This window comes from Citrobacter sp. Cpo089, from assembly GCF_030332695.1.
In the GTDB taxonomy this organism is placed as follows: domain Bacteria; phylum Pseudomonadota; class Gammaproteobacteria; order Enterobacterales; family Enterobacteriaceae; genus Citrobacter; species Citrobacter portucalensis.
Window position 1 is genome coordinate 1 of record NZ_JAOWHJ010000051.1, and the last position, 108,788, is coordinate 108,788.

104 protein-coding genes, 1 pseudogene and 1 other annotated feature (1 of these 106 running past the window's edge) are annotated in these 108,788 nt (G+C 52.5%); of the genes and pseudogenes, 67 read left to right on the forward strand and 38 right to left on the reverse strand.

Annotated features, from left to right (window positions below):
- Positions 1-215: 215 nt before the first annotated feature.
- Together OGX92_RS09415 and mdtD are read left to right on the forward strand one after the other, a co-directional pair.
- Positions 216-920 (forward strand): FadR/GntR family transcriptional regulator, encoded by a 705-nt coding sequence (locus tag OGX92_RS09415; RefSeq protein WP_003023753.1) that lies wholly within the window; start codon positions 216-218, stop codon positions 918-920.
- A gap of 1 nt (position 921) precedes the next feature.
- On the forward strand, positions 922-2,349 hold the full coding sequence (mdtD, locus tag OGX92_RS09420) for a multidrug transporter subunit MdtD (RefSeq protein WP_003826995.1): 1,428 nt from the start codon (positions 922-924) through the stop codon (positions 2,347-2,349).
- On the opposite strand, the gene rbsR is transcribed toward mdtD, so the two are convergent.
- From rbsR to kup, 7 genes are all read right to left on the reverse strand, one after another.
- The gene (rbsR, locus tag OGX92_RS09425; RefSeq protein ID WP_003023757.1) at positions 2,315-3,307 is read right to left on the reverse strand and encodes a ribose operon transcriptional repressor RbsR; all 993 of its coding nucleotides are present in this window, start codon (positions 3,305-3,307) and stop codon (positions 2,315-2,317) included. The genes mdtD and rbsR overlap by 35 nt on opposite strands.
- 3 nt (positions 3,308-3,310) lie before the next feature.
- Entirely contained in the window at positions 3,311-4,240 is a 930-nt protein-coding gene (gene rbsK, locus OGX92_RS09430; protein ID WP_003826997.1) for a ribokinase, read from the reverse strand.
- Between the two features lie 141 nt (positions 4,241-4,381).
- Positions 4,382-5,272 (reverse strand): ribose ABC transporter substrate-binding protein RbsB, encoded by an 891-nt coding sequence (gene rbsB, locus OGX92_RS09435; RefSeq protein ID WP_003023760.1) that lies wholly within the window; start codon positions 5,270-5,272, stop codon positions 4,382-4,384.
- 24 nt (positions 5,273-5,296) lie between these two features.
- A complete protein-coding gene (rbsC, locus tag OGX92_RS09440; protein ID WP_003826999.1) occupies positions 5,297-6,262 on the reverse strand; it encodes a ribose ABC transporter permease in 966 nt (321 codons plus the stop codon).
- A gap of 5 nt (positions 6,263-6,267) precedes the next feature.
- Positions 6,268-7,773 (reverse strand): ribose ABC transporter ATP-binding protein RbsA, encoded by a 1,506-nt coding sequence (rbsA, locus tag OGX92_RS09445; protein ID WP_003023764.1) that lies wholly within the window; start codon positions 7,771-7,773, stop codon positions 6,268-6,270.
- 7 nt (positions 7,774-7,780) lie between these two features.
- Positions 7,781-8,200: a D-ribose pyranase gene (gene rbsD, locus OGX92_RS09450; protein ID WP_148362643.1), complete on the reverse strand. Its 420-nt coding sequence runs from the start codon at positions 8,198-8,200 to the stop codon at positions 7,781-7,783.
- Positions 8,201-8,392: 192 nt separating this feature from the next.
- On the reverse strand, positions 8,393-10,261 hold the full coding sequence (kup, locus tag OGX92_RS09455; RefSeq protein WP_003827003.1) for a low affinity potassium transporter Kup: 1,869 nt from the start codon (positions 10,259-10,261) through the stop codon (positions 8,393-8,395).
- Positions 10,262-10,590: 329 nt separating this feature from the next.
- On the opposite strand from kup, the gene ravA reads away from it, so the two are divergent.
- Both ravA and viaA read left to right on the forward strand, forming a co-directional pair.
- Positions 10,591-12,087, forward strand: a complete 1,497-nt coding sequence (ravA, locus tag OGX92_RS09460; RefSeq protein WP_149335700.1) for an ATPase RavA — start codon at positions 10,591-10,593, stop codon at positions 12,085-12,087.
- On the forward strand, positions 12,081-13,532 hold the full coding sequence (gene viaA, locus OGX92_RS09465; protein ID WP_003827006.1) for an ATPase RavA stimulator ViaA: 1,452 nt from the start codon (positions 12,081-12,083) through the stop codon (positions 13,530-13,532). Before ravA ends, viaA begins: the two co-directional genes overlap by 7 nt.
- A gap of 3 nt (positions 13,533-13,535) precedes the next feature.
- Here the strand turns inward: viaA and asnA are convergent, their stop codons facing one another.
- Positions 13,536-14,528 carry an aspartate--ammonia ligase gene (asnA, locus tag OGX92_RS09470; protein ID WP_003827009.1) on the reverse strand — a complete coding sequence of 331 codons (993 nt, stop codon included), beginning with the start codon at positions 14,526-14,528 and terminating at the stop codon, positions 13,536-13,538.
- Positions 14,529-14,679: 151 nt separating this feature from the next.
- Between asnA and asnC the strand changes: the two genes are divergently transcribed.
- From asnC to phoU, 20 genes are all read left to right on the forward strand, one after another.
- On the forward strand, positions 14,680-15,138 hold the full coding sequence (asnC, locus tag OGX92_RS09475) for a transcriptional regulator AsnC (RefSeq protein WP_003023780.1): 459 nt from the start codon (positions 14,680-14,682) through the stop codon (positions 15,136-15,138).
- A gap of 88 nt (positions 15,139-15,226) precedes the next feature.
- Complete coding sequence (mioC, locus tag OGX92_RS09480) at positions 15,227-15,676, forward strand: FMN-binding protein MioC (RefSeq protein ID WP_003827013.1); 450 nt, start codon at positions 15,227-15,229, stop codon at positions 15,674-15,676.
- A 372-nt stretch (positions 15,677-16,048) separates the two neighbouring features.
- The gene (mnmG, locus tag OGX92_RS09485; RefSeq protein WP_003827014.1) at positions 16,049-17,938 is read left to right on the forward strand and encodes a tRNA uridine-5-carboxymethylaminomethyl(34) synthesis enzyme MnmG; all 1,890 of its coding nucleotides are present in this window, start codon (positions 16,049-16,051) and stop codon (positions 17,936-17,938) included.
- A gap of 102 nt (positions 17,939-18,040) precedes the next feature.
- The gene (rsmG, locus tag OGX92_RS09490) at positions 18,041-18,664 is read left to right on the forward strand and encodes a 16S rRNA (guanine(527)-N(7))-methyltransferase RsmG (RefSeq protein WP_003827017.1); all 624 of its coding nucleotides are present in this window, start codon (positions 18,041-18,043) and stop codon (positions 18,662-18,664) included.
- A 614-nt stretch (positions 18,665-19,278) separates the two neighbouring features.
- Positions 19,279-19,659, forward strand: a complete 381-nt coding sequence (gene atpI / locus OGX92_RS09495; protein ID WP_003827019.1) for a F0F1 ATP synthase subunit I — start codon at positions 19,279-19,281, stop codon at positions 19,657-19,659.
- A 7-nt stretch (positions 19,660-19,666) separates the two neighbouring features.
- Positions 19,667-20,482, forward strand: coding sequence for a F0F1 ATP synthase subunit A (atpB, locus tag OGX92_RS09500; RefSeq protein ID WP_003023792.1), 816 nt, complete (start codon positions 19,667-19,669; stop codon positions 20,480-20,482).
- A gap of 46 nt (positions 20,483-20,528) precedes the next feature.
- The gene (gene atpE / locus OGX92_RS09505; RefSeq protein WP_003023794.1) at positions 20,529-20,768 is read left to right on the forward strand and encodes a F0F1 ATP synthase subunit C; all 240 of its coding nucleotides are present in this window, start codon (positions 20,529-20,531) and stop codon (positions 20,766-20,768) included.
- Positions 20,769-20,827: 59 nt separating this feature from the next.
- Positions 20,828-21,298, forward strand: a complete 471-nt coding sequence (atpF, locus tag OGX92_RS09510; protein ID WP_003827022.1) for a F0F1 ATP synthase subunit B — start codon at positions 20,828-20,830, stop codon at positions 21,296-21,298.
- Between the two features lie 14 nt (positions 21,299-21,312).
- A complete protein-coding gene (gene atpH, locus OGX92_RS09515) occupies positions 21,313-21,846 on the forward strand; it encodes a F0F1 ATP synthase subunit delta (protein ID WP_003827024.1) in 534 nt (177 codons plus the stop codon).
- A 12-nt stretch (positions 21,847-21,858) separates the two neighbouring features.
- Positions 21,859-23,400, forward strand: a complete 1,542-nt coding sequence (atpA, locus tag OGX92_RS09520; RefSeq protein ID WP_003827026.1) for a F0F1 ATP synthase subunit alpha — start codon at positions 21,859-21,861, stop codon at positions 23,398-23,400.
- Positions 23,401-23,450: 50 nt separating this feature from the next.
- Complete coding sequence (gene atpG / locus OGX92_RS09525; protein WP_003023804.1) at positions 23,451-24,314, forward strand: F0F1 ATP synthase subunit gamma; 864 nt, start codon at positions 23,451-23,453, stop codon at positions 24,312-24,314.
- A 26-nt stretch (positions 24,315-24,340) separates the two neighbouring features.
- Complete coding sequence (gene atpD / locus OGX92_RS09530) at positions 24,341-25,723, forward strand: F0F1 ATP synthase subunit beta (protein WP_003023806.1); 1,383 nt, start codon at positions 24,341-24,343, stop codon at positions 25,721-25,723.
- A gap of 20 nt (positions 25,724-25,743) precedes the next feature.
- Positions 25,744-26,163: a F0F1 ATP synthase subunit epsilon gene (locus OGX92_RS09535; RefSeq protein WP_003023809.1), complete on the forward strand. Its 420-nt coding sequence runs from the start codon at positions 25,744-25,746 to the stop codon at positions 26,161-26,163.
- Between the two features lie 674 nt (positions 26,164-26,837).
- Positions 26,838-28,208 (forward strand): bifunctional UDP-N-acetylglucosamine diphosphorylase/glucosamine-1-phosphate N-acetyltransferase GlmU, encoded by a 1,371-nt coding sequence (gene glmU, locus OGX92_RS09540; protein ID WP_003827028.1) that lies wholly within the window; start codon positions 26,838-26,840, stop codon positions 28,206-28,208.
- Between the two features lie 240 nt (positions 28,209-28,448).
- Positions 28,449-30,278 (forward strand): glutamine--fructose-6-phosphate transaminase (isomerizing), encoded by a 1,830-nt coding sequence (gene glmS / locus OGX92_RS09545; protein WP_286586467.1) that lies wholly within the window; start codon positions 28,449-28,451, stop codon positions 30,276-30,278.
- Between the two features lie 334 nt (positions 30,279-30,612).
- Entirely contained in the window at positions 30,613-31,653 is a 1,041-nt protein-coding gene (pstS, locus tag OGX92_RS09550; RefSeq protein ID WP_003827033.1) for a phosphate ABC transporter substrate-binding protein PstS, read from the forward strand.
- Between the two features lie 143 nt (positions 31,654-31,796).
- The gene (gene pstC, locus OGX92_RS09555) at positions 31,797-32,756 is read left to right on the forward strand and encodes a phosphate ABC transporter permease PstC (RefSeq protein ID WP_003827035.1); all 960 of its coding nucleotides are present in this window, start codon (positions 31,797-31,799) and stop codon (positions 32,754-32,756) included.
- The gene (pstA, locus tag OGX92_RS09560) at positions 32,756-33,646 is read left to right on the forward strand and encodes a phosphate ABC transporter permease PstA (protein WP_003827037.1); all 891 of its coding nucleotides are present in this window, start codon (positions 32,756-32,758) and stop codon (positions 33,644-33,646) included. Before pstC ends, pstA begins: the two co-directional genes overlap by 1 nt.
- Positions 33,647-33,692: 46 nt before the next feature.
- Positions 33,693-34,466 (forward strand): phosphate ABC transporter ATP-binding protein PstB, encoded by a 774-nt coding sequence (gene pstB, locus OGX92_RS09565; protein WP_286586469.1) that lies wholly within the window; start codon positions 33,693-33,695, stop codon positions 34,464-34,466.
- 14 nt (positions 34,467-34,480) lie between these two features.
- Positions 34,481-35,206: a phosphate signaling complex protein PhoU gene (phoU, locus tag OGX92_RS09570; protein ID WP_003023824.1), complete on the forward strand. Its 726-nt coding sequence runs from the start codon at positions 34,481-34,483 to the stop codon at positions 35,204-35,206.
- 121 nt (positions 35,207-35,327) lie between these two features.
- Here the strand turns inward: phoU and yieH are convergent, their stop codons facing one another.
- Complete coding sequence (gene yieH / locus OGX92_RS09575; RefSeq protein WP_003827040.1) at positions 35,328-35,993, reverse strand: 6-phosphogluconate phosphatase; 666 nt, start codon at positions 35,991-35,993, stop codon at positions 35,328-35,330.
- Between the two features lie 167 nt (positions 35,994-36,160).
- Here yieH and adeP point away from each other — a divergent pair, with 167 nt between their 5' ends.
- Positions 36,161-37,498 carry an adenine permease AdeP gene (gene adeP / locus OGX92_RS09580; protein ID WP_003827042.1) on the forward strand — a complete coding sequence of 446 codons (1,338 nt, stop codon included), beginning with the start codon at positions 36,161-36,163 and terminating at the stop codon, positions 37,496-37,498.
- Between the two features lie 56 nt (positions 37,499-37,554).
- Here the strand turns inward: adeP and OGX92_RS09585 are convergent, their stop codons facing one another.
- The 10 genes from OGX92_RS09585 to OGX92_RS23580 all read right to left on the reverse strand — a co-directional run bounded on the left by OGX92_RS09585 (position 37,555) and on the right by OGX92_RS23580 (position 45,599).
- On the reverse strand, positions 37,555-38,121 hold the full coding sequence (locus OGX92_RS09585; protein WP_003827046.1) for an NADPH-dependent FMN reductase: 567 nt from the start codon (positions 38,119-38,121) through the stop codon (positions 37,555-37,557).
- 30 nt (positions 38,122-38,151) lie between these two features.
- Positions 38,152-38,898, reverse strand: a complete 747-nt coding sequence (locus tag OGX92_RS09590; RefSeq protein WP_003827048.1) for a 4'-phosphopantetheinyl transferase family protein — start codon at positions 38,896-38,898, stop codon at positions 38,152-38,154.
- A 166-nt stretch (positions 38,899-39,064) separates the two neighbouring features.
- Positions 39,065-40,024, reverse strand: coding sequence for an HTH-type transcriptional regulator YidZ (gene yidZ, locus OGX92_RS09595; RefSeq protein WP_003827051.1), 960 nt, complete (start codon positions 40,022-40,024; stop codon positions 39,065-39,067).
- Positions 39,993-41,174 carry an MFS transporter gene (locus OGX92_RS09600; protein WP_003827053.1) on the reverse strand — a complete coding sequence of 394 codons (1,182 nt, stop codon included), beginning with the start codon at positions 41,172-41,174 and terminating at the stop codon, positions 39,993-39,995. Before OGX92_RS09600 ends, yidZ begins: the two co-directional genes overlap by 32 nt.
- A gap of 183 nt (positions 41,175-41,357) precedes the next feature.
- Entirely contained in the window at positions 41,358-42,722 is a 1,365-nt protein-coding gene (mnmE, locus tag OGX92_RS09605; RefSeq protein ID WP_003827056.1) for a tRNA uridine-5-carboxymethylaminomethyl(34) synthesis GTPase MnmE, read from the reverse strand.
- 105 nt (positions 42,723-42,827) lie between these two features.
- Complete coding sequence (yidC, locus tag OGX92_RS09610; RefSeq protein ID WP_003827058.1) at positions 42,828-44,474, reverse strand: membrane protein insertase YidC; 1,647 nt, start codon at positions 44,472-44,474, stop codon at positions 42,828-42,830.
- 2 nt (positions 44,475-44,476) lie between these two features.
- Positions 44,477-44,734, reverse strand: coding sequence for a membrane protein insertion efficiency factor YidD (gene yidD, locus OGX92_RS09615; RefSeq protein ID WP_003023846.1), 258 nt, complete (start codon positions 44,732-44,734; stop codon positions 44,477-44,479).
- A complete protein-coding gene (gene rnpA / locus OGX92_RS09620; protein WP_003844432.1) occupies positions 44,698-45,057 on the reverse strand; it encodes a ribonuclease P protein component in 360 nt (119 codons plus the stop codon). The genes yidD and rnpA overlap by 37 nt, the downstream gene beginning before the upstream one ends.
- Positions 45,058-45,074: 17 nt before the next feature.
- Positions 45,075-45,215, reverse strand: a complete 141-nt coding sequence (gene rpmH / locus OGX92_RS09625) for a 50S ribosomal protein L34 (protein WP_003023858.1) — start codon at positions 45,213-45,215, stop codon at positions 45,075-45,077.
- A gap of 228 nt (positions 45,216-45,443) precedes the next feature.
- Positions 45,444-45,599: a hypothetical protein gene (locus OGX92_RS23580; protein WP_418219453.1), complete on the reverse strand. Its 156-nt coding sequence runs from the start codon at positions 45,597-45,599 to the stop codon at positions 45,444-45,446.
- A 222-nt stretch (positions 45,600-45,821) separates the two neighbouring features.
- On the opposite strand from OGX92_RS23580, the gene dnaA reads away from it, so the two are divergent.
- The 5 genes from dnaA (at position 45,822) to yidA (ending at position 53,007) form a co-directional block, all read left to right on the forward strand.
- On the forward strand, positions 45,822-47,225 hold the full coding sequence (gene dnaA / locus OGX92_RS09630; RefSeq protein WP_003827078.1) for a chromosomal replication initiator protein DnaA: 1,404 nt from the start codon (positions 45,822-45,824) through the stop codon (positions 47,223-47,225).
- A 4-nt stretch (positions 47,226-47,229) separates the two neighbouring features.
- Positions 47,230-48,330, forward strand: a complete 1,101-nt coding sequence (dnaN, locus tag OGX92_RS09635) for a DNA polymerase III subunit beta (RefSeq protein ID WP_003023863.1) — start codon at positions 47,230-47,232, stop codon at positions 48,328-48,330.
- Between the two features lie 138 nt (positions 48,331-48,468).
- Positions 48,469-49,542: a DNA replication/repair protein RecF gene (gene recF, locus OGX92_RS09640; RefSeq protein WP_063941195.1), complete on the forward strand. Its 1,074-nt coding sequence runs from the start codon at positions 48,469-48,471 to the stop codon at positions 49,540-49,542.
- 28 nt (positions 49,543-49,570) lie between these two features.
- Positions 49,571-51,985, forward strand: a complete 2,415-nt coding sequence (gene gyrB, locus OGX92_RS09645; protein WP_126956568.1) for a DNA topoisomerase (ATP-hydrolyzing) subunit B — start codon at positions 49,571-49,573, stop codon at positions 51,983-51,985.
- 209 nt (positions 51,986-52,194) lie between these two features.
- Positions 52,195-53,007, forward strand: a complete 813-nt coding sequence (yidA, locus tag OGX92_RS09650; RefSeq protein ID WP_286586472.1) for a sugar-phosphatase — start codon at positions 52,195-52,197, stop codon at positions 53,005-53,007.
- A gap of 4 nt (positions 53,008-53,011) precedes the next feature.
- On the opposite strand, the gene cbrA is transcribed toward yidA, so the two are convergent.
- Positions 53,012-54,130: a colicin M resistance lipid reductase CbrA gene (gene cbrA, locus OGX92_RS09655; protein ID WP_063941194.1), complete on the reverse strand. Its 1,119-nt coding sequence runs from the start codon at positions 54,128-54,130 to the stop codon at positions 53,012-53,014.
- Between the two features lie 99 nt (positions 54,131-54,229).
- On the opposite strand from cbrA, the gene OGX92_RS09660 reads away from it, so the two are divergent.
- Complete coding sequence (locus OGX92_RS09660; protein WP_063941193.1) at positions 54,230-55,456, forward strand: YidR family protein; 1,227 nt, start codon at positions 54,230-54,232, stop codon at positions 55,454-55,456.
- Between the two features lies 1 nt (position 55,457).
- Here OGX92_RS09660 and OGX92_RS09665 read toward each other — a convergent pair whose 3' ends face one another.
- On the reverse strand, positions 55,458-55,790 hold the full coding sequence (locus OGX92_RS09665; RefSeq protein ID WP_003023879.1) for a YceK/YidQ family lipoprotein: 333 nt from the start codon (positions 55,788-55,790) through the stop codon (positions 55,458-55,460).
- Between the two features lie 238 nt (positions 55,791-56,028).
- Positions 56,029-56,100: a sequence feature (ROSE (Repression Of Heat Shock gene Expression) occurs in the 5'-region of heat shock genes and acts as an RNA thermometer to modulate expression.), on the forward strand.
- On the opposite strand from OGX92_RS09665, the gene ibpA reads away from it, so the two are divergent.
- The 6 genes from ibpA to OGX92_RS09695 all read left to right on the forward strand — a co-directional run bounded on the left by ibpA (position 56,094) and on the right by OGX92_RS09695 (position 60,225).
- On the forward strand, positions 56,094-56,507 hold the full coding sequence (gene ibpA / locus OGX92_RS09670) for a small heat shock chaperone IbpA (protein ID WP_003023882.1): 414 nt from the start codon (positions 56,094-56,096) through the stop codon (positions 56,505-56,507). (Overlaps the previous feature by 7 nt.)
- Before the next feature lie 92 nt (positions 56,508-56,599).
- A complete protein-coding gene (gene ibpB, locus OGX92_RS09675) occupies positions 56,600-57,028 on the forward strand; it encodes a small heat shock chaperone IbpB (RefSeq protein WP_003827096.1) in 429 nt (142 codons plus the stop codon).
- Between the two features lie 123 nt (positions 57,029-57,151).
- Positions 57,152-58,813, forward strand: coding sequence for a putative transporter (locus tag OGX92_RS09680; protein WP_003827099.1), 1,662 nt, complete (start codon positions 57,152-57,154; stop codon positions 58,811-58,813).
- A gap of 185 nt (positions 58,814-58,998) precedes the next feature.
- A complete protein-coding gene (locus OGX92_RS09685) occupies positions 58,999-59,346 on the forward strand; it encodes a YidH family protein (protein WP_286586474.1) in 348 nt (115 codons plus the stop codon).
- Positions 59,336-59,698: a DUF202 domain-containing protein gene (locus OGX92_RS09690; protein ID WP_003827101.1), complete on the forward strand. Its 363-nt coding sequence runs from the start codon at positions 59,336-59,338 to the stop codon at positions 59,696-59,698. The genes OGX92_RS09685 and OGX92_RS09690 overlap by 11 nt, the downstream gene beginning before the upstream one ends.
- 14 nt (positions 59,699-59,712) lie before the next feature.
- Positions 59,713-60,225 (forward strand): radical SAM protein, encoded by a 513-nt coding sequence (locus OGX92_RS09695; RefSeq protein WP_003827104.1) that lies wholly within the window; start codon positions 59,713-59,715, stop codon positions 60,223-60,225.
- 12 nt (positions 60,226-60,237) lie between these two features.
- Here OGX92_RS09695 and dsdA read toward each other — a convergent pair whose 3' ends face one another.
- Both dsdA and dsdX read right to left on the reverse strand, forming a co-directional pair.
- Positions 60,238-61,560 (reverse strand): D-serine ammonia-lyase, encoded by a 1,323-nt coding sequence (dsdA, locus tag OGX92_RS09700; protein ID WP_003827105.1) that lies wholly within the window; start codon positions 61,558-61,560, stop codon positions 60,238-60,240.
- A 17-nt stretch (positions 61,561-61,577) separates the two neighbouring features.
- A complete protein-coding gene (gene dsdX, locus OGX92_RS09705; RefSeq protein ID WP_003827107.1) occupies positions 61,578-62,915 on the reverse strand; it encodes a D-serine transporter DsdX in 1,338 nt (445 codons plus the stop codon).
- Positions 62,916-63,144: 229 nt separating this feature from the next.
- Here dsdX and dsdC point away from each other — a divergent pair, with 229 nt between their 5' ends.
- Positions 63,145-64,071, forward strand: a complete 927-nt coding sequence (gene dsdC / locus OGX92_RS09710; RefSeq protein WP_286586476.1) for a DNA-binding transcriptional regulator DsdC — start codon at positions 63,145-63,147, stop codon at positions 64,069-64,071.
- A 78-nt stretch (positions 64,072-64,149) separates the two neighbouring features.
- Complete coding sequence (locus tag OGX92_RS09715; RefSeq protein ID WP_032934161.1) at positions 64,150-65,232, forward strand: cellulase family glycosylhydrolase; 1,083 nt, start codon at positions 64,150-64,152, stop codon at positions 65,230-65,232.
- Here OGX92_RS09715 and emrD read toward each other — a convergent pair.
- The 3 genes from emrD to tisB all read right to left on the reverse strand — a co-directional run bounded on the left by emrD (position 65,159) and on the right by tisB (position 67,581).
- Complete coding sequence (gene emrD / locus OGX92_RS09720) at positions 65,159-66,343, reverse strand: multidrug efflux MFS transporter EmrD (RefSeq protein WP_032934162.1); 1,185 nt, start codon at positions 66,341-66,343, stop codon at positions 65,159-65,161. The two genes, OGX92_RS09715 and emrD, sit on opposite strands and share 74 nt — an antisense overlap.
- A gap of 191 nt (positions 66,344-66,534) precedes the next feature.
- Complete coding sequence (locus OGX92_RS09725) at positions 66,535-67,368, reverse strand: EamA family transporter (protein WP_063941191.1); 834 nt, start codon at positions 67,366-67,368, stop codon at positions 66,535-66,537.
- A gap of 123 nt (positions 67,369-67,491) precedes the next feature.
- The gene (tisB, locus tag OGX92_RS09730) at positions 67,492-67,581 is read right to left on the reverse strand and encodes a type I toxin-antitoxin system toxin TisB (RefSeq protein WP_003023909.1); all 90 of its coding nucleotides are present in this window, start codon (positions 67,579-67,581) and stop codon (positions 67,492-67,494) included.
- A gap of 522 nt (positions 67,582-68,103) precedes the next feature.
- Here tisB and ivbL point away from each other — a divergent pair.
- The 3 genes from ivbL (at position 68,104) to ilvN (ending at position 70,292) form a co-directional block, all read left to right on the forward strand.
- Positions 68,104-68,202: an ilvB operon leader peptide IvbL gene (ivbL, locus tag OGX92_RS09735; protein ID WP_003827118.1), complete on the forward strand. Its 99-nt coding sequence runs from the start codon at positions 68,104-68,106 to the stop codon at positions 68,200-68,202.
- Between the two features lie 107 nt (positions 68,203-68,309).
- A complete protein-coding gene (gene ilvB, locus OGX92_RS09740) occupies positions 68,310-69,998 on the forward strand; it encodes an acetolactate synthase large subunit (protein WP_126956552.1) in 1,689 nt (562 codons plus the stop codon).
- A gap of 3 nt (positions 69,999-70,001) precedes the next feature.
- Complete coding sequence (ilvN, locus tag OGX92_RS09745; protein WP_003023914.1) at positions 70,002-70,292, forward strand: acetolactate synthase small subunit; 291 nt, start codon at positions 70,002-70,004, stop codon at positions 70,290-70,292.
- 1 nt (position 70,293) lies between these two features.
- Here the strand turns inward: ilvN and OGX92_RS09750 are convergent, their stop codons facing one another.
- Entirely contained in the window at positions 70,294-71,079 is a 786-nt protein-coding gene (locus OGX92_RS09750) for a DeoR family transcriptional regulator (RefSeq protein ID WP_003827122.1), read from the reverse strand.
- 324 nt (positions 71,080-71,403) lie between these two features.
- Between OGX92_RS09750 and rbsK (OGX92_RS09755) the strand changes: the two genes are divergently transcribed.
- From rbsK (OGX92_RS09755) to uhpT, 7 genes are all read left to right on the forward strand, one after another.
- The gene (rbsK, locus tag OGX92_RS09755; protein WP_003827124.1) at positions 71,404-72,324 is read left to right on the forward strand and encodes a ribokinase; all 921 of its coding nucleotides are present in this window, start codon (positions 71,404-71,406) and stop codon (positions 72,322-72,324) included.
- Positions 72,325-72,351: 27 nt separating this feature from the next.
- Positions 72,352-73,668: an L-fucose:H+ symporter permease gene (gene fucP / locus OGX92_RS09760; protein ID WP_003827126.1), complete on the forward strand. Its 1,317-nt coding sequence runs from the start codon at positions 72,352-72,354 to the stop codon at positions 73,666-73,668.
- 11 nt (positions 73,669-73,679) lie between these two features.
- The gene (locus tag OGX92_RS09765) at positions 73,680-74,693 is read left to right on the forward strand and encodes an aldose 1-epimerase family protein (protein ID WP_003827128.1); all 1,014 of its coding nucleotides are present in this window, start codon (positions 73,680-73,682) and stop codon (positions 74,691-74,693) included.
- Between the two features lie 153 nt (positions 74,694-74,846).
- Positions 74,847-75,440 (forward strand): response regulator transcription factor UhpA, encoded by a 594-nt coding sequence (gene uhpA, locus OGX92_RS09770; protein WP_126317196.1) that lies wholly within the window; start codon positions 74,847-74,849, stop codon positions 75,438-75,440.
- Positions 75,437-76,939, forward strand: a complete 1,503-nt coding sequence (uhpB, locus tag OGX92_RS09775) for a signal transduction histidine-protein kinase/phosphatase UhpB (protein WP_063941188.1) — start codon at positions 75,437-75,439, stop codon at positions 76,937-76,939. The genes uhpA and uhpB overlap by 4 nt, the downstream gene beginning before the upstream one ends.
- Positions 76,940-76,948: 9 nt before the next feature.
- The gene (locus OGX92_RS09780; protein WP_003827135.1) at positions 76,949-78,277 is read left to right on the forward strand and encodes an MFS transporter; all 1,329 of its coding nucleotides are present in this window, start codon (positions 76,949-76,951) and stop codon (positions 78,275-78,277) included.
- 142 nt (positions 78,278-78,419) lie between these two features.
- Positions 78,420-79,811, forward strand: coding sequence for a hexose-6-phosphate:phosphate antiporter UhpT (gene uhpT, locus OGX92_RS09785; RefSeq protein WP_003827137.1), 1,392 nt, complete (start codon positions 78,420-78,422; stop codon positions 79,809-79,811).
- A gap of 47 nt (positions 79,812-79,858) precedes the next feature.
- Here uhpT and OGX92_RS09790 read toward each other — a convergent pair whose 3' ends face one another.
- On the reverse strand, positions 79,859-80,764 hold the full coding sequence (locus tag OGX92_RS09790) for a LysR family transcriptional regulator (RefSeq protein ID WP_126956550.1): 906 nt from the start codon (positions 80,762-80,764) through the stop codon (positions 79,859-79,861).
- A 105-nt stretch (positions 80,765-80,869) separates the two neighbouring features.
- Between OGX92_RS09790 and OGX92_RS09795 the strand changes: the two genes are divergently transcribed.
- The 3 genes from OGX92_RS09795 (at position 80,870) to nepI (ending at position 83,281) form a co-directional block, all read left to right on the forward strand.
- A complete protein-coding gene (locus OGX92_RS09795) occupies positions 80,870-81,322 on the forward strand; it encodes a DUF1198 family protein (protein WP_003827141.1) in 453 nt (150 codons plus the stop codon).
- A 99-nt stretch (positions 81,323-81,421) separates the two neighbouring features.
- The gene (locus OGX92_RS09800; RefSeq protein WP_003827143.1) at positions 81,422-81,946 is read left to right on the forward strand and encodes an SRPBCC domain-containing protein; all 525 of its coding nucleotides are present in this window, start codon (positions 81,422-81,424) and stop codon (positions 81,944-81,946) included.
- Positions 81,947-82,087: 141 nt separating this feature from the next.
- Positions 82,088-83,281: a purine ribonucleoside efflux pump NepI gene (gene nepI, locus OGX92_RS09805; RefSeq protein ID WP_164562343.1), complete on the forward strand. Its 1,194-nt coding sequence runs from the start codon at positions 82,088-82,090 to the stop codon at positions 83,279-83,281.
- 46 nt (positions 83,282-83,327) lie between these two features.
- Here nepI and gmuD read toward each other — a convergent pair whose 3' ends face one another.
- The gene (gene gmuD, locus OGX92_RS09810; protein WP_267440918.1) at positions 83,328-84,710 is read right to left on the reverse strand and encodes a 6-phospho-beta-glucosidase GmuD; all 1,383 of its coding nucleotides are present in this window, start codon (positions 84,708-84,710) and stop codon (positions 83,328-83,330) included.
- A gap of 94 nt (positions 84,711-84,804) precedes the next feature.
- Positions 84,805-85,098 (reverse strand): YicS family protein, encoded by a 294-nt coding sequence (locus OGX92_RS09815; RefSeq protein WP_003827149.1) that lies wholly within the window; start codon positions 85,096-85,098, stop codon positions 84,805-84,807.
- Between the two features lie 130 nt (positions 85,099-85,228).
- On the opposite strand from OGX92_RS09815, the gene OGX92_RS09820 reads away from it, so the two are divergent.
- The 10 genes from OGX92_RS09820 (at position 85,229) to nlpA (ending at position 95,132) form a co-directional block, all read left to right on the forward strand.
- Positions 85,229-85,645 carry a GNAT family N-acetyltransferase gene (locus OGX92_RS09820; protein WP_286586481.1) on the forward strand — a complete coding sequence of 139 codons (417 nt, stop codon included), beginning with the start codon at positions 85,229-85,231 and terminating at the stop codon, positions 85,643-85,645.
- Positions 85,646-85,735: 90 nt separating this feature from the next.
- Entirely contained in the window at positions 85,736-88,534 is a 2,799-nt protein-coding gene (gene dagR, locus OGX92_RS09825) for a transcriptional regulator DagR (protein WP_286586484.1), read from the forward strand.
- Positions 88,535-88,654: 120 nt separating this feature from the next.
- Positions 88,655-89,080, forward strand: coding sequence for a PTS sugar transporter subunit IIA (locus OGX92_RS09830; RefSeq protein WP_149335683.1), 426 nt, complete (start codon positions 88,655-88,657; stop codon positions 89,078-89,080).
- 12 nt (positions 89,081-89,092) lie between these two features.
- A complete protein-coding gene (locus tag OGX92_RS09835; RefSeq protein WP_003023959.1) occupies positions 89,093-89,578 on the forward strand; it encodes a PTS sugar transporter subunit IIB in 486 nt (161 codons plus the stop codon).
- 25 nt (positions 89,579-89,603) lie between these two features.
- Entirely contained in the window at positions 89,604-90,353 is a 750-nt protein-coding gene (locus tag OGX92_RS09840) for a PTS mannose/fructose/sorbose/N-acetylgalactosamine transporter subunit IIC (RefSeq protein ID WP_003023960.1), read from the forward strand.
- Positions 90,350-91,210 carry a PTS system mannose/fructose/sorbose family transporter subunit IID gene (locus tag OGX92_RS09845; RefSeq protein WP_005121522.1) on the forward strand — a complete coding sequence of 287 codons (861 nt, stop codon included), beginning with the start codon at positions 90,350-90,352 and terminating at the stop codon, positions 91,208-91,210. The genes OGX92_RS09840 and OGX92_RS09845 overlap by 4 nt, the downstream gene beginning before the upstream one ends.
- A gap of 3 nt (positions 91,211-91,213) precedes the next feature.
- Positions 91,214-92,323: a D-glucosaminate-6-phosphate ammonia lyase gene (gene dgaE, locus OGX92_RS09850; protein ID WP_279275352.1), complete on the forward strand. Its 1,110-nt coding sequence runs from the start codon at positions 91,214-91,216 to the stop codon at positions 92,321-92,323.
- Positions 92,310-93,053 (forward strand): 2-dehydro-3-deoxy-phosphogluconate aldolase, encoded by a 744-nt coding sequence (dagF, locus tag OGX92_RS09855; RefSeq protein WP_063941183.1) that lies wholly within the window; start codon positions 92,310-92,312, stop codon positions 93,051-93,053. Before dgaE ends, dagF begins: the two co-directional genes overlap by 14 nt.
- 210 nt (positions 93,054-93,263) lie before the next feature.
- Positions 93,264-94,190 (forward strand): Rpn family recombination-promoting nuclease/putative transposase, encoded by a 927-nt coding sequence (locus tag OGX92_RS09860; RefSeq protein ID WP_284962200.1) that lies wholly within the window; start codon positions 93,264-93,266, stop codon positions 94,188-94,190.
- A gap of 123 nt (positions 94,191-94,313) precedes the next feature.
- The gene (gene nlpA, locus OGX92_RS09865) at positions 94,314-95,132 is read left to right on the forward strand and encodes a lipoprotein NlpA (RefSeq protein ID WP_032945419.1); all 819 of its coding nucleotides are present in this window, start codon (positions 94,314-94,316) and stop codon (positions 95,130-95,132) included.
- Between the two features lie 28 nt (positions 95,133-95,160).
- Here the strand turns inward: nlpA and OGX92_RS09870 are convergent, their stop codons facing one another.
- Both OGX92_RS09870 and OGX92_RS09875 read right to left on the reverse strand, forming a co-directional pair.
- Positions 95,161-96,063: a carboxylate/amino acid/amine transporter gene (locus OGX92_RS09870; protein WP_003827166.1), complete on the reverse strand. Its 903-nt coding sequence runs from the start codon at positions 96,061-96,063 to the stop codon at positions 95,161-95,163.
- 25 nt (positions 96,064-96,088) lie between these two features.
- Entirely contained in the window at positions 96,089-97,033 is a 945-nt protein-coding gene (locus OGX92_RS09875; protein ID WP_063941261.1) for a LysR substrate-binding domain-containing protein, read from the reverse strand.
- A gap of 146 nt (positions 97,034-97,179) precedes the next feature.
- Here OGX92_RS09875 and OGX92_RS09880 point away from each other — a divergent pair, with 146 nt between their 5' ends.
- Positions 97,180-97,956: an SDR family NAD(P)-dependent oxidoreductase gene (locus tag OGX92_RS09880; protein WP_193134859.1), complete on the forward strand. Its 777-nt coding sequence runs from the start codon at positions 97,180-97,182 to the stop codon at positions 97,954-97,956.
- Between the two features lie 70 nt (positions 97,957-98,026).
- Here the strand turns inward: OGX92_RS09880 and OGX92_RS09885 are convergent, their stop codons facing one another.
- The 3 genes from OGX92_RS09885 to OGX92_RS09895 all read right to left on the reverse strand — a co-directional run bounded on the left by OGX92_RS09885 (position 98,027) and on the right by OGX92_RS09895 (position 100,522).
- The gene (locus tag OGX92_RS09885) at positions 98,027-98,707 is read right to left on the reverse strand and encodes a hydrolase (protein ID WP_193134858.1); all 681 of its coding nucleotides are present in this window, start codon (positions 98,705-98,707) and stop codon (positions 98,027-98,029) included.
- Between the two features lie 500 nt (positions 98,708-99,207).
- Entirely contained in the window at positions 99,208-99,498 is a 291-nt protein-coding gene (locus OGX92_RS09890) for a putative quinol monooxygenase (protein WP_231133702.1), read from the reverse strand.
- A 16-nt stretch (positions 99,499-99,514) separates the two neighbouring features.
- Positions 99,515-100,522, reverse strand: a complete 1,008-nt coding sequence (locus OGX92_RS09895; RefSeq protein WP_003827176.1) for a zinc-binding alcohol dehydrogenase family protein — start codon at positions 100,520-100,522, stop codon at positions 99,515-99,517.
- Between the two features lie 104 nt (positions 100,523-100,626).
- Between OGX92_RS09895 and OGX92_RS09900 the strand changes: the two genes are divergently transcribed.
- Positions 100,627-101,529, forward strand: coding sequence for a LysR family transcriptional regulator (locus OGX92_RS09900; protein WP_048215260.1), 903 nt, complete (start codon positions 100,627-100,629; stop codon positions 101,527-101,529).
- A 36-nt stretch (positions 101,530-101,565) separates the two neighbouring features.
- Here OGX92_RS09900 and OGX92_RS09905 read toward each other — a convergent pair whose 3' ends face one another.
- The 3 genes from OGX92_RS09905 to OGX92_RS09915 all read right to left on the reverse strand — a co-directional run bounded on the left by OGX92_RS09905 (position 101,566) and on the right by OGX92_RS09915 (position 104,639).
- Complete coding sequence (locus tag OGX92_RS09905; protein ID WP_003827181.1) at positions 101,566-103,062, reverse strand: C69 family dipeptidase; 1,497 nt, start codon at positions 103,060-103,062, stop codon at positions 101,566-101,568.
- A gap of 342 nt (positions 103,063-103,404) precedes the next feature.
- A complete protein-coding gene (locus OGX92_RS09910) occupies positions 103,405-103,869 on the reverse strand; it encodes a YqeJ family protein (RefSeq protein ID WP_003827183.1) in 465 nt (154 codons plus the stop codon).
- Positions 103,866-104,639 (reverse strand): winged helix-turn-helix domain-containing protein, encoded by a 774-nt coding sequence (locus OGX92_RS09915; protein WP_286586493.1) that lies wholly within the window; start codon positions 104,637-104,639, stop codon positions 103,866-103,868. Before OGX92_RS09915 ends, OGX92_RS09910 begins: the two co-directional genes overlap by 4 nt.
- Before the next feature lie 577 nt (positions 104,640-105,216).
- On the opposite strand from OGX92_RS09915, the gene OGX92_RS09920 reads away from it, so the two are divergent.
- The 3 genes and pseudogenes from OGX92_RS09920 to OGX92_RS09930 all read left to right on the forward strand — a co-directional run.
- Positions 105,217-105,834, forward strand: coding sequence for a helix-turn-helix transcriptional regulator (locus tag OGX92_RS09920; RefSeq protein WP_286586489.1), 618 nt, complete (start codon positions 105,217-105,219; stop codon positions 105,832-105,834).
- Between the two features lie 75 nt (positions 105,835-105,909).
- Positions 105,910-108,684, forward strand: a complete 2,775-nt coding sequence (misL, locus tag OGX92_RS09925) for an intestinal colonization autotransporter adhesin MisL (protein WP_286586491.1) — start codon at positions 105,910-105,912, stop codon at positions 108,682-108,684.
- Positions 108,685-108,717: 33 nt separating this feature from the next.
- Positions 108,718-108,788, forward strand: a pseudogene (locus OGX92_RS09930) (IS1-like element transposase) (its annotated part continues 224 nt past the right edge of the window); the annotation flags it as partial.

The following is a 108,788-nucleotide window of genomic DNA, read 5'->3' on the forward strand; positions in this document are numbered from 1 at the left end:
GCTTGTAATCCGTTGTTCCGTGTCAGTGGAGGCGCATTATAGGGAGTTATTTCAGGCTGACAAGGGGAAATTTAAAATAACTTTCCGAGTGCGTGTTTTTTCACCAAAACAACCATTAACATGCCATAAAATAAGCAAATTGCCGTTTTTGCAGCCGCAATCACACTTCCAGGTGGCATACTAATGAATAAGAAAAAGAGTAAGGAAGAACATTCATGCCGTTAAATGCCCAACAGCTAGCCGCACAGAAAAACTTGTCCTACGTTCTGGCCGAAAAGCTGGCTCAGCGAATATTAAAAGGTGAATACGCGCCGGGTGCGATATTGCCTGGCGAAATAGAGCTGGGCGATCAGTTTGGCGTGAGTCGCACCGCGGTAAGAGAAGCAGTAAAAACATTAACGGCAAAAGGTATGGTATTACCGCGCCCACGTATTGGTACACGCGTCATGCCGCAAGCAAACTGGAACTTCCTTGACCAGGAGCTGCTCACCTGGTGGATGACAGAAGATAATTTCCCGCAGGTCATTAAACATTTTCTGGTGATGCGTATCAGCCTGGAGCCTCAGGCGTGCTTACTGGCAGCGACCATAGGTACGGCTGAACAGAAAGCGCACCTCAACACGCTGATGGAAGAGATGGTCGAGCTGAAAAGAAACTTCAGACGCGAACGCTGGATTGAGGTTGATATCGCCTGGCATGAGCACATCTATGAAATGAGTGCGAATCCGTTCCTTATTTCCTTTGCATCTCTGTTCCATTCGGTTTACCAGACCTACTTTACCTCTATTACCTATAACGATGTGGTGAAACTGGATTTGCACCAGGCCATTGTCGACGCAATAGATGATAACGATGGCGATCGTGCCTTTGCTGCCTGTCAGGCATTGCTGATAGCACCGAACGTGCTACCGGATAAATAATATGTCAGAAAAGAAATCACGCAGTATGGCCGGGCTACCGTGGATAGCAGCCATGGCCTTTTTTATGCAGGCACTAGACGCCACGATCCTCAATACCGCCCTACCCGCAATAGCACATAGTCTTAACCGCTCTCCACTCGCCATGCAGTCGGCTATTATCAGCTATACCCTGACTGTCGCGATGCTGATCCCGGTAAGTGGTTGGCTGGCAGACCGATTTGGTACCCGACGCGTCTTTATGATTGCCGTTAGCCTGTTTACATTGGGATCGCTGGCCTGTGCGCTGTCCAGCTCCCTAAGCGAACTGGTGATTTTCCGTGTCATTCAGGGAATCGGTGGCGCCATGATGATGCCCGTTGCCCGTCTGGCGTTATTGCGTGCTTACCCCCGCAGCGAACTGCTTCCCGTGCTTAACTTCGTCACCATGCCAGGACTTGTGGGGCCGATTTTAGGTCCGGTATTGGGCGGTGTACTGGTTACATGGGCCAGTTGGCACTGGATCTTCCTGATTAATATTCCAATTGGCATTGCCGGTATCTTCTATGCCCGCAAATATATGCCGAACTTCACCACGCCACGCCGCGGTTTTGATATGACCGGTTTCTTTCTGTTTGGTTTGAGCCTGGTGTTGTTTTCCAGCGGCGTTGAATTGTTCGGTGAGAAGCTTGTCGAGACCTGGGTCGCACTCGGTATTATTCTTGCCAGTGTGTTGTTACTACTCGCCTATATTCGCCATGCGCGTCGCCACCCAACGCCGCTGATATCGCTTCCGATATTTAAGACTCGGACCTTTTCTGTTGGGATCGCCGGAAACCTCGCCACTCGCCTGGGCACAGGCTGCGTGCCCTTCTTAATGCCGCTGATGTTGCAGGTAGGATTTGGATATCCGGCTCTGATAGCCGGCTGCATGATGGCGCCAACAGCGTTAGGTTCAATTCTGGCAAAATCCATGGTGACGCAGGTTCTGCGCAAACTCGGCTACAGGACCACATTGGTGGGTGTTACGGTATTTATCGGCCTGATGATTGCGCAGTTCGCTTTGCAATCTCCTGCCATGCCGGTCTGGATGCTAATCCTGCCGTTGTTCATTTTAGGTATGGCGATGTCCACCCAGTTTACTTCAATGAATACCATCACTCTGGCGGATCTGACCGATGAAAACGCCAGCAGCGGCAACAGCGTATTGGCCGTTACTCAGCAGTTATCAATCAGTTTAGGGGTTGCCATCAGCGCCGCCGTTCTGCGTATCTATGAAGGTATGGAAGGAACCAATACGGTCGAGCAGTTCCACTACACCTTTATGACGATGGGCGCTATCACGGTAATATCCGCGCTGATGTTCATGCTGCTAAAAGCCAAAGATGGACGTAACCTGATCAAAGATCGGCACAAACCTAAACCGACCCCCGCTCCATCAGAACAGGAGTAAGCTGCAAACGCTGTTGCTGTAATGCGGGCTGCGCCATCCGGTGAATTAATACATCGATGGCCAGTTCGCCCAATTCATCTTTTGGTTGGTGGATGGTTGTCAGGGGCGGCGTCATATAACGCGCCAGCTCGATATCATCGTAACCCACCACAGCCATATCCTGCGGAATGCGCAATCCTGACTGGTACAGAGCCTGATACGCGCCAACTGCCATTGCATCATTGCCTGTAAAAACGGCCTGCGGTCGCTGTTTATGCGACAGCAACGTTTGCATAGCTTCAAAGCCGCCGCCGAATTCAAAGTCACCGGTAATCTCGTAGCCTTCCGGAACAGGCAACCCCGCCCGCTTCATTGCTGCCCGATATCCTTCCAGACGCAAACGCGCCGGGGTTTTATCCAGCGGCCCGGTGATGCAGGCAATGCGCGTAAAACCTTTTTCGATAAGATGTTGCGTGGCTAAATCCCCGCCCAGCAAGGAATTATCCTGAATCAGATCGCTTTCACCATCAAAAGGCGACCAGTCCATCATCACGGTCGGTATAGAAGGATAACGCTGCATTATCTCTCTGGAAGGCTGATGTGTTTCGGTGCAGAGCAGCAACAAGCCGTCCACACGTTTTTGCATCAGAGTTTCCAGATTACGGTTCATGCGCTGTTCATCGCCTTCGGTATTGCACAGCACCAGACTGTAGCCACGCTCAAAACAGCTACGTTCAACGCCGCGCACTAGTTCAGAATAGAAGGGATTGGTACTGGCAGTGATTAACATGCCAATCGTGCGGGTCTGGTTTAACTTGAGGCTACGCGCCAGCGCTGAGGGCGCGTAGTTCAGCGCTTTAATTGCAGCTTCTACTTTGTCAGTGACGGACTCACTGACAAAGCGATCTTTATTAATGACGTGAGAAACCGTCGACGTGGAAACACCCGCCAGGCGGGCGACGTCCTTCATTGTAGCCAAGCGTTACCTCTGTTGACTTAAAAACGCTTCTATTTCTTCGCGCCACGGAACGGAAGGCTGTGCGCCTTTACGGGTAACCGCTATCGCCGCAGCGGCATGCGCAAAACGGATCGCTTCAGGCAGCGGAGTCTCTTCCAGCAACGCTGTAATTAACGCGCCATTAAAGGTGTCTCCAGCGGCAATAGTATCAACGGCTTCCACTTTAAAACCGGGCACACGCTGACCTTCGCCATTAACGCTGGCCCACACACCGCGACTACCTAAAGTAATCAGTACAGTATGGATACCTTTAGCGTGCAATGCCTGCGCCGCTTTGGCCGCGTCTTCATCATTTTCGACCCGGATCCCCGTCAGCTTTTCAGCCTCGGTTTCATTCGGGGTAATAATATCCACCAGCGCCAGCAGTTCATCAGAAAGTTCACGTGCCGGTGCCGGGTTCAGGGCGACCATGGTCTTATTTTGATGTGCAATCTTTGCTGCAGTCAGTACGCTTTCGATCGGCGATTCTAACTGCATAAGTAAGGCGGACGCCTGAGCAATACGCTCATGCTGCGCTTCCACCAGCGCTGGCGAAAGAGCTGCGTTCGCTCCGGCATGAATGCCGATAACGTTCTCACCTTCACCATTCACAAAAATCAACGCCACACCGGTCGATTCCCCCGAAATTACGCTAATCGGCGCGATATCGATGTTATCTTTGGCTAACTGTTTACGCACACTTTCACCAATATCATCATCGCCCGTACAGGCAATGAATGCGATATTCGCGCCACTACGACCCGCAGCAACAGCCTGATTCGCGCCTTTACCGCCAAATGCGACCTGATAATGGCTACCAGTTACGGTTTCACCAGGTGTAGGGAAAGAGTTAAGGTTAAGGATGTGATCGGCATTGATACTGCCAAGAACAACGAGGTTGCCTGCGGTTTTCATATTTGGTGTTCCAAGTCAAAGTGCGCCACCGGGTTAGGGTGGCGCGTGCCCTGCTTTTCTTTTTACGCTTTCATCCCCAAAATCAGATACGGGGATGGCGTATTTATGTCTCCATCAGGCCGCGAGTGACCTGAATCGGTATTACTGCTTGATGACCAGCTTCAGGTCAACCGGATATTTAGCCTGAACCTTCTCGCCTTTCAGGACTTTATCCGCAGTCTCAACGCCTTTCGCGCCGATCTGATCCGGCAACTGAGCAATAGTCGCAGCCAGTTTGCCATCATTTACTGCTTTTTCGCCATCTGGAGTGCCGTCAAATCCAACCACCATCACATCAGATTTACCCGCGGTTTGCAGTGCGCGCAGCGCACCCAGCGCCATTTCATCGTTCTGGGCAAATACGGCCTGCACATCAGGATGCGCGGTCAGCAGGTTCTGCATGACGTTCAGACCTTTGGTGCGGTCGAAGTCTGCCGGCTGGCTGGCCAGTACGTTAAATTTGTGTGCCGCAACGGCCTGCTGGAAACCTTCACCACGCTCACGCGCCGCTGAAGTTCCGGCAATCCCCTGCAGTTCGATAACTTTCGCGCCTTCACCGGCTTTCTTCGCGATGTAATCACCCGCAATTTTGCCACCCAACACGTTATCAGACGCAATGTGGCTTACCACTTCGCCTTTGGAGGCAACACGGTCAAGGGTAATAACCGGAATTTTTGCCTGGTTAGCCATCTTCACAGCATTACCAACGGCATCAGAGTCAGTCGGGTTGATCAGCAGAATTTTAGTTCCACGAACCGTTAAGTCCTGAACGTTAGCCAGCTCTTTCGCCGGGTTATTCTGCGAGTCCAGAATCACCAGGTTGTAACCCAGCTTATCCGCCTCTTTTTGCGCCCCATCCTTCAGAGAAACAAAGAACGGGTTGTTGAGGGTGGAGACCACCAGCGCAATGGTATCTTTCGCCATCGCATTCGCGCTCACGGTGGCGCTCAGCGCAACAGCAGAAACCAGGGTAGCCAGTTTTTTCATGTTCATATTTAAGATGTCCTGTAATCGTTGTTACTGCTTTTTGTTGTCTACCAGTACCGCCAGCAAAATCACCACCGCTTTGACGATCATCTGGTAATAGGAGGATACACCTAACAAATTCAAACCATTATTGAGGAAACCAAGAATCAATGCGCCGATCAGCGTCCCAACAATACGTCCTTTACCACCCGCCAGGCTGGTACCGCCTAACACCACCGCTGCGATCGCATCCAGCTCATAGCCAGTACCTGCTGTTGGTTGCGCAGAGGAGAGGCGCGCGACTTCAATGATGCCCGCCAGCGATGCCAGCAGACCGCACAGTGAGTAAACAATAATTTTGATTTTACTGACGCTGATACCAGACAAACGCGTTGCCGCTTCGTTACCGCCCAGCGCGTAGATATAACGGCCCAGACGAGTGTGGTGCAGCATGTACCACGCCGCGAGGAAGACAATCCCCATGATCCACACTGGCGTAGGGATGCCTAACGGACGACCAATACCAAACCAGCCAAACAGATCGGCATTGTCAGTAAATCCGGTATTAACCGGACTGCCGTTGGTGTACACCATGGTCACGCCGCGCAGCAGCAGCATCATCACCAGCGTTGCAATAAACGCCTGCACCCGACCTTTCGCAACAATCACCCCGGTGACTGCACCAATGGCAGCGCCGAGCGCCAGGGCTGCAGCAACAGCCACCAGCGCATTGACCTCAATCCCTACAATTGAAGCCGCAACCGCGCCGGTAAGCGCCAGCAAGGAACCGACGGACAGATCGATACCTGACGTCAGGATAACCAGCGTCATGCCAACGGCCATGATAGCGTTCACCGACGTTTGCTGGAGAATGTTGAACAGGTTATTAACGGTAAAAAAGTTAGGGCTCATGGTGGAAACAATCGCGATCAGCACTAACAGAGCGATGAGCGACTTTTGCTCCAGAAGCCATGCTTTAGTGAAATAACGGCGACCAGAAACAGCCTGGGTAGTCATCTTTTTTACTCCTGATTCACGCGATTAAGCTTGCCCACAGCGGCAGCCATTAATACTTCCTGAGTGGCCTGCTCGCGAGTGAACTCACCGCCGAGATGCCCTTCATGCATAACGATAATTCGATCGCTCATGCCCAATACTTCTGGCATCTCAGAGGAGACCAGAATGATGCTCAGCCCGTCAGCCTTAAACTGGTTGATAAGCTGATAGATTTCTTTCTTGGCTCCAACGTCAACGCCGCGCGTTGGTTCATCAAGGATCAGCACTTTTGGCCGCGTCATCAGACCGCGCGCAATCGCCACTTTCTGCTGGTTACCACCGGACAGCAGGCCGATAGCCTGTTCCATTGATGGTGTTTTAACATTGAACAGACGAATAAAATCACCCACCGCCTGCTGCTCATCTTTATGTTTAAGGCTTCCACCGGCGCGGCTGAAATAACGCAGCGCGGTCAGTGACATGTTCTCTTTCACCGACATGCCCAGCACTAAACCATCGCGTTTACGGTCTTCAGAAATATAGACGATGCCGTTTGCCAACCCATCCTGCGGCGAACGGGTAACCACTTCATGGCCATCAAGCGTGACGTAACCGCTGGTGCGCGGCAATGCGCCGTACAACACTTTCATCAGTTCGGTTCGTCCGGCCCCCATCAGCCCGGATACGCCAAGGATCTCGCCTTTACGCAGCGTGAACGAAACATCGTTTACGCCAGGGCCACACAGGTTATCGACCTTCAGGCGAATATCACCCGGCGCTTTTTCCAGGCGCGGGTACTGATCTTCCAGTTTACGTCCCACCATCATTTCAATCAGCGAGTCTTCAGTCAGCGAGGCGACTTCACGCTCGGCAATAAACTGCCCGTCGCGGAAGACGGTTACGTCGTCGCAAATCTCGAAGATCTCTTTCATACGGTGAGAAATATAGACAATGCCGCGTCCCTGGGATTTCAGTTCGCGGATGACGCGGAACAGGGATTCGGTTTCGGTATCGGTGAGGGCATCCGTCGGTTCATCCATAATGATGACTTTCGATTCAAAGCTCAGCACTTTGGCAATTTCGACCATCTGCTGATCGCCAATCGATAGCTCACCAACCAGTCTGTCGCTTTTAAAGCGCAGATTCAGTTTGGCGAGCAGCAGATCGGCTTCGGCGTACATCTTCTTCCAGTCAATTTTGCCAAAGCGATTCACAAACTCACGGCCAAGAAAAATGTTCTCGGCGATAGTGAGTTGCGGGATCAGGTTCAGCTCCTGGTGGATGATACCGATACCAGCTTCCTGAGAGGATTTTGGGCCGTTAAAGGTGGTCTCTTTCCCCAGCCACAATAAAGAACCGGCATCACGGGTATAGATCCCGGTCAGCACTTTCATCATGGTAGATTTGCCCGCGCCATTTTCGCCCACCAGCGCCATTACGCGGCCAGGGTAGACATTCAACGCGGCGCCGGATAGCGCTTTTACGCCCGGGAACGCTTTATCGATCCCTTTAAGTTGCAGTAATGCGTTCATGATGGCCTCAGAACGTGACGCCAGCACAGAGAATGATATTCGCATACGGAGAACATTCTCCGCTGCGAATTACCGCCTGACTGTCTGCGGTTTGTTTTTTGAATTGTTCATGCGTGGTGTAACGAATTTCTATGGTGTTTCCCTGGTGTTGTTGCAGTTGCTCAATGTGGCTGAGCAACGTTTCGTGGAGTTGCGGATTATGTTGTTTAATTTCCGACGCGAGAATGGCCGCCTCGACCTGCATTTCACGTGTGACCACATCCAGTACCTGCATAAAAGAAGGTATGCCCTGGGTTAATGCCATATCAATACGCGTTGTGCTGTTCGGGATGGGTAAACCTGCATCACACACCACCAGCGTATCGGTATGCCCCAGACGGGAGATCACCGTTGAAATTTCAGAGTTGAGTACAGTGCCTTTCTTCATTTTCTTTCCCCACTAGCGAAACGTTTCGCTGGAGATAAGTGTAGTGCGAAGAGTGGACAGAAAACCACCGCGACGTTACGAAAATGTGATCGCCATCGAAACGTTTCGCAAGGATTATCATTCGATGAAATGAAAACTGAGAGGGGCAAAACAAAACGCCCCCTTTCGCGATGAAAGAGGGCGTCGATGAGATTAAATCTCTACCTGAGTACCAAGCTCAATAACCCGGTTCGGTGGGATTTCAAACTGGTCCGGCGCGCGCAGCGCGTTGCGCTGTAGCAGCAGATACAGCTTGCCGCGCAGACGCAGGTACCATGGCCGCTTGCCAACAATCAACGACTCATGCGACATGAAGAAGGACGTTTCCATCATCCGACAACTTAAGCCTTCCAGACCGCAGCGATGGAACACTTCCTCCACGTTCGGCGTTTCGCGCCAACCGTAGCTGGCCACCACGCGCCAGAAGGTGGGCGATAACTGCTCAATCTGCACTCTACGCACGTTGTGAACATAGGGCGCATCTTCCGTGCGCAGCGTCAGCAGAATAACGCGCTCATGCAGCACCTTGTTATGCTTGAGGTTATGCAGAAGTGCAAACGGGATGACGTTCAGTGCGCGGGACATATACACCGCCGTTCCCGGCACGCGTACCGGTGGCGATTTCTCCAGAGAAGCAATCATCGCCTCCAGAGAGTTACCGTGCTCATGCATGCGACGCAGCAGACGGAAGCGTTCGCTTTTCCAGGTGGTCATGATGGTGAACATCACCAGACCCAGCGTCAGAGGCAGCCAACCGCCGGAAATAAGCTTATCGAGGTTCGCGGAGAACAGCGGAACATCGACGCACAAGAACGCCACCAGGATCAGGAAGACGAAGTATTTATTCCAGTGCCAGTTTTTGCGCGCCACGGTGGTCGACAGAATTGAAGTCAGTACCATCGTCCCCGTTACCGCAATCCCATACGCAGCAGCAAGGTTACTGGAGTGTTCAAAGCTCACTATCACGATAACTACCGCAAAATAGAGCATCCAGTTAACGAAAGGAATGTAAATCTGGCCCGATTCCATTTCCGAGGTATGGATGATACGCATCGGCGATAAATACCCCAGACGTACGGCCTGACGCGTCAGCGAGAAGACGCCGGAGATAACCGCCTGAGAGGCGATGACCGTTGCCAGCGCGGCGAGGATCAACAATGGAATTAATGCCCAGTCCGGCGCCAGCAGGAAAAACGGGTTTTTGATCGCTTCGGGATGCTTTAACAGCAACGCGCCCTGCCCAAAATAGTTCAGCACCAGTGAAGGCAATACCACGGAAAACCATGCCAGACGAATCGGCAATTTACCGAAGTGGCCCATATCCGCATACAGCGCTTCAACACCGGTAATCGACAGCACCACCGCACCCAGCGCGATAAAGGACAGCGTTTTAAATTCGAGGAAGAAATGCACCGCCCAATACGGATTGAGCGCCTGCAGTACTTCCGGATTGCCAATAATACTGCGCACGCCTAATACCGCGAGCGTCAGGAACCATAGCAGCATAATCGGCGCAAACAGCTTACCGACCATACCGGTACCGTGTTTTTGAATCAAAAACAGCAGGGTCAGCACAATTATTGAGAGCGGAACAATCCAGGTATCCAGTTGCGGGGCAACTATCTCTAGACCTTCAATCGCAGACATCACCGAAATGGCTGGCGTAATCACCACTTCACCATAAAAGAAGCTGCCGCCTATCAATCCCATAATGACCAGCATGGAGGTTGTTCGCGCCGAGGTATTGCGCCCGGCCAATGACATCAGCGTCAGGATCCCGCCTTCTCCGGCGTTATCTGCGCGCATGACAAACGTCAGGTATTTAATGGAGACAACAAAGATCAGCAGCCAGAAAATCAGCGAGAGAAAACCAAATACGGCATCACGTTCAACGCCAAAACCAAACTGGCCGGACAAACATTCACGAAGCGTATAAAGTGGGCTGGTACCAATATCACCGTAGACAACCCCAATGGCCGCAAGGGTAATCGCAGACAATGATTGTTTATTATCAGTGCTCATAGACTCGTCTTTCGTTTATACACATCATCTTTCAAGCCACTCCGTGTGGGCTGCATTCGTTATTCCCCCCATCCCAGAAGAAAACTCCATTGCCGCCTTGGTGCAGCTTGATTGATTTGGTGTATATATAAGAAATGTGTGCGTCGTCCCTTGGCCCACAAAAAGGCGCACAGTATGCACGATTAATCACAAAATCGTACCCCTAAATGAGACCAGATTAATCTGGCTCAAAGAAAAATAAGCGCACCTTCAGTCTATTACTGCAATGGTGTGAAGCATCTATACTCGCAGTTTATGCAGTACATTTGGCGAAAGGACGCCACTTCATTATGGCTCACCCACATTTATTAGCGGAAAGAATTTCCCGTCTGAGCAATGCGCTGGAAAAGGGACTTTATGAACGTAGCCACGCCATTCGTCTGTGTCTGCTGGCAGCACTCAGCGGCGAGAGCGTTTTCTTATTAGGCCCCCCGGGGATCGCAAAAAGCTTAATTGCCCGCCGACTGAAGTTTGCCTTCCAAAACGCACGCGCTTTTGAATACCTGATGACGCGCTTCTCTACGCCCGAAGAGGTGTTTGGTCCGCTGTCCATTCAGGCGTTAAAAGACGAAGGTCGCTATGAACGCTTAACGGCGGGCTATCTTCCTGAAGCTGAAATCGTTTTTCTCGATGAAATCTGGAAAGCAGGCCCGGCAATTCTTAACACCCTGTTGACCGCCATTAACGAACGTCATTTCCGTAACGGCGCGTATGAAGAAAAAATTCCGATGCGTCTGCTGGTGGCTGCTTCCAACGAACTGCCTGAAGCCGACAGCAGCCTGGAAGCGCTGTACGACCGTATGCTGATTCGTCTGTGGCTGGATAAAGTTCAGGACAAGGCCAATTTCCGCTCCATGCTGTTAAGTCAGCAGGATGAAAGCGACAATCCGGTCCCGGCATCATTGCAGGTGACGGATGAAGAGTATCACCAGTGGCAAAAAGACATTAGTGCGATCAAGCTTCCCGATCGCGTGTTTGAGCTCATTTTCACGCTGCGCCAGCAGTTGGACGTGTTACCGAATGCACCTTATGTGTCCGATCGTCGCTGGAAAAAAGCGATCCGCTTACTCCAGGCCAGTGCTTTCTTTAGCGGACGCGATGCGGTAGTACCTATCGACCTGATCCTGCTGAAAGATTGCCTGTGGTACGACGCACAAAGCCTGAATCTGATGCAACAACAGCTTGAAATATTGATGACCGGACACGCCTGGCAACAGCAAGCCATGCTGACGCGCCTGGGCAGCATTGTGCAGCGCCGCATTCAGCTCCAGCAGCAGCAAAGCGACAAAACGGCGTTCACGGTGATCCGCCAGGGCGGAATGTTCAGCCGTCGTCCTCATTATGATTTACCGCCAGAAGCCTCGTCTTCTGTCGTGACATTACTGCTGCAAAAGCCTTTAAAACTGCATGATATGGAGGTTATCCATATAGCTTTCGAACGTGGCGCACTGGAACTGTGGCTAACAAAAGGCGGTGAGATCCGCGGAAAACTAAACGGAATAGGCTTTGCCCAAACGCTGAATATGGAAGTCGATAGCGCACAGCATCTGGTTGTGCGCGATGTCAGTTTACAAGGTTCTCGCCTGGCGCTGCCGGGTGCTTCGCAAGAGAGTATGCCCGCAGAGATAAAACAGGAGCTTGAGGTGCTCGATAACGAGTGGCATCAGCAGCACAGCGCATTCAGCGAACAGCAAAAATGCCTGTTTATTCATAGCGACTGGTTAGGCCGCATTGAGGCCAGCCTGCAGGATGTCGGGGCGCAAATCCGCCAGGCGCAACAATGCTGACCCTTGATACGCTCAACATCATGCTGGCAGTCAGCGAAGAGGCGATGATCGAAGAGATGATCGTCGCCCTGCTGGCTTCCCCAAAGATGGTGGTATTTTTTAAAAAATTTCCTCGCCTTAAAAAAGCGATCACTGACGACATTCCCCGCTGGCGTGAATCATTGCGTAGCCGCCTCAAAGATACCCATGTACCGCCGGAGCTGATGGAGGAGGTTATGTGCTATCAACAAAGCCAGCTCCTCTCTCATGCGCAGTTTATCGTTCAGCTACCGCAAATATTATCGCTATTGCACCGCCTCCATTCGCCGTGGGCCGGGCAAGCGCAGCAACTGGTCAATGACAACAGCACCTTTACGCCCGCCCTACATACGCTTTTTCTCCAGCGCTGGCGCCTGAGCCTGGTGGTGCAAACCACAACGCTGAATCAGCAACTGCTGGAAGAAGAGCGCGAGCATTTGCTCAGTGAAGTACAAGAACGGATGACCCTCAGCGGGCAACTGGAACCTGTACTGGCAGAAAATGACAACGCAGCAGGCCGGTTGTGGGATATGAGCGCGGGCCAAATCAAGCGCGGTGATTATCAGTTGATGGTGAAATACGGCGAATTTCTGACGCAACAACCCGAACTCCAGCGCCTGGCCGAACAGTTAGGTCGTTCCAGAGAGGCGAAATCCGTGCCGCGTAAAGATGCGCCAATGGAAACCTTCCGTACGCTGGTGCGCGAACCTGCAACCGTCCCGGAGCAGGTGGATGGCATCCAGCAAAGTGACGATATCCTGCGCCTGCTACCGCCAGAGCTGGCCACGCTGGGCATTACCGAACTGGAATACGAGTTCTACCGACGGCTGGTGGAAAAGCAACTGCTCACCTACCGCCTGCACGGCGAAGCATGGCGTGAGAAAGTAACGGAACGTCCGGTGGTGCATCAGGATTTTGACGAGCAGCCGCGCGGGCCTTTTATCGTCTGCGTTGATACCTCGGGATCGATGGGCGGATTTAATGAGCAGTGTGCGAAAGCCTTTTGCCTGGCGCTAATGCGCGTTGCCCTTGCCGATAACCGGCGCTGTTTCATTATGCTGTTTTCAACAGAAGTGGTGCGCTATGAGCTTTCCGGTCCGGAGGGCATCGAGCAGGCGATCCGCTTTTTAAGTCAGCGCTTTCGTGGCGGCACTGATATTGCCAGCTGTTTTCGCGCCATAATTGAGCGCATGCAGGGTCGGGAATGGTTTGATGCCGATGCGGTGGTTATCTCAGATTTTATCGCTCAGCGATTGCCCGATGAAGTAGTCAGCAAAGTGGGAGAATTACAGCGGGTGCACCAGCACCGTTTTCATGCGGTAGCGATGTCAGCACATGGCAAACCCGGCATCATGCGCATTTTCGATCATATCTGGCGCTTTGATACCGGGATGCGAAGCCGCCTGCTCAGACGCTGGCGGCGTTAATTGTTACAGCAGAGAAGCGACGCTTTCACGAACCTGGGCCGGCCATACGCCACACTGAACCTGACCAATGTGCGGTAATTGCAGCAACAGCATGGTCAGACGCGACTGCCCAATGCCGCCACCAATTGTCTGCGGCATTTCACCGCGCAGCAGCGCCTGGTGCCACTCCAGACTCAGGCGATCTTCATCACCGGTCAGAGACAGCTGGTGTTTCAGGGCGTCAGCATCCACACGGATCCCCATAGAAGACAGCTCAAACGCATCTTCCAGAACCGGGTTCCAGACCAGAATATCACCGTTCAGACCGGCATGACCCAGCTCGGACGCTGAACTCCAGTCATCATAATCCGGCGCACGTACGTCATGACGGTGACCGTCGCTGAGCTTGCCGCCGATCCCCACCAGGAATACCGCACCCAGCTCTTTAGCGATCGCACGTTCACGACCTTTTGCATCAAGATCCGGATAACGAGATAACAGCTCCTGGCTATGAACAAAGTGGATCTGCTCTGGCAGGAACGGTGCCAGACCAAACTCTTTGCTAACCGCAGCTTCGGTGGCCTTAATTCCCGCCCAGATAGCCTCTACCGTGCTTTTCAGAGTGGAGAATTGACGCTCACCGTCGCCCATCACGCGCTCCCAGTCCCACTGGTCAACGTACACTGAGTGCAGCGGGGAGAGGCGATCTTCATCGGGACGCAGGGCTTTCATGTGCGTGTACAGCCCCTCGCCTGCGCTAAAGTCGTGTTGTCCTAACGTTTGACGCTTCCACTTCGCCAGTGAATGAACCACTTCGAATTGAGCGTCTGGCAATGCTTTAACCTTCACCTGCACCGCTTTTTCACAGCCCGACAAGTTATCCTGCGTGCCATCTCCAACGCGGCTGAGGATCGGCGCCTGAACTTCGATCAGGCCTAAACGCTCTTCCAGCTGGCGAGAAAAATGAGATTTTACGAAGCTAATTTGACGTTGTTTGGCAATGTAAGCGGTTTTCATTATGTGTACTCCTGTGTCCTGTTGCCTATGATTAAGCAACAGAATGGAGGTAATATTCAATAATCAACAAACAAAAAGCCGACTTCGGTTTTGATTCGTTAAAAATTACGTCTAAAATAGAGGGAATCATTAATCTACATAAGAAAAACCTATGGAAAATTATCAGATCGACAATCTGGACCGCGGCATTCTTGACGCCTTAATGGAAAATGCTCGTACCGCCTACGCAGAATTAGCCAAACAGTTCGGCGTCAGCCCAGGAACAATTCACGTTCGCGTAGAAAAGATGAAGCAGGCAGGGATTATTACCGGCGCGCGGATTGATGTCAGTCCCAAACAATTGGGTTATGACGTCGGCTGCTTTATCGGCATCATCCTGAAAAGTGCGAAAGACTATCCGTCAGCGCTGGCCAGACTGGAAAGCCTCGATGAAGTGACCGAAGCGTATTACACCACCGGGCACTACAGCATCTTTATTAAGGTGATGTGCAAGTCGATCGACGCATTGCAGCAGGTACTTATCAACAAGATCCAAACAATTGACGAAATTCAGTCCACTGAAACCCTGATCGTCCTGCAAAACCCGATCATGCGTACCATCAAGCCATGATCGTTTTTTTTAATCCCCTATTTTTCCACAGGTAGATCCCAGCTCGCTCACAGCGTACAATACGCCCTCTTTATAAAGGTGGGCAATCATGGCAGACATCACTCTTATCAGCGGTAGTACGCTTGGCAGTGCGGAATATGTAGCAGAGCATCTGGCTGAAAAGCTGGACGACGCCGGTTTTTCCAGCGAAATACTGCATGGGCCAATGCTTGAAGAGGTTCCGACTGACGGGATCTGGCTGATTATCAGCTCCACGCACGGTGCGGGAGATATTCCTGACAACCTACAGCCTTTATATGATGCGTTACGCGAGCAAAAGCCGGACCTGTCACAAGTGCGCTTTGGTGCAATCGGGATAGGCAGTCGTGAATATGACACCTTTTGCGGCGCTATCGACAAGCTGGAAGCCGAATTGAAGGCCTGTGGGGCAAAACAGATCGGCGAAACACTCAGGATCAACGTACTGGAACATGAAATTCCGGAAGATCCGGCTGAAATTTGGCTGGGATCGTGGCATCCGTTGCTCAGAGATTTGTAAAGATCGTACTTTTTTATGTGGATAACTCTGGTTAAAAGCTTGGATCAACCGGTAGTTATCCCAAGAACAACCGTTGTTCAGTTTTTGAGTTGTGTATAACCCTTCATTCTGATCCCAGCTTATACGGACCAGGATCACCGATCATTCACAGCTAATGATCCTCAGCAACCTGTTGATCTTACTTAAAGGATCGTCCTTATCCACAGAAAGGTGCGATCCTAATAAGAGATCACAATAAAACAGATCTCTAAATAAAAAGATCTTCTTTTTAATACCCAGGATCCCAGGTCTTTCTCCATCGACTAAAGTTGAGTAGAATCCACGGCCCGGGCTTCAATCCATTTTCACACCGCGTTATGCGAGGCAATTACCATGTTTTATCAGGATCCTTTTGACGTCATCATCATTGGCGGGGGTCATGCAGGCACCGAGGCCGCAATGGCCGCGGCGCGAATGGGTCAACAGACTCTGCTTTTGACACACAATATCGACACTCTGGGGCAGATGAGCTGCAACCCGGCGATCGGCGGTATTGGGAAGGGACACCTGGTAAAAGAAGTGGATGCGCTTGGTGGGTTGATGGCAAAAGCGATCGACCACGCGGGTATCCAGTTTAGGATACTAAACGCAAGCAAAGGGCCAGCCGTTCGCGCTACCCGAGCTCAGGCCGATCGTGTGCTCTATCGCCAGGCGGTACGCACTGCGCTGGAGAATCAACCCAACCTGATGATCTTCCAGCAGGCGGTTGAAGATCTGATTGTCGAAAACGATCGCGTTGTGGGTGCAGTAACCCAAATGGGACTAAAGTTCCGTGCCAAAGCGGTCGTATTAACCGTGGGGACTTTCCTCGACGGCAAAATTCATATTGGTCTGGATAACTACAGCGGTGGCCGCGCTGGCGATCCGCCGTCCATCCCGCTGTCACGCCGTCTGCGTGAACTGCCGCTGCGCGTCAGCCGCCTGAAAACCGGTACACCGCCGCGTATCGATGCGCGCACGATTGATTTCAGCGTGCTCGGCCAGCAAAACAGCGATAACCCGATGCCGGTCTTCTCATTCTTGGGCGATGCTTCTCAACATCCGCGCCAGATGCCGTGTTACATCACGCATACCAATGAGAAAACCCATGACGTGATCCGCAATAACCTCGATCGTAGCCCAATGTACGCTGGCGTGATCGAAGGTATCGGCCCACGCTACTGCCCGTCGATCGAAGATAAAGTGATGCGCTTTGCCGATCGTAACCAGCATCAGATCTTCCTCGAACCGGAAGGGCTGACCTCTAACGAAATTTACCCGAATGGCATCTCCACCAGCCTGCCGTTCGATGTGCAGATGCAAATTGTCCGCTCCATGCAGGGGATGGAAAATGCCAGAATCGTCCGCCCTGGCTACGCGATTGAGTATGATTTCTTCGATCCGCGTGATCTAAAACCTACTCTGGAAAGCAAATTCATCCAGGGTCTGTTCTTTGCGGGCCAGATTAACGGTACAACTGGTTATGAAGAAGCCGCCGCACAAGGCATGCTGGCTGGTCTGAACGCCGCGCGTTTGTCTGCTGAAAAAGAGGGGTGGGCACCGCGTCGCGATCAGGCTTATCTTGGCGTGCTGGTGGACGACCTGTGTACGCTGGGTACCAAAGAACCGTACCGTATGTTCACATCTCGCGCTGAATACCGTTTGATGCTGCGTGAAGATAACGCCGACCTGCGTCTGACCGAAATTGGTCGTGAACTGGGTCTGGTGGACGATGAGCGCTGGGCTCGCTTCAACGAGAAACTGGAGCGTATCGAACAGGAACGCCAACGTCTTAAATCAACCTGGGTGAATCCGTTAGCGGAGTCCGCAGCAGAAGTGAATGCTCACCTGGCTACACCTCTGTCACGTGAAGCGAGCGGTGAAGATCTGCTGCGTCGCCCGGATATGACCTATGCTCAGTTGACCTCTTTATCTGCGTTCGCACCCGCGCTTGATGATGCTCAGGCCGCAGAACAGGTTGAGATTCAGGTGAAATACGAAGGGTATATTGCCCGTCAGCTGGAAGAAATTGAAAGACAACAACGCAATGAAAACACCCTGTTGCCTGCAACGCTGGATTATCGCCAGGTTTCTGGCTTGTCGAATGAAGTTATCGCTAAGCTGAACGATCACAAACCCGTCTCGATCGGTCAGGCATCGCGTATTTCCGGCATAACGCCTGCCGCCATCTCCATTCTGCTGGTATGGCTGAAAAAACAAGGTATGCTGCGCCGCAGCGCTTGATAACACTATTTTGGCGGGGGCGCTTCGCTTGCCCGCCGTACGAATTTGTAGGCCCGATAAGCGAAAGCGCATCGGGCATTTGATTATTAACAGGTAACGACCGTGCTCAACAAACTCTCTCGTCTGCTGGCTGATGCCGGTATTTCTCTTACCGATCACCAGAAAAATCAGCTGATTGCGTATGTCGATATGCTGCACAAATGGAACAAAGCGTACAACCTGACGTCGGTGCGGGATCCCAACGAAATGCTGGTACGCCATATTCTGGACAGCATTGTCGTTGCACCGTATCTGAAGGGTGAGCGTTTTATCGATGTAGGTACGGGACCGGGCCTGCCGGGAATTCCGCTTTCTATCGTGCGCCCAGAAGCGCATTTCACACTGCTCGATAGCCTGGGAAAACGTGTTCGTTTCTTGCGTCAGGTGCAGCATGAGCTTGCGCTTACTAACATCACTCCAGTGCAAAGCCGTGTTGAAGAATTTCCTTCAGAACCGCCGTTTGATGGGGTGATTAGCCGTGCTTTCGCTTCACTCAATGATATGGTTAGCTGGTGTCACCATTTGCCGGGCCAGAATGGGCGTTTTTATGCGCTAAAAGGGCAGTTGCCTGCAGATGAAATTGATTCGCTGCCAGCAGAATTCAGCGTTGAGTCCGTCGAAAAATTACGCGTTCCGCAGTTGGATGGTGAACGTCATTTGGTGGTTATTAAGCCAAACAAAATTTAATTTTTATCAAAAAAAATAGAGAAAAAACGGCTTTTCAGGTGTTAAAAGTCATAGGTAATAGTGTGGTTAAATGTCGTTACATTTCACTAGTGCCTTACGGTTTTGCATCATAACTATAACGTACCGTTTTTTGTTAAAAGCGAAACAAGTCAGCTGTGAAAATATCAGTCTGCTAAAAATAGAACGTAAGAATCACCGTTCGTGTTAATTTTTTATTATAAATGTCAATGAGCGGTTTTTTTGTTGTTAGGCGTTGTTTTTGAAATAGTGGCTATTTTTACGCTTAAATATCAAAAAGATGAAAAGGCATCAATTGCCACGTAAATAAATTATGCGAAGGTGAATATGTTCAATATGTGATCTGGTGCACGCTTTGACGCCAGTGTTTTCGCGGTATTTGCAGTTTTGCATGATCGTTCACAGTTTGCCTAAAAGTAATAAATGTGGGGCAGCGAAAAATATTTAAACATTTATTCACTTTTTAGCTACTTATTGTTTGAAATCACGAAGGCGCACCGTATAATTTGTCCGCTTTTTGATGCTTGACTCTAAGCCATAAAGAACGTTTTATACGACACGCGGCATACCTCGAAGGGAGCAGGAGTAAAAACGTGATGTCTATGTCGCTCTTGAGTCGAAACGTTGCTCGTAAGCTTTTGCTCACACAGCTTCTGGTTGTAATAGCAAGTGGATTGCTGTTTAGCCTCAAAGACCCTTTCTGGGGCATCTCCGCGTTGTGTGGAGGATTGGCAGTGTTACTGCCTAATGTGTTGTTTATGATATTTGCCTGGCGTCACCAGGTACATACACCAGCGAAGGGCCGAGTAGCCTGGTCGTTCGCTTTCGGCGAAGCCTTCAAGGTATTAGCGATGCTGGTGTTGTTGGTGGTGGCGTTGGCTGTTTTGAAAGCGGTATTCATGCCGCTGATCGTTACGTGGGTTTTGGTGCTGGTGGTTCAGATACTGGCGCCGGCTGTAATTAACAACAAAGGGTAAAGGCATCATGGCTTCAGAAAATATGACGCCGCAGGATTACATAGGACACCATCTGAATAACCTTCAGTTGGACCTACGTACATTCTCGCTGGTGGATCCGCACAACCCCCCAGCCACCTTCTGGACGCTCAATATTGACTCCATTTTCTTCTCGGTGGTTCTGGGTCTGTTGTTCCTGCTTATGTTCCGTAGCGTAGCCAAAAAGGCGACCAGCGGCGTACCAGGTAAATTTCAGACCGCGATTGAGCTGGTAATCGGCTTTGTGCATGGTAGCGTGAAAGACATGTACCATGGCAAAAGCAAGCTGATTGCTCCGCTGGCCCTGACGATTTTCGTCTGGGTATTCCTGATGAACTTGATGGATTTGCTGCCTATCGACCTGCTGCCGTACATCGGTGAGCATATCTTTGGCCTACCGGCTCTGCGTGTGGTTCCGTCTGCTGACGTGAACATCACTCTGTCGATGGCGCTGGGCGTATTTATCCTCATTCTGTTCTACAGCATCAAAATGAAAGGCATCGGTGGCTTCGCGAAAGAGTTGACGCTGCAGCCGTTCAATCACTGGGCGTTCATCCCTGTCAACTTAATCCTTGAAGGGGTAAGCCTGCTGTCCAAACCAATCTCTCTTGGTCTGCGACTGTTCGGCAACATGTATGCCGGTGAGCTGATTTTCATTCTGATTGCTGGTCTGTTGCCGTGGTGGTCACAGTGGATCCTGAATGTGCCTTGGGCCATTTTCCACATACTGATTATCACGCTGCAAGCCTTCATATTTATGGTTCTGACGATTGTCTATCTGTCGATGGCATCTGAAGAGCATTAATTTACCAACACTACTACGTTTTAACTGAAACAAACTGGAGACTGTCATGGAAAACCTGAATATGGATCTGCTGTACATTGCTGCCGCTGTGATGATGGGTCTGGCGGCAATCGGTGCTGCGATCGGTATCGGCATCCTCGGGGGTAAATTCCTGGAAGGCGCAGCGCGTCAACCGGATCTGATTCCTCTGCTGCGTACTCAGTTCTTTATCGTTATGGGTCTGGTGGATGCAATCCCAATGATCGCTGTAGGTCTGGGTCTGTACGTGATGTTTGCTGTCGCGTAGTAAGCGTTGCTTGAATTAAGAGCAATATCAGAACGTTAACTAGATAGAGGCATTGTGCTGTGAATCTTAACGCAACAATCCTCGGCCAGGCCATCGCGTTTGTCCTGTTCGTTCTGTTCTGCATGAAGTACGTATGGCCGCCTTTAATGGCTGCCATCGAAAAACGTCAAAAAGAAATTGCTGACGGCCTTGCTTCTGCAGAACGAGCACATAAGGATCTTGACCTTGCAAAGGCCAGCGCGACCGACCAGCTGAAAAAAGCGAAGGCGGAAGCTCAGGTAATCATCGAGCAGGCGAACAAACGCCGTGCTCAGATCCTGGACGAAGCTAAAACTGAAGCAGAGCAGGAACGTACTAAAATCGTGGCACAGGCGCAGGCGGAAATTGACGCCGAGCGTAAACGTGCTCGCGAAGAGCTGCGTAAGCAAGTTGCTATCCTGGCTGTTGCTGGCGCCGAGAAGATCATCGAACGTTCCGTGGATGAAGCTGCTAATAGCGACATCGTGGACAAACTTGTCGCTGAACTGTAAGGAGGGAGGGGCTGATGTCTGAATTTATTACGGTAGCTCGCCCCTACGCCAAAGCAGCTTTTGACTTTGCCGTTGAGCACCAAAGCATTGACCGTTGGCAGGATATGTTGACGTTCGCCGCTGAGGTGACAAAAAACGAACAAATGGCAGAGCTTCTCTCTGGCGCGCTGGCGCCGGAAACGCTCGCTGAGTCGTTTATCGCCGTGTGCGGTGAGCAGCTGGACGAAAGCGGCCAAAACCTGATTAGGGTTATGGCTGAAAATAACCGTCTGAATGCGCTCCCGGATGTTCTTGAGCAGTTTATTCACCTGCGTGCAGCCAGTGAGGCTATCTCTGAGGTAGAAGTCACTTCTGCCAATGCACTGAGTGATGAACAGCTTACGAAGATTAGTGCTGCGATGGAAAAACGTCTGTCACGCAAAGTTAAGCTGAATTGCAAAATCGATAAGTCTGTAATGGCAGGCGTAATCATCCGAGCGGGTGATATGGTCATTGATGGCAGCGTACGCGGCCGTCTTGAGCGCCTTGCAGACGTCTTGCAGTCTTAAGGGGACTGGAGCATGCAACTGAATTCCACCGAAATCAGCGAACTGATCAAGCAGCGCATTGCTCAGTTCAGTGTTGTGAGCGAAGCTCATAACGAAGGTACTATTGTTTCTGTAAGTGACGGTGTTATCCGCATTCACGGCCTGGCCGATTGTATGCAGGGTGAGATGATTTCCCTGCCGGGTAACCGTTACGCTATCGCACTGAACCTGGAGCGCGACTCCGTAGGTGCAGTAGTGATGGGTCCATACGCTGACCTCGCCGAAGGCATGAAGGTTAAGTGTACGGGTCGTATTCTGGAAGTTCCGGTTGGCCGTGGCCTGCTGGGTCGTGTGGTGAACACACTGGGTTCCCCGATTGACGGTAAAGGTCCGGTTGATAACGATGGCTTCTCGCCAATCGAAGTTATCGCACCAGGCGTAATCGAACGTCAGTCCGTCGACCAGCCAGTACAGACCGGTTATAAATCTGTTGATGCCATGATCCCAATCGGTCGTGGCCAGCGTGAGCTGATCATCGGTGACCGTCAGACAGGTAAAACTGCGATGGCAATCGATGCCATCATCAACCAGCGTGATTCCGGCATCAAATGTGTGTACGTGGCTATCGGCCAGAAAGCGTCCACCATTTCTAACGTGGTTCGTAAACTGGAAGAACACGGCGCACTGTCCAACACCATCGTTGTTGTGGCGACCGCGTCTGAATCTGCTGCACTGCAATACCTGGCACCATATGCCGGTTGCGCAATGGGCGAATACTTCCGTGACCGCGGTGAAGATGCACTGATCGTTTACGATGACCTGTCTAAACAGGCTGTTGCTTACCGTCAGGTTTCCCTGCTGCTGCGTCGTCCACCAGGACGCGAAGCATTCCCGGGCGACGTATTTTACCTCCACTCCCGTCTGCTGGAACGCGCATCCCGCGTAAACGCGGAATACGTTGAGAAGTTCACCAATGGTGAAGTTAAAGGTAAAACCGGCTCCCTGACCGCTCTGCCGATTATCGAAACCCAGGCGGGTGACGTTTCTGCGTTCGTTCCGACCAACGTAATTTCCATTACCGATGGTCAGATCTTCCTGGAAACCAACCTGTTTAACTCCGGTATTCGTCCGGCAGTTAACCCGGGTATCTCCGTATCTCGTGTTGGTGGTGCAGCGCAGACCAAGATCATCAAGAAACTGTCCGGTGGTATTCGTACCGCTCTGGCACAGTATCGTGAACTGGCTGCGTTTTCTCAGTTCGCTTCCGACCTGGATGAAGCTACTCGTAAGCAGCTGAGCCATGGTCAGAAAGTAACTGAACTGCTGAAGCAGAAACAGTATGCGCCAATGTCTGTTGCACAGCAGGGTGTGGTGCTGTTTGCGGCTGAACGCGGTTACCTCGAAGATGTGGAACTGGCGAAAATCGGTAGCTTCGAAGCCGCTCTGCTGGCTTACGTTGACCGTGACCACGCTCCGCTGATGCAAGAGATCAACCAGTCCGGTGGCTATAACGATGAAATCGAAGGCAAGCTGAAAGCTATCCTCGATTCCTTCAAGGCAACCCAGTCCTGGTAACGTCTGGCGGTCTGCTTTAGGGCGGACCGCAAGGCATTGAGGAGAAGCTCATGGCCGGCGCAAAAGAGATACGTAGTAAGATCGCAAGCGTCCAGAACACGCAGAAGATCACTAAAGCGATGGAGATGGTCGCCGCTTCCAAAATGCGTAAATCGCAGGATCGCATGGCGGCCAGCCGTCCTTATGCAGAGACCATGCGCAAAGTGATTGGTCACCTTGCGAATGGTAATCTGGAATATAAGCACCCTTACCTGGAAGAACGCGACGTTAAACGCGTGGGCTACCTGGTGGTGTCGACCGACCGTGGTCTGTGCGGTGGCTTGAACATTAACCTGTTCAAAAAGCTGCTGGCGGATATGAAAACATGGTCCGATAAAGGCGTTCAGTGCGATATCGCAATGATCGGCTCTAAGGGCGTGTCTTTCTTTAACTCCGTTGGTGGTAACGTGATCGCTCAGGTAACCGGTATGGGGGATAACCCTTCCCTGTCCGAACTGATCGGTCCGGTTAAAGTGATGCTGCAAGCCTACGATGAAGGTCGTCTGGACAGACTGTACGTTGTCAGCAACAAATTTATTAACACCATGTCTCAGACGCCAACCATCACCCAACTGCTGCCTCTGCCGGCATCAGATGATGATGAATTGAAGCGTAAATCCTGGGATTACCTGTATGAACCAGACCCGAAAGCGCTGCTGGATACCCTGCTGCGTCGTTATGTCGAGTCTCAGGTTTATCAGGGCGTGGTAGAAAACCTGGCCAGCGAGCAGGCCGCACGTATGGTGGCGATGAAAGCCGCGACCGACAATGGCGGCAGCCTGATTAAAGAGCTGCAGTTGGTATACAACAAAGCTCGTCAGGCCAGCATTACTCAGGAACTCACCGAAATCGTCGGTGGTGCATCCGCGGTATAACCAGGTTAATTCGTAGAGGATTCAAGATGGCTACTGGAAAAATTGTCCAGGTAATCGGCGCCGTGGTTGACGTCGAATTCCCTCAGGATGCCGTACCGCGCGTGTACGATGCTCTTGAGGTTATGAATGGTAAAGAGAGCCTGGTGCTGGAAGTTCAGCAGCAGCTCGGCGGCGGTATCGTACGTACCATCGCCATGGGTTCTTCCGACGGTCTGCGTCGTGGTCTGGAAGTTAAAGACCTCGAACACCCGATCGAAGTCCCGGTAGGTAAAGCAACCCTGGGTCGTATCATGAACGTCCTGGGTCACCCGATCGACATGAAAGGCGATATCGGTGAAGAAGAGCGTTGGGCTATCCACCGCGCAGCACCTTCCTACGAAGAGCTGTCCAGCTCTCAGGAACTGCTGGAAACCGGCATCAAAGTTATCGACCTGATGTGTCCGTTCGCTAAGGGCGGTAAAGTCGGTCTGTTCGGTGGTGCGGGTGTAGGTAAAACCGTAAACATGATGGAGCTGATCCGTAACATCGCGATCGAACACTCCGGTTACTCCGTGTTTGCGGGCGTAGGTGAACGTACTCGTGAGGGTAACGACTTCTACCACGAAATGACCGACTCCAACGTACTGGACAAAGTATCCCTGGTATATGGCCAGATGAACGAGCCGCCGGGCAACCGTCTGCGCGTTGCACTGACCGGTCTGACCATGGCTGAGAAGTTCCGTGACGAAGGTCGTGACGTTCTGCTGTTCGTTGATAACATCTACCGTTACACCCTGGCCGGTACAGAAGTATCTGCACTGCTGGGTCGTATGCCATCAGCGGTAGGCTACCAGCCGACCCTGGCGGAAGAGATGGGTGTTCTTCAGGAACGTATCACCTCTACCAAAACCGGTTCTATCACCTCCGTTCAGGCGGTATACGTACCTGCGGATGACTTGACTGACCCGTCCCCAGCAACCACCTTTGCTCACTTGGATGCAACCGTGGTACTGAGCCGTCAGATCGCTTCTCTGGGTATCTACCCGGCAGTTGACCCGCTGGACTCCACCAGCCGTCAGTTGGATCCGCTGGTTGTTGGTCAGGAACACTACGACACCGCGCGTGGCGTACAGTCCCTGCTGCAGCGTTATCAGGAACTGAAAGACATCATCGCCATCCTGGGTATGGATGAACTGTCTGAAGAAGATAAACTGGTGGTAGCACGTGCGCGTAAGATCCAGCGCTTCCTGTCCCAGCCGTTCTTCGTTGCGGAAGTATTCACCGGTTCTCCGGGTAAATACGTTTCCCTGAAAGACACCATCCGTGGCTTTAAAGGCATCATGGAAGGCGAATACGACCACCTGCCAGAGCAGGCGTTCTACATGGTTGGTTCTATCGACGAAGCCGTGGAAAAAGCCAAAAAACTTTAACGCCTTAATCGGAGGGTGATATGGCAATGACTTACCACCTGGACGTCGTCAGCGCAGAGCAACAAATGTTCTCTGGTCTGGTCGAGAAAATCCAGGTAACGGGTAGTGAAGGTGAACTGGGTATTTTCCCGGGTCACGCCCCGCTGCTCACCGCCATTAAGCCTGGTATGATCCGCATCGTTAAACAGTTCGGTCATGAAGAGTTTATCTATCTGTCCGGCGGCATTCTTGAAGTGCAGCCTGGCAGCGTGACCGTACTGGCTGATACCGCGATTCGCGGACAGGATCTCGATGAAGCGAGAGCCCTGGAAGCGAAGCGTAAGGCTGAAGAGCATATCAAGAGCTCTCATGGTGACGTGGATTACGCTCAGGCATCTGCGGAACTGGCCAAAGCGATCGCGAAACTGCGCGTTATCGAGTTGACCAAAAAAGCGATGTAACACCGGCTTGAAAAGCACAAAGGCCAGTCTGGTTTCCAGGCTGGCTTTTTTTATGGCTTGGTTACAGGAAATATGTAAATAAAAAGCAGTTTTATTATTTCGTGATTTAGATCATAAAAATATTGATTGGTTAAAAAATGAGGCGTAGACTCTTTTTATGTGATGTATGTCACATAATGAACTCAGATAAAAAAAGAGATACCAACATGAAATTGATCAACAAAATCATCGCCCTGTTCAGCAATATGAGTTTTTAGTCTTTCCCCGCCAGCTCTGTGGCGCGAAGCTTAATGCGGTTTATCAGCTAGCGTCATCGTCATTAAATCCCCCCTCCTTCGCTGTATCATTTGTTCTCTATCATTCCTCCCCTCAATTTTCCTAACCCGTTTTTCTGCTTCTCACTGAATCACATAAATAAAATCGTACTATGCTGATGTAATGCTTTATTCATGCGGTAAAAAAATAGCAAAAACATTAACCTAAGGCTTTAATAAGAGCAGACTCCTGGTTTTTGGGAGACAAAAGACGCAGATATAGACGAAAATAGTGAGTTATCAGATGGGGAATCCCCCCTGTTGAACGTTTTATCTTCGGTCCATTTCACGCTGAAAAAAATGTAGTATTTTCAATGTGAAACGGTATAAATTCGTTCTCAAATTACAGTCAGGACGTGTATGTTGAATAATGCTATGAGCGTTGTGATCCTTGCCGCAGGCAAAGGCACGCGTATGTATTCCGATCTTCCTAAAGTGCTGCACACCCTCGCAGGAAAGCCGATGGTTCAGCATGTCATTGATGCAGCTAATGAATTAGGTGCGACTCATGTACACCTTGTCTACGGACACGGTGGCGATCTGCTTAAGCAAACGCTGAAAGATGGCAATCTGAATTGGGTTCTGCAGGCTGAGCAGTTGGGTACCGGCCATGCAATGCAGCAGGCGGCGCCATTCTTTAGTGATGACGAAGACATTTTAATGCTCTATGGCGATGTGCCGCTGATCTCTACCGATACCTTACGTCGCCTGCGTGAAGCCAAACCGCAGGGTGGTATCGGTTTGTTAACGGTAAAACTGGACGACCCTTCCGGCTATGGGCGTATTACGCGCGAAAACGGTAACGTCACAGGGATCGTCGAGCACAAAGATGCAACTGACGAGCAGCGTCAAATCCAGGAAATCAACACAGGCATTCTGATTGCCAACGGCGCTGACATGAAGCGTTGGCTGTCTAAACTGACCAACAACAACGTGCAGGGTGAATACTACATCACTGATATCATCGCGATGGCGTATCAGGAAGGACGTGAAATTGCTGCGGTACATCCGGCACGAATCAGTGAAACGGAAGGGGTAAATAACCGCCTTCAGTTATCCCGTCTGGAACGTGTGTATCAGTCCGAGCAGGCAGAAAAACTGCTGCTGGCGGGCGTGATGCTGCGCGATCCTGCACGTTTTGATCTTCGCGGTACGCTGATTCACGGGCGCGATGTTGAAATTGATACTAACGTTATCATTGAAGGTAACGTAACCGTTGGGGATCGCGTCAAGATTGGCGCTGGCTGCATCATCAAAAACAGCGTGATTGGTGAGGGTTGTGAGCTTAGCCCGTACAGTGTGGTGGAAGATGCCCATCTGGAAGCCGCTTGCACCATCGGTCCATTCGCGCGTCTGCGCCCGGGTGCTGAGCTGCAGGAAGGCGCACACGTGGGTAACTTCGTCGAAATGAAAAAAGCGCGTCTGGGTAAAGGCTCTAAAGCTGGTCATTTGACCTATCTGGGCGATGCGGAAATTGGCGATAACGTGAATATCGGCGCGGGTACGATCACCTGCAACTACGATGGTGCCAATAAGTTTAAAACCATTATTGGTGATGATGTGTTTGTGGGTTCTGATACTCAGCTGGTGGCGCCTGTCACCGTGGGTAAAGGTGCGACGATTGCCGCCGGAACCACCGTAACGCGTAATGTCGCCGATAATGAACTGGTATTAAGCCGTGTACCTCAGGTTCATAAACAGGGCTGGCAGCGTCCGGTGAAGAAGAAGTAATTTATTTTTGCCGGATGGCGGCTTTGCCTTATCCGGCCTACGTGCGGTGACGTTCTGTAGGCCTGATAAGCGTGAGCGCCATCAGGCAGACAAGAGATGAGGGGATAATATAATCCTCCGCTCAACAAGCAGTACCTATAAAAATAACCCCACTCTCTACAAGGCTCGGGGCGCCCGGAATACGGGTATCAGGTTGACCGACAACGACAGGCACAATGCCTAAATTCGGAATCAAAAAATATGTGTGGAATTGTTGGCGCTATCGCGCAGCGTGATGTAGCTGAAATCCTTCTCGAAGGTTTACGTCGTCTGGAATATCGTGGTTATGACTCTGCTGGTCTGGCCGTTGTCGATGCTGAAGGCAACATGGCCCGTCTGCGTCGTCTGGGTAAAGTGCAGATGCTGACTGCTGCTGCGGAAGAACATCCGCTGCATGGTGGTACTGGTATTGCTCACACCCGCTGGGCGACACACGGTGAACCTTCAGAAGCGAACGCGCATCCCCATGTTTCTGAACACATTGTTGTGGTGCATAACGGCATCATTGAAAACCATGAACCACTGCGTGAGCTGTTGAAAACGCGTGGCTACACCTTTGTTTCTGAAACCGACACCGAAGTGATTGCTCACCTGGTGCACTGGGAGCTGGAACAGGGTGGTACGCTGCGTGAAGCCGTGCTGCGTACTATTCCGCAGCTGCGCGGTGCCTACGGCACGGTGATCATGGATACCCGTAACCCGGAAACCCTGCTGGCGGCCCGTTCTGGCAGCCCGCTGGTGATTGGTCTGGGTATGGGGGAGAACTTTATCGCTTCCGATCAGCTGGCACTGCTGCCGGTAACCCGTCGCTTCATCTTCCTGGAAGAGGGCGATATCGCGGAAGTGACCCGTCGTTCGGTCTCTATTTTCGACAAGTCTGGCGCGGAAGTGAAACGTCAGGATATCGAATCTAATCTGCAATACGATGCGGGCGAAAAAGGTATTTATCGCCACTACATGCAGAAAGAGATCTACGAACAGCCGAACGCAATTAAAAACACGCTGACCGGCCGTATCAGCCACGGTGAAGTGGATTTAAGCGAGCTGGGTTCGCATGCCAACGAGCTGCTGTCTCAGGTTGAGCATATCCAGATTATCGCCTGTGGTACGTCGTACAACTCCGGTATGGTGTCCCGCTACTGGTTTGAATCGCTGGCTGGCATTCCTTGTGATGTCGAAATTGCTTCCGAATTCCGCTATCGCAAATCCGCCGTGCGTCGTAACAGCCTGATGATCACCCTTTCCCAGTCAGGTGAAACGGCAGATACCCTGGCGGGTCTGCGCTTATCCAAAGAGTTGGGCTATCTGGGCTCGTTGGCTATTTGTAACGTACCGGGCTCTTCTCTGGTGCGCGAATCCGACCTGGCGATGATGACCAATGCTGGTACCGAAATCGGCGTGGCCTCCACAAAAGCATTTACCACTCAGCTGACCGTTCTGCTGATGCTGGTGGCGAAACTGTCTCGTCTGAAAGGCCTGGATGTGGCTATTGAGCAGGAAATCGTTCACGGTCTGCAGGCGCTGCCGAGCCGTATTGAGCAGATGCTGTCTCAGGACAAACGCATTGCCGCTCTGGCTGAAGGTTTCTCTGATAAACACCATGCGCTGTTCCTGGGCCGTGGCGATCAGTACCCGATTGCGCTGGAAGGCGCGCTGAAGCTGAAAGAGATCTCTTATATTCACGCTGAAGCTTATGCCGCAGGCGAACTGAAACACGGTCCGCTGGCGCTGATTGATGCCGATATGCCGGTTATCGTAGTCGCGCCGAACAACGAACTGCTGGAAAAACTGAAGTCCAACATTGAAGAAGTTCGCGCCCGTGGCGGTCAGCTGTACGTCTTTGCTGACCAGGATGCTGGCTTTACCAGCAGCGAAAACATGCACATCATTGAGATGCCGCATGTGGAAGAGGTGATTGCACCGATCTTCTACACCGTTCCGCTGCAGCTGCTGGCGTATCATGTGGCGCTGATTAAAGGCACCGATGTGGATCAGCCGCGTAACCTGGCTAAGTCGGTTACCGTAGAGTAATCCGTACCTAACTGAACTGAAAATGCCCTGCTATAAGCGGGGCATTTTTTTAAACTTGTTCTGTTTTTAATCAATTATCCCGCCTGTTTTATGTGACAAACCGTCATCTTCAGCTACTGTTTGCAGTGTCATAAAAAGAAAATTTTAGCGAAATATTACTGTCATGGTAATTATTAACGTTTTGTTTTAAATGTATTTTTAGATAAATAGCTTTCCGTATTTTTCATTGTCATAAAACTGTCATATTTCGTACATTTAACTGTCACCTGTTTGTCCTATTTTGCTCACAGTAGCAACTCAAACAACAATTTACGAAAACCGTGCAGGAGACATTATGAAAGTTATGCGTACCACTGTCGCAACTGTTGTCGCCGCGACCTTATCCATGAGCGCGTTCTCTGCGTTTGCAGCAGCGAGCCTGACAGGTGCAGGCGCAACCTTCCCTGCGCCAGTGTATGCCAAATGGGCAGATACCTATCAGAAAGAGACCGGTAGCAAAGTAAACTACCAGGGTATCGGCTCCTCCGGTGGTGTAAAACAAATTACGGCCAATACCGTTGATTTCGGCGCTTCTGATGCACCGCTATCTGACGAGAAACTGGCACAAGAAGGCCTGTTCCAGTTCCCGACCGTTATCGGCGGTGTGGTGCTGGCGGTGAATATCCCAGGACTGAAATCCGGCGAGCTGGTGCTTGACGGTAAAACGCTGGGCGACATCTACCTCGGTAAAATTAAGAAGTGGGATGACGAAGCCATCACCAAACTGAACCCAGGTCTGAAGCTGCCTTCGCAAAATATCGCCGTTGTGCGTCGCGCTGATGGTTCTGGTACTTCCTTTGTCTTCACTAGCTACCTGGCGAAAGTGAACGAAGAGTGGAAATCTAAAATTGGTTCCGGCTCTACCGTTAACTGGCCGACCGGTCTGGGCGGTAAAGGTAACGACGGTATCGCCGCGTTCGTACAGCGTCTGCCGGGTTCTATCGGTTACGTTGAGTACGCTTACGCTAAGCAGAACAACCTGGCGTACACCAAGCTGGTCTCTGCTGATGGCAAACCGGTAAGCCCGACCGAAGAAAACTTTGCCAACGCCGCTAAAGGCGCTGACTGGAGCAAAACCTTCGCTCAGGATCTGACTAACCAGAAAGGTGACGATGCGTGGCCAATCACTTCCACCACCTTCATCCTGGTCCATAAAGAGCAGAAGAAGCCTGAGCAGGGCGTTGAAGTGCTGAAATTCTTCGACTGGGCATACAAAAATGGTGGCAAACAGGCTAATGACCTGGATTACGCCAGCCTGCCGGACAGCGTGGTTGAGCAGATTCGTGCTGCATGGAAGACCAACGTGAAAGACAGCAGCGGTAAAGCGCTGTACTAATAGAATATCTTTAACGAGTTGGCGGATGGCGCTACGCTTATCCGCCCTACAGTTCCGACTGTAGGCCCAATTTGTAGGCCGGATAAGCGTAGCGCCATCCGGCAGGGCAATTTCGTAAACGCGTTTAACTTAAAGAGTGATTTATGGCTGCAACCAAGCCTGCTTTTAACCCACCGGGTAAAAAGGGTGACATGATATTCAGCGTGCTGGTAAAACTGGCTGCGCTGATTGTGCTATTGATGTTGGGTGGCATTATTGTCTCTCTGGTTATCTCCTCCTGGCCAAGCATTCAGAAATTTGGTTTCTCCTTTTTGTGGACCAAAGACTGGGATGCGCCGAACGATATCTACGGCGCGCTGGTACCTATTTACGGTACGCTGGTCACCTCGTTTATTGCATTGCTGATTGCCGTTCCGGTGAGTTTCGGCATTGCGCTGTTCCTGACTGAACTTGCACCTGGCTGGCTGCGTCGCCCGTTGGGTATCGCTATTGAACTGCTGGCAGCAATTCCGAGTATCGTATACGGCATGTGGGGCCTGTTTATCTTTGCCCCGCTGTTTGCGACTTACTTCCAGGAGCCGGTCGGGAACATCCTTTCCAACATTCCGTTTGTTGGCGCATTGTTTGCCGGCCCGGCGTTTGGTATCGGTATTCTGGCGGCTGGTGTGATCCTCGCTATCATGATCATTCCGTACATTGCTGCGGTTATGCGTGATGTGTTCGAACAAACGCCGGTGCTTATGAAAGAGTCAGCCTACGGCATCGGCTGTACCACCTGGGAAGTTATCTGGCGTATCGTCCTGCCGTTCACCAAAAATGGTGTGATCGGCGGTGTGATGCTGGGTCTGGGCCGCGCGCTGGGTGAAACAATGGCGGTGACCTTTATCATTGGTAACACCTACCAGCTCGATAGCGCCTCGCTGTACATGCCGGGCAACAGTATTACCTCTGCGCTGGCGAATGAATTTGCCGAAGCGGAATCTGGCCTGCACGTTGCTGCGTTGATGGAACTGGGTCTGATTCTGTTTGTGATCACCTTCATCGTACTGGCGGCGTCTAAGTTCATGATCATGCGCCTTGCGAAGAACGAGGGGGCACGCTAATGGCTACGCTTGAAATGCAAAACACCACTGCGCTGGCGGAGTCCCGCCGTAAAATGCAGGCACGTCGCCGTCTGAAGAACCGCATCGCGCTGACGCTCTCTATGGCGACCATGGCGTTCGGTCTGTTCTGGCTCATTTGGATCCTGATGTCCACGATCACCCGTGGTATTGACGGTATGTCGCTGGCGCTGTTCACCGAAATGACGCCTCCGCCGAATACAGCGGGTGGTGGTCTGGCGAACGCCCTGGCCGGTAGCGGACTGTTAATTCTGTGGGCGACCGTGTTTGGTACACCGCTTGGCATTATGGCGGGTATCTACCTGGCAGAGTACGGACGTAAGTCCTGGCTGGCTGAGGTTATCCGCTTTATCAACGACATTCTGCTGTCTGCACCATCAATCGTGGTCGGTCTGTTCGTTTACACCATCGTGGTAGCAAAAATGGAACACTTCTCTGGCTGGGCAGGCGTTATCGCGCTGGCGCTGCTGCAGGTGCCCATTGTTATCCGTACCACGGAGAACATGCTCAAGCTGGTGCCGGATAGCCTGCGTGAAGCCGCCTATGCACTGGGTACGCCGAAGTGGAAAATGATTTCTGCGATCACCCTGAAGGCGTCTGTCTCGGGGATCATTACAGGCGTTCTGTTAGCGATTGCTCGTATCGCAGGTGAAACGGCTCCGTTGCTGTTTACGTCGCTCTCCAACCAGTTCTGGAGCACCGACATGATGCAGCCTATCGCCAACCTGCCGGTCACTATCTTTAAGTTTGCGATGAGCCCGTTTGCTGAGTGGCAGCAACTGGCCTGGGCCGGGGTACTGATTATTACCCTGTGCGTACTGCTGCTGAACATTCTGGCGCGCGTCATTTTCGCGAAGAAGAAACACGGTTAATTTTTACGGCGTGGCTGATGCGGCGCCGAATGAGGAAGAGATTGAAATGAGTATGGTTGATACTGCCCCGGGTAAGATTCAGGTTCGTGATTTGAACTTCTACTATGGCAAATTCCATGCCCTGAAGAACATCAACCTGGATATTGCTAAAAACCAGGTAACGGCGTTTATCGGGCCGTCAGGCTGTGGTAAATCGACGCTGCTGCGTACGTTCAACAAAATGTTTGAACTGTACCCGGAGCAGCGTGCGGAAGGTGAAATCCTGCTGGATGGCGACAATATTCTCACCAATACCCAGGATATCGCTCTGCTGCGTGCCAAAGTGGGCATGGTATTCCAGAAGCCAACGCCGTTCCCGATGTCCATCTACGACAACATCGCTTTTGGCGTGCGTCTGTTTGAGACACTCTCGCGTGCGGATATGGACGAGCGTGTGCAGTGGGCATTGACCAAGGCCGCATTGTGGAACGAAACCAAAGATAAATTACACCAGAGCGGGTACTCTCTCTCGGGTGGTCAGCAGCAGCGTCTGTGTATTGCGCGTGGTATCGCCATTCGCCCGGAAGTGCTTCTGCTCGATGAGCCATGTTCAGCGCTCGACCCTATTTCTACCGGGCGTATCGAAGAGCTGATCACTGAGCTGAAAGAGGATTACACCGTTGTTATCGTTACCCACAACATGCAGCAGGCTGCGCGTTGTTCCGATCACACGGCATTTATGTACCTGGGCGAGTTGATTGAGTTCAGCAACACGGACGATCTGTTCACCAAGCCCGCGAAGAAACAAACTGAAGATTACATCACCGGTCGTTACGGCTGATTCAGGAGCTTGTTGTGGATAACCTTAACCTTAATAAACATATTTCCGGCCAGTTCAATGCAGAGCTGGAAAGCATCCGTACCCAGGTGATGACCATGGGCGGCATGGTCGAGCAGCAGCTTTCTGATGCAATCACGGCGATGCACAACCAGGACAGCGAGTTGGCGAAGCGCGTCATTGAAGGCGATAAGAACGTCAACATGATGGAAGTGGCGATCGACGAAGCCTGCGTGCGTATCATCGCCAAGCGTCAACCGACAGCGAGCGACCTGCGTCTGGTGATGGCGATTATCAAAACCATCGCTGAGCTGGAACGTATTGGCGACGTGGCGGACAAAATTTGCCGTACCGCGCTGGAGAAGTTCTCGCAACAGCACCAGCCGCTGCTGGTAAGCCTGGAATCACTGGGCCGCCATACCGTACAAATGCTGCATGACGTTCTGGATGCGTTTGCACGTATGGATCTGGACGAAGCAGTGCGTATTTATCGCGAAGATAAGAAAGTTGACCAGGAATATGAAGGCATCGTGCGTCAGCTGATGACTTATATGATGGAAGACCCACGTACCATTCCAAGCGTGCTGACCGCGCTGTTCTGCGCACGTTCCATCGAACGTATCGGTGACCGCTGCCAGAATATCTGCGAATACATCTTCTACTTCGTGAAGGGACAAGACTTCCGTCACGTGGGCGGAGATGAGCTGGATAAGCTGCTGGCGGGCAAAGATCCGAAGGAATAAGCAGCTTGTTGCGTTCGCCGGGTTCCCCCGGCGTCGCTATTGTAGGCCGGATAAGGTGTTACGCCGCATCCGGCATTCTGCGCCATTCGCCTGATGGCGCTTTGCTTATCGGGCCTACTGTTTATTCGACGATATTCCAACCCCGCGCCTTCCACAATTCCGGCAACTGTGCCAGATCGGTAAACGTCGTCACTTTTGGATGATCGATCGGTTTGTTATGCGGATCGGCGCAGAAGTAGAACACTTCCATCCCGGCGGCAATCCCCGCCTGCGCACCTGCGCTGGAATCATCAACCAGAATGCAGTTCTCAACGTTAACGTCCATCGCTTTCGCCGCATGGAACATCAGGGCCGGATCGGGCTTCCAACGCTGAATATCGTAGCCGCTGAACAGTAAATCAGGGAAATGGTGCAACATGCCCAGCTTACCCAGCGAATGCTGCATTTTGCTGACTGGACCGTTAGAGACCACACACATTGGTACGGCCATGCTGTCCAGTAGCGCATTGGCACCGGCAATCACCTCCAGTTCCGTATCGAACAGACGTGCGACCTCAGCGCGGTAAACCGGTTCTAAATCGGCTTTTGCCAGTTCGACACCGTGCTCTTCGTTGATAATGTCGATGATCTCGTACAGCTTTACCCCCTTGAAGCGTTTGAAAATTTCTTCAAGATCGAGCGTAATGCCAAACGCCTGGAACATGCTGACATACGCGCGAGAACAAATCACTTCACTGTCGACAAGGGTACCGTCACAGTCAAAAAATACGGCTTCTATCTGGGACATGTCATTTCTGTTTTAACAAGTTTAACGTTTTCGTAATGCATTATTGGGCGACGCAATCGTTGCCGTATAAGCAAAATCAATGAAAAAAGTTGCTCATAACCCAACCCTATTGTCGCATTTTGGTATAGGATAGCGACGAATTTTCCCTCCTTGTTCGGAAATTGATAATGAGTCAACAACACACAACCCAGGCTTCCGGCCAGGGGATGCTGGAACGCGTGTTCAAACTGCGCGAACATGGCACGACGGCACGGACCGAAGTGATCGCCGGTTTAACGACCTTCCTGACGATGGTGTATATCGTTTTTGTTAACCCGCAAATTCTTGGCGTGGCTGGCATGGATACCAGCGCTGTCTTTGTTACCACCTGCCTTATTGCTGCATTTGGTAGCATCCTGATGGGCCTGTTTGCCAACCTGCCGGTCGCACTTGCGCCTGCTATGGGCCTGAACGCATTCTTCGCTTTCGTGGTCGTTGGCGCGATGGGGCTGTCATGGCAGATTGGTATGGGCGCTATCTTCTGGGGCGCTGTTGGTCTGCTGCTGCTGACTATTTTCCGCGTTCGTTACTGGATGATTGCCAATATCCCGGTTAGCCTGCGTGTGGGGATCACCAGCGGTATTGGTCTGTTCATCGGCATGATGGGGCTGAAAAACGCCGGTGTTATCGTCGCCAACAAAGACACGCTGGTGTCTATCGGTAACCTGACGTCCCACAGTGTACTGCTCGGTATCCTGGGCTTCTTTATCATCGCGATTCTGGCGTCACGTAACATTCACGCGGCGGTGCTGATTTCTATCATTGTAACCACGCTACTGGGCTGGATGCTGGGCGATGTCCATTACAACGGTATCGTTTCTGCGCCACCGAGCGTGATGTCTGTTATCGGACATGTCGACCTGGCCGGTTCGTTTAACATTGGCCTGGCGGGTGTGATTTTCTCGTTCATGCTGGTTAACCTGTTCGACTCCTCCGGTACGCTGATTGGCGTTACGGATAAAGCCGGTCTGGCGGATGCGAAGGGCAAGTTCCCGCGCATGAAGCAAGCGCTGTATGTGGATAGCGTGTCGTCGGTTACCGGGGCGTTTATCGGGACTTCTTCCGTTACTGCGTATATCGAATCTTCTTCCGGGGTTTCGGTCGGTGGACGTACCGGTCTGACCGCCGTTGTCGTTGGCCTGCTGTTCCTGCTGGTTATCTTCCTGTCGCCGCTGGCGGGGATGGTACCGGGTTATGCAGCCGCTGGTGCGCTGATTTACGTTGGCGTCCTGATGACATCAAGCCTGTCGCGCGTGAAGTGGGATGACCTGACAGAAGCGGTTCCGGCGTTTATTACTGCCGTGATGATGCCCTTTAGCTTCTCAATTACCGAAGGTATTGCACTGGGCTTTATTTCTTATTGCGTGATGAAGATTGGTACCGGACGTTTCCGCGATCTCAGCCCGTGCGTCATCATTGTCGCGCTGCTGTTTGTGCTGAAGATTGTGTTTATCGACGCGCACTAATCGCTGTTTATTTGCCCATATGTAAACAAGCCCGGCATATCGCCGGGCTTTTTCTTTTATGCTTTCACGCGCTGAATGTAGTCGCCAAATGCGGTCAATTGACCGGTCAGATGGTCCAGCGTGCTTTGGTCGATCACTTCACCTGTCTGCGGGTCTACTTTGTTCTGAATGACGCCGCCCATAAATTCCGGCTTGTTCATTACCATGGCGTCGAGGAATACCAGGATCTGACGCAGATGATACTGGCAGCGCGCGCCGCCAATAGCGCCCATAGAACTGGTCTGGATCAGCACCGGCTTACCCGATAATGGCTGATCGGGCAGGCGGGACAGCCAGTCGATGGCGTTCTTCAGTCCGCCCGGAACAGAATAGTTATATTCAGGTGTGACGATGACGACACCGTCAGCCTTTCTGATTTGCTCAGCCAGCGCTTCTACGCTGGCCGGAAAACCTTCTTCCTGCTGGAGGTCGGCATCGTACAGAGGGATATCACCAATCGACGGCAGCGCGTTCACTTCCATTCCCGCTGGAGCAATCTTGGGCAGCGTACGGGCAACCATTCCATTAAACGAACCTTTGCGCAGACTTCCCAGTAACGTAACAACATTCAATGTTTCAGACATGGTGGCTCCTGTTTCATCATGAAGGTTAAATCAAAGCGTATGGCTCTTCGCTGCACATAATTGAGAGAACCGGATCAGACGACCCGTTGGCTCATTGGCGCGAGTCTGGATATCAGGCAAACTTTTCCAGTCCTGTTTACCATCAAACTCCCAAACCTTGAGTTTTTCAATGGTTGGCGTAACCGCAACTGACCACACCAGTACATCTTCCGCATCGCAAATGGCTTCAACCTGCGCCACATGGGCACATTTCAGACGCCCTGCGCCGGGTAAAAGCTGGAGCTCACGCGGATCGTCATTGCACACATCGCCAGTGAGTTTGAGTACGCTCTGGCGCAATGTAATGAGCTGCGCGCGTGCTTCGTTGGGGTCGTTTTGGTTATTGATCCACAGGTTTTCGTTACTGGAGAAGCGCCACGTTTCCGCTGAATTTGGATTGTGAAACCCGCGGGTGGCCCGCTGAAGTTCCATATCCAGGCCGCACGTTCCTTCAGTTGTTAGCACAACGCCGACGATATTCCCGGCATAGGAAATCGAAAAACCCGGCAGGTTCTTATCGCGAAAAACGGGCTTACCTTTGGCCTGAGTAACAATTTCGGGCAGCGTGCTGGTGCCGTAAAGCATAAACATCAGTTCAGCGAGAAGACTTCGGGAAGCCAGGAAACGTGTCCGGCGATGAGCGGGTAGATCTCTTGCTTCGATATGACATGGAGAAGGGAGGCGAGCTGAAACCAGGTGTCCCTCCGTAAGAATCCCTCTGGCAAAATGTGTCGCCATTTGTCGCTCCGTGATTAATGGTCCGTGATTATTACCAGAGTAACATTTACACGGCCTCCGGGCAGGCTTTGCTGCCCAAAAACTAAGCGAAAATGGGAGACATTACGCGATATTTACATTTCTGTTGCCAGAATGGTCGATTTAGCAACACCAAAATGAAGGATCGTCAGGAGATATCGCGATAAAGCGCCTTGATCGTGTCTTTTAGCCAGACGATCTTAGGATTGTGGCTGTTGCGTTTATGCCAAAGAAGAGTGAACGGTACGCGCATTTTTTCCAGTTGCGCCGTATCAAATGGCATCGGCCGTGCAACGAGTGGAAGCTGGTGGAGTTGGTTATAACGCTGGCAATAGACCGGTGCGGTGGCTATCAGCGCGTGATCCGGCTGCGCGGCCATAAACAGCGATTGCTCAAAACCGGGCAGACATAACGCGATATTGCGTGCGCGTCCCATTTCTTGCAGGACTTCATCCAGCGCCCATGTATCGCTTTGCTCCCAGCTAATGCTGATGTGCGGATAGCGCAGAAAGGTGTCCAGATTCCACTCTTCCTGCAGTGCGGGATGATCTTCACGTAGCCAGACGCAAGGCAGATCGGAAAACAGCACTTCATGGTCGATCGACAATGGCAACAAACTCAGCAGTTCGCGCGAACGCGGATGGCTTTCGCGCCCGGTAAAGCCAATATCCACTTCACCGCGAATAATGGCATCCAGCGAGTCATAGTCCCAGTTACGTATTTTGATTGTCGCCTGGGGATAGCGCTGATAAATCTGCTGGGAGAGCGCATTGAACATGATCATCACTAACGGCGTCTCGGCCGCCAGATCAAACTTCAGCCCGCGTGGAGACTCATGGTGCGGCTTATCGAGCAACTGATTGCCCATCTGCATCCATTCAGCAAGGCTCTGCTCCATGCTGACCATCAGCGGCGTCGGCGATAGCCCCAGCGGGGTGTTCACAAACAAGGGATCATCAAACCAGGTCCGCAGCTTCGACAGCGACTTACTGACCGCCGACGGCGTGACGTTCATCCGTTTGGCGGTTTTAGTGACGCTGCGTTCCTGCATCAACAGCTGCAGGCAGAGCAATAAATTAAGATCGAGACTGCTGAGGGATTTCTTCATGAGTTGGCGCGGACCGGTTAGGTGCAACAGTGATAATCAGCATGATACTCACTATGCTACAGCCAATCAGAATCCCGATCAGCATATTCAGCGCATCAAGGCCAAGAACCGCCGCCAGCCAAATCCACAGCGAGGAACCGCAAACCTGCGCAATACCTAATGCCGAGCTGGCGACGCCCGCGCGCAGCGAGAACGGCCCAAGCGCCTGGCTCATCGCAACACCGAAGCCGACCGAGAATCCAGCGCAGATTAACGTCAGCCCGAAAAGCGTTACTGCGTGTGAAGTGGCAAGGGTTAACACCACGCCGGCACACAGAAACAGCACCTGTGAGGTCAGCATCAGAACGCGAGGCTTAAATACGCTCAGAGCAAATGGCGTAGAGAAAGAGACCGCCATACTGATGCCTGCGGTCATGGCCATCGTGGTAGCGTACTCACCACGGTCGAAGCCCATCACTTCCATCAGCAGCACCGGAGATGTGTTCACGAAGGTCAGGATCACCGACACGCTGAGGGTGGTAATGGCCAGACGGCTTAAGAAAAAACGGTTTACCAGTGATTCGGTTGTGTGGTTCTTTTCCGTCGTCGCCATAAGCGTTGCTGGGCGCGATTCTCGCAGGACAAATACCGACAGCAGGCAAACGGCAACACCCATACCCATCATCGTGTAGAACAGGCTCTGCCACGGGAATTTGAGCATAATCAGATGCCCCATCACCGGAGCCAGCACCGGCACGATACAGGTAATACCGTTCAACAACGACAGTACCTTCGCCCGACGGCGATCGTCGAGTGTGTCGCGCAGGATAGCGAAAGCCACCACGTAGCAACAGCCCGCACCTACGCCCTGAATAAAACGACCTATGAGGAATGGCGTACCGCTTTCGGCGAAAGAACATAGTGCAGAGGCGAAAATAAAGATGAGTGCGCCGACTATGGCGACCGGTTTGCGACCTGACTGGTCGGCAATTTTACCGGCGAACAGCATCGCCGTCGCCATTCCCGCCAGATAAACCGAAAACGCGATATGCAGTTGTGCCTCGCTGGCCTGTAAATCGGCAGCAATACGGGGCAGCCCCACCAGATACATATCAATACCGGCAGGATAAAGAAGAACCAGGGCGAAACTGCAGATTAGAAAGCGTGTCATAGCGACCTCATAAGAAATGTGGCGCTAAGCATACGGTCAGAGAGTCAACTGCACGAGTTGCCATTTGGACAACAGTGATTTCCACATGGGAAATTGTTGTTGCCGGGTGGCGGCGTAAACGCCTTCTCCCGGCCTACGGGGCCTGTAGGCCCGGTTAGCATCGCGTCACCGGGCAACACAACGTTACTTACCAATACAGAAGCTGGAGAAAATCCGTCCCAGCAGATCGTCGGAGGTAAATTCTCCGGTGATCTCACTGAGGTTCTGCTGCGCCAGGCGTAGCTCCTCAGCCAGCAATTCTCCGGCCCATGCTCCGAGCAGTTGGGATTTTCCTTGTTCGAGATGCTCCGCCGCTTCTGCCAGCGCCTGCAGGTGACGACGACGGGCCAGGAAGCCGCCTTCCATATTGGTTTCAAAGCCCATGCTCTGTTTGAGATGATTACGCAGTACGTCAACGCCTTCACCGGTACGCGCAGAGAGGCGAACCAGTGAGTGGCCATTTACTTCGCTAAGGCCCAGCGTCTCACCGGTAATATCCGCTTTGTTACGCACCACGGTGATCGGCAGCTTGGCTGGCAGACGGGCAATAAAGTCTGGCCAGATATCTGCCGGGTCCACGGCGTCGGTGGTGGTGCCATCAACCATAAACAGTACACGGTCGGCCTGTTCAATTTCCTGCCAGGCACGTTCGATACCGATGCGTTCAACTTCGTCGCTGGCATCGCGCAAACCGGCGGTGTCGATGATGTGTAGCGGCATGCCGTCGATGTGAATATGCTCACGCAGCACGTCGCGAGTAGTCCCGGCGATATCGGTGACAATGGCCGCCTCACGGCCAGCCAGCGCGTTCAGCAGGCTTGATTTCCCGGCGTTTGGCCGACCGGCAATCACCACCTTCATCCCTTCGCGCAGCAGGCTGCCCTGACGCGCTTCCGCACGCACGGCATCAAGATCGCTGATAACGCTGTTGAGTTGCGCTTCAATCTTGCCGTCAGACAGGAAGTCGATTTCTTCATCCGGGAAGTCGATCGCTGCTTCAACATAGATGCGCAGGTGAGTGAGCGCTTCCACAAGATGATTTACCCGTGCGGAAAATGCGCCCTGCAACGAGTTCAGCGCCGAGCGAGCGGCTTGCTCTGAGCTGGCATCGATCAGGTCGGCAATCGCCTCGGCCTGGGCTAAATCGAGCTTATCATTGAGAAACGCTCGCTCGGAGAATTCACCCGGTCTGGCAATGCGCAGCCCGGGAATGGTCAGAATACGTTTGAGCAGCAGGTCAAGAATCACCGGACCTCCGTGGCCCTGAAGCTCTAAAACGTCTTCGCCGGTAAAGGAGTTTGGGCCGGGGAACCACAAGGCAATCCCCTGATCCAGCGCGCTGCCATCCGCGTCTTTGAACGGCAGATAATCGGCATAACGCGGTTTGGGCAGTTTCCCAAGTACGGTTTCTGCGACCTCACGCGCTTTCAGGCCGGAGATACGCAGGATACCCACGCCACCACGTCCCGGTGGGGTGGCCTGAGCGACGATGGTGTCGTTATGGCTCATGGTTTGTCTCTTCTTAATGCAATAAAAAAGGCGGTCTAATGACCGCCCTTTACTTTATGTTCCGTTTGCCGGATGGCGGCTTCGCCTAATCCGGCCTACACCGAATCAGGAGTTTTTCTTCTCGCGGCTATGCAGGCCACGTTTCTCCAGACCACGGTAAATCAGCTGCTGCTGAATAATGGTTACCAGGTTGCTGACGATATAGTACAGCACCAGACCTGACGGGAACCACAGGAAGAACACGGTGAAGATGACCGGCATGAAGGTCATGATCTTCTGCTGCATCGGGTCGGTTACGGTGGTCGGAGACATCTTCTGAATGAAGAACATCGTCACGCCCATCAGAATCGGCAGGATGTAGTATGGGTCCTGTGCAGACAGGTCATGGATCCACAGGGCGAACGGCGCATGACGCAGTTCAATGGAGCCCATCAGCATGTAGTACAACGCCAGGAAGATTGGCATCTGGATGATCAGCGGGAAGCAGCCGCCCAGCGGGTTTACCTTCTCAGCTTTGTACAGGGCCATCATTTCCTGGCTCTGACGCTGTTTGTCATCGCCCAGACGTTCACGCATAGCCTGAATCTTCGGCTGCAGCATACGCATCTTCGCCATGGATGTGTACTGCGCTTTGGTCAGCGGGTACATGATGCCACGAACGATAAAGGTGATAACGATGATGGAGAAGCCCCAGTTACCCAGGAAGCTATGGATCCACTTCAGCAGTTTAAACAGCGGCTGAGAAATGAACCACAACCAGCCGTAATCCACGGTCAGATCCAGGTGCGGTGCAACGGCCGCCATTTTATCCTGAATTTCCGGGCCGACCCACAGGGTGCTGGTCATCGCGCCAGTCTGGCCAGGCTGTACCAGTACCGGCTGTGATTTATAGCCGATAGCGGCAATGCCGTTACCCAGGTTAGCGGTATAGAAGTTGTTGGTGCCGTCGTTACGCGGAACCCATGCCGTTGCGAAATACTGTTGCAGCATTGCGACCCAGCCGTCTTTAGCATTGACGTTCAGGTTTTCGTTTTCAGCAATGGTGTCGAATTTGTATTTCTCATACTTCTCATCCGGCGTGGAGTACGCCGCGCCACGGAAGGTGTGCAGCGCAAAGTTGCTGCTACCGGTGTCACGATGAGATGGCAGATTGATGGATTGCTTCAGCTGACCAAAGGTGGAGATTTCCAGCGGTTTTTCGCCGGCGTTCTGCACGCTGTAGTTAACGTTGACAGCATATTCACCACGCTTAAGAACAAACGTTTTAGTGAATGTGTTACCCGCTGCGTCAGTATAGGTCATCGGGATCTGCAGTTCGTTCTGACCGTCAGCCAGTACAAACGCGTCTTTATCGACGTTGTACAGCGGACGCGGGCCGTTAGCCGGGTTATCCGGGCCGTCACGACCTGTCAGGCCACTTTGTGCCTGGTAGATGAACTGTGGCGTAGTTTCCAGTAACTGGAACGGTTCGGTAGAACCGAGTTCTTTCGGGTAAGCTGGCAGTGAAGCCTGTTCCACATCACCACCACGGGTGTTGATGGTCAGATCAAGCACGTCAGTTTTAACCGTAATCAGTTTCCCCTGGCCACTGGCCGGTACGCCCTGGTCTGCGGCGCTACCCGCTGCGGTGGTCGTTGTCTGCGTGGTCTGTTGGGCCTGAGGTTGCGGGTTTTTATCCTGCTCCCAGGCTTGCCAGATCATGAAAGACACGAACAGCAAAGCGATGACTAAAAGATTGCGTTGCGAATCCATCGTTAGTGTTCTCTGGTATCAAATGGTCCGGGCGGGACGGGATCGTCACCACCAGGGTGTAAAGGGTGGCATTTTAATACGCGTTTCACCGTCAACCAACTGCCTTTTATCACTCCAAACCTGCGCAATGCCTCAATTCCGTAGCTCGAACAGGTTGGAGTGAAACGGCAATGCGGCCCAAGCAGCGGACTGATCAGGCGTTGATAGACCCGAATGAGGGCTATCAGGACCCGCGAGCCAGGCGACAATGGCGACGCCATAATTTTTCCAACGCTTCCGAGAGAGCACGGTTATCGAGGTCAGCAACCCCTTTTTTCGCCACCACCACGAAATCCATTGCTGGAAGCTCGTGCTGACGTAAACGGAAGCTTTCACGCGTCAGACGTTTAATCCGATTGCGTTCATGCGCACGCTTAACATTTTTCTTGGCGACTGTAAGACCGATACGGGGATGCCCCAGCGAATTCAGGCGGCCGAGGATGGTGATTTGCGGCGTGCCAGCCCGTTGTGGCTGCTGGAAGACGAATGTGAAATGAGTGGGAGTTAACAAACGTAACTCCCTGGGAAATGCGAGCTTAACCACTCAGGGGCTAGCTTTTATTACTTAGAAACGGTCAGACGAGAACGGCCTTTAGCACGACGACGTGCCAGAACCTGACGACCATTTTTATTAGCCATACGAGCACGGAAGCCGTGAGAACGGTTGCGCTTCAGTACAGACGGTTGAAAAGTGCGTTTCATGGCGATTTCTACCTAAACTTGAATAAATTCACTGACTTTTGCGTATACCCGAACGAATTTCGAACGACTTACGCCACAGTGTGGGTGATTAAAGAGGCCGGATTGTAATAATTGTACACTCCGGAGTCAATTCTCTTTCCTTATTTCCCGCTTTTTTCCGCATGGTTTCGCGTAAAAAACAGGCAGCGTTGACGCCGTAAGGCGACCGTTACTCGCTGGGGGTAAGAATTATACGGGCTGGTGGATAAAGCGCAAGGATCGCTCGGGATCTTTATTAGATCGTTTAAGCAGTAAAGCATCTTTACTCATTAATTTTTTCAATATGCGCGCTAAAACCTGCAGCACTTCTCCAGGATCGTTTACACTTAGCCGATTCTGGATCATCCTGTGGATAAATCGGGAAGAATCTGTGAGAAACAGAAGATCTCTTTCTCAGTTTACGCTATGATCCGCGGTCCTGATCGTTTCAATGGATCCTGATCGGGTAAAAATTGCAGATAGCAATTCGCACGTCACCCTTTGCATAGGGTCTTGTCGATGTGCGTCAACAATCATGAATGTTTCAGCCTTTGTCATTTATCGACTTTTGTTCGAGTGGAGTCCGCCGTGTCACTTTCGCTTTGGCAGCAGTGTCTTGCCCGATTGCAGGATGAGTTACCAGCCACAGAGTTCAGTATGTGGATACGCCCGTTGCAGGCGGAACTGAGCGATAACACGCTGGCTTTGTATGCGCCAAACCGTTTCGTGCTCGATTGGGTAAGGGATAAATACCTTAATAATATTAATGGATTACTCAATAATTTCTGTGGCGCGGATGCCCCACAGCTGCGCTTTGAAGTCGGCACTAAACCCGTCACGCAAACGCTGAAAACGCCGGTCAACAACGTTGTTGCGCCCGCCCACGTGGCTCAGCAAGTGCAACCGCAACGTGCTGCTCCGGCGGCGCGTCCAGGCTGGGATAACGTCCCGGCTCCGGCAGAACCTACCTATCGTTCTAACGTCAACGTCAAACACACGTTTGATAACTTCGTTGAAGGTAAATCTAACCAATTGGCGCGCGCGGCGGCACGTCAGGTGGCGGACAATCCTGGCGGCGCCTACAATCCGTTATTCCTTTATGGCGGTACGGGTCTGGGTAAAACCCACCTGCTGCACGCTGTCGGTAACGGCATTATGGCGCGTAAGCCAAACGCCAAAGTGGTGTATATGCACTCCGAGCGATTTGTGCAGGATATGGTCAAAGCCCTGCAAAACAACGCGATCGAAGAGTTTAAACGCTACTACCGTTCCGTTGACGCGCTGCTGATTGACGATATCCAATTCTTCGCGAATAAAGAGCGATCGCAGGAAGAGTTTTTCCACACCTTTAACGCCCTGCTGGAAGGCAATCAGCAGATCATCCTGACCTCGGATCGCTATCCGAAGGAGATCAACGGCGTTGAAGATCGTCTGAAATCCCGCTTTGGCTGGGGACTGACTGTCGCGATCGAACCGCCTGAACTGGAAACGCGTGTTGCGATCCTGATGAAAAAAGCCGACGAAAACGACATTCGTCTGCCAGGTGAAGTAGCGTTCTTTATTGCCAAGCGTCTACGCTCTAACGTACGTGAGCTGGAAGGCGCACTGAACCGCGTGATCGCCAACGCCAATTTTACCGGCCGGGCGATTACTATCGATTTCGTGCGCGAAGCGCTGCGCGATCTGCTGGCTTTGCAGGAAAAGCTGGTCACCATCGACAATATTCAGAAGACGGTGGCGGAGTATTACAAAATCAAAATTGCGGATCTGCTTTCTAAGCGTCGATCTCGCTCGGTAGCTCGCCCGCGCCAGATGGCGATGGCGCTGGCAAAAGAGCTCACTAACCACAGTTTGCCGGAAATCGGCGACGCGTTTGGTGGGCGTGACCATACTACCGTGCTTCATGCCTGCCGGAAGATTGAGCAGTTGCGTGAAGAAAGCCATGATATTAAAGAAGATTTCTCCAATTTAATCAGAACATTATCTTCGTGACGCTATGAAATTTACCGTTGAACGTGAACATTTATTAAAACCGCTTCAGCAGGTCAGCGGCCCGCTGGGTGGACGTCCTACACTGCCTATTCTCGGAAACCTGCTGCTGCAGGTTGCTGACGGCACGCTTTCGCTGACCGGTACCGATCTCGAAATGGAGATGGTGGCGCGCGTGGCGCTGATCCAGCCTCATGAACCTGGTGCTACCACCGTTCCGGCGCGTAAATTCTTCGATATTTGCCGTGGATTGCCGGAAGGCGCGGAAATTGCCGTTCAACTGGAAGGCGACCGTATGCTGGTGCGTTCTGGCCGCAGCCGTTTCTCGCTGTCTACGCTGCCTGCCGCCGACTTCCCGAATCTGGACGACTGGCAGAGCGAAGTCGAATTCACCCTGCCGCAGGCGACGATGAAGCGCCTGATTGAAGCCACGCAGTTTTCGATGGCGCATCAGGACGTACGTTACTACTTAAACGGCATGCTGTTTGAAACCGAAGGGGAAGAGCTGCGTACCGTGGCGACCGACGGCCACCGCCTGGCGGTCTGTTCAATGCCTGTTGGTCAACCGTTGCCAAGCCATTCGGTGATCGTACCGCGTAAAGGCGTGATTGAACTGATGCGTATGCTCGACGGCGGCGATAACCCGCTGCGCGTGCAGATTGGCAGCAACAACATTCGTGCGCACGTTGGTGATTTCATCTTCACCTCCAAGCTGGTTGATGGCCGTTTCCCGGATTATCGCCGCGTATTGCCGAAGAACCCGGACAAACATCTGGAAGCCGGTTGCGATATCCTCAAACAGGCGTTTGCGCGTGCGGCGATCCTGTCGAACGAGAAATTCCGCGGCGTGCGTCTGTATGTCAGCGAAAACCAGCTCAAAATCACCGCCAACAACCCGGAGCAGGAAGAAGCAGAAGAAATTCTGGATGTCTCCTATCCTGGTACAGAACTGGAAATCGGCTTTAACGTGAGCTACGTACTGGACGTTCTGAACGCGCTGAAGTGCGAGAACGTGCGTATTCTGCTGACCGATTCCGTATCGAGCGTACAGATTGAAGATGCGGCCAGCCAATCCGCAGCCTATGTCGTCATGCCTATGCGCTTGTAAAGAATATCGGGCTATCTTACTTGTTAGTCTGGCTCCGGGCAGTGCTCGCAATCCTCACGTACTTCAGTACGCTCCGGTTGCTGTGCGCTGGCCGTAACCAGACTAACTGCGACGATAACGCCCAGGTTATGAGTTGATATGTCGCTATCCCGACTGCTAATCAAAGATTTCCGCAATATTGAAAGCGCGGATCTCGCTTTATCCCCCGGCTTTAACTTCCTGGTTGGCGCGAATGGCAGCGGCAAAACCAGCGTACTGGAAGCTATCTATACGCTCGGCCACGGTCGGGCGTTTCGCAGTTTGCAGATTGGCCGCGTGATTCGCCACGAGCAGGAGTCGTTTGTTTTACACGGGCGCTTGCAGGGTGAAGAACGTGAGACGTCGATTGGCCTGACGAAAGACAAACTGGGCGACAGCAAAGTGCGCATTGACGGCACTGACGGGCACAAGGTCGCAGAACTGGCGCACCTGATGCCGATGCAGCTGATCACGCCTGAGGGGTTTACTTTACTCAATGGCGGCCCCAAATACAGAAGAGCATTCCTTGACTGGGGATGTTTTCACAATGAAGTCGGATTTTTCACCGCCTGGAGCAACCTGAAGCGACTGCTCAAGCAGCGCAATGCAGCGCTGCGCCAGGTGAGTCGTTATGAGCAACTGCGCCCGTGGGATAAAGAACTGATCCCACTGGCGGAACAAATCAGCACCTGGCGCGCGGAGTACAGCGCCGGTATCGCGCAGGATATGGCGGATACCTGCCAGCAGTTTCTTCCCGAGTTTTCGCTCTCCTTCTCATTCCAGCGCGGCTGGGAGAAAGAGACTGATTATGCCGAAGTGCTGGAACGCAGTTTTGAACGCGATCGCATGTTGACCTACACTGCGCACGGCCCGCATAAGGCGGATTTCCGCATTCGCGCCGACGGTGCGCCGGTGGAAGATACGTTGTCGCGTGGGCAGCTAAAGCTGCTGATGTGCGCCTTACGTCTGGCGCAAGGGGAGTTCCTGACCCGTGAAAGCGGGCGGCGCTGCCTGTACCTGATAGATGATTTTGCCTCTGAACTGGATGACGCGCGTCGCGGACTGCTGGCCAGCCGCTTAAAAGCCACGCAATCTCAGGTCTTTGTCAGCGCAATAAGCGCTGAACACGTTATAGACATGTCCGATGAAAATTCGAAGATGTTTACCGTGGAAAAGGGTAAAATAACGGATTAACCCAAGATAAAATGAGCGAGAAACGTTGATGTCGAATTCTTATGACTCCTCCAGTATCAAAGTCCTGAAAGGACTGGATGCGGTGCGTAAGCGCCCTGGTATGTATATCGGCGACACGGATGACGGCACCGGTCTGCACCACATGGTATTCGAGGTGGTAGATAACGCTATCGACGAAGCGCTCGCGGGTCACTGTAAAGATATCGTGGTAACGATTCACGCTGACAACTCCGTGTCCGTTACCGATGATGGCCGTGGTATCCCAACCGGTATTCACCCGGAAGAGGGCGTTTCGGCAGCGGAAGTTATCATGACCGTTTTGCACGCAGGCGGTAAATTCGATGATAACTCCTATAAAGTTTCCGGCGGTCTGCACGGCGTGGGTGTTTCCGTCGTTAACGCCCTGTCACAGAAGCTGGAACTGGTGATTCGTCGTGAAGGCAAAGTGCATCAGCAAACTTACGTGCACGGTGTGCCGCAGGCGCCGCTGGCAGTAACTGGCGAAACAGAACTGACGGGAACTCAGGTCCGTTTCTGGCCAAGCCACGAAACCTTTACCAATGTTGTTGAATTTGAATACGACATTCTGGCGAAACGTCTGCGTGAGCTGTCATTCCTGAACTCCGGCGTCTCTATTCGTCTGCGCGACAAGCGTGACGGCAAAGAAGACCATTTCCACTACGAAGGTGGCATCAAGGCGTTTGTTGAATACCTCAACAAAAACAAAACGCCGATCCACCCGAATATCTTCTACTTCTCCACCGAAAAAGACGGTATCGGCGTTGAAGTTGCGCTGCAGTGGAACGATGGTTTCCAGGAAAACATCTACTGCTTCACCAACAACATTCCACAGCGTGACGGCGGTACTCACCTTGCAGGCTTCCGTGCGGCGATGACCCGTACCCTGAACGCCTACATGGACAAAGAAGGCTACAGTAAAAAAGCGAAAGTCAGCGCTACCGGTGACGATGCCCGTGAAGGCCTGATTGCCGTTGTTTCCGTGAAAGTACCGGATCCGAAGTTCTCCTCACAGACCAAAGACAAGCTGGTCTCCTCTGAGGTGAAATCGGCGGTAGAACAGCAGATGAACGAACTGCTGAGCGAATATCTGCTGGAAAACCCGTCTGACGCGAAAATCGTTGTCGGCAAAATTATTGATGCTGCGCGTGCTCGTGAAGCTGCACGTCGTGCGCGTGAAATGACCCGTCGTAAAGGCGCGCTGGACTTAGCCGGTCTGCCGGGCAAGCTGGCGGACTGTCAGGAACGCGACCCAGCTCACTCTGAACTGTATCTGGTGGAAGGGGACTCCGCGGGTGGCTCTGCGAAGCAGGGACGTAACCGTAAGAACCAGGCGATTCTGCCGCTGAAGGGTAAAATCCTCAACGTCGAGAAAGCGCGCTTTGACAAGATGCTCTCCTCTCAGGAAGTTGCGACGCTGATCACCGCGCTCGGCTGTGGCATCGGTCGTGACGAGTACAACCCGGACAAACTGCGTTATCACAGCATCATCATCATGACCGATGCGGACGTCGACGGCTCGCACATCCGTACGCTGCTGTTGACCTTCTTCTATCGTCAGATGCCGGAAATCGTTGAACGCGGCCACGTCTACATTGCACAGCCACCGCTGTACAAAGTGAAAAAAGGCAAGCAGGAACAGTACATTAAAGATGACGAAGCGATGGATCAGTACCAAATTTCTATCGCTCTGGATGGCGCAACGCTGCACACCAATGCCAGCGCGCCAGCCCTGGCGGGTGAAGCATTAGAAAAACTGGTTTCTGAATACAACGCAACGCAGAAAATGATCGGCCGTATGGAACGTCGTTTCCCGAAAGCGCTGCTGAAAGAACTGGTTTATCAACCGACGCTGGCTGAAGCCGATCTCGCTGATGAAGCGAAAGTCACTGCCTGGGTTTCCCAGTTGGTTAACGTGCTTAATGAAAACGAAATGCACGGCAGCACCTGGAATAGCTTCGTGCGTAAAGACGCTGAACTGAACCTGTTCGAACCGGTGATCCGGGTGCGTACCCACGGTGTCGATACTGACTATCCATTGGAGCATGAATTTGTGACCGGTGGCGAGTACCATCGTATTTGTACGCTTGGCGAGAAGCTGCGTGGGCTGATCGAAGACGATGCGTTTATCGAACGTGGCGAGCGTCGCCAGCCGGTTGCCAGCTTTGAGCAGGCGCTGGAATGGCTGCAGAAAGAGTCTCGTCGTGGCCTCGCTATCCAGCGATATAAAGGTCTTGGCGAGATGAACCCGGAACAGCTGTGGGAAACCACCATGGATCCGGAAAGCCGTCGTATGCTGCGCGTTACCGTGAAGGATGCGATTGCTGCCGACCAGCTGTTCACCACGCTGATGGGCGATGCCGTTGAACCGCGTCGCGCATTTATCGAAGAAAACGCCCTGAAAGCGGCGAACATCGATATTTAAGCCAATCTGTAGGCCGGATAAGGCGGTTTACGCCGCTATCCGGCAAGACGTTGTATTGTGCCTGATGGCGCGTTGCTTATCAGGCCTACAAACGACAACCAATCTACAAAAGGGGAATCTCGATTCCCCTTTCTATCCCCCTTTTCGTAGCTGTTTTTTGAGCGGAATCGCGTTAGCATGAGGACGGACTCATTTAATCCGGGGAACTCATGGCTATCAAACTTATTGCTATCGACATGGATGGCATACTTCTGCTGCCCGATCACACCATTTCACCAGCGGTCAAAACGGCAATTGCCGCGGCACGCGCGCGTGGCGTGAATGTGGTGCTGACCACGGGACGCCCGTATGCCGGCGTTCACAGCTATCTGAAAGAACTACATATGGAACAACCCGGTGACTACTGCATTACCTACAACGGTGCGCTGGTGCAGAAAGCAGGGGATGGCAGTACCGTGGCGCAAACCGCGCTGAGCTATGATGATTATCGTTACCTGGAGCAGCTCTCCCGGGAAGTCGGCTCGCATTTCCACGCCCTCGATCGCAATACGCTGTATACCGCGAACCGTGATATCAGCTACTACACGGTGCACGAATCGTTTGTCGCGACCATCCCGCTAGTGTTCTGTGAAGCCGAGAAAATGGATCCCGCAACCCAGTTCCTGAAAGTGATGATGATTGACGAGCCGGAGATCCTCGATAAAGCTATCTCTCGTCTACCTGCGGAAGTAAAAGAGAAGTACACCGTGCTGAAAAGTGCGCCGTATTTCCTCGAAATCCTCGATAAACGCGTCAATAAAGGGACGGGCGTAAAATCGCTGGCCGATGCGTTAGGCATTAAAGCCGAAGAGGTGATGGCGATTGGCGATCAGGAAAACGACATCGCGATGATTGAATACGCAGGTGTGGGCGTTGCCATGGACAACGCTATTCCATCAGTCAAAGAAATCGCCAACTTCGTGACCAAATCCAATCTTGAAGATGGCGTCGCGTACGCCATAGAGAAGTTTGCACTGAATTAAGATGTTATGGGCAAATGCTTCGTCGTATTTGCCCCGTTTCAGCCATGATTTGTGGTGCTGAATGGTCTCCCTGGGGAATATGCGCAACGCCGCTGCGCATAATCCATTTACGGGAAAATGCCGACGTCAGGGCCCGGCTTTTCAGGATTTTGCCATACAGTTTGAGTCGTAACTTGCGGGTGGCTTTACGGTAAGCGTGATTCATATCTGGCGTATCCCGCAGCAGTACCGATTTGAGGATCTCCGCGCTGTCCAGCGCATAGCTAATCCCTTCCAGCGAGCTGGCGCTGATAAAACCGGCCGCTTCACCAATCAAAAATGCGTTGTCCTCGCCGCAGACGAAGTCTTTCCAGCGTGAGGGGAATAGCACCGTACATTTTTCACTTTTCACCGGTTTGCCGAACTGGAAATGGAACGCTTCCAGCTTCTCTTTCAGCGCGTCAAAGCGTGCCTGTCCGTCCTTCATGGGGTAGGCGCCACCAAAGATAAAATAGCCATCTTTGCTGATACTCCAGGAATAACAGTCAGTTGCATCGTTATCAAAAATACAGGAATAGAACGGTACGGGATGCTTTTCCGCAAACCATTGTTGAATCGCGACATATTTACGGATTTGGTGCTGGGGATAAAGATGACGGCGTACCAGTGAATTCGCACCGTCTGCCCCCACCAGATAATGCGCGGTGATCTGCTGCTCCCAACCGTCGGCGCGGAAGATAACGTGCCATTTATCGCCCTCGCGCCAGATTTTCCGGCACAGGCTGTCGTGATACACCTGCACATCATCAGGGATGAGAGATTTAAGCCATAAATCAAAAGCATGGCGGTTGATATTAATGTAGCTGCGCTGGTAGTTACGCGTCAAAGAAGCGGCAACATCAACCGTTTTAACGCTAAAAATCTGCGGGTTGGCGATAACATCAACGGGTAAGGTTATCCCGTCGCGGATAAACGAACGCTGGGCGTCCGGGGCCAGCAGACCGCCGCAGGGTTTAGTGAAACCTTCGTTACCGCACTGGCGTTTTTTATCCAACGCAATCACGCGCATTTTTCCGCTTAACTGTCGCGCCAGCGCTGCGCCTGCCGGACCTAAACCGATAATCGCTACGTCAAAATGTTCCATCTTTCTGTCCGCAAAAATGAAGATGGCGATACGCTAAAGCCTGAAAGTGAAGTGCTTGTGAAGTATGATTGTTTTAATCGTCTTGTATCAGGGCATCCCATGAAGCAAATCACCTTTACGCCGCGTAATCATCAGCTTACCAATATCAACACCTGGACACCGGACAGCCAGTGGCTGGTCTTTGATGTGCGCCCTTCCGGCGCTTCCTTTACCGGTGAAACAATTGAGCGCGTCAATATCCATACTGGCGAGCTGGAGGTGATTTACCGGGCTACTCAGGGATCGCACGTTGGCGTGGTGACCGTTCATCCAAAGTCGGAAAAATATGTATTCATTCACGGGCCTGAAAATCCTGATGAAACATGGTATTACGACTTCCATCATCGCCGTGGGGTGATTGTTACGCAGGCTGGGGTGGAGAATCTGGATGCAATGGATATTACTGCGCCCTATACGCCAGGTGCGCTGCGCGGCGGGAGTCATGTGCATGTCTTTAGCCCAAACGGTGAGTTTGTCAGTTTCACCTATAACGACCATGTTCTGCATGAGCGCTCTCCGGCGCTCGATTTACGCAACGTCGGCGTGGCTGCACCGTATGGTCCGGTGAATGTCTCCGCGCAGCATCCCCGTGAATACAGTGGTAGCTACTGGTGTGTGCTGGTGAGCCAGACGACACCAACGCCAAAACCGGGTAGCGATGAGATTAACCGCGCCTATGAAGAGGGCTGGGTTGGAGAAAACAGGCTGGCGTTTATCGGTGATACGCTATCAGCCACTGGCGAGAAAGTACCGGAGCTGTTTATTGTTGATTTGCCACAGGATGAAAGCGGCTGGAAACAGCCGGGGGACGCGCCTCTGGAGGGGACTGACATGACCATGCCTGCGCCGCCATCCGGTATTCGCCAACGCCGTCTGACGTTTACCCATGAGCGCGCCTTTCCGGGGCTGGTGAATCAGCCTCGCCACTGGGTACGCAGTAATCCAAAGGCATCTGAGATTGCGTTTTTAATGCGTGATGACAACGGTATTGTGCAGCTATGGCTGATTTCCCCACAGGGTGGATCGCTGCGTCAGCTTACCCAGTGCGCTACGAATATTCAGTCAGCCTTTAACTGGCACCCATCGGGGAAATGGCTGGGATTTGTACTGGAGAACAGAATTGCCTGTTGTGATGTTCAAACGGGCGAAATTGATTTTTTAACGGAACGTCATGATAACCCGCCGTCGGCCGATGCGATCGTCTTCTCCCCTGATGGTCGACAGGTTGCGTGGATGGAAGACGTCGAGGGTTTCCGCCAGCTGTGGGTGACTGAAACCGGACGTTAATTTATGGAGCAGACATTTCTGCCGGGGGAATAACGGCGTTCGTGGCCTGGGTTCTCTCCTCGCTCTTTTCTACGCGGGATCTCACCGAGTTATCTTTGCGAAAGAGATCCCAAGGTAGCAATACCGTATCGAGCACCGCGGTAAAAGGCATATCCAGAATCGCCAGCGACTTGGTTCCCCAGTTCGTATCACTTTCGCTAATCATTGTGGCACTGGCTCGCGTGCCAGGATACGTCCCTTCTTTGCCACCTGTATGTGACATGATGCTGGAACAGCCGCTTACAAACGCCATCCCACTACACATCGTCAGTGTTACCAACATTTTTTTAATCATCATTTATTCATCTGTATTTATCGTGTTTGCATGGTGAGTTAAAGCGATCCGTTGCGAAAATAACATCACCATTTCGTCGCACTGTGGCGGCCATCGCGATTTAACGATAACAACTGCTCCCCCCAGTGTATGCAATAGACAACAAACTGCAAAAAAAGTCAGATGAATACGCTTGAAAAGTTTGTATTAAGACCCATTTTTAGAGTGTAGACAAATGAAGGGCATGCCTGATGGGTGTCCTGGCTACCTGACCTGTCCATGATGGAAGGTCAATATTCTCGCTGATTTCAGGAGCTATTGATTATGCGTAACTTTGATTTATCCCCGCTGTACCGTTCTGCTATTGGTTTTGACCGTCTGTTTAACCTGCTGGAAAACAATCAGGGCCAGAGCAATGGCGGCTACCCTCCGTACAACGTTGAGCTGGTAGACGAAAACCATTACCGCATTGCAATTGCCGTTGCCGGTTTTGCTGAAAGCGAACTGGAAATTACTGCCCAGGACAATCTGCTGGTGGTAAAAGGCGCCCATGCGGACGATCAAAAAGAACGTACTTACCTGTATCAGGGTATTGCCGAGCGCAACTTTGAACGCAAGTTCCAGTTAGCGGAGAACATTCATGTTCGCGGCGCAAACCTGGTAAATGGTCTGCTGTATATCGATCTTGAGCGCGTGATTCCTGAAGCGAACAAACCGCGCCGCATCGAAATCAACTAATTCTGTAGGCCGCTTCAGGCGGCCTTGCTAAGTCATCGGCTTGCCGTCAGGGAGCCGAAAGGTACCTACTCGCTTCTTAGAAGGAGATTATTATGCGTAACTACGATTTATCCCCACTGCTGCGTCAATGGATCGGTTTTGACAAACTGGCCAATGCCTTGCAAAACACCGGTGAAAGCCAGAGCTTCCCGCCTTATAACATCGAAAAGAGCGATGATAACCACTACCGCATTACCCTTGCGTTAGCCGGTTTCCGCCAGGAAGATCTGGATATTCAACTGGAAGGCACGCGCCTGACAGTGAAAGGTACGCCGCAGCAGCCGGAAAAAGAGACCAAATGGTTGCATCAGGGACTGGTCACTCAGCCGTTCAGCCTGAGCTTTACGCTGGCTGAAAATATGGAGGTCTCCGGCGCAAGCTTCACTAACGGCTTGCTGCATATTGATTTGACCCGGAATGAACCTGAAACCATTGCTCCACAACGTATCGCCATCAGCGAACGTCCCGCATTAGACAGTTAAATAGCTCCATGCCTTTGCCCCGCCAGAAATGACGGGGCTTTTTTGTGCTTTACCACCCATACATTGCGACTGTACTCTGCGAGAATCCATTTACTTAATGATGTTATTCACAGGGAACAGGATATGAGTGATATAGCATTGACGGTCAGCGTTCTGGCATTGGTGGCAGTTGTCGGGTTATGGATCGGCAACATAAAAATACGTGGTGTGGGTTTTGGCATTGGAGGTGTGCTGTTCGGCGGCATTATTGTCGGGCATTTTGTCGATCAGGCAGGGATGACCCTGAGCGGCGACATGCTGCATTTTATTCAGGAATTTGGCCTGATTCTTTTCGTCTACACCATCGGTATTCAGGTGGGGCCGGGCTTTTTTGCGTCACTGCGCGTTTCCGGGCTGCGGCTGAATCTGTTTGCCGTACTGATTGTTATTATGGGTGGCCTGGTCACCGCGATCCTGCATAAGATTTTTGCCATTCCTCTCCCTGTGGTGCTGGGAATATTCTCTGGTGCGGTCACCAACACCCCGGCGTTGGGCGCGGGGCAGCAAATTCTGCGCGATTTGGGTACGCCTGGCGATGTGGTTGACCAGATGGGGATGAGCTATGCCATGGCTTATCCTTTCGGCATTTGCGGAATTTTACTGACCATGTGGCTGATGCGCCTTATTTTCCGCGTTAACGTCGATGCTGAAGCCCAGCAGCATGAATCCACGCTGACCAACGGGCACGCACTGATTCAGACGATGAACATCCGCGTGGAAAACCCAAACATCAACAATATGGCGATTCAGGATGTCCCGATTCTGAACAGCGACAAAATTATCTGCTCGCGTCTGAAACGTGACGAGACATTGATGGTGCCGTCGCCAGGGACAGTTATCCAGTTGGGCGACCTGCTCCACCTGGTCGGGCAGCCTGCTGACCTGCATAACGCGCAGGTGGTGATTGGGCAGGAGGTGGATACATCGCTGTCTACGCGAGGTACCGATTTACGCGTCGAACGCGTGGTGGTGACTAACGAGCAGGTGCTGGGTAAACGTATCCGTGACCTGCACTTTAAAGAACGTTACGACGTGGTGATTTCCCGCCTGAACCGTGCGGGTGTTGAGCTGGTAGCCAGCAGTGACGCCAGCCTGCAATTCGGGGATATCCTCAATCTGGTGGGGCGCCCTTCGTCTATTGATGCCGTTGCCAATGTTGTGGGTAACGCGCAGCAAAAACTGCAGCAAGTGCAGATGCTGCCGGTATTTATCGGTATCGGGCTGGGTGTTCTACTGGGTTCAATTCCGCTGTTCATCCCAGGGTTTCCGGTGGCGTTAAAACTGGGTCTGGCCGGTGGGCCGCTGATTATGGCCTTGATCCTGGGGCGTATTGGCAGCATTGGTAAGCTGTACTGGTTTATGCCTCCCAGTGCTAACCTGGCGCTGCGAGAGTTGGGTATCGTGCTGTTTCTCGCGGTAGTTGGTCTGAAGTCAGGCGGTGATTTTGTCGATACTCTGACGCAGGGCGATGGCCTGAGCTGGGTGGGGTACGGTATTTTCATTACTGCGATTCCGCTGATTACCGTGGGTTTGTTAGCTCGTCTATTTGTCAAAATGAACTATCTGACGCTGTGCGGCATGCTGGCTGGCTCAATGACCGATCCCCCGGCTCTGGCGTTTGCTAATAACCTGCATGCTACCAGCGGGGCGGCAGCGCTCTCCTACGCCACCGTTTATCCGCTGGTTATGTTCCTGAGGATTATCACGCCACAGCTGCTGGCGGTGATCTTCTGGGGATTAGGTTAAAACTGACTTATCCGGCCTGCATCTCCTGTAGGCCGGATAAAACGCAACTCACCATCCGGCATTACAAACACCCTCTCTCTTTCCCATTGTCTCATCACCCGACTCGCCCTCTCGTTTGAGAATCAGGTTCATACTCCTTAACTGTTCCGGTATAACGACCAGACAACAATATTTAAGGAGCTGTCATGAAGATTTCTCGCCTTGGAGAAGCACCGGATTATCGCTTCTCACTGGCAAATGAGCGTACTTTTCTGGCGTGGATCCGCACCGCGCTCGGATTTCTGGCGGCGGGGGTTGGCCTTGATCAACTGGCCCCGGATTTTGCCACGCCGGTCATCCGTGAGGCGCTTGCCTTGTTGCTGTGTCTGTTTGCCGGCGGTCTGGCGATCTACGGCTACCTGCGCTGGCTACGTAATGAAAAGGCGATGCGACTGAAAGAGGACTTGCCCTACACCCACAGCCTGCTGATTATCAGCGTCATGCTGACTATTGTGGCGGTGATTGTCATAACGCTGGTGCTGTATGCCGGATAGCCGCAAATCGCGACGCATCGCTGACCCGGGGTTACAACCGGAGCGGACTTCACTTGCCTGGTTTCGCACGTTGTTGGGCTATGGCGCGTTAATGGCGCTGGCGATTAAGCACAACTGGCACCAGGCGGGAGTGCTGTTCTGGATATCGGTAGTTGTGCTGGTGATAGTGGCGATTATCCTCTGGCGCTACACCCGCAGCCGTAATCTGATGGATGTGAGTCATAGCGATTTTTCTGAATCTCGCGCGGTGCGTGACAAATTTATGATCTCCCTCGCGGTGTTATCCCTCGCAATGCTGTTTGCTGTAACGCATGTTCGCCAACTTATCGTATTTATCGGGAATTTTGCATGACAGGATGTGAGAACATGGATGTTAGTGATGATGTTTTAAACGTGGTGATTGACCATCAGAAGTGTTTACAACCGGTTGAAGTGTACCGTGGTTTGCAACAAGGAAATGTTCGCCTGGTACAATTTATTCCGCTGGTTAAGCACGATGGTTCAGGTCATCTGACAGACGAATCGGTTACGTCTGAGGCGTGGGGCCGATTTTTAATTACGATATTTGATATCTGGGTACGTGAAGATATTAATCAGATATCTATCCAGCTTTTCGATAAAACGCTTCGCCAGTGGTGTGGTCTGACGGCACAGATTGAACGACAGACCATGTCATCAATGAATACGCGTTGCCAGACATGCTCATTGTTTCAGTATTACCACGGTGATTGTCCTGCGTACTGCGAGGAAAATGGAAAGGGCGTGCTGTGTGCAGGCTATCAGGCTTTCTTCAGCCATACCGCACCGCATATGCGCGTGATGCGTGATCTGCTTAAGCAGCATCGCTCACCGATGGAGCTGATGGCGATGCTGCGTTAAGCTCAGCGGTATTTAACGTCCTTTGGCCAGATATTGCGCCATTTCATCTTCCGGGACCATTCCGCCGCCGGTCGCCCACACCAGATGGGTAGCGTTATTGAGCTGATCCGCGCTGAAGCCGTGCATGTGCTGATAGTCAGCAGAGGCGCAAACGTGTTGCGGACCGGCCATCCCTGCCAGCGCTGACGGTTCGAGGCGAATACCTTCTTCCTGCGCCAGCCAGCCCAGCATATCGTACATAGTCTGATCGTCCAGGGTGTACAGACCGTCGAGCAGACGTTCCATTGCCCGGCCAACAAAGCCAGACGCACGGCCGACAGCCAGCCCATCCGCCGCCGTCAGGTTGTCGATGCCAATATCCTGCACGGAAATCGTATCGTGCAGCCCGGTATAAATCCCCAGTAGCATGCACGGTGAATGGGTGGGTTCTGCGAAGAAGCAGTGCACGTTATCGCCAAACGCCAGCTTCAGGCCAAACGCCACGCCGCCAGGGCCACCGCCGACGCCGCATGGCAGGTAAACAAACAGTGGATGGTCTGCATCCACCACGCGCCCCTGCTGGGCAAACTGCGCCTTTAAGCGCTGTCCGGCCACCGCATAGCCTAAAAACAGCGTGCGCGAGTTTTCATCATCGATAAAGAAGCAGTTTGGATCGGACTCCGCCGCCTTACGGCCCTGTTCAACCGCCACGCCGTAATCTTCTTCATACTCCACGACCGTCACACCGTGGCTGCGCAGTTTGGCTTTTTTCCATGCGCGAGCGTCGGCAGACATATGCACCGTCACCTTAAAGCCGATACGGGCGCTCATAATGCCAATCGACATGCCGAGGTTACCGGTGGAGCCTACCGCGATGCTGTACTGGCTGAAGAACTGTTTGAACTCGGGCGAAAGCAGAACGCTGTAATCGTCTTGTGTGGTCAGCAGACCGGCTTCCAGCGCCAGTTTTTCCGCGTGGGTAAGTACTTCATAAATGCCACCACGGGCTTTAATCGAGCCAGAAATTGGCAGGTGACTGTCTTTCTTCAGCAGAATTTCGCCATTGATGCGCTGCCCATACTCTTTCTCCAGCCGCTTTTGCATGGCCGGAATCGCGGCCAGCTCAGATTCAATAATACCGCCGGTGGCCGCGGTTTCCGGGAATGCCTTTGCCAGGTACGGTGCAAAGCGCGTCAGACGGGCGTGAGCATCCTGAACATCGTGTTCAGTCAGGCCAACATACGGTAAACCTTCCGCAAGAGAGGTGGTGCCAGGGTTAAACCAGGTTGTCTCCTTGAGAGCAACCAGATCTTCCACTAAAGGATACTGGGCGATAAGTGTTTGAATGTTTTCCATAGTCAGTCTCTTTGCGCTTAGATAATAAAGGAAAGCAGGAATGTGCAAGCCAGTGCAATCACGGACGCGATAAATGTCGCGGTCGTATAGTATTTAAACGTTTCATTCAGGGTGGCACCGCAGTACTGCTTCACCAGCCAGAAGAGAGAATCGGTAACGATCGTGCAGCCAATAGCGCCGGAACCGATAGCAATGGCGATGATCTCCGGGCTGACGTTGGGATAGAGCGGCAGCATCGGTGCCACGATTGCCGTGGCGCCCATCATTGCCACCGTGGCGGAACCCACCGCGGCATGCAGGATTAACGCCACCAGCCACGCCAGCAGAATCGGGTGCATATGCATGTTTGAGAGGATCAGTGCGAGGGTATCCGCCAGCCCGCTGCTCTTGAGGATAGCGTTGAATGCGCCGCCTGCGCCGATAATCAGCAAAATGTTAGCAATCGAGCCAAAACCGTTTTCAGTGTGAGTCAGCAACGTACCCATACCGATGTGCTGACGCAGGCCGAGGATGTAATAGGCCACGAAAACGGCAATAAACATCGCGGTGATCGGGTTACCAATAAACTCCAGCAGCGTATACACCGTGCTGCCTTTCGCCATGTTCAGCTCAGCGACGGTTTTTACCAGCATCAGGCCAATCGGCAGCAGAACGGTAAACAGCGTAGCACCCAGCGACGGTAGCGTACTTTCGTCACGCACTTTAAGGTCAGAAAACTCAGCCGGAACCGGTTTAAACGGCAGACGGTTACCCAGGAATTTCAGGTACAGAGGACCACCGATCAGCGAGGCCATCAAACCAACCAGTAAGCCGTAGACAATCACGGTGCCAATGTCTGCGCCCAGCTTGTTCGCCACGAACAGGGCAGCCGGATGCGGCGGCACGACGCAGTGCACCGCCATCAGCGCCGTACACAGCGGGATCGCCAGCTTCAGCAGTGAGGTATTGGTCTTTTTGGCAATCGAAAAAGCCAGCGGAATCAACAGCACCACGCCGACTTCCACAAACAGCGTGATCCCGCAAATCAACCCAACCAGTACCATTATGACGTCGGCGGATAGCCAACGGCAGCGCTGGAGCGTCAGGCCAATGCGTTCAGCCGCGCCGGACACTTCCATCATTTTGCCCAGAATGGTCCCAAGGCCGATAACCGCGGCGAGGAAGCCCAGCGTACCGCCGATGCCACTCTCAATGGCATTGACCATATCCAGCGGCCCCATGCCCATCATTGTACCCACGAAGAAGCTGGCTAGCAGCAGCGCCAGAAACGGGTGGAATTTGAACTTCACGATGGTCAAAACGATTAACACGATGCTTATCAGCAGCGTGCTCACAACCCAGATTTGAGAGTGCATAACTCACCTTGCCCTGTGATTAATATAGGGTTATTGGACAAAAATAAGGCATGGTCTGACAAACGATATAAATCCCCCTTCACATGAGCCAGATTGCATCAAATGAGTGATTTATGTCTAATTGCGCTTTGCTTATGCGATATGGTTCACTTTGATTCACCTTTGAGCTGATTTTTGCAGCGAAATTTTTTACACTCCAGCGCATGAATCAGAAGGAAAGGAGGTGAGAATGGATCCCCTACGCGAAGTCAGAAACCGGCTGCTCAACGGCTGGCAGCTGTCAAAGCTGTATACTTTTGAAGTGGCTGCGCGGCATCAGTCGTTTGCGCTGGCAGCAGACGAGCTGTCATTGAGTCCCAGCGCCGTCAGCCATCGCATAAATCAGCTTGAAGATGAGCTTGGCATCCAATTATTTGTTCGTTCTCATCGCAAAGTGGAACTCACTCATGAGGGTAAGCGGGTATTTTGGGCGCTGAAATCGTCACTGGACACGCTCAACCAGGAGATTCTTGATATTAAGAATCAGGAGCTCTCGGGGACGCTCACCGTCTACTCACGGCCTTCTATCGCCCAGTGCTGGCTGGTTCCGGCGCTCGGCGACTTTACCCGTCGCTATCCGTCAATTTCGCTAACCATGTTGACCGGGAACGACAACGTCAATCTACAGCGTGCGGGTATCGATCTCGCCATCTATTTTGACGATGCACCCTCCGCGCAACTCACGCATCACTTCCTGATGGATGAAGAGATCCTGCCGGTGTGCAGCCCGGACTACGCCCGCCGCCATGACCTTACCGGTTCGCTGGTGAATTTGCCGCACTGTACGTTGCTGCACGACAGACAGGCGTGGAGTAACGATTCCGGGACCGATGAGTGGCACAGTTGGGCGCAGCATTTTGCGGCGAATGTGCCGACATCGTCGGGGATTGGTTTTGATCGTTCTGATTTAGCAGTGATTGCGGCAATGAACCATATCGGCGTGGCGATGGGCCGAAAACGGCTGGTGCAAAAACGCCTCGACAGCGGAGAATTGATTGCGCCTTTTGGCGATATGGCGCTGAAATGCCATCAACATTACTACATCACTACGCTGCCCGGCAGGCAGTGGCCGAAAATCGAGGCGTTTATTGGCTGGCTACAGGAGCAGGTTAAATAAGCGGGTCGCGAATATTTTTTACGCTTTCGCTCTACACGGAAAGTGAAAAAGCGTGCTAAATACGTGATATCACTCCTGATGATTTGCGTAAGGACGACCGTGTTAAAGCCGATTGTTTCCCTTTTACTGTTGGCCAGCGCCACCGTGTGTGCCGCGCAACCTGCGTTGACGGCGGCGCAGTATGTGCAGCAGCTTGGGGTTGGGATGGACGTAGATTGGGCGCGTACCGATCGGGGCATCCGTGAATTCGATCCGCTGGTGGTGAGGGATTATAAGGCGAAAGGGTTGACCCACGTGCGCATTCGCGTGGCGGGTGAGCCTACGGAGGCGCGGCTCATTCATCTGCGCAAGCTGGTGGAAGCCTGCGAGCAGTATGGCGTGATCCCGATAATCGCCTATCAGGCTGACGAGTATAAAAAAGACCCCAGTGCCAGTAACGAAAAAGAGGTGGTTAACTGGTGGGTGGCGGTGGCGCATTACTTTGGTCAAAGTTCGCCGTTGCTGGGTTTCGACCTGATATATGAACCCTCTGATAAGCTCAACCATAATCAGGCGTCGCTCAATAGGGTGTATGACAAAACCATCCGTACCATCCATGCCATCGATCCACAGCGAATGATATTTATCGCGCCGAAACTGCATGCCGCTCCGGAAGATTTGCCCAACCTAAAGTTGCCGCCGCAAAGTCAGAATACCGTGTTGGCTCAATGGCATATCTTCCCGTGGGGGCCGCTGAAAAATAACGGTAAATACCCGTGGACCTCAGGGACAGCGGCAGAAAAGGCCGCCATTCGCGCCCGTATCAATACCGCCATTCACTGGCAGCAGAAAACCGGTCATGTTAGTTGGGTAGGAGGCTGGTCGCCGGGAGAAACCATCAGGAACGCGCCTTCTGCCTCGCAAATGGCGTTTGCCCGCTTTATGGCTTGCGAGCTGAAGAAAGCGAAAATTCCCTATGCTATCAATGCGGATACGCAGTTCTATGATGGTGAGGAAGGGGCATGGCGTCCGGCGCTGGAGCCGTTGTTGAATACCATGATTGCCCCTGAGTGTGAAAAGCCCGGCGAGAAGCCGGGCCATCATACGCTTAAACCGCCTGTCCCTGATGCGACACGCGTGACGCCAGCGGAAGCCAGCAAACAAAAATCAACAGCCCCATAAGGGTCATCAGCAGGCCCAGACTGGCTTGCCCGGTCTGCGGCAGCATGGCGGAGAACCACGCCAGCACGCCGGAACCAATGTTTTGTAATCCACCAACCAGCGCACCAGCAGTACCGGCCAGGAACGGGAAAGGCTCCATTGCGCCGCTGGTTGCCAACGGAAACAGCATCCCGGCGCCGAAGAAAAACAGTGCGGCGGGAACCAGCAGCGTCCAGACGTTCATCACGTCGAACAGACCAGGGATCCACATCATCAAACCGGCGACCAGACAGCAGATAACCGACTGCCACATTAGCGTCGAGAAACGCTTATTCGGGCGACCGGCGAACCAGGCACCAAAAAACGCCGCCGGAATGGGTAGAATAAACAGGATACTGACCACCATGCTGCTTAAGCCGAGACGCGCGCCTAACAACACACCGGAACAGGCTTCGAAGACCGCAACGCCCGCCAGGCCGCCGATCAGCATCAGCACGTAACAGGTGAAAGAGCTGTTGCCAAACAGCGTTTTGTAGCTGGCGATAAGCCGTGGACGCGGAGCACCTGCGGGGCGCGTTTCCGGCATCCAGCGCGCCATGCTAAACGTGACGCCTGCGCACAGCACCAGCAGGAAGATGTAACAGGCACGCCAGTTCCACAGGGTATCCAGCATACCGCCAATCAATGGTGCCAGCAGTGGGCTGACAAGAATCCCCATGTTTAACAGGCTATTAGCGTGGCGTAACTGCGTGCCTTCGTACAGGTCGCGCGGTAACGTTCGCGCCATCACACCGCCGACGCCCGTTCCCATCCCCTGTATTGCGCTGGCGATAATCAATACCGTCAGGCTGTGGGTGGTTATGGCGACCAGCGTAGCCAGCATAAAAATGGACATCCCGGCGAGGATCACTGGGCGGCGGCCAACGCGATCGGAAAGTGGGCCGTAAATCAGTTGTGACAGACCGTAGGTCAACAGATAGGCGGCCATCACGCTTTGCACCGCCCCTTCGCGAACGTTCAGTTCACGTGCCATATCAGCAATCGCGGGGATATAAATGGTTTGCGCCATCTGACCTACCGCCACCAGTAATACCAACATCAACAACAAATTGACGCTTCTATGCCTTTTCATTTCGCTGATTACTTTTCAAAAAGTGAAAAAATAAGAATAAGGTGCTGCACTTTCCCGTAAATGCGCGTGGAATCTACCACAACAGAAAAAGAAGGCCAGATAGTGGGCTGGAATGTTTAAACGATGAACGGCAGGAAATGTAAACAAAAAGCGGCAACAAATGTTGCCGGATTGCATCGGGTTTACAGAGGTCATGATAAGCGTAGCAAAACTGCGCCTATGGCAATGCCTCCAGCCGCAACAAGACGTATTCCGGCAACCTTCTCTTTCAGTAGCAGCCACGCGAGCAGCGCGCCAAACAGGATGGAAGTTTCACGCAGCGCAGCGACTACCGCCAACGGAGCCTGAGTCATGGCCCACAGCGCCAGACCGTAAGAACCCATTGTGCCAATTCCGCCAAGAATACCTTTCTTCCACTGCTGTACCAGATAGCGTGACGCTTCCCGGCGTCGGGCAATCATCGCCCAGCCCAGCAGGCAGGAGCCGTTCAGAAAGAAGGTCCACAGCGTATAACCCAGCGCGGTTTCTGATAAACGTACGCCTGTGCCATCAACCAGCGTATATCCGGCGATAAAGCAGGCGTTAATGAGCGCCAGCACGATCCCGCGTTGCGAGCTGCTGCGTCCGTTAAACGCCATGCCGAGGATCGCCAGACAGATCGTGGCAATCCCCACCCAGGCTAGAATAGAGAGGCTATCGCCAAGAAACAGGACGCTGATAATTGCGACCAGCAGCGGCGCTGTGCCGCGCATTAACGGATAGGTCTGGCTCATATCCGAAACCTGATAGGTTTTGGCGACCAGGACGGTATATACAATTTGCAACACAGTTGAGACGGCTAAAAACGGCAGGCTGGCGGCGGAAGGTTGCGGCGCAAAGGGTAAGCAAATCAATGCCATAATTGCAGCAGAACCGCTGACACCGATCGCTGAGTACAGTTTATCGTTTCCAGCTTTAACAATGGCATTCCAGCTGGCATGCAGCAGCGCGGCGAACAGCAAAATGCAGAAAACAGAAAGCGTCATGGTGGAATTCTTCCCTGAGAATGTCATAAAAACGTAACATATTGGCGCGACACAAGCACCAGGGAGAAGGTGAAAGGGGAGCGGAGTGTTACCCGCCCCCCTTAGGTGCGACTTGAATCTGAATTACTTAACGTATTTCAGAACGGCATCAAGTAGTTGCAGTGCTGCAACAATGAGTTTGAGGATAAGAATAGCGATATCCACGAGGCTCATACGCTCTCCTTTTGGTACAAGGAGCACGGTGCTGACGTACCTCGCCGCTGCCTGTTGCCAGCACCTTTGTTGACATAACACAGTGTGCTCACACGGGGGTTAAGGCGCTGACGGCACCACCCGTTTCAGCCAGGACTTTGATGCGCCGGTTTACGATGCGGCCCCCGCATAACACCTTGCGTACCGAGACATTATAGATAAATACTGTATAAATTAACAGTATTTTATGGATGTTACGCTATTCATGTTCCATACTCAAAACCATCAAAATTCGTGCCGAAATTGCGTGTTCTTCGCAGAACGCGTATACTTTTTTCGTTGACATAACACAGTGTGTTCGGCGGCTACCAACCGCACAGCACTGAAAAAAACCTCGCTCCGGCGGGGTTTTTTGTTTTTCAGCAATGCACAACGAAATGTGATCATTGACGCATTTTTATGCAGATGAAAATTTTTCCATTGTCACGCTGAAAAACCTGTGTTTGTATAAATCCAGTTAATCAACAAACAGACAGGTCCCTAATGAACCCTTCCATGCTGACTGCGACCCTACTAAAAACTGCGCCATCTCGCGCAGCGGTCGTCGTGCGTGTGGTGGTGGTCGTCGGCAATGCGCCGTAGGGTCCGAATCAACACACGATTCCAAAACCCCGCCGGCGCAAACCGGGCGGGGTTTTTCGTTTCAGAGACCTGCCCGGAGCAAAGGCCCAGAATAAAAGGACTGGAGCATGGCAAGTTCGGGCATAACATCCAAGCGTACGCGTTTTACGGGCGCAGAATTCATCGTTCATTTCCTGGAACGCCAGGGTATTCAGGTTGTTACCGGTATTCCCGGCGGATCGATTCTTCCCGTCTATGACGCCTTAAGTCAAAGCACGCAAATCCGTCATATCCTGGCGCGCCACGAGCAAGGAGCAGGGTTTATCGCGCAGGGAATGGCGAGAACTGATGGCAAACCCGCCGTCTGTATGGCCTGCAGCGGACCGGGTGCAACCAATCTGGTGACCGCCATTGCCGATGCGCGTCTGGATTCCATCCCGCTGGTGTGTATCACCGGGCAGGTTCCGGCTTCAATGATCGGCACCGACGCCTTCCAGGAAGTCGACACCTACGGCATCTCTATCCCCATCACTAAGCACAACTATCTGGTCCGCCATATCAGTGAATTACCGCAGGTCATGAGCGATGCGTTCCGCATTGCGCAGTCCGGACGTCCAGGCCCGGTGTGGATAGACATTCCTAAGGATATTCAAACCGCTGTTTTTGACATTGAAGAGATGCCGGAGCCCGCGCAGAAAATGGCGGCACCAGCGTTCAGCCAGGACAGCATTCGCGATGCCGCAGCCATGATTAACGCCGCACAGCGTCCGGTGCTGTACCTCGGAGGCGGCGTGATTAACGCACCTGAGCGCGTGCGCGAACTGGCAGAAAAAGCGACGCTGCCCACCACCATGACCTTAATGGCGCTAGGTATGCTGCCGAAAGCGCATCCGCTGTCGTTAGGCATGCTGGGCATGCACGGCGCTCGCAGCACTAACTTTATTCTGCAAGAAGCGGATTTATTGATTGTTCTGGGCGCACGTTTTGATGACCGGGCGATTGGTAAAACGGAGCAGTTCTGCCCGAACGCCAAAATCATTCACGTAGATATCGACCGCGCGGAGCTGGGTAAAATCAAACAACCGCACGTGGCGATTCAGGCGGATGTCGATGAGGTTCTGGCGCAATTGATCCCATTAATTGACGCGCAGCCGCGAGAGTCGTGGCATCAGACGGTGGCCGATTTACAACGTGAATTCCCTTGCACTATTCCTCAGGAAAGCGACCCGCTCAGCCACTATGGATTGATCAACGCCGTGGCTGCCTGCGTAGACGATAGCGCCATTATCACCACCGACGTAGGCCAGCATCAGATGTGGGCGGCACAGGCTTATCCGCTGAACCGTCCGCGTCAGTGGCTGACCTCCGGCGGTCTGGGGACCATGGGCTTTGGCCTGCCAGCGGCAATTGGTGCAGCGCTGGCCAATCCAGACAAAAAAGTGCTGTGCTTCTCCGGCGACGGCAGCCTGATGATGAATATTCAGGAAATGGCGACAGCCAGCGAAAATCAGCTGGATATTAAAATCATCCTGATGAATAACGAAGCGTTGGGTCTTGTATATCAGCAGCAGAGTCTGTTCTATAAGCAGGGTGTTTTTGCCGCGACCTATCCGGGGATGATTAACTTTATGCAGATAGCCGCCGGGTTTGGTCTCGAAACCTGCGATCTGAATAACGAAGCGGACCCACAGGCAGCGTTGCAGGAGATTATTAATCGCCCTGGGCCTGCGCTGATCCACGTGCGCATCGATGCCGAACAGAAAGTGTACCCGATGGTGCCGCCGGGTGCGGCAAACACAGAAATGGTGGGGGAATAAGCCATGCAACAGCAGACTCATGACAACGTAATCCTGGAACTCACCGTACGCAACCATCCGGGCGTAATGACTCACGTTTGCGGGCTGTTCGCCCGCCGCGCGTTCAACGTAGAAGGCATTCTCTGTCTACCGATTCAGGACAGCGATAAGAGCCGCATCTGGCTACTGGTCAACGACGATCAACGTCTTGAGCAGATGATAAGCCAGATCGACAAGCTGGAAGATGTGGTGAAAGTGGCCCGCAACCAGTCCGATCCGTCGATGTTTAACAAAATCACCGTGTTCTTTGAGTAAGTTAGTCGCCGTCTGAATCCGGGGTGATCACTTTGACAGAGCCGTTCCGGCAGTGGGTTGCGTAATCTGCCGGTAACGGACGGTCGCTTATCAGTACGTCAAAGGTGGAAAGTGGACCAATGCTGGCGGGGGCGACCTCATCGAACAGGGCGTGGCGCGTCAGCAGAATTTTGCGTAATCCGCGTTCCATCGCTTTGCGTTTTGTGGCCAGATCGTCCGGATTGAACCAGCTAACGCCGAAATGCTCATGGACTCCGCTGGCGGAGATAAAGACTTTCCGTGGGTTGAGTGCATCCAGCGGGGAGGGATTGCTGGTGTCGTAAAAGGCGTCACTTTTCGCCCGGTAGGTCCCCCCGCAAAGAATCGCTGTGGCGTTGGGCTTTTCATTTAGCGCTACGAACACCCGGTGCGAGTAGCAAATCCCGGTAAAGGAAATATCGTCCGGGATCATGCTGACCACCAACGGCATTTCCGCACCATTATCAAAAAAGACCAGATCATTTTCACTCACCAGTCCCGCAGCCAGAATGGCAACCGGTAAATCGTCGCGGTGATACTGTTTTTGCGCGGGGAGTGGCGCGTTAACGATGGCGGCAGGTTTGTTCACCATCACAATGTAACCACCGAGCAGCGTGAGCGGTAACGGCTCGTCATCCTGACTGAGATCCCGACGAATAGTCATCACGGAAACTTCCAGCATTCGTGCCGCCTCTTTCAGATGGATTCGGTCGGTCTTCTTCAACAATTCCATCAGACGTCGAATACGTTCTTTTTGCTTAGTTTCCATGTGCTTCTCCACGAATCATGTTCCCATGTTCCTTCAGTAACATTTTTGTGTTTCTGAGAACATGGCATTGCCGCATTACTATACGTCTGACTATTCGGAAATAAAAGCGTGTTTTTTCACGTTTTATTGATTATATCCAGTTAACTTTCAGTCAATTGTAAGCAACTTCATCATTTGTAGTGTGATGTGGATGCAACATTTAGCGCAATAAATAAACAATAAAATGATCTTCCAATCGCGATCCTAGTCACAAATGATACGAAAGTAACATGATAATGTTATTTTAATATCATTGTTGTGTGATTGTTTCTGAGAGGTAGTAAAATGGATATCGCGGTTATTGGCTCCAACATGGTGGATCTCATCACCTACATCAACCAGATGCCCAAAGAAGGGGAAACGCTGGAAGCACCGGCGTTCAAAATTGGCTGCGGGGGCAAAGGCGCAAATCAGGCCGTTGCGGCCGCTAAGCTCAATTCTAAAGTGCTGATGCTGACAAAAGTCGGTGATGATATTTTTGCGGATAACACTATTCGCAATCTTGAATCCTGGGGAATTAATACCACCTATGTCGAAAAGGTACCCTGCACCAGCAGCGGTGTCGCACCGATCTTTGTTAATGCGAACTCCAGCAACAGTATTCTGATTATTAAAGGAGCGAACAAATTTCTCTCCCCGGAAGATATCGATCGTGCGGCGGAAGATCTGAAAAAATGTCAGCTTATTGTCCTGCAACTGGAAGTGCAGCTGGAAACCGTTTATCACGCGATTGAATTTGGCAAAAAACATGGTATTGAAGTGTTACTAAATCCCGCCCCTGCATTACGGGAATTAGATATGTCTTATGCCTGTAAATGTGATTTTTTTGTGCCGAATGAAACCGAGTTGGAAATATTAACCGGTATGCCAGTGGATACTTATGACCATATTCGCGCAGCGGCACGTTCTCTGGTTGATAAAGGTCTGAACAATATTATCGTCACCATGGGTGAGAAAGGTGCGCTGTGGATGACGCGTGACCAGGAAGTCCATGTTCCAGCGTTTAAAGTGAACGCTGTCGATACCAGTGGCGCAGGCGACGCTTTCATCGGTTGTTTTGCTCACTATTACGTTCAAAGCGGTGATGTGGAAGCCGCCATGAAAAAAGCCGCTCTCTTCGCTGCTTTCAGCGTTACCGGGAAAGGCACTCAATCATCTTATCCAAGCATCGAACAATTTAATGAGTTTCTTACCTTAAACGAATAATACTCCTGCACTGTAAAAGGTAGCACTATGAACGATAAAAACATCATTCAGATGCCTGACGGCTATTTGAATAAGACCCCTCTGTTCCAGTTTATTTTGTTATCCTGTTTATTCCCGTTATGGGGATGCGCAGCCGCATTAAATGATATTCTGATTACGCAATTCAAAAGCGTATTTTCACTCAGCAACTTTGCCTCGGCATTAGTTCAGAGTGCCTTTTATGGCGGTTATTTTTTAATTGCGATTCCAGCATCTCTGGTGATTAAAAAGACCAGTTATAAAGTCGCCATCTTAATGGGGCTGACCCTTTATATCGTTGGGTGTACGCTCTTCTTCCCGGCATCGCACATGGCCACCTACACCATGTTCCTTGCGGCGATTTTCGCGATTGCGATTGGTCTGAGCTTCCTGGAAACAGCAGCCAACACCTACAGCTCAATGATCGGCCCAAAAGCGTATGCCACTTTACGCCTGAACATCAGTCAGACTTTTTATCCTATTGGTGCGGCTGCTGGCATTCTGCTAGGTAAATATCTGGTCTTCTCTGAGGGCGAAAGCCTGGAAAAACAGATGGCCGGGATGAACGCTGAGCAGATCCATAACTTTAAAGTGTTGATGCTGGAAAATACCCTTGAGCCATACAAGTACATGATTATGGTACTGGTTGTGGTGATGGTGTTATTCCTCCTGACTCGCTTCCCGACATGTAAAGTCGCGCAAACCACGAGTCATAAACGCCCGTCAGCGATGGATACACTGCGTTATCTGGCCAGCAATGCCCGTTTCCGTCGTGGAATTGTGGCGCAATTTCTTTATGTGGGGATGCAGGTCGCGGTGTGGTCATTCACCATCCGTCTGGCACTGGAATTAGGTGATATCAACGAGCGCGACGCCTCAACCTTCATGGTCTATAGCTTCGCCTGCTTCTTTATCGGCAAGTTTATCGCCAACATTTTGATGACGCGCTTCAATCCGGAAAAAGTGCTGATTCTCTATTCCATTATTGGTGCGCTGTTCCTCGTCTATGTTGCACTGGCGCCAAGCTTCAGCGCTGTGTATGTCGCAGTGCTGGTGAGTGTCCTGTTTGGACCCTGCTGGGCGACAATCTATGCGGGTACGCTTGATACCGTGGATAACGAGCATACCGAAATGGCAGGTGCCGTCATTGTCATGGCGATTGTCGGTGCGGCGGTAGTTCCGGCGATTCAGGGCTATGTGGCCGATATGTTCCATTCATTGCAACTTTCGTTCCTGGTCTCCATGCTGTGCTTTGTGTACGTCGGTATCTACTTCTGGCGTGAAAGCAAAGTGCGCAACAACCTGGCTGAAGCGACAGTTTCCTGAGGAGAGCGATCATGACAACACGTTTAACGCTGTGGCGGGAACTCTTTGCAGAGCATCCGCGAATCTTACTGAAGAATAGCGACTTCACGGTTACCGCATTTCGTTACGCCAGTGGAGTGGAAGGGCTGAAGGTAGAAAACAGTCGTGGACATCTGGTTATTCTGCCCTGGATGGGGCAGATGATCTGGGATGCTCAGTTTGATGGCCATGACCTGACCATGCGTAACATGTTCAGTCAGCCGAAACCGGCGGCGGAAGTGGTGGCGACCTACGGCTGTTTTGCCTTCCACTCAGGTCTGTTGGCAAATGGCTGCCCATCACCAGAGGATTCACATCCTTTGCACGGTGAAATGGCTTGTGCCGCGATGGATGAAGCCTGGCTGGAGCTGGAGGGTGAGAATTTGCGCGTGGGCGGACGCTATGAGTATGTGATGGGGTTCGGTCATCATTATCAGGCACATCCTGCGGTGGTAATGCACAAAGCGAGCGCGCTGTTTGATATTCAGATGGCGGTTACCAACCTTGCCTCAGTGGCAATGCCGTTGCAGTACATGTGCCATATGAACTATGCCTACGTACCGGAAGCCACCTTCAGCCAGAATATTCCGGATGAGGCCATGAAGCTGCGTGAGTCGATACCCGCGCATGTTAAACCGACTGAGCAGTGGCTGGCGTTTAATCAGCGGATTGTACAGGGCGAGGCTTCTCTGGCGCGGCTCAATGAACCCCATTTTTACGATCCGGAAATTGTCTTCTTTGCTGACCAATTGGACAGGTACACCGATAAGCCAGAATTTAGCATGATCGCGCCTGATGGCACCACATTCGTTACGCGTTTCTCCAGCACGGAGCTGAATTATGTGACGCGTTGGATCCTCTACAACGGCGATCAGCAGGTTGCGGCATTCGCCTTGCCTGCAACCTGTCGACCTGAAGGATTCCTGGCAGCACAACGCAATGGCACCTTGATTGAAATAGAACCGCAGCACACCCGGACATTTACAGTCACAACTGGCATAGCCTGATCGCTCAAGGCTTGAACACCAAAGCACTTATCGTTAAGGTAAGCGCTTTTGCTGGGTGGCGGCATTAATGCCTTATCCGGCCTACAACGGCACCTGCCCGTAGGCCTGATAAGCGTAGCGCCATCAGGCATGCCTTAGCGCCAGGATGAACCCATGATTACCGTTGCCCTTATTGACGACCACCTCATCGTCCGCTCCGGCTTTGCCCAACTGCTGGGGCTGGAACCTGATTTGCAGGTGGTCGCTGAGTTTGGCTCAGGCAGTGAGGCGCTGGCGGGATTACCGGGACGCGGCGTGCAGGTGTGTATCTGCGACATCTCTATGCCTGATATCTCCGGTCTTGAACTGTTAGGCCAGTTGCCAAAAGGAATGGCGATTATCATGCTCTCTGTCCACGACAGCCCGGCACTGGTGGAGCAGGCGCTCAACGCGGGCGCGCGTGGTTTCCTTTCTAAACGTTGTAGCCCGGATGAGCTGATCGCGGCGGTGCATACCGTAGCGACCGGCGGCTGTTACCTGACGCCGGACATCGCCGTCAAACTGGCGGCCGGTCGTCAGGATCCGCTCACCAAACGCGAACGTCAGGTGGCGGAAAAACTGGCGCAAGGTATGGCGGTCAAAGAGATTGCCGCTGAACTGGGTCTGTCGCCGAAAACGGTGCACGTGCATCGCGCCAACCTGATGGAAAAGCTGGGGGTCAGCAACGACGTCGAACTGGCCCGCCGGATGTTTGACGGCTGGCAATGAACACGCTCTGTTCCCGGTTAATCACCGTTGTTGCCTGCTTCTTTATCTTCTCTGCCGCGTGGTTTTGCCTGTGGAGCATCAGCCTGCATCTGGTTGAGCGCCCGGAGCTGGCGGTACTGCTGTTTCCGTTTGGTCTGCGTCTGGGGTTGATGCTGCAATGTCCGCGCGGCTACTGGCCGGTGCTGCTGGGCGCGGAATGGCTGCTTCTTTTCTGGCTGGCGCAGGAAGTGGCGCTGGCCCATTTACCACTTTTGATGATCGGCAGCTTCCTCACGTTACTCCCGGTGATGTTGATTTCGCGATACCGCCATCAGCGCGACTGGCGCACGCTGCTGTTGCAGGGCGCGGCGCTTACGGCGGCGGCGTTGCTGCAATCGCTGCCCTGGCTTGGGCAAGGCGAAGAGGCGTGGAACGCGCTGCTGCTGACGCTCACCGGCGGATTAACGCTGGCGCCGATCTGCCTGGTGTTCTGGCACTATCTGACCAGCACGACCTGGCTGCCGCTGGGCCCGGCGGTGGTGTCGCAGCCGGTGAACTGGCGCGGGCGGCATCTGGTCTGGTACCTGCTGCTGTTTAGCGTCAGCCTGTGGCTACAGCTCGGGTTACCCGCCGAGCTTTCGCGCTTCACGCCGTTTTGCCTCGCGTTGCCGATCATTGCGCTGGCCTGGCACTACGGCTGGCAGGGGGCACTGATTGCGACGCTGATGAACGCCATCGCGCTGATTGCCAGCCAGACCTGGCACGATCATCCCGTCGATCTGTTGCTCTCGCTGCTGGTGCAAAGCCTGACCGGGCTGCTGCTCGGCGCGGGTATTCAGCGTCTGCGCGAACTTAACCAGTCGCTGCAAAATGAATTAGCACGCAACCATCGTCTGGCGGAACGCCTGCTGGAGACCGAGGAGAGCGTGCGCCGTGATGTGGCGCGCGAACTGCACGATGATATCGGCCAGACCATCACCGCCATTCGCACTCAGGCGGGCATTGTCCAGCGGCTGGCGCCGGAAAACGCAGGGGTGAAGCGCAGCGGGGCGCACATCGAACAACTTTCTCTCGGCGTGTACGATTCGGTGCGTCGCTTGTTAGGCCGCCTGCGACCACGTCAACTGGACGATCTCACGCTGGAGCAGGCCATCCGCTCACTGATGCGCGAAATGGAGCTGGAAAGCCGTGGCATCGTCAGCCATCTCGACTGGCGAATTGATGAATCTGCACTTAGCGAAAGCCAGCGGGTGACGCTGTTTCGCGTCTGTCAGGAAGGGCTGAACAACATCGTTAAGCACGCCAACGCCAGCGCGGTGACGCTTCAGGGCTGGCAACATGATGAACGGCTAATGCTGGTGATTGAGGACGACGGCAGCGGCCTGCCGCCGGGGTCGAATCAACAGGGATTTGGCCTTACGGGGATGCGTGAACGGATTAGCGCCCTCGGTGGGTCGCTCTCGATTTCCTGTACGCACGGCACGCGGGTCAACGTGTCGTTACCCCAGCGATATGTGTAAGGCGCGGTCATGTTTTCGTTTTTAAAAGCTCCGGCCAGTGCGCCGCTCATTACTGATAAGCGCGAAGTGGATGCCCGCTACCGCTACTGGCGGCGGCATATCCTGACCACCATCTGGCTCGGCTACGCGCTGTTCTATTTCACACGCAAAAGCTTCAACGCTGCGGTGCCGGATATTCTGACCAGCGGTGTACTGACCCGCAGCGACATTGGGCTGCTGGCGACGCTGTTTTACATTACCTACGGCCTGTCGAAGTTTGTTTCCGGTATCGTCAGCGACCGATCCAACGCTCGCTATTTTATGGGCATCGGACTGATTGCCACCGGCGTGGTAAACATTCTGTTTGGATTTTCCACCTCGCTATGGGCCTTTGCGGTGCTGTGGGCGCTGAACGCCTTTTTCCAGGGCTGGGGATCGCCGGTCTGCGCGCGTTTATTGACCGCGTGGTATTCGCGTACCGAGCGCGGCGGCTGGTGGGCGCTATGGAACACCGCGCACAACGTCGGCGGGGCGCTGATCCCTATCGTGATGGCGGCAACAGCGCTGCACTACGGCTGGCGCGCCGGGATGATGATCGCTGGGCTGCTGGCGATTGTGGTGGGGATTTTTCTCTGCTGGCGGCTGCGAGACAGGCCGCAGGCGATTGGTCTGCCGCCGATTGGCGACTGGCGGCATGACGAACTGGAAATTGCCCAACAGCAGGAAGGTGCTGGGCTGAGCCGCAAAGAGATCCTCACCCGCTATGTGCTGCTGAATCCTTATATCTGGCTGCTGTCACTGTGTTATGTGCTGGTGTACGTGGTCCGTGCCGCGATTAACGACTGGGGCAATCTGTACATGTCGGAGACGCTCGGCGTGGATCTGGTGACCGCCAATACCGCCGTGACAATGTTTGAGCTGGGCGGATTTGTTGGCGCGCTGGTGGCGGGTTGGGGTTCGGACAAGCTGTTTAACGGCAACCGCGGTCCAATGAACCTGATTTTCGCCGCCGGAATTTTGCTCTCCGTTGGCTCGCTGTGGCTGATGCCGTTCGCCAGCTATGTGATGCAGGCCGCGTGCTTCTTCACCACCGGATTCTTCGTCTTCGGCCCGCAGATGCTGATCGGCATGGCGGCGGCGGAGTGTTCGCACAAAGAGGCGGCGGGCGCGGCAACCGGATTTGTCGGGCTGTTTGCTTATCTGGGGGCATCGCTCTCCGGCTGGCCGCTGGCGAAGGTGATGGAGGTCTGGCACTGGACCGGATTCTTTGTGGTGATCGCTATTGCGGCGGGAATTTCCGCGCTGCTGCTGCTGCCGTTTTTAAACGCCCAGGCTCCGCGCGAACTCAACGAAGCGTGATGTACCTCACCTTTTTGCCCCGAGTGAAGCAAAACTAAGAAATTTTCCCGGTTTCACCTGGACGCTGTCTCAGGCGCGTCTTCCGGCTGATTTTTACAATGCCTGCCATTCGCAGGTATAAAAATTAGCTCGGGAGTGTCAAATGCTGGCCTTTCTAAACCAGGTGCGCAAGCCGACCCTGGATCTGCCGCTCGATGTGCGGCGCAAAATGTGGTTCAAACCATTCATGCAGTCCTATCTGGTGGTCTTTATCGGCTACCTGACCATGTACCTGATCCGCAAAAACTTCAACATCGCGCAGAACGACATGATCTCCACCTACGGGCTGAGCATGACGCAGCTGGGGATGATTGGCCTGGGCTTCTCCATCACCTACGGCGTGGGTAAAACGCTGGTTTCCTACTACGCGGATGGCAAAAACACCAAGCAGTTCCTGCCGTTTATGCTGATCCTCTCCGCCATCTGTATGCTCGGCTTTAGCGCCAGCATGGGCGCGGGTTCAACCAGCCTGTTTTTGATGATCGCTTTCTACGCTCTGAGCGGTTTCTTCCAGAGTACCGGCGGCTCATGTAGCTATTCCACCATTACCAAATGGACGCCGCGTCGCAAGCGGGGTTCCTACCTCGGCATGTGGAATATCTCCCACAACCTCGGCGGTGCGGGTGCGGCGGGCGTGGCGCTGTTTGGCGCTAACTATCTGTTCGACGGTCACGTCATCGGTATGTTTATCTTTCCGTCGATTATTGCTCTGATTGTTGGCTTTATCGGCCTGCGCTACGGCAGCGACTCCCCGGAATCTTATGGCCTCGGTAAAGCCGAAGAGCTGTTCGGTGAGGAGATCAGTGAAGAAGACAAAGAAACCGAAGAAAACGAGATGACCAAATGGCAGATCTTTGTTGAGTACGTGCTGAAAAACAAAGTGATCTGGCTGTTATGTTTCTCGAACATCTTCCTGTACGTAGTGCGTATCGGTATCGACCAGTGGTCCACCGTCTACGCTTTCCAGGAGCTGAAGCTCTCCAAAGAAGTGGCGATTCAGGGCTTTACCCTGTTTGAAGTGGGCGCGCTGGTTGGCACGCTGATGTGGGGTTGGCTCTCCGACCTGGCAAACGGTCGTCGTGCGCTGGTGGCCTGTGTAGCGCTGGCGTTGATTATCGCCACCCTGGGCATTTATCAGCACGCCAGCAACCAGTACGTTTATCTGGCTTCGCTGTTTGCGCTGGGCTTCCTGGTGTTTGGTCCACAGCTGTTAATCGGCGTTGCGGCAGTCGGATTTGTGCCGAAAAAAGCGATCGGCGCAGCCGATGGGATTAAAGGCACATTCGCTTATCTGATTGGTGACAGCTTCGCCAAGCTCGGTCTGGGGATGATTGCCGACGGCACGCCGATTTTCGGGCTGACCGGCTGGGCGGGCACTTTCGCCGCGCTGGATGCTGCCGCCATCGGTTGTATCTGTCTGATGGCCATCGTGGCCGTGTTTGAAGAACGTAAAATTCGCCGCGAGAAAAAGATTCAACAGTTGAAAGTAGCTTAAGTTAAGTGTGCATTGGTAACTTTTGCCCGCCTTAATGGCGGGCTTTTTTATGCTCTAAACTGGCTGGTTTCATGTACCAGATTGCGCAGCCACTGATGAGCGGCATCGCGGTGCGTGCGTTCATGCCAGGCCATGCTTTTTGTAAAACCGGTTATGGGCAGCGGGGGCGGTAATACGTGCATACGGGTGTCGTCATACGCCAGACGGGCAGGAACAACGGCAATCATATCGCTGATGGCGAGGATGTCCGGCAATACCAGGAAGCTGCTAACCGACAAACCAATCTGCCGTTGGCGTCCGACGCTTGCCAGTGCCTCATCGGTGACGCCCCAGAAACTTTCACCCTCATAAGAAACCAGCACATGCTCCAGCGCGCAGAAGCGATCGAGCGTCAGCGGTTGCCCCGCATCAGGATGCGCATGACGCATGAGACAAACGTACTCTTCATCATATAACGCCCGGCTGTGCAGGTTGTCGGGCGTGGAATCCGGCGTCAGCAATGCCAGGTCGATTTTCCCCTTCTCAAACTGTGTGGTGAGCAGCACTGGCTCAACCGGGATCACTCGTACACGAATGCCCGGTGCGCGCACGCGAAGCGCGGCAATAAATGGCACGATAACCGCTTTGAGCGCGTAATCCGTAGCGGCGACGGTAAAGGTGAGCGCTGCGGTGAGCGGGTCAAATTGTGTCGGTTTAAGCAGGATATCGATGTCGCTGAGGATCTGTTTGACCGGGGCGGCCAACTGTTGGGCACGCAGCGTCGGAACAATGCCATGCGGTGTGCGACTAAACAGCGGATCGTCAAAATAGTCGCGCAGGCGGTTGAGCATACCGCTTACCGCAGGCTGGGTGAGCGACAGCCGCTGCGCCGCCCGGGTTACGCTGCGTTCATCCAGCAGGGCATCCAGCGTTTTTAACAGATTGAGATCGAGCGTTCTGATATCAGATTTCATGATGTCTGCCTGCGAGTTCGATAAGTCACATTATGACACGTTCAGTCGTCGACAGAGGTGAATTTGCCGCTATGATGGGCGTCCTGTCTGGTAATGGATGTGCGCATGATTTGGATAATGCTGGCCACGCTGGTGGTTGTTTTTGTGGTGGGATTTCGGGTGCTAACGTCCGGGTCGCGGCGGGCAATTCGCCGTCTGAGCGAGCGGCTGAACATTGATGTCGTGCCGGTAGAATCGATGATCGATCAGATGGGAAAAGTACAGGGTGAGGCTTTTTTACAGTACCTCCACCGTCCTGATGAATCGCATCTACAAAATGCTGCCCAGGTGCTGTTGATCTGGCAAATCGTTATTGTCGACGGCAGTGAGCAGAATTTGTTGCAATGGCACCGCTGGCTGCAAAAAGCCCGGCTGGCTGCACCGATTACCGACGCGCAGGTGCGTCTGGCGCTCGGTTTTCTGCGCGAGATGGAGCCGGATATGCAGGAGCTTAATGCGTTCCAGATGCGCTATAACGCCTTTTTCCAGCCCGAGGATGGCGTGCACTGGCTGCACTGATATCAAGATTTATGATGACGACTATTTTGAATCGTCATTATCTTTATATCTTACGCGAAAGCATGATGTACCTCGTTAACTCACACGACGAGGTACATCATGAATCAAGCGACTCAACAACGTGCAATTATCTGGCCTGCAGCGTATCTGCCGGGGACGACTGATAACTTTGCCTCAAATGAAATTATCGTTGCCGGACTGAGCGCCCGTGCCGTCTGGGCACAGCTTAATGACACAACGCGCTGGCCGACGTATTACAGCAACGTGGCGGATATCCGTTTTCACGACGGTTCCGGTCCATTGTTAAGCATGGATGCCCGTTTTCGTTTTACGACTTTTGGTTTCCCCATCGAAGCGCAAATCACCGAGTATGTGCCGCCGGTTGACGGCCAGGCCGCGCGTGTTGCCTGGCATGGCTGGGCGGAAGGCGATGCCACTACACGTCTGGATGTGATCCACGCCTGGCTCTTTGAGGATTTACCCGGCGGACGCGTACGTATTCTGACCCAGGAATCACAAATTGGCGTTCCGGCACAAGAACTGGCACGTACGCTGCCCAATCCGATGATCAACGGTCACCAGGAGTGGATAACCGGCCTGGCCCGGGCTGCGCGTGACGCTTAATTGAGCCAGAAAGGGCTCTCTGTCCTGGGCCGGATAAGGCGCAGCCGATCTCTGGTGAATAGTTGTCAAAACGTTAAATACGTCACAAATTTAATGTTACACTGCGTAACTTTTCTACAATAACCCCACGCAGGTAACAAAATGAGTGAAGCTGTTGAACAAAAATCCCGCGCTGAGGCAAATTCCCGCCCGAACTGGTCGGCGGTATTTGCCGTGGCGTTCTGCGTTGCCTGCCTGATAACCGTTGAATTTCTCCCCGTTAGCCTGTTAACGCCGATGGCGCAGGATTTGGGGATTTCTGAAGGCGTGGCCGGACAATCGGTGACCGTGACGGCATTTGTCGCCATGTTCGCCAGCCTGTTTGTGACGCAAATTATTCAGGCGACCGATCGTCGCTATGTGGTGATCCTGTTTTCGGTGCTACTGACGCTTTCCTGTCTGCTGGTTTCCTTTGCCAATTCTTTTTCGCTGCTGCTCGTTGGCCGCGCCTGCCTCGGTCTGGCGCTTGGCGGCTTCTGGGCGATGTCGGCGTCGCTGACCATGCGTCTGGTTCCTGCACGTACGGTGCCGAAAGCGCTGTCGGTTATTTTTGGCGCGGTCTCTATTGCGCTGGTAATTGCCGCGCCGCTGGGGAGCTTTTTGGGCGGTATTATCGGCTGGCGTAACGTGTTTAATGCGGCGGCGGTAATGGGCGTGCTGTGCACGATTTGGGTGGTGAGAGCGTTGCCTTCGCTGCCTGGTGAACCTTCGCATCAGAAACAAAACATGTTCAGCCTGTTGCAGCGTCCAGGGGTGATGGCCGGGATGATTGCCATCTTCATGTCCTTTGCCGGGCAGTTCGCCTTCTTTACCTATATTCGCCCGATCTATATGAATCTGGCGGGCTTTGACGTTGATGGCTTGACGCTGGTGCTGCTGAGCTTCGGCATTGCCAGTTTTGTTGGTACGTCGTTCTCGTCGATGATTCTGAAGCGTTCGGTCAAACTGGCGTTAGCCGGTGCGCCACTGGTGCTGGCGCTCAGTGCGCTGGTCCTGATCCTGTGGGGCAGCGACAAAGTGGTGGCGGCGGGTATTGCGATTATCTGGGGCCTGTTGTTTGCGCTGGTACCGGTCGGCTGGTCGACGTGGATCACCCGTTCGCTTGCCGATCAGGCAGAAAAAGCCGGATCCGTCCAGGTCGCCGTGATCCAACTTGCCAATACCTGCGGGGCTGCGGTGGGAGGCTATGCGCTCGATACCCTCGGACTGCTGTCACCTCTGATAATTTCCGGCAGCCTGATGCTGCTGACGGCGCTTCTGGTGGCAGCAAAAGTTCGCATAAAAGATATGCAATAAACTAAAACACGGTATGCCGGATCGCTATCCGGCATCCTGGTAGGTTTTAATTAAAACCATTATTTTCGGTGGTCTGGGCAAACCATTCGCCGCTCTTTTTCACCGTGCGTTTTTGCGTTGCTAAATCTAACTGAACAAAACCGTAGCGGTTTTTATATCCGTTTAGCCATGACCAGTTATCAATAAAGGTCCACATATGGTAGCCAAGACAATTACAGCCTTCGCTAATGCCTTTATGTAGCCATTTAAGATGCTCAGAAACAAATTCAATACGGTAGCTGTCGTTGATTTGCTCTTGCTGAATAAAACGCTGCTCATTCTCGACACCCATACCGTTTTCAGAAATAAAACAGCGCGGGTTGCCATAATTATCACGCAGATTGGTAATAATATCGTAAATACCCGGCTCATAAATTTCCCAGCCACGGTAGGGGTTCATTTTCCGCCCCGGCATTTCGTAATAATCAAACAGCCACTCCGGCATAAACGGTGCATCCGGGTTGACGGCGCTATCGCGGCATTTCACGCGACGCGGCTGATAGTAGTTGATGCCGAGCAGGTCGATTTTGCCCTCGGCGATTAACAGGCTGTCGCCTGGCTGGCATGCCGGTAATTGATCGTACCCTTTCAGCAGTTCAACCAGATCCGCCGGATATTCACCCTTCAGCACCGGGTCAAGGAAACTGCGGTTAAACAGCAGATCCGCATAGTGTGCGGCTTTCACATCCGCCGGATTTTGTGAGCGCGGGTAGGAAGGCGTTAAATTCAGTACCACGCCGATTTCACCGTCATGGTTTGCGGCACGATATGCCCGAACCGCCGTCGAATGCGCCAGTATGGTGTGATACGCCACGGTAGCTGCACGTTTGAAATCCACCACATTAGGGTAATGGAAGTCATACAGATAGCCGCCTTCAACCGGGACAATGGGCTCGTTAAAGGTAAACCAGTGCTTAACCCGGTTGCCGAACAATGTAAAACACGTTTGTGCATAGCGGCCAAACGCCTCGACCACTTCACGGTTTTCCCAGCCGCCTTTTTCCTGCATCACCATCGGCATGTCGAAGTGGAACAGGGTGATAAATGGCGTAATGCCTTGTGCCAGCAGCTCGTCGATGACGTTGTTATAGAACTCGACGGCTTCAGGATTAACCTCGCCGGTACCGTCCGGGATCAGGCGCGACCAGCTCAGAGACGTACGGAAGCTGTTGTGCTTCAGCTGTTTGAGCAGTGCGATGTCCTGTTTCCAGTGCTGATAAAAGGTCGAGGTAGTTGCCGGGCCAACTCCCTGATGGAAACGACCTGGCTGACGATCGAACCACACGTCCCACGTGGTCTGGCTTTTGCCGCCGTTCAGGCTATCCCCTTCGGTTTGCAGTGCCGAACAGGCACTGCCCCACCAGAAGTTTTCTGGAAAACGGTATCGCATTGTTGTTGCTCCATTGCTATTTATACGTTCTGGCAACAATACGTGTTTTTGCGATACAGAAACCGGTTACAGTACTCATTTCTCAACCAAATTCCTATAAATCCGGGCATTCAACTTTGCCAAGCGCTTCCCAGTAGTTGTTTTGATTGTTTCTTTGAATTGCCAGAATGGCTTCGCGGATGTGCTGCTGATTACGCGTATCAGCCATAATCGTTTTTTCCCACACCTCATCAGATGGTGACCCTTGCGGGGTGCAAATCTTACGTAAATCCTTCATAACGGTATTCTTTTCGTGTACAGCCTGCAGACTGCCATAAGCCGAGTCGGCTTGAGCCAGACCGGGTAGCGTGAAAAGGACGGCAATAATCGGAAAAATGACTCGTTTCATGATAATAATCCTTGTTGTCTATGCGCATCATCTCAAGAGTAAGTGTAGACGGCATACGACTCACTCATCACCCTGTGTTAATGTCTAAAAATAAATCAGCCAGAAGTTGTAGTTATTTCAGGAGGATAGGATGCAAATACAGATTACAGATACGATTACCGAAGACGATCAAAATGCCCTACTTGCCGGATTGCGCGCTTACAACCGGCAGTTTCTTAGAACCACCAATTTTGGCGACCTGGCGGTGTACTGGCGCGATGAGCGCAATGACATTCTGGGTGGGCTGATCGGCAAAATCAAAGGCGAATGGCTGTGCATTGATTTTCTGTGGATGCATGACTCGCTGCGCAAAGGCGGTTACGGCACAAAAATGATGCAGGCCGCAGAACAGACGGCGCGTGAGAGAGGATGCCTGCATGCGCTGGTGGATACCATGAGTTTCCAGGCGCTGCCGTTTTATCAGAAAAACGGCTATCAGCTGCAAATGACCCTCGATAACTTCCCGGAAACCGGTTCCGCGCGCCATTATTTGTCGAAAACGTTTTGATGACCGGAAGGTCTGGATGCCGCCTCACTTTCTTGCGCAGCAGAATAGTGTATGTTCTGAACAATCATTTATTTCTTAAGCGGTAAAGAGATGAGACGGATTGAGATAATACTGGGAGAGCTGGAACGGCTGACGCGAGGACTGAATCTTGCCCATCTGGCGCAGGAAACCGCGTTCACAGCGGAGGCCATCGGCTTCAACCTCGGGCTGGCGCGCAACTCGGTCAGTAAAGATCTCAATCAGCTCTGGAACGACGGCCTGGCGATTAAAAGCCGTGGGCGCCCGGTATTCTTTCTGCATCGTCAGGCGATTGAAACGCTGCTGGGGCGCAAACTGGATGAGTCCGAGCGTGAAGTGCAAACCGTTACCGACCTGTTGCCTGTTCAGGAAAACCAGGCGACAGACGATCCCTTTTCCAGCCTGATTGGTTACGATCGCAGCCTGCGCGATGCGGTGGAAAAAGGCCGCGCGGCGGTGTTGTATCCCCACGGGCTACATGTTCTGCTGACCGGTCCCTCCGGCGTGGGTAAAACCTTTTTTGCCGAACTGATGCACCGTTTCGCCTGCGAACGTGCAGCGGGACCGCCTCCACCTCTGGTCTATTTCAACTGCGCGGAATACGCGCATAACCCGGAACTGCTCTCATCGCACCTGTTTGGTCATCGACAGGGAGCGTTTACCGGTGCAAACGAGAATAAACCCGGTCTGGTCGAACAGGCTGATGGCGGCTATCTCCTGCTCGATGAAGTGCACCGTCTGCCGTATGAAGGTCAGGAAAAGCTGTTCTCTATTCTCGACAAAGGTGAATACCGGCCGCTGGGTTCAAGCGCCGTGGCGCGTTCAATCTCGGTTCGCCTGATATGTGCGACCACCGAACCGGTAAGTTCGGCGTTGCTGCGCACTTTCCAGCGACGTATTCAGGTATGTATCGATCTCCCCGGCATTCGCCAGCGTTCGGTGGAAGAGCAGGTTGAGCTGATCGTTGGTTTCTTACAGCGTGAGAGCCGCAAAATCGAGCGTACGATAAGCATCGACCGTACCCTGCTGCTCTGGCTGCTGAACAAGCCGCTGGAAGGCAATATTGGTCAGCTCAAGAGCGATATTCAGTTTCTCTGCGCCCAGGCCTGGGCCTCGGGGATGACGGAGCACAGTGATACGCTACAGCTGGATAAACGTCTGACCGAGATCCCCTTTAATGCCACGCCGGAACAACGTCTGTTGGTTGGGGCGCTGTTCGAAGGCAAAGAACACCTGAGCATCGATGCCCGCACGTTGCCGGCACTGAAAAATTCGCTGGCCACCGGAGCCGAAATTGAAGAGAGCGATCTCTTTTACAGCTTCCTGACCCGGGAATACATCAACCTGCGTAACAGCAACGTACCGCCAGCCGAAACGCTGGCAATCCTCAAAAACAAGCTCAGCTCGATTTTTGAATATGGTCTCTACAGCCGCGACAGCGTGGCGCATCCCCCGCGCTATGGCGATCAGATTGAAGAGCGGGTCACGCTGCTGATCGGTTGCGTTGAGCAGGTGCTTGGTTTTACGCTGCCGGAAAATCTGGTTAACCCGCTGCGCAAACACTTTCTGGCGCTGATTGGCTACGTGCAGCGCGGCCTTATTCCGCAACTTTATTCTTCCAGCCTGATCCTCGATCGCTGCAAAGATGAATATGAAAACGCCACGCTGTTATGCCGAAAAATCAATGAACTGCTGCATATACAGTGTCCGGCGACGGAGGTGGTCTGGCTGTGCCTGTTCCTCAAAGAGTGCCGCCATTACCGCCAACGGATTGACGCCAGTCCTGACTGCGGGGTGATTTTGATTGCCCACGGCGCGACGACCGCCACAAGCCAGGCGCAGTACGTGAATCGCGTGCTGGAGCGCGAGGTGTTCAGCGCTATTGATATGCCTTTCGAGCAGTCGGTGCATGACACGCTGGAGGCCCTGACGCAGATGATCCAGACCCGGCAATATCGCCGATTGATCCTGATGGTGGATATTGGCTCGCTGGTCCATTTTGGCAGTACGATCAGCAAATTATTCCAGATAGACGTTCTGCTGATGCCCAATATCACGCTCACCAGTCTGCTGGAGATAGGGCTGGATTTAAGCTACGAAACCAGTGACTTACCGCAGCTGGCGGCGTTGATGCAGAGCAAAAATATTCCCTGTCAGCTCTGTACGCCGCAGCAGGAAAACAGCGGTAAAGTGCTGGTTATCTCCTGCATCACCGGGATGGGAACGGCAGAAAAAATCAAAAAGGTGCTGGAAGAGAGCTTCGGCGAACTGATGTCGCAGGATACGCGGATGGTGATCCTCGATTACAACGAAGTTCGCAGCCTGGAACGTGTTCAGCAGGTGATTAACGCCAGTGAACGTCTGGCGGGAATCGTGGGTACTTTCCAGCCGGGACTGCCGGATATTCCGTTTATCTCGCTCGAAGAATTGTTTTCTGAGCAAGGCCCCGAGCTGGTGCTCAGCCTGCTGACGCCAGATCTCTCCAGCAGCGAACGCCGACTGGAGATGGAGCGCAGCGCGATGCGCTTTATCAGCGCGTTGACCATGGAGAGCATCATTAACCATATTTCGGTGCTCAACCCACAGCGTATTCTGAAAGAGATGGAAGGTGTGTTGAATCATCTGACCACTGCGCTTTCGCTGAAACCGAGCCGCCAGGTGACACTGCGCTTCCTGATCCACTGCTGCTGTATGGTCGAGCGTATCGTGATTAACCGCAAACCGTTACAGATGGCGCTGGAGAACAAGCCGGATCTGGATATTCGTGCGTTTAGTGTCATTAAATCGGCTTTCCTGCCGATCGAAGAGGCCTATGCCATTCGGTTATCGGACGCGGAATATTTTTATATCTACGAACTGTTGTATAGCTAATCCCTTGTCTGGTGGGGCTTTGCGCCCCGCCAACACCCACAATTCCCCCGCGTGACACAAATTCTGGCACAGCCTTTGCTCTGTTTACCTATGTCTATGTAATCGAGCCAGGAGGCCATTTTGACTACCACTGAATCCTTGCCCCAGATCCTGCTGCTGACCCATGGCGGCTGGGGGCAACAGCTTTGCAACAGCCTGCGCATGGTGATGGGTGAAATCAAAGGCGTGACGGAAATTCCGCTAATGCCCGTTGATACGCTCGGCGAATTTTATCAGCGCGTCGAAGCCGTAGTGAAAGCTATGCCGGAAGGCTCACTGATCCTGACTGATTTTATTGGCGGCACCACGTCTAACGTGGCGGCACGGCTGAGCGCCGATTACCCGGTGGCAGTGATTTCCGGGCTCAACGCCTCTTTGTTACTGGAGGCGCTCGACAAACGCGAGCATGGCCAACTGACCACCTTCGTGGCCGATCTGGTCGAGGCCGGGCGTAGTAGCTGCCTGGACGTTGTTGCCCACGTACGTCAATTACAACAATCACAATAAGGAATAAACATCATGGCAAACATCGTTTTATGTCGTATCGATAGCCGTCTGATTCATGGACAAGTGGTGACCAAATGGGTTGGGCAATCTCAGGCAAATCGGATTGCAGTGGTCAGCGATGAGCTGGATGCCGATCCGTTTATGAAAAATATCTACCTGATGGCCGCGCCGCCGAACATCAAAGTGGATTGTTTCGGTAACCAAAGTTTTGCGGCTGCCTGGAAAGAAAACCAGCTTGGTGACGGCAAAGTGCTGGTGCTGTTCCCCTCTCTGGCGGCGGTTCAGGAAGCGGTCCAGTTGGGTTTTGATGTCACCACCATTCAGGTCGGTGGGCTGGGCGGTGGGCCAAACCGCAAAGCGGTATTCCAGAACATTACGCTGGATGAAAAAGACGTCGGCATTCTGAGCGACCTGAAAAATCGTGGGATTCAGGTGTTCTTCCAGACTATCCCGGAAGATAAGCCGCAGTCGCTGGACGATATCCTGAAAAAATTCTAATTCTTTGATAACAGGGTACTTAATTATGGATACTTTAGTCTTCGCAAGCCTGATGGGGTTGTATTACTGGTTTGCCCGATTACGCCTTGGCTACACCTTCTCCGCCATGCTGCTACAGCCAGTGGTGATTGCCGTATTCGTTGGTCTGCTGTTAGGCAACATGGAAACGGCGATGATCATCGGTGCAGGTATGCAGTTGGTTTATCTCGGCGTGACCTCCACGCCAGGCGGCAACGTCCCGTCGGATCCGGCGCTGGCTGCCTGCATTTCAATTCCGATCGCCGTGAAGGCCGGAATGGACCCGAACCTGGCTATCGCACTGGCGATCCCTTTTGGCGTTATCGGCGTGTTCCTCGACCAGTTGCGCCGCACGCTAAACGCAGCGTGGGTACATATGGCCGACAAGCATGCGGAAACGGCAAACATGGCGGGCATTATGCGCTGTGCGTTCCTCTATCCGGCGTTGCTCGGACTGGTACTGCGTTTCCCGGTGGTCTTTGCCGCCAACTATTTTGGTCAGGACGTTGTGGAAAGCTTCCTTAAGCTGATGCCGCACTGGCTGACGCACTCCTTTGAAATTATGGGCGGCATTCTGCCGGCGCTGGGCTTCGCCATCACCATTATGGTGATCGGTAAAAAGAGCCTGCTGCCATGGTTTATCGGCGGTTTCTTTGCGGTGCTGTACCTGAAGGTAGACATCATGGCGATGGCAATCTTTGGTACCTGCGTGGCCTTCCTCATTAAAGGTCTGGCGAAAAATGAAGGAGCAGCATGATGAGCAGCGACGTAATGCAGCATGAACTGGTGGAGCGCGCGCGTGAAAGCGGCACGTTGACCAAAGCAGACATCACCAAAGCATGGTTTATCTACTGGCTAGGCGCGGAAGTTTCCAGCTCCTATGAGCGTTTGCAAAGCCTTATTTTCTGCGCCTCAATGACGCCGATCATCAAAAAACTCTACCCGCAAAAAGAGGAGCAGGTTGAAGCGCTGAAACGCCATTTGAACTTCTTCAACTCGGAGCAGACGTTCGGGGCGGTGATTCAGGGGATCTCCATTGCGATGGAGGAACAGAAAACCCGCGGCGAGCCGATCAGCGACGCCTCAATTACCGGGATTAAAACCGGGTTGATGGGACCACTGGCCGGGATGGGGGACTCCATCATCTGGGCCGCCGTGATGCCGCTGTTAATTGCTATATTCATCCCGTTTGCGGCGAATGGCAGCGCGATGGGCGGAATTGTACCGTTAATTCTCTATCCTGCTATTACGCTGGCAATCAGCTATGGCATGGTTCACAAAGGCTATACGCTGGGGCGTGACTCGATAATTGGCCTGCTGCAGGGAGGGCGAATAAAGGAACTTATCTACGGCGCTAACGTGCTGGGTTTGATCATGATGGGCGCGCTTTCTGCAAGCTACGTCAAGATCACCACGCCGTTAAAACTTAGCGCCCTGAAAGGCTCTGAAGTGGTGGTCCAGCAAATCCTCGACTCTATTGCCCCCGGCCTGTTGCCGCTGGCGGCGGTGTTCGCCATCTATTTCTATCTGGTGAAGAAAGGGCCGCGTTACACAACGATTTTACTGTCGATTGTCGCGCTCAGCGTGGTCTGTTCGCTGCTGGGAGTGTTGTAAGCCATGACACAGAATATCTACCAACAATTGGGGCTAAAACAGGTCATTAACGCCTGCGGCAAGATGACGATTCTGGGTGTTTCCAGCGTAGCGCCGGAAGTAATGCAGGCCACCGCGCGGGCTGCTTCAGCCTTTGTTGAAATTGATCGGCTGGTGGACAGAACTGGAGAACTGGTTTCCCGCTACACCGGGGCTGAAGACAGCTATGTCACCTCCTGTGCATCGGCGGGTATTGCTATCGCTGTTGCCGCCGCCATTACCCGTGGTGACCAGGCGCGAGTCACGCTGATGCCGGACAGCGCAGGAATGGCCAATGAAGTGGTCATGCTGCGCGGGCATAACGTTGACTACGGTGCGCCCATCACCAGCGCCATCCGTTTGGGCGGCGGGCGGGTGGTGGAGGTTGGCTCAAGTAATCTGGCGGCCCGCTGGCAGCTGGAGAGCGCGATTACCGATAGCACCGCCGCGCTGCTGTACGTGAAATCGCACCACTGCGTGCAGAAAGGCATGTTGAGCATCGCGGATTTTGTGCAGGTCGCGCAGGTTCACAACCTGCCGCTGATTGTCGATGCCGCCGCCGAGGAAGATTTACACGCCTGGGTGGCGAGCGGGGCGGATATGGTGGTCTACAGCGGGGCAAAAGCCTTTAACGCGCCGACCTCCGGATTTATCACCGGGAAGAAACAGTGGATTGCCGCGTGTAAAGCGCAGCACCACGGGATTGCCCGGGCGATGAAAATCGGCAAAGAGAATATGGTCGGACTGGTGTATGCCCTGGAAAACTACCATCAGGGACAAACCGTGGTCACTGCCGAAGCGCTCCGCCCCGTGGCGCAGGCGATTTCAGAGATTCGCGGACTGGATGCGGATATCGAGCAGGATGAGGCCGGACGCGCCATCTGGCGGATTCGAATTCGGGTGAATGCGCAGGTGCTGGGAATGGATGCCTACGCCGTAGAAGCGCAACTGCGAGAGGGTGATATCGCGATCTATGCTCGCCGTTACAACCTTCATCAGGGTGTCTTTAGCCTTGACCCGCGCACGGTCGCAGAAGGGGAAATGGCGCTGATCGTGGCCCGATTAAAGGAGATTGCAGAACATGCAGCACATTAATTTTTATCGTAATAAAGTGGCTATTAACGTGCTGGCGAAGGATATTGCCAATGCGCGGGAAATCTATGATGCTGCCGAAGGCCACGCGGTGATTGGCATTCTTTCTGCGCAGTTTTCCTCGGTTGAGGAAGGGGTTCTGGAAGTAAAACGTTGGATGAACGACGTGCCGTCGATTTCTGTGGGGTTGGGGGCCGGTGACCCGGCGCAGTATTACAAAGCGGCGATGATTGCCTCACAGGTACATCCAGCACACGTCAACCAGACCTTTACCGGTTGCGGGTTTGCGGCAGGCGCCTTGGCGGCAACGGGCGGTGAACAGACCCATATCAACGCGTTAGTCAGTCCCACTGGCACGCCGGGGGACGTGTTAATCTCGACCGGCGTCAGCAGCAGCCAGGGCACGCCAGCCCGCGTTTCCTGCGATGCAGCGGTCCGTATGATGTTGGATTCAGGAGCCCATGCGGCGAAGTTCTTCCCAATGGGCGGTGAGCAGTCACTGCCTGAGCTATACGCACTGGCGACGACAGCGGCGCGAAACGGCATGACGCTGATTGAACCGACCGGCGGTATCGATCTCGATAACTTCGGCGTTATCCTGCAATCCTGTCTGGAGGCGGGAGTACCGCGCGTCATGCCGCATGTTTACAGCTCGATTATCGACTCACAGACCGGCAAAACCCGGCCTGCAGATGTTGTCAGGTTGATGGAGATAGTCAAAGCCCTGGTGTGATGCCGCCATCGCTGGATGGCCCATAAAAAATGCCCGGAGGTGAGTGCGCCTACCGGGCATTTTTGCGAACGCTATTCCCTGAAAATGAATACATTGCAAAAGTATGTATTTATCCGCCAAGCCGCCTCGCAGATAGAAAAGTTCCCAGATGTTGTGTGTGCGACTGGCGGGTAAGGTTCCGTCATCTTGTTCTTCTGGTGACGGACCGCCATGAAAAAACCAACAACTTCTACGCCGCATGATGCGGTATTTAAAAAATTCTTAAGCCACCCAGAAACGGCACGAGATTTTCTTGATAGCTATCTCCCCGCACCATTACGTGAACTTTGCGATCTGAACACACTGAAGCTGGAGCCAGGGAGTTTTATTGAGGAAGACCTGCGTGCCAGTTATTCCGATATTCTGTGGTCGCTAAAAACGAGAACCGGTAAAGGCTATATCTACGCGTTGATTGAACACCAGAGTTCACCGGATGCCCATATGGCATTTCGGATGATGCGTTATGCCATTGCCGCGATGCAGAATCACCTTGATGCCGGCCACAAAACACTGCCACTGGTGGTTCCGATACTTTTTTATCATGGCATCGCCAGCCCGTACCCTTTTTCACTGTGCTGGCTGGATGAATTTGACGATCCAGAAACTGCGCGGCAGCTTTATGGCGCTGCCTTCCCGCTGGTCGATATCACGGTGGTCTCTGATGATGAGATTATGCAGCACCGGCGAGTGGCGCTCCTGGAACTTGTCCAGAAGCATATACGCGAGCGTGATTTGATGGTGTTGGTCGATAAACTGGTTGCCCTGTTGATTAAGGGATACGCTAATGACAGTCAGGTAGAAACGCTATTTAATTACCTGGTGCAGTCTGGCAGCGCACCGCGTTTTGAGGCGTTTATTCGACAGGTTGCCCTGCGCGTTCCCCAACATAAGGAGAGATTAATGACGATTGCAGAATGCTTACGTGAGTCGGGTCATCGCAGTGGCCTGCAGGAGGGACTGCAAAAGGGTTTGCTAGAAGGCAAAAAGGACGAAGCGTTGCGGATAGCCCATGCCATGCTTGAGAAGGGGATCGATCGTGAACTGGTGCTAATTATTACCGGGCTTGCAATTGATGAACTAACGGTATCTTCCGACTAATTTATCTTAGCCCCATTATGCTTTTTTCTTCTTGCTGATGCTTTTTCGTTTTTTAAACCGCAGCGGCCTTCCCGCTATAGTCATTTCATTACTCATCAGGCGGTTATTGCAAAAGGATAAAACGTGAAGCTGAAGATACCTTATTTCGGGGCCGGGGCGGCGGTATTACTGGCGGGATTATTGCTGGCAGGATGCGATCAACAGAGCAGTGATGCAAAGCATATCAAAGTGGGTGTAATTAACGGTGCTGAGCAGGATGTAGCGGAGGTCGCGAAGAAAGTTGCTAAAGAAAAATATGGCCTTGAGGTGGAGCTGGTGGGGTTTAGCGGTTCTCTGCTGCCCAACGATGCCACCAATCATGGTGAGCTGGATGCCAACGTCTTCCAGCATCGTCCGTTCCTCGAACAAGATAATAAAGCACACGGCTATAAGCTGGTTGCGGTGGGCAATACCTTTGTGTTCCCGATGGCAGGGTATTCGAAGAAAATCAAAACTGTTGCTGAACTAAAAGACGGTGCAACGATTGCGATACCTAACGACCCGACCAACCTGGGTCGGGCGCTGTTGCTGCTGCAAAAAGAGAAGTTAATTACGTTGAAAGCGGATACCGGCCTGCTGCCAACAGCTTTGGATATCACTGATAATCCGCGGCATCTGAAAATTATGGAACTGGAAGGCGCACAGTTGCCGCGCGTATTGGACGATCAGAAAGTGGATGTGGCGATTATCAGTACCACCTACATCCAGCAAACCGGGCTTTCCCCGGTACATGATAGCGTATTTATTGAAGACAAAAACTCACCGTATGTGAACATTCTGGTGGCGCGAGAAGACAACAAAGATGCCGAGAATGTGAAAGAGTTCCTGCAATCTTATCAATCACCTGAAGTGGCGAAGGCGGCCGAAACTATCTTTAACGGTGGCGCGGTTCCGGGCTGGTAATCATGACCTTTTGCCGCGCCGGTTGGTGTTAAACCGCTCTGGCGCGGCGACGTGAATCCATTGAGATAAGTATTACCGAAGAGAGGATCAAAAGCGTGCCCAGCCAGTCTGGCAGGGTAAAGGTAATACCTAACAGCAGCAGGGACAGCAACGCGCTGCTCAACGGTTCCGCGCAGCTTAAAATGCTCGCTTTCGGTCCGCCAATCATCTGCGCGCCTTTCAGGTACAGGCTAAACGTCAGCGATGTGCCGATGACCACCAGATAGAAAAACGCCAGAATCAAACTGCCATTCACCACGAAATTAGTGCCCTGTCCGGCATAAAACGGCAGCAGGATCATGCCGCCGATCAACATACTCCAGCCGACGACCGGCAGCGTGCCGTAGCGCGCGATAAGCGTTGAGGGGTAGGTGGTGTAGAACGCGGCGGCAAACGCCGAGGCAATTCCCCAGAACAGCGCGGCAGGTGAGATAGACAGCGACGTCGGGTTACCGTGGGTGACCAGCAAGAAGGTGCCGATAAGCGATGTGAAGATCGCAGTCAGCACTAAAATCCCCGGTCGTGCTTTGCGCACCACGGAAAACCACGCCACGATTATGGTCGGTGACAAAAATTGCAGCACCGTCGCGGTGGCGGCGTTGGATTTTTCAATAGTCAGCAGAAAGGTTAGCTGTACGGTGAGCGCCCCAACCACGGAAAAAATCAGCAGGCTGATGGCGTCTTTGCGGTTTTTGATAATGGAGAACACTTTGTCGCCGTGAACGAAAGAGAGCATCAGTAGAATGAGCCCGGCGAAAATCAGGCGCGTCATGGTCAGAAACTGCGACGACATCTGGCTTTGCTCCATGATGTATTGCGCGCAAACGCCTGAACTTCCCCACAATACGGCGGCAATCAGGACGTTCATCATCCCTCTTCTGGTGGAACTCATCTTTCCCTCGGCATGTTGTTTTGTTTTATTTGTGTGCAGGCATCATAGCAGAGATGGTTGTGATTTCTGCCAGCACATCCGCAATCAGCCAGTCATTAAAGACTTTTACCTCCGGACGCATTACCGCGTGCTGTGGCGTAACAATGTAGTAAGACCACGCCAGAGGCCAGCGGGTGTTGGGATGAAGCTGAACCAGTTGCCCGTCTGTCAGTAGCTGCTGCACCAATGCCCTACGCACAATGGCGACACCTTGACCACTGAGCGCCGCCAGAATCACCGCAGAGGTAGAGTTGATGTGCAATCCACTGTCGCGAACGACAGGTGCCTGGGTGGCGGTCAGGACATCATTCCAGTCCGGGAAATTGGCGCCGGGGTGGGGAGTGTCATCATGTATAAGCTTCTGTGCGGCCAACCATTCTCTACAGGATATTTTATCTACTGGCACAATACGTGGGCTACAAACCAGAACCGCTTCTTCATCCATCAGCCAGGTTTTATTTACCCCAGGCCAGTCGCCTTTGCCGCAACGCACGCCCAAATCCGCTTCGCCATGAGCAACATCCATCAGCTTTTCCGTCACGTTCAGGCGTAATTCTATGTTTTCATGCGCTTGTGAGAAACGATTGAGGCGGCTCATCAGCCAGTTCATCACCAGTACCTGAGAGGCCGTGATAATCACCACCGAGCGTGCTCGCCGACCGCGTAACTTGTTCAGCCCAGATTCCAGACTATCCAGTCCCTGGGTTATCTCGCGCAACGCGTCCTGTGCTTCGCTGACCAGCGTGAGACGCTCTTTGCCTGAACGAGTACGATGCAGCAGCGGGTGGCCAACCCAGTCTTCCAGCGCACGAACCAATTGCCCAACGGCAGCCGGAGTGACCCCCAGTTCTTGCGCCGCACCAGTAAAACTGCCGTGGCGGGCTGTGGCCTCAAAAGCGTGTAACCATTTAAGCCGATTAAGCGAGCGCATCAGGTCATTTCCCGTTTTGTGAATATCTTCAGTATATGCCATCGAGATAGATTTTCTTTCTCGGTTCGCTATTTCTTCTCATTCGTCAGCACCTCAGGGGAGTGGCATTGTTAGCGCATTAACGAATACGTGAAACGAGGCTAACGATGAACACATTATTTGTCGGCAAAAAACTGTTAGTGGTGGGCGGTACCAGTGGTATCGGATTTGAAACCGCAAAACTGATCCTCCAGGGTGGTGGTCGAGTGGTGCTGGTTGGCAATCGTGCCGAGAAAGCAGAACGGGCCCGTCAGGCATTGGCGGAGCTGGGTGACGTCTCTGTCATTGTGGCGGATCTGATGTCAGAAGCGGGCGTTAAGCAGGTGATGGCAACGGTGAATGCTGAGCACAAAGACATCAACCTGTTAGTAAATGCAGCTGGGGTTTTCTTCCCAAAACCTTTCACTGATCATGAAGTTGAAGATTATGAACTGTACATGAGCCTCAACCGCGCGACGTTTTTTATCACCCGAGATGTCGTGCGTAATATGGCGGCGGCTAACATCCAGGGTGCCATTGTGAATATTGGTTCGATGTGGGCACAACAAGCAATTGGCGCAACACCTTCTTCAGCGTACTCAATGGCAAAAGCGGGACTGCATGCATTAACTAAAAATCTGGCCATCGAGCTGGGGGCGAATGGGATCCGCGTCAATGCCGTTTCGCCAGCAGTCGTGCATACACCTATCTACGAAGGATTTATCCCGAAAGAAGACGTACAAGGTGTGATGAGCAGCTTTGACAGCTTCCATCCGATTGGTCGGGTCGGTACGCCGTGTGATGTGGCTGAATCCGTCGCGTTCCTGTTGTCAGATAAAGCGCAATGGGTAACTGGCGCCATCTGGGATGTGGATGGCGGTGTAATGGCCGGACGTAATGGCTGACAGAGGCTGATGCTGCGTATTACAAAACGCCTGCTTATACTAAACAGGCGTTTGTGAAAGATTGGAAAAGTTAAGCGCGCTGAGAGTCCAACTGCTCGTTATTTTTCACAACATCCTGGGCTTTGGTATAGCTTTCAATCAGTAACTTATAAGTCGGGAAGATTTTGGTATAGACTTCAGCCCATTCCGCTGCGTCTTCCCGATTCCAGGTTTTCTGCAGTTCAGACGCAACCGCGGCAGTATCCATCGGCACGACACCAGCCTGTACGACGCGGGCCATGGTGATCTCCTGTGCCATTTTGCTGTAAGTACCGGAAGCATCGATGACGGCAAAGACTTTAAATCCTTCTGCTACCGCGCTGATGGCCGGGAATGCCATGCATACACTGGTGATGGTACCAGCAATAATCAGCGTCTTACGGCCTGTCGCTTTTACCGCAGCAACAAACTCTTTGTTATCCCAGGCGTTAATTTCACCTTTGCGCGCGACATAATGTGCATGAGGGGCATTTTCATGAATTTCCGGGATAAGCGGACCGTTTGGCCCCTGCGGCACAGAGGCGGTGGTAATCACCGGCATTTTGCATAAGGTGGCGATTTTTGCCAGCGCTGTTGCTCTTGCACGCAGTTCAGTCATTGGCATATCGCCAACGGTCTGGAACAGGCCGCTTTGATGATCGATAAGCAACATAACTGCGTCATTGACATCAATCACTGGGCGTTGGCCATTAAAATTAGCGGGTGTAGACATGATCCATTCCTTGTTGTTGCTTTTTGCGGGTTATCTAACCCGCAGTAAAGTCTATAATCGCCTGGGCGATATCCATTTTTGAGCTACAGCTAATTAACCATTATTGACATCATCATGGTTAATTTCAGGGGGAGACTAAAGTTATTCTTATAAGAATTTCCTTAGTGAGCTTAGTTTCTTCCCACCGCATTAAAATAACAATGCCTGTTATTATGAAATTATATTTCTGCATTCATATTATTTTATGGTATGTACTGGAAGTAAGGGGTAAAAATTCAGTTGATGTTTCTGACTGACTTATTTTTATATTGTTATTATTATTGTGAAATATAATGAATATTAACGATATATCTTCAATGTTAATTTTGTGACTAATACTACGGTTTTCTAGAGGATAATGATCATATCTATTTTATTGTCCAAGTTATTATTGAGTTAGGTAAATTCTCATGTTGATATTTGATATGCTCCCCGAACATCAGAGGAGCACGATATTAATATTACGCCTCAATCGGCGTCAGATAATCCAGCCGTAGCGGTTCGGCTAGCAGATCGTTCATTTGTAGAATGAACGCCTGGAAATGTGGCAGAGCGATATGCTCATCCAGACCGGCCTGACCGCGCCAGGATTCGCGTACGTAGAACACATCCGGCGTGTCGCGTAACTGGAACAGGGCATATTCAATATTGCCCGGTTCCCGGCGCGTGGGCAGCAGCAGAGCTTGTAGCGCCTGTTTCAGTGCGTCGTTTTTCCCCGGTTTGGCTTTCAGTACCGCAATAATTGAAATCACGTCAGAATCAGACATGTTAAAACCCCTCCAGCACAATCTTGCCGACCGAGCGACCGGTTTCAATTTGTGTGTGGGCTTTTTGCAGATTTGCCGCGGTAATCGCGCCAAAATGTTCGCCCAGCGTGGTACGGAGGGTGCTGTCGTCGATCAGCTGCGCCACACGGGTCAGTAACTGATGCTGCGCAATAATGTCGTGAGTGGTAAACATCGAACGGGTAAACATAAACTCCCAGTGCAGCGAAATGCTTTTGGCCTTCAGCGGGCGCGCATCGAGAGTTTGCGGATCGTCAATCAGCGCCAGTTTGCCCTGCGGCGCCAGTGCGGCAATAATTTGCGAATAGTGCTGCTCGGTATTGTTCAGGCTGGCAACGTGCGTCACCTCTTTAATGCCTATCCGTGCCAGCTCTTCCGTCAACGGCTTGCTGTGGTCAATCACATGATGAGCGCCCGCTTCACGTACCCATTTCTGGCTCTGCGGACGTGATGCGGTACCGATGACGATCATTTTGGTCAGCTTACTGGCCAGTTGCGTCAGAATAGAACCGACGCCGCCAGCCGCGCCAACAATCAATAACACATCATCTTCATTGCCATTTTCCTCAACGCCCAGACGGTCGAACAGCATTTCCCAGGCGGTGATAGCGGTTAGTGGCAGCGCCGCAGCAGAAGCATTATCCAGTGTTTTTGGCTTCAGCGCGGTAATACGTTCATCAACCAGCTGAAATTCACTGTTACTGCCAGCGCGGCCGAGCGCTCCGGCGTACCAGACTTCATCGCCGGGTGAAAATAGGGTGACGGCTTCACCCACGGACTTCACCACGCCAACGGCGTCCCAGCCCAGTACGCGCGGCACATCAGCGTTAAAACCTTCGCGGACCTTGGTATCGACGGGGTTGACGGAAATGGCTTTCACTTCAACCAGCAGATCGTGCCCGGTAGCGACTGGCATGGGCAGGTCAATCTCTTGTAAAAATTCAATGTTATTGCCGTCGGTCGCGGCGCGGGTGATGGCGATGGCTTTCATGGTCTCTCCGGTTACAGGAATCAGTTGAATAATTCGATGGTAAACCGGTAACAGAACGGGAAAAATAGCCCTATGGCGACAGGACTTATACTCGGGGAGTGAAAATGTTCCGGCTTGAAGATCTCACGTTGTTTGTCCGCGCCGCGGCGCTGAATAGTTTTAGCGATGCCGCGCGCGAAGTCGGCGTTCAGCCTGCTCAGGTCAGTTCAGCTATCAAGCGCCTGGAGTCTACGTTGGCTATCCGCTTGTTCGCCCGCTCCACGCGCAGCCTGCGCCTGACGCCAGAAGGTGAAGTCTGGTTACCCTATGCCCGCCAGATGCTGGATGTAATGCATGCCGGGTTGCAAAAAATTCAGACCCCGGAAGATGAAGTATCAGGCACGCTGCAAATCGCCGTGCCTTCCGATCTCGGTCGTAACCTGCTGCTACCGGTCTTTCAGTCGTTTCGACGCCGCTATCCCGCGCTGCGCCTGCGGATTTTTTTCTCCGACCAGGTAACGGATGTCTTTAAAGACCCCGTCGATGTTGCGTTTCGCTATGGCAACACCGAAGACGCGTCTTACATTGCGCTGCCGGTTGCACCGGGTAACCGACGTGTGCTGGTGGCATCACCGGAATGGGTTGAGCAAAACGGCGCGCCGCAAAAACTGGATGATTTAACACAGCTCAACGCCATGACTTTCGTATTACGCGGCCGCCTGCACGATCGCTGGACATTTACGCGCAACGGCGAGGTCAGTAGTGTGCAGGTTAACGGCACCATTATGAGTGACGATGCGGAAGTGATCCGGCGCCTGGCGATTGCCGGAGAAGGTGTGGCGTACAAGTCGTGGCTGGATGTCAGCGAGGATGTGCGTGACGGTCGATTACAACTGCTGATGCCGGATTATCAGGGAGAGAAAGTCCCGCTGAATATGATTTGCCCGCATCGGAAGCAGCTTTCAACCGCGGTACGCCTTCTGCACGAGGCGGTGAAGGCGCGGTGTGAAATGCTGGCGCAAAGCTAATAAGCGCTTTACGCCAGAATACTATCGCGTCGTTACTCAGTCTTTTTTCGTTGCATTCGCAAAGAAAATATCAGACTGAATGTCTTTAGTGCGGATGGTAAATAGCTGATTGGTTAGATCTTCCGTCAGCTTCTCGGCGTCGGCCATGATGCGCAGGTTGAAGTCATTCAGCATCTTATCGGCGGCAGGTTTATCGGTTTTCGCCATCTTCAGATACTCTGCTTCGACCTCTTTTTGCTCCTTCGCCACTTTGTCTTCCCACGCTTTGTAGGCTTTTTTGACGATTGGCGCGAGCTTCGGATAATCGGTCATCGTCAGCGTTTGTAATTTACGATATTTCCAGTAGATAGACTGATCGTCCGCTTTATCGGTACCCATCGTGTAGTTAGCCGGATACGCTTTCAGGCCGCTGTAGTACGGAACAAAGGCGGTGAGGTCAGCCATGCCCAGGCCAATGTAGGTCGTTTCACCAATCTCTTTTGGCAACCACGGACGGACCTGCATGACGTGCGCTTCATAGGTACGGAAAACGCTTACCGGACGCCATGGCTCTTTGCCGTTCAGACCGTTGGTGTACGGGTCATGGCTGGTCCCTTCATAGTGACTACGCAACACGGCCTTCACATCGTCCAGCGTCATTTTCTTCTCTGGCGTCATGAAGACCGGGAATTCGCGCCCTTTGGCCATATCCTGATTTACGGAAGGATTGAACTCTTTCTGGATGGTCCATACACGAGGGTCGTTATACGTGCGGTCACGCTCGTCATCACGGGTATAGGCTTTGGAGAAGTTGAATTTACCGTCTTTCGCCGGATCGTACAGTCCTTTTTCAGTCGCAAATTGAATCAGGTTTTTTGACGCCATCATGTCCGGATTTTTAGGATCGTAATCCTGTAAGCGGCCCTGATTACCGGTGGCAAAATACTGGTTATTCGGCAGACGCTGCGCCATCCACTGGTGGCCGCTACCGGTTTCCAGGTACCAGATCTCGTTATCGTCGACGACGGCAACGCCAAAACCTTCGCCTGCGCCGACGGTCTCAACGATATGGCCCAATAGCGCCACAGCTTCACGTGCGGTTTTACTTTGTGACAGCAGAATATCCGGGATATCGTCTTCGGTGATCCCTTTATCCTCAACGTACGGGTCGGCGGCCAGTGCTTTCGGTGAGGCAAAAATGGATTCTGTACCGCTCACGCCGACACCCAGCTCGTTAAATCCGGTCGCGCCGTGCAGTTGGGTTTTCCAGTTTGGGACAGTGGTATAACGCAGAGAGTTTTTCGGCAGTGGCCAGGTAAAATCATTCGCACCATTATGTGCTTTGGTGCTGTATACCCCGGTCTGATTTTGCTTTGCCGGATGAATGACAAAATGCTGTGCTTTCAGAGCATCGCTGTCTGCGCTACGGGCGACCAGCATGGAGCCGTCCGCTGATGCTTCGTTGCCGACCAGCAGGGTCGTACAAGCAAAACCTGATGAAACAACGGCCAAATTTATAGAAAGTGCAATCAGGCACTTTTTAAAAGTAAACATTACGTATCCCTCATATGTACGCCAAAAATACACCGGAAACACACCGTTTCCTGAAATGCGATAACGCCTGAATGCTCAGACATTGCTCGCGAGAGAGATAAACGCCCCTGCCCACGTCTTCTCCAAATATCCATCCGTAGGTTGAAGTCTTCTGGGCAAAATATAACGCCCATTTCGCTTAATTATTACGCAACGGATATTATGATATTCAGGATGTTTCCTGATTCGCGATGAAGAATAGCAATGGGTTATGTGTGGATTCAGTGACCCATGTCGCGTAAGTTAATGATGACAAATGTGAATTTCATTGAGGGGCCGTACTTTTTGTTTCCGGATATGACGTTACCTTTTGCGGCAATACAGCGAGGGCACATTGGAGCTGGCAAAAATCCATGCACCTTTATACTCCTCCATGACCAGGCTCAGGCTTCGTCCGCTTTGGCGGTAAAATCCAGGTAATGTGTCGTTAATATCCGCTTCATCAGCGGTGTCAGCGAAGGTTTTGACGACCTGCATCGCCTGTAGCACTCGGGCATCGCGCTTTTGGGTGTAGTTAAAATAGATGTTCCTGCTAATGTCGGAGGTATTACGCCCGTACAGTTTGCCGGTAATAGTGGCCAGGCCTTCACTGTTGTACATCCGAAACGATAACGTACCGGTAAAGCGGTTGCTGCCAATATTCCATTCCATGTTACCGATGCAATTCAGCGGTTTGTCGGCATAGCGTGAATGCCATAACCATCCCCCTGAACCGAGCACAGTAACCAGCCCGGCCACGAGCACTATAAGGTGGCGTGTTTTTTTCATTGCCCGCGCATCCAGTAATAATGAGTAGTACAAAATGCGTTAGCATCCACCCGTGCATCTTTATCACAGACAAATGCCACGATCCTTTCCGCTTTGCTGTAACCGGTAAGAAACACGTGCTTGTTGTTTTCACAGAGATAGGGATGTAACTGCATCAGATTGAAATAGCCTTGCTGGTCGTGTTCATTTGGTGAGTAATAGATTTTGCAATTTTGTCGCGATGGGGTCTGCATGGAGACCGGGGCAAATTTACTAAACGGCATAACAGGGCGCGTTTGATACCACACCAGCCAGATGATCAACGTGGCAATCACGACACTGGCGCTAAATAAAACCTCAAACCAGGGTATCTGCGTAGTTTGTTGTGGTGTCGAAGGAATTATCTTTGCGGGGGTGATTTCTTCAATAACCGGCGGCGGGGAAACTTCACTCTGTTGAAGCGTTATTGTCTCTACTTGCGTATTCTCATTTAATCTGAGCCCACGTCGGGAAATAGTTTTCACCGTATCACGAGGCAACCCCACGTCCGCCAGCGCGTTACGTAGTGTCAGAATAGCCTGGTAAAATGTGTTGGTGGTGGTCACATTATTTCTTTCACCCCAACCAATTGTCATCAACGTGTTCTGGGAAACAATGTCACTTGCGTGAGTAATTAAATAGAGAAAACAGAGCGAGGCAGGGAGCTGGAGCTGAATTGCTCGCCCGGTCTGACGATTGACCAGACTTTTGCTATCAGGATTAAATTCGACCAACTGATTGATAAGGTACAATTGCCCAGCCCTCAGTAACCAAAACGAATCACAGCGTGTGCTAACGCATCCTTTAAATTTTACATCCAAATCGATAATGCGCCTCACTCTTTGTTCATGATTGAAGATAAGAATTTTGCTTAATTATTAAAAATCCTTTAAATACAACATGTTAGAGATCTTATTTCTTAGGTTAAAATTACCTAAGGTTAAATAATGAGAATTCATTACAGTTTTATCTGAATTATCTTTATATTTGTCCACAACATGACAAGGGTGATTGAGTTATCAGAATTACGTAATTAGTAAGCAACCTTTATGCAGGTTATTTTTTAGCAAATAGTGCTTTTTTACTGTTTATCTTAGAATCTGAATTTATGCATAAAATTCCTAAAGCATAGGTTGTTATTCTGAGATAAAGCGTAAATAAGCTTAGCGCAATCGTATTACTCACAGCCCATACATATTAGTGCATCAGGAGTTTATTACATTTTATTAGCGCCACTGTTATTAACTGACAAGGAACGTACTACGTGTTGGATTGACACATTTATTTACCAATGAAATATTTATGGAAAAATAACAGGAGTCATTTTTGATGAAGAGATCACCGTCACAGACTGTTCGTTGCATAAGCTGTGAATTATCCTGTCAATTATTTCCAGATACTGCGGTTCGCGCCAGTTACTGTCACCGTGCCGCTTTTGCTATCTGGCCTGAGGGGAATGGCTTTCTGCAAAAAGGAATTATTGAAAAGCTTCTGCTTAATAATCAGAACCATTTGTCGTGTGGGTTTATTTTTGTGGATTTTTCTTTCCCTAATCTACGCCTGTTTTCCGACCCGCAATGGGTTGACCGGCTGGCCTACAGCGGTATGCATATTGTGTTGATAGCTGACAGGAATCTGGCGCCATTAGCCAACTACTGGCTGTCCAAAAGCAATAAAATACAAGGGATTATATATTCCGATGATGATGACGAAGTTCAACATCAGAAAATCAGGCGACTCTTTACTGGCCATCTCGCCAACAGCAAACGTGGACGCTCACTTAACTATACTGAAATGATATTACTGAAGCGTTTTGTGTCAGGGAAAAGTATTCAGCAAATTACCAAAATAGATAATATCGATATTAAGAAAATATATGTCTACAAGCTCAGACTTGAAGATAAGTTAGGCCATAGTATTCATCAAATATTGTCGAACATTTTATAACGTATTTTTGAGTTTTATTATTTTCACATCCTTGCGATGTGGTGGACGCTCTACGCCTGAAAGCAGGAGGCTAATATGCCAAATCCCAAATCTTATTCTCGTATTGCCATAGCGGTTTCAGCCGCATTAACCTCTATGGTATTTTCAGCTCATGCGGCATGGGTTGACGTTGATAGTCTACCTTCCAGCGGACTGGTTAGCAGTCTGCCTCCGGAATTGCAGGCAATAATTCCAGCGCAGGCAAATGCCAGTTTCGCTAAAACCAGCGCCATGCCGAATTATGTTTATCAATGGAGTGCGGGCACGATTCCTGTTTATGGCAATGGATTAACGATTAATGGACCCGGTGCTGAAGCCTTTGAGCACTCTGTTACCGTTATTCAGAACAGTACAACGGGTAGTCCGGGCGTTATTTTTGGGGACGACCTGACGATTCGCACGCAGTCGAAGAATGCCGCCAATAATGGTAAAGATGTTGACGGTATCCGCACGCACGGGGCCAATACGCCGGATAACCCGGTCTTTATCATCACCGGGGATCGCACCAGTATTTATGTGGACGGTCAGGATGGTGACGGTATTAACGCTGGTTACAACTCCTATAGCCAGGGTTGGAAGGGCTCGGCCAGCATTTACGTCGGCGACGATCTGTACATTCAAACCACCGGTTCCCAGGGACGTGGTATCACAGCCAACGCGATGAAAGACGCCACGCAGGCCAAAAATACAATTGTGGTCGGCGACCGGGCACACATTGTGACGATAGGTGATAGCTCAGAAGGTCTTCGCACCGGGCAGAGCGGTTCCTCAATCCTGCTTGGCAATGACGCCACCATCGAGACTTCGGGGGCTTCTTCCACGGGGATTTATGCCGCCTCATCGTCCAAAACGGAACTGGGCAACAACGCGACGATTACGGTCAACGGCGTCAGCGCACACGCGGTTTACTCCACCAACGCGACCGTGAATCTCGGTGAAAACGCAACGATCAACGTGAACAGTTCGGCGAAAGCTGCGTCATACAGCAAAGCGCCACGCGGCCTGTATGCGACTTCACGCGGGGCGATAAACCTGGCAGGCGGTGCCGCCATTGCCATGGCGGGCGATCACAGCAACGAAAGTTATGCCATCAGCACCGAAACGGGTGGCATCGTAGACGGTTCTACTGGCGGGCGCTTCCTCATCGATGGCGATCTTCATGCCGCAGGCGCGACTGCCGCAACCAGCAGTCTGCCGCAGCAAAACAGTACCATTAAGCTCAACATGACCGACAACTCGTTGTGGAGCGGAGCGTCATACATCACCAGCGCCACTGCCGGGACGGGCGTTATCTCGCTGCAAATGAGCGACGCGACCTGGAACATGACCAACAGCTCAACGCTCACCGACCTGACGCTGAACGGCGGGTCAGTCGTGAACTTTGGGCATGCTGACGGCGAACCGTGGCAGACGCTTACCATCAATGAAGATTTTACCGGGAACGGCGGTAAACTGGTTTTCAATACCGTTCTGAATGACGATACCTCCGAAACCGATAAGCTGAAAGTGCTCGGCAACACCGCGGGTAATGCGTTCGTGGCGGTGAATAACATTGGTGGAACCGGGGCGCAGACCATTGAAGGTATTGAGATCATCGAAGTGGCCGGTAATTCTGACGGTACTTTTGAGAAAGCGGGCCGTATTGTTGCCGGAGCGTACGACTATAACGTTGTGCAGAAGGGCAGCAACTGGTATCTGACCAGTTTTATTCCTGCTCCGCCGGATCCGGAAGACCCTGACCCTGTTGATCCGGACCCGGTTGACCCTATTGATCCAGACCCGGTCGATCCTGTAGACCCGATTATCCCTGAGCCGGAAGAACCCGTTGCGCCTCCTGTCACTGAGCAGCAATACCGTCCGGAAGCAGGCAGTTATCTGGCAAACAACTACGCGGCTAACACGCTGTTTATGACCCGACTGCACGATCGTCTGGGTGAAACGCAGTACGTCGATATGCTGACAGGTGAGAAGAAAGTTACCAGCCTGTGGATGCGTAACGTTGGGGCACATACCCGCTTCAAAGACGGTAGCGGGCAGTTGAAAACCCAAAGCAACAGTTATGTGATGCAGTTAGGCGGCGACCTGGCGCAGTGGAGTAGCGACGGTCTCGACCGCTGGCACCTCGGCGCGATGGCAGGTTATGCCAACAGCCAGAACCGCACGCAGTCCAGCCTGACCGGCTACCATTCACGAGGCCAGGTCACTGGTTACAGCGTGGGTCTGTACGGCACATGGTATGCCAATGACGCCGACAAGACCGGTACCTACGTGGATACCTGGGCGCTGTACAACTGGTTTGATAACAAAGTGATGGGCCAGGAGCAGGCAGCAGAGAAATACAAATCCAGCGGGATAACCGCTTCGGTTGAAGCCGGTTACAGTTTTAAACTGGGTGAAAGCGAGCGCAACAGCTACTGGCTGCAACCAAAAGCGCAGGTGGTATGGATGGACGTGCAAGCCGACAGTCACCGCGAAGCGAACGGTACCCGCGTGAAGGATAATACCGATGGCAACCTGATGACCCGTCTGGGTGTGAAAGCCTTTATCAACGGTCACAACGCCATCGACGACGGTAAATCTCGCGAGTTCCAGCCGTTTGTTGAAGCCAACTGGATCCACAACACACAGACAACCAGCGTGAAGATGGACGATGTGAGCAACGACATGCGCGGCACCAAAAACATCGGTGAGCTGAAAGTCGGCGTTGAAGGTCAAATCACTCCGCGACTCAACGTGTGGAGCAACGTGGCCCAACAGGTCGGCGATAAAGGCTACAGCGATACCCGCGGGGTGATGCTGCCAACTTACTGATTTAGTGTATGATGGTGTTTTTGAGGTGCTCCAGTGGCTTCTGTTTCTATCAGCTGTCCCTCCTGTTCAGCTACTGACGGGGTGGTGCGTAACGGCAAAAGCAC

Coding starts and splice junctions, on each gene's coding strand:
- OGX92_RS09415 (WP_003023753.1), top strand. CDS start 216: ATGCCGTTAAATGCCCAACAGCTAGCCGCACAGAAAAACTTGTCCTAC.
- mdtD (WP_003826995.1), top strand. CDS start 922: ATGTCAGAAAAGAAATCACGCAGTATGGCCGGGCTACCGTGGATAGCA.
- rbsK (WP_003826997.1), bottom strand. CDS start 4,240: ATGAAAACCGCAGGCAACCTCGTTGTTCTTGGCAGTATCAATGCCGAT.
- rbsB (WP_003023760.1), bottom strand. CDS start 5,272: ATGAACATGAAAAAACTGGCTACCCTGGTTTCTGCTGTTGCGCTGAGC.
- rbsC (WP_003826999.1), bottom strand. CDS start 6,262: ATGACTACCCAGGCTGTTTCTGGTCGCCGTTATTTCACTAAAGCATGG.
- rbsA (WP_003023764.1), bottom strand. CDS start 7,773: ATGAACGCATTACTGCAACTTAAAGGGATCGATAAAGCGTTCCCGGGC.
- rbsD (WP_148362643.1), bottom strand. CDS start 8,200: ATGAAGAAAGGCACTGTACTCAACTCTGAAATTTCAACGGTGATCTCC.
- kup (WP_003827003.1), bottom strand. CDS start 10,261: ATGAGCACTGATAATAAACAATCATTGTCTGCGATTACCCTTGCGGCC.
- ravA (WP_149335700.1), top strand. CDS start 10,591: ATGGCTCACCCACATTTATTAGCGGAAAGAATTTCCCGTCTGAGCAAT.
- viaA (WP_003827006.1), top strand. CDS start 12,081: ATGCTGACCCTTGATACGCTCAACATCATGCTGGCAGTCAGCGAAGAG.
- asnA (WP_003827009.1), bottom strand. CDS start 14,528: ATGAAAACCGCTTACATTGCCAAACAACGTCAAATTAGCTTCGTAAAA.
- asnC (WP_003023780.1), top strand. CDS start 14,680: ATGGAAAATTATCAGATCGACAATCTGGACCGCGGCATTCTTGACGCC.
- mioC (WP_003827013.1), top strand. CDS start 15,227: ATGGCAGACATCACTCTTATCAGCGGTAGTACGCTTGGCAGTGCGGAA.
- mnmG (WP_003827014.1), top strand. CDS start 16,049: ATGTTTTATCAGGATCCTTTTGACGTCATCATCATTGGCGGGGGTCAT.
- atpI (WP_003827019.1), top strand. CDS start 19,279: ATGTCTATGTCGCTCTTGAGTCGAAACGTTGCTCGTAAGCTTTTGCTC.
- atpB (WP_003023792.1), top strand. CDS start 19,667: ATGGCTTCAGAAAATATGACGCCGCAGGATTACATAGGACACCATCTG.
- atpE (WP_003023794.1), top strand. CDS start 20,529: ATGGAAAACCTGAATATGGATCTGCTGTACATTGCTGCCGCTGTGATG.
- atpH (WP_003827024.1), top strand. CDS start 21,313: ATGTCTGAATTTATTACGGTAGCTCGCCCCTACGCCAAAGCAGCTTTT.
- atpA (WP_003827026.1), top strand. CDS start 21,859: ATGCAACTGAATTCCACCGAAATCAGCGAACTGATCAAGCAGCGCATT.
- atpG (WP_003023804.1), top strand. CDS start 23,451: ATGGCCGGCGCAAAAGAGATACGTAGTAAGATCGCAAGCGTCCAGAAC.
- atpD (WP_003023806.1), top strand. CDS start 24,341: ATGGCTACTGGAAAAATTGTCCAGGTAATCGGCGCCGTGGTTGACGTC.
- OGX92_RS09535 (WP_003023809.1), top strand. CDS start 25,744: ATGGCAATGACTTACCACCTGGACGTCGTCAGCGCAGAGCAACAAATG.
- glmU (WP_003827028.1), top strand. CDS start 26,838: ATGTTGAATAATGCTATGAGCGTTGTGATCCTTGCCGCAGGCAAAGGC.
- glmS (WP_286586467.1), top strand. CDS start 28,449: ATGTGTGGAATTGTTGGCGCTATCGCGCAGCGTGATGTAGCTGAAATC.
- pstS (WP_003827033.1), top strand. CDS start 30,613: ATGAAAGTTATGCGTACCACTGTCGCAACTGTTGTCGCCGCGACCTTA.
- pstC (WP_003827035.1), top strand. CDS start 31,797: ATGGCTGCAACCAAGCCTGCTTTTAACCCACCGGGTAAAAAGGGTGAC.
- pstA (WP_003827037.1), top strand. CDS start 32,756: ATGGCTACGCTTGAAATGCAAAACACCACTGCGCTGGCGGAGTCCCGC.
- pstB (WP_286586469.1), top strand. CDS start 33,693: ATGAGTATGGTTGATACTGCCCCGGGTAAGATTCAGGTTCGTGATTTG.
- yieH (WP_003827040.1), bottom strand. CDS start 35,993: ATGTCCCAGATAGAAGCCGTATTTTTTGACTGTGACGGTACCCTTGTC.
- adeP (WP_003827042.1), top strand. CDS start 36,161: ATGAGTCAACAACACACAACCCAGGCTTCCGGCCAGGGGATGCTGGAA.
- OGX92_RS09585 (WP_003827046.1), bottom strand. CDS start 38,121: ATGTCTGAAACATTGAATGTTGTTACGTTACTGGGAAGTCTGCGCAAA.
- OGX92_RS09590 (WP_003827048.1), bottom strand. CDS start 38,898: ATGGCGACACATTTTGCCAGAGGGATTCTTACGGAGGGACACCTGGTT.
- yidZ (WP_003827051.1), bottom strand. CDS start 40,024: ATGAAGAAATCCCTCAGCAGTCTCGATCTTAATTTATTGCTCTGCCTG.
- OGX92_RS09600 (WP_003827053.1), bottom strand. CDS start 41,174: ATGACACGCTTTCTAATCTGCAGTTTCGCCCTGGTTCTTCTTTATCCT.
- mnmE (WP_003827056.1), bottom strand. CDS start 42,722: ATGAGCCATAACGACACCATCGTCGCTCAGGCCACCCCACCGGGACGT.
- yidC (WP_003827058.1), bottom strand. CDS start 44,474: ATGGATTCGCAACGCAATCTTTTAGTCATCGCTTTGCTGTTCGTGTCT.
- yidD (WP_003023846.1), bottom strand. CDS start 44,734: ATGGCGTCGCCATTGTCGCCTGGCTCGCGGGTCCTGATAGCCCTCATT.
- rpmH (WP_003023858.1), bottom strand. CDS start 45,215: ATGAAACGCACTTTTCAACCGTCTGTACTGAAGCGCAACCGTTCTCAC.
- OGX92_RS23580 (WP_418219453.1), bottom strand. CDS start 45,599: ATGATCCAGAATCGGCTAAGTGTAAACGATCCTGGAGAAGTGCTGCAG.
- dnaN (WP_003023863.1), top strand. CDS start 47,230: ATGAAATTTACCGTTGAACGTGAACATTTATTAAAACCGCTTCAGCAG.
- recF (WP_063941195.1), top strand. CDS start 48,469: ATGTCGCTATCCCGACTGCTAATCAAAGATTTCCGCAATATTGAAAGC.
- gyrB (WP_126956568.1), top strand. CDS start 49,571: ATGTCGAATTCTTATGACTCCTCCAGTATCAAAGTCCTGAAAGGACTG.
- yidA (WP_286586472.1), top strand. CDS start 52,195: ATGGCTATCAAACTTATTGCTATCGACATGGATGGCATACTTCTGCTG.
- cbrA (WP_063941194.1), bottom strand. CDS start 54,130: ATGGAACATTTTGACGTAGCGATTATCGGTTTAGGTCCGGCAGGCGCA.
- OGX92_RS09660 (WP_063941193.1), top strand. CDS start 54,230: ATGAAGCAAATCACCTTTACGCCGCGTAATCATCAGCTTACCAATATC.
- OGX92_RS09665 (WP_003023879.1), bottom strand. CDS start 55,790: ATGATTAAAAAAATGTTGGTAACACTGACGATGTGTAGTGGGATGGCG.
- ibpA (WP_003023882.1), top strand. CDS start 56,094: ATGCGTAACTTTGATTTATCCCCGCTGTACCGTTCTGCTATTGGTTTT.
- ibpB (WP_003827096.1), top strand. CDS start 56,600: ATGCGTAACTACGATTTATCCCCACTGCTGCGTCAATGGATCGGTTTT.
- OGX92_RS09680 (WP_003827099.1), top strand. CDS start 57,152: ATGAGTGATATAGCATTGACGGTCAGCGTTCTGGCATTGGTGGCAGTT.
- OGX92_RS09685 (WP_286586474.1), top strand. CDS start 58,999: ATGAAGATTTCTCGCCTTGGAGAAGCACCGGATTATCGCTTCTCACTG.
- OGX92_RS09690 (WP_003827101.1), top strand. CDS start 59,336: ATGCCGGATAGCCGCAAATCGCGACGCATCGCTGACCCGGGGTTACAA.
- OGX92_RS09695 (WP_003827104.1), top strand. CDS start 59,713: ATGGATGTTAGTGATGATGTTTTAAACGTGGTGATTGACCATCAGAAG.
- dsdA (WP_003827105.1), bottom strand. CDS start 61,560: ATGGAAAACATTCAAACACTTATCGCCCAGTATCCTTTAGTGGAAGAT.
- dsdX (WP_003827107.1), bottom strand. CDS start 62,915: ATGCACTCTCAAATCTGGGTTGTGAGCACGCTGCTGATAAGCATCGTG.
- dsdC (WP_286586476.1), top strand. CDS start 63,145: ATGGATCCCCTACGCGAAGTCAGAAACCGGCTGCTCAACGGCTGGCAG.
- OGX92_RS09715 (WP_032934161.1), top strand. CDS start 64,150: ATGATTTGCGTAAGGACGACCGTGTTAAAGCCGATTGTTTCCCTTTTA.
- emrD (WP_032934162.1), bottom strand. CDS start 66,343: ATGAAAAGGCATAGAAGCGTCAATTTGTTGTTGATGTTGGTATTACTG.
- OGX92_RS09725 (WP_063941191.1), bottom strand. CDS start 67,368: ATGACGCTTTCTGTTTTCTGCATTTTGCTGTTCGCCGCGCTGCTGCAT.
- tisB (WP_003023909.1), bottom strand. CDS start 67,581: ATGAGCCTCGTGGATATCGCTATTCTTATCCTCAAACTCATTGTTGCA.
- ivbL (WP_003827118.1), top strand. CDS start 68,104: ATGAACCCTTCCATGCTGACTGCGACCCTACTAAAAACTGCGCCATCT.
- ilvB (WP_126956552.1), top strand. CDS start 68,310: ATGGCAAGTTCGGGCATAACATCCAAGCGTACGCGTTTTACGGGCGCA.
- ilvN (WP_003023914.1), top strand. CDS start 70,002: ATGCAACAGCAGACTCATGACAACGTAATCCTGGAACTCACCGTACGC.
- OGX92_RS09750 (WP_003827122.1), bottom strand. CDS start 71,079: ATGGAAACTAAGCAAAAAGAACGTATTCGACGTCTGATGGAATTGTTG.
- rbsK (WP_003827124.1), top strand. CDS start 71,404: ATGGATATCGCGGTTATTGGCTCCAACATGGTGGATCTCATCACCTAC.
- fucP (WP_003827126.1), top strand. CDS start 72,352: ATGAACGATAAAAACATCATTCAGATGCCTGACGGCTATTTGAATAAG.
- OGX92_RS09765 (WP_003827128.1), top strand. CDS start 73,680: ATGACAACACGTTTAACGCTGTGGCGGGAACTCTTTGCAGAGCATCCG.
- uhpA (WP_126317196.1), top strand. CDS start 74,847: ATGATTACCGTTGCCCTTATTGACGACCACCTCATCGTCCGCTCCGGC.
- uhpB (WP_063941188.1), top strand. CDS start 75,437: ATGAACACGCTCTGTTCCCGGTTAATCACCGTTGTTGCCTGCTTCTTT.
- OGX92_RS09780 (WP_003827135.1), top strand. CDS start 76,949: ATGTTTTCGTTTTTAAAAGCTCCGGCCAGTGCGCCGCTCATTACTGAT.
- uhpT (WP_003827137.1), top strand. CDS start 78,420: ATGCTGGCCTTTCTAAACCAGGTGCGCAAGCCGACCCTGGATCTGCCG.
- OGX92_RS09790 (WP_126956550.1), bottom strand. CDS start 80,764: ATGAAATCTGATATCAGAACGCTCGATCTCAATCTGTTAAAAACGCTG.
- OGX92_RS09795 (WP_003827141.1), top strand. CDS start 80,870: ATGATTTGGATAATGCTGGCCACGCTGGTGGTTGTTTTTGTGGTGGGA.
- OGX92_RS09800 (WP_003827143.1), top strand. CDS start 81,422: ATGAATCAAGCGACTCAACAACGTGCAATTATCTGGCCTGCAGCGTAT.
- nepI (WP_164562343.1), top strand. CDS start 82,088: ATGAGTGAAGCTGTTGAACAAAAATCCCGCGCTGAGGCAAATTCCCGC.
- gmuD (WP_267440918.1), bottom strand. CDS start 84,710: ATGCGATACCGTTTTCCAGAAAACTTCTGGTGGGGCAGTGCCTGTTCG.
- OGX92_RS09815 (WP_003827149.1), bottom strand. CDS start 85,098: ATGAAACGAGTCATTTTTCCGATTATTGCCGTCCTTTTCACGCTACCC.
- OGX92_RS09820 (WP_286586481.1), top strand. CDS start 85,229: ATGCAAATACAGATTACAGATACGATTACCGAAGACGATCAAAATGCC.
- dagR (WP_286586484.1), top strand. CDS start 85,736: ATGAGACGGATTGAGATAATACTGGGAGAGCTGGAACGGCTGACGCGA.
- OGX92_RS09835 (WP_003023959.1), top strand. CDS start 89,093: ATGGCAAACATCGTTTTATGTCGTATCGATAGCCGTCTGATTCATGGA.
- OGX92_RS09840 (WP_003023960.1), top strand. CDS start 89,604: ATGGATACTTTAGTCTTCGCAAGCCTGATGGGGTTGTATTACTGGTTT.
- OGX92_RS09845 (WP_005121522.1), top strand. CDS start 90,350: ATGATGAGCAGCGACGTAATGCAGCATGAACTGGTGGAGCGCGCGCGT.
- dgaE (WP_279275352.1), top strand. CDS start 91,214: ATGACACAGAATATCTACCAACAATTGGGGCTAAAACAGGTCATTAAC.
- dagF (WP_063941183.1), top strand. CDS start 92,310: ATGCAGCACATTAATTTTTATCGTAATAAAGTGGCTATTAACGTGCTG.
- OGX92_RS09860 (WP_284962200.1), top strand. CDS start 93,264: ATGAAAAAACCAACAACTTCTACGCCGCATGATGCGGTATTTAAAAAA.
- OGX92_RS09870 (WP_003827166.1), bottom strand. CDS start 96,063: ATGAGTTCCACCAGAAGAGGGATGATGAACGTCCTGATTGCCGCCGTA.
- OGX92_RS09875 (WP_063941261.1), bottom strand. CDS start 97,033: ATGCGCTCGCTTAATCGGCTTAAATGGTTACACGCTTTTGAGGCCACA.
- OGX92_RS09880 (WP_193134859.1), top strand. CDS start 97,180: ATGAACACATTATTTGTCGGCAAAAAACTGTTAGTGGTGGGCGGTACC.
- OGX92_RS09885 (WP_193134858.1), bottom strand. CDS start 98,707: ATGTCTACACCCGCTAATTTTAATGGCCAACGCCCAGTGATTGATGTC.
- OGX92_RS09895 (WP_003827176.1), bottom strand. CDS start 100,522: ATGAAAGCCATCGCCATCACCCGCGCCGCGACCGACGGCAATAACATT.
- OGX92_RS09900 (WP_048215260.1), top strand. CDS start 100,627: ATGTTCCGGCTTGAAGATCTCACGTTGTTTGTCCGCGCCGCGGCGCTG.
- OGX92_RS09905 (WP_003827181.1), bottom strand. CDS start 103,062: ATGTTTACTTTTAAAAAGTGCCTGATTGCACTTTCTATAAATTTGGCC.
- OGX92_RS09910 (WP_003827183.1), bottom strand. CDS start 103,869: ATGAAAAAAACACGCCACCTTATAGTGCTCGTGGCCGGGCTGGTTACT.
- OGX92_RS09920 (WP_286586489.1), top strand. CDS start 105,217: ATGAAGAGATCACCGTCACAGACTGTTCGTTGCATAAGCTGTGAATTA.
- misL (WP_286586491.1), top strand. CDS start 105,910: ATGCCAAATCCCAAATCTTATTCTCGTATTGCCATAGCGGTTTCAGCC.